The organism is Carboxylicivirga taeanensis (assembly GCF_051851475.1).
Taxonomy (GTDB): domain Bacteria; phylum Bacteroidota; class Bacteroidia; order Bacteroidales; family Marinilabiliaceae; genus Carboxylicivirga; species Carboxylicivirga taeanensis.
This window is the reverse complement of the sequence record NZ_JBPUSJ010000003.1, coordinates 346,029-461,371: the sequence shown is the minus strand read 5'-3', so window position 1 is coordinate 461,371 and position 115,343 is coordinate 346,029. Positions and strand designations below refer to the sequence as shown.

Here is a 115,343-nt window from a genome sequence, read left to right as displayed (position 1 = left end):
CAATCGATCGGGTGAGGCATAATCCCATGATTATTGAAAAAAAGGGCTTTCGCCTGGCTTTCCTTAACTATACTTATGGAACAAATGGCATAAGGGTGCAGACACCCAACATTGTTAACTTAATTGATACATCAGTTATTGCCAGAGATATTGAGTCTGCCAAGCGTAAACGCGTAGATGAAATTATTGTTTGTATGCATTGGGGCTGGGAGTATCAAACTCAACCTAACCCTGAGCAAAAGCGGCTGGCAAAGTGGTTAGGCAGTAAAGGCGTTAAAATTATTATAGGCTCACATCCACATGTGCTACAACCTGTGAAATTGCAGTACGGACCTAATGGGAAGAGCCTCGTAGCCTACAGCCTAGGTAATTTCATATCTAACCAACGGCCTGCACCACGCGATGGGGCCGCATTACTGTTTATCGAACTGGAAAAAACGAATGGGCACGTTCAAGTGGCCAACGCCTGTTATCAGTTGACATGGGTTTATACGCCCATAAAAGCCAATAATAAGCTGTTTTTTGTTCTTCCGGCAGATAGGTTTAAAGCAGATGCTTGGGTGGAAGAATCGGCCCGAAAACGCTTGAATGAATACATTTCCGAAGCAAGAGCCATTATGAAGTATAATGTTGAAGTTCCTGAGAAAAATTTCAAGGAACCACTGAAGGCACTCAGTGGGCTCCAACTGAAGCATATCCATATCTCCCCTTTCGAGCAGATAAAGTTCACTGGTCTAAATTAAAGGTGATGATTAGCGCATATTTTCTAAATTTGCAGCCACATAAATACGTACCATGCAAAAAAAGAAGTCAATTATTGCCATAGATGGGCATTCGTCGTGTGGAAAGAGCACCGTTGCAAAGGATTTAGCTAAGGAACTTGGGTTTGTATATATTGATACGGGTGCCATGTATCGGGCTGTAACATTTTTTGCCATGGAAAATGGATTGATCAAAGAGGGGCGTATTGATGAAGCCGCGCTTGCTGAAAGACTGAATGAAATCAACATTTCATTTAAGTTCCAGCCTGAACAAAAGAAAAATGAAACCTTCTTAAACGGCAAGTCTGTTGAATCAGAAATCAGAGGCCTTGAAGTCAGCAGCCATGTGAGTGCGGTGAGCGCCATAGGTTTTGTGCGTAAAAAGCTGGTGGAGCTTCAGCAGAGCATGGGAAAAACCGGCGGCATTGTGATGGATGGACGCGATATTGGTACGGTGGTATTTCCGGAGGCTGATCTGAAACTGTTTATGACTGCTCAACCCGAAATACGTGCGCAACGCCGCTTCGATGAGTTGAGAGCCAAAGGCGAAGAAGTCAATTTCGAGGCAATTTTGCAAAATGTTAAACAGCGCGATCACCTCGACAGCACCCGGGCAGAAAGTCCTCTGGTGAAGGCCCAGGATGCATTGGTGTTGGATAATAGCTACCTTAATAAGGAGGAGCAACTGGAATGGATTATTAATGTCCTTAAGCAAAGGCATCTTCTTTAGGCCATGGTGACTGTAGCAATTGACAACAATTCTGGCTTTTGTTTTGGTGTGCAACGAGCCATTAATCAAGCATCTGCTTTGCTTGAGAAAGGCAGTGCTGTCTATTGTGTGGGCGATATTGTGCATAATGAGGCTGAATCGAAGCGATTAAACAATATGGGCATGCAAACCATCCGCCATGATGGCATAAATGTATTGAAAGGCAAAACAGGCACGGTTTTGTTCAGAGCCCACGGTGAGCCGCCGCAAAGCTATCAGCTAATCAAAGAAGCCGGGCTGCAGCTGCAGGATGCAACCTGTCCGGTAGTGCTTAAGTTGCAGCAGCGGATTAAAGACGCCTATCTTAAACAAAAAGCGAATAATGGGCAGATAGTGATTTATGGTCAGCGAGGTCATGCCGAAGTAGTCGGATTGCTTGGTCAAACCAATAATGAGGCGATTGTGATTGAAGAGGAAGCGGACATTGCCCGCATTGATTTTGAAAGGCCTGTAGAACTCTTTGCCCAAACAACCAAAAGTCCCGATATCCTCAAAAATATTGTTGACCTTTTAAAAAAACAATGCCGCGCCAACTTTAGCTGGCACAATACCACCTGTAAACAAGTAACCGGGCGCGTACCGAGAATTAAACAGTTTGCTGCCACATATGAGGTGGTTGTTTTTGTTGGTGGCCAGGAAAGCAGCAATGCAAAAATACTTTTTCAAGCCTGTCGCGAAGCTAACCCCCATAGTCATTTTGTATCCTCGCCAGAGGAAGTAAAATTGGAATGGTTTTCACAAGGGGTGAAGAAAGTGGGGGTGTGCGGAGCCACATCCACCCCGCAATGGCTAATGGAGCAGGTGGCTGAGCAAATAAAAAGCGGACTAAAGTAAGAATTTCTAAACAATCGATCGCTGCTACAACAAAGGCGATCACTAGTATTTATATCTAAGAATAAATTTATGAATTGGTTTATTGCTGCATTGAAAAAGTATGCTGACTTCTCTGGCAGAGCCAGAAGAAAAGAGTATTGGATGTTTGTTGTGTTTTACGCTCTTTTTTCCTTTGCTGCTGCTATTATTGACGGATTGTTAATTAGTATGGCTGGTATCTACTTTACACCTGTACTGACATTATTTGCGTTGAGTATGGTGATTCCTACACTGGCAGTAAGTGTTAGACGTATGCATGATATCGGAAAAAGTGGTGCCATGATTTTAGTTTCATTCATTCCAATAATTGGTGGCATTTGGTTCCTTATAATGGCAGCCACCGAGGGAACAGCTGGCGAGAATCAATACGGACAAGATCCGAAAGCAGGGGTGTTGTAATCGTAAAATATAGAACTCGTAAAGCTCGGATAGTTCAACTATCCGGGCTTTTTTTATTTATATAGTGCCGAAAATACATCTTTTGTAATATCATCTTGTAATTTGAACACTTTTATACCCTTGTGTTTAGAAACCTTGTATTACTTTTGTAAAAGTCAGGTAAAGTTGACCTATTAGGGAATTTTTCAATACTAAATCTTATGAATCTTACTACTTTTCAACCTTATGGTAGGGCCGCGCTTTTTATTTTTTTAGTCACATGTCTTACAGCTTGCCAAACAAAATCTGGAAATGGCACCTACGAAACGTATGTGGTCGACAAAGGAAACATCGAAACCTGGGAGTCGACAGCGGGCGTTGTTGAGCCAGCAAATGAAGTGCTTCTTTTAAGCCCGGCAACCAGCATTATTACCAGTATCCTCAAAGAACCTGGTCAGGAAGTGAAAGAAGGAGAGGTGATTTTGGTGCTGAATACCAAGGAAGTGGAGGATAAGATAGAGCAGCTGAATGACCAGCTTGCGGTTATGCAAAATAACCTTGAAAAAACCCGCCTGGAAGCCCGAAGCAACAAGGCAGATTTATCTCATAATATCGAAACAAAAAAACTTAAAATCTCTTCTATTAAATCGGTTATAGCCGACCAGGAGCAGCTATTGGAGGTGGGAGGAATCTCGCCGGCCAAGTTCGACGAAACGAAGCAGCAATTGGTGTTGGCTGAAAAGGAGCTGCAACTCGTGCAACAGAAAAGTGCGATTAAACTGCAGCAACTGGCTGCTGATGAAAAAGGCCTCTTGCTCCAGATCGAAATTAAACAGAAAGAAATTGAACAGCAAAAAGAACTGCTAACACAATTGCAGGTAAAAGCACCTTCTGATGGGATTATTTTAGCTATTCACGGCAAAAAAGGAGAGAAAATTAAGGGTGATGAATTATTGGTTAACCTGTCTGATTTAACCCGGTTTAAAATTAAGGCAACGTTGGATGCCAAACACAAAGACATGGTGTCGACCGGTAAACGCGCATATGTGCTAGTGGATAATACTCGGTTGGCCGGACGCATCGGAAGCATCATGCCAACTATTGAGGATGGTAATCTGCAGTTTTCGGTTCACCTGAGTAATAGCCAGCACCCGAAGCTCATTCCTAATCAGAAGGTTGATTTACAGATTGTTGAACGGGCCCGTTATGATGTTCTGCGTTTAAAGAAAGGCGCCATGATAACCAACAAAAAAGTACAGCATGTCTATGTTGTGAATGGAGATAGCGCTCATCAGCGCGAATTGACACTAGGCCTGGTAACAGATGAATACATTGAAGTGACAGGTGGTCTTGAGGAAGGCGACGAAGTGGTCATCTCAACTGTCTCTCCTGTTGGTAAAGCTAGTTCAGTAAATGTTGAAAAACTCAAAAAATAAAATGATGAGACACCTTGGAACCCTGGCACTGGCTGTCTTTATCGGTTTAAACACCCAAGCACAGTCGGTCCAATCTGGTACCTACCGCTTAACCTTACAAAATGTGGTTGATTTGGCCATTAATCGTTCATCGTCAGTAAAGTATGCGCAAAATCGCTATGAGAATTATTTCTGGCGCTGGAAAAATTTTAAGTCACAGTTTCGGCCTCAGCTGATTCTGGATGGCGATTTGCCCAATTATAACCAACGAACGCAAGGGGTGACGCAGCCCGATGGTAGTGTTGAGTTCCGGCACATATCGTCGTTGCAAGGAAATGCCCGGTTGTCGTTGAACCAGTCCATTCCGCAATCGGGAACCAGCATTTATGCCTCCAGTTCATTGTATCGTGTGCAGGATTTGATAAAGGATAATGTTAACTTTTCGGGCGACCCTTTTGTAATTGGGTTTACCCAGCCCATATTCGCCTACAACTGGATGAAATGGTCGCGAAAGACAGAACCATTGGTGTATGACGAGGCTCAAAAGGATTTTGTTGAATCGATTGAGGAAATATCGCGCACTGCAACAGCTCGTTTTTTCAGATATTTACGCGTGCAAACCAACTATAAGCTGGCCGAAAGTAACCTTTCCAACAGTCAGGATAATTTGCAGATTGCCGAAACGAAAAGACGTTTGGGCACCATCTCAGAAAACGACTACTCACGTATTAAGCTGTCGGTGTTAACTGCTAAAAAGTCGCTCACGCAAGCCAGTATGGATCTGAAAAATGCCGACTTTGAGCTTAAGTCATACATTGGTCTGGATCAAACAACCAATATCGAGCTGGAGATGCCACTGGATATGTTTTTATTTGAGGTGGATCCGGAGCTGGCTTTAAATGAGGCTCTCGAAAACCGAAAAGAGTCCACTCAATACGAAAGGCGATTAATTGAGGCGGATAGAGATCTAACCAAAGCTAAACGTGGCAATGGTCTGGTGGCAACTTTGCGAGGGAGCTACGGTTTGTCAAACAGCGCACCGAACATTCCCGGGGTGTACGAAGAACCCGAAAAACAGCAGATGCTTAAGCTATCTTTATCCATACCTATACTAGACTGGGGGAAATCGACATCGAATGTTAAACTGGCCGAAAGCAAGCGCGATCTGGTGGTGTTTGATGTGGAGCGCGATCGTGAAAACTTTGAGCGTACGGTCATCGTACAAGTCGAACAGTTTAGTTTGCTGGAAGCCCAGCTCGAAACAACAAAAGAAGCCGATAAGGTGGCGGGCAATGGCTACCAGATTGCCCTGAAAAAGTTTCAAAATGGTGAAATCAGTATTACCGATTTGAATATTTCACTGGCTGAACGCGAAGAGGCTAAACGCGACTATATTAAATCGCTGGAAACCTACTGGCTGGCCTACTACCGATTGAGGGAACTAACCCTTTATGATTTTGAAAAAGGGCAAAAAATAATGTATGATAATCCGCTTCTGGAAGGACTGATTAAGAAAAAGCCCAAGAACGAAGTATAATAGCATCAAAAATGGATAATAACTATCGCGATAATATTCGTCAGGGCGCCCAAGTGAGTATCGTTTTAAAACAACACCAACGCAGTGGCCAATTAACCGAGGGTGTCGTTAAGGACATCCTGACTAAAAGTAAGTTTCATCCACACGGAATAAAAGTGCGTCTGGAAGACGGACAGGTGGGGCGTGTTAAACGCCTCCACCAATAGTTGACCGGTCAACCTTGTGCTTTTGAAAAAATTCCTGCATCACATTAAAATCAGCCTCGGCCCAATTAAGTGACTTTAATTCTGTGGGCGTAAACCAGCATACCTTTTCATGATCCACTGCATTTACTTTCCCTTTTTCTATAGAGCATATAAAAGGGATGAGTTCAATTGATTTTTCTGGACAACAATGGATAATCGGCGTCAGTTTGCCGGTGATGCTAATGTGGATGTTGAGTTCTTCCTTAATTTCGCGCCTGATGCAGTCTTCGTGGCTTTCCCCTTCATCAATTTTGCCACCCGGAAACTCCCATTTCCAGTTTTGACTCATCTGTCGCTGTCTTAAAGCAGCCAGTATTTTTCCTTCATCAACAATAATTGCGCATGTAACTTGCGTTAGCTCTTTGGTAATAGAATTCATTTCAAATGGTTTGTTAGCTAACCCATTTAAAACAATGGTTTAGTGTGTGTTTTGGTTTAGATGGTCGTAAAATTAATAAAACTGCTCTAATTCGCAAGAAGAGAGCCGGTGAACTGATGGTGTGACCATAACCACCTGTTACTGTGGAAATATACTTCAATACCTGTCTGAAATGGGCGCCCCTGATGCAGTAAAATGAGATCGATGGGTGATGCAGGGTGGGAAATCCTAAAAAATAAGATAAATTTGGGGTGTTTCTCATTGCAAACTAAATAATACAATGCTATTACTTTTTGTCTATTTATTTCTGGCGCTGGTCGTTTCCTTCCTTTGTTCAATCATGGAAGCAGTCCTGCTTTCTACGCCACAATCGTTTTTAATGGTAAAGAGTGAGCAGGGTAAAACCTGGGCAGGCTATTTTGCCGCCCTAAAAACCAATATTGATAAGCCTTTATCCGCTATCTTATCTTTAAACACCGTTGCCCATACGGTGGGTGCTGCAGGTGTAGGCGCGCAAGCCATTAAGGTATTTGGGGAGTCTTCATTTGGCATCGTTTCAGCGGTGTTAACCATTCTTATTTTGGTTATCACCGAAATCATCCCTAAAACAATAGGTGCTAACTACTGGCGTAATCTGGCCAGATTTTCTACCATTGTTATGCGGGGGATGCTGATTATAACTTATCCGCTGGTGGTGGTGTCGGCCATGATAACGCGACTGTTGTCGGGCAATAAGGATGAAAAAACAACCAGCCGCGAGGAAATAGCCGCTTTGGCCAATATCGGAGCCGATGAAGGTATATTTCATGCCAAAGAGCATAAGATTATTCAAAACCTCCTACGCTTGAGAAATATCACCGTTAAAGGGATTATGACACCCAGAGTTGTGGTTGCCATGGCCGATGAGAACATGCTGCTGCAGGATTTTCTGAACAACAAGGATTACCTGAATTTTTCGCGTATTCCGGTTTACTCTGGGCACGATGAAAATATTACGGGTTACGTGTTTCGTCAAAAGGTGTTTGAGAAATTGGCCGAAGACCATCATGAACTGAGGCTCAAAGATATCAAGCGCGAAATTATGATTGTTCCTTTTTCCAGTGTGCTGTTCGAAATATGGGAGAAGCTGATGAAACAAAAAGAGCACATTGCTTTGGTGGTGGATGAGTATGGTGGAGTGGATGGGATTGTTACCATGGAAGATATCATTGAAACCCTTCTGGGACTTGAAATTGTTGATGAAAAAGATACAGTCACCGATATGCAGGAGTACGCACGTCAACGCTGGAAAGCGCGTATGTCTAAATATCAGCAAAATGGCAACCAGAGTAAGCCCAGTGAGCAGATATAGGCACTCATCTTTTGGGCCTTACACGAACTATTGGCAAGTCGATGTTCCAATAGCGGGTTGTTGATGCAGACCTGTGCATGAGCATGTGCTTTTGGCAAAACTCCCACAATTGCTTAAATTAAGTAGCACTAACTAATTGGCTTGGTACGATGAGTTTTGCTGACTTCATAATGCGCTTAATGATTGCTCTTGCAGCCGGGTTTTTAATTGGGTTCGAACGCAGCTGGCGACGAAAATCGGCTGGTTTAAGAACCATTACCCTGGTCACCATTGGATCTGCTCTTTATGTGATGTTATCGGTTAGTTTAACCCAGGAACAAGGTGACGTTACCCGAATAATTGCTCAGGTGGTTACCGGAATCGGTTTTCTTGGCGGAGGCATTATCTTTAAAGAAGGCGTGAATGTGCACGGCCTCACTACGGCTGCCACAGTGTGGTGCAGTTCGGCAATTGGCTGTTTAGCTGGTGCCGGGCATTATACAGAGGCCATTGCTGCAACCCTTATAATTCTGCTCATCAATTCCGGACTGCTTATGTTGGATAAATACCTGGAGAGCAAGCGCCCCGATGAAGAGGACGATGTTTGAGGCCGCTCAAAGTTACAGCAGTGGTATACTGTAACTTTGGCATCCTGTTTCAATTCTTTGTTATTTATAAAAATGATAGGTTTTAAGCACCAAATTGTCCATTAAGGTGTATATCTCCTGAATGTCTTTGCTTGCAGGAGATGATTTGTGCCACTTGCTAAGCATCTGTTCGGTTACTGAAAAAATGCTTGCTTCGGTGCCTTCGAGCTGTTGGATAATGCCATTTCCATCGCTGTTAATGAGTTCCGATACATTGAGGTATTTATAGCCCGATGAGCGTTCTATTGGGTAGCATCGTTTCTTGAGTTGGAGCGACAGGACGTTTAACTGGCAGTTTTCCGCACCATCGGCCACCAATGTAGAAGGCAGATTGTTTCCCCCTTTGAGCCAAACGGGTATCGACAGGCAGGTATTTGGGAAACCAACCATGCTCCAGATAGTCGATAAATCCGGACTTTCATCTTTGGTGACGCCTTCAATCAGGATGGCAGAGGAGGAGCCGTGGCGGGTGATTAAATCGCCAGAATTGATAAAATGCTGCCCTTTGGGAATGGTGCTGTATGTTTTTCGATAGTCGGTATCCAGTACAGAGTGTTTTAGGCAGCGCGAGAATTGTTGCAGGATGGTTTGGGCATTGAGTTGACCCATTGCTTCTGCCTGATAGAAGAGGTCTTGCGCTGTTTGGTAGCGAATAAATCCGTAGCCCACATCTTTTTTACCGGTAAACGAATAGTTGGTACGAATGAGGTAGCCATTGGGTGCCTGTGCCGGGTCGTTGGCATCAAACTTTGTGAAGCCATAATTATTAACTTCGTAGAAAGCGACTCCGCCTTGAGCATCCAATACGCCAAAATGAGCCGCCAAACCTTTAGGACTTGGTCGTTTCCGAATGAGTGTTTCAAAATCTTTTAAAGTGGCGCATTTTTGTAATGCTTCCTTCATAAAGTAGCCTTCCTGGTCTTTAAAAGAAGTTGTATCATCCAGGTTGACGTTGAAGGAGGCACTATTCATAATTGCAAATCCCGCCGCATTGGAGCCTCCCCATACTTGTTCCCCAATGGCATCGTTGGAGTTAATCAGGCCGATGTAATCGTATTTTCCATCGCTGAAGTAGCGTAGCTTGTTTTCAAAGGTTTCGGTGTCGCGTAGTTTCCAGATAATGGGGCGGCCATTGGCTGTGTATTTGCCCGAAACGATGGCTGTGGTGCAGGCTGTGCTTGCTGAATAGGCTATGAGCACCGCCATCAGAGTGGTGATTAGATGTTTCATAAGATTTTGATGGATTTAGAAAGGTAAGTAAGCTCTTTGCTGTTTTATAAACAAAGAGCTTTGTCAGTTAATAGCGATTTTAACCAATGATTGTGGACAAGGTATGCGAGTGGCCTGGCTGAACCACCACCGTGTCGTCGAGGCTGTTGGCCGCTTCCACACACAGCATATTTTTGTAGCTCTCCCCCAGGTCGCCCATTTGGGATGCCAGTGCTTCGCCCGGGTTCCATACCACGGTAATGCCGCTGCCTGATTTAGCTATGTTGATAGTGCGTTGGTGATCATGAATAATGGCACTACCTGTAGTACGGTAGCGGCGATCGATGCGTTGACCAAAACCCAGTAACTTTTCTGACTGCTGGCCATTGGCGTTCTTTACATCATCCAGGTAATTCACACCGGCCAAACCTTCGAGCTTGGCAGTGTTGATGTCGCAGATATGGAAGTAGCTATGCAGGGCAGCGCTTAGCTCAAACGGTTTTTCATCTGTGTTTTTTGTGTGAAGGGCAACGGATAGTTGCTTGCCCACTTTTATTTCCATGGTTGCTTCAAACAGATAGGGCCACAGCTGCAGGGTATCCGCATTGGCCGACAAGCCCAGTTTGATGCTTACGGCATCGTCACTGGCCGATGTGTTGATGACCTTCCAGTTGGAAACACGGGCAAAACCATGGGAGGGCAGTGTTGCATCTGTTGGATGTGCACCAAACCAGGGCCAGCAAACGGGAATTCCGCCACGGATGGCTTTCCCATTCTGAAAGATGGCGTTGGGGCTTACAAAAAGAAGGTCATCTTGCTGCTTTGGTATAAAGCTTAATACATGTGCGCCATACAGCGCTACTTTAGCAGTGGCATGCGGGCTTTGTATTTTGGCAATAATGGTATGCTCAAATGGCTCAAACGTAATTTGATTGGCAATGCCAAACTGTGTGTTTAATGCGTCTGTATTCATTACTTGTGTTTTGGTAAAGTCAAAAGTACCCAAACTGGGCAGATAATAAAAAGGGCCCACACAATAATTGTGCAGACCCCTGGCTGTATTTCAGTCGTTCAATAACTAATTGGCCGACAAAACACCTTTAATATTGTCCTCAAACGCTGACAAAGCGGCTTTGGAGCCTTCGCCCATGGCAATGACAATTTGCTTGTAAGGCACAATGGACACATCGCCGGCTGCATAAACCCCCGGGATATTGGTGCGACAATGGGCGTCAATTTCAATCTCGCCCATTCGGTTAGTCGGAACAATGTCGGAAAAAACTTTACTGTTGGCCTGCAGGCCAATCTGCACAAATACGCCATCGGTTGACAGCACTTCTTCTTGTTCGCTTGAGCGGTGTTTAAAGGTTAAGCCGTTCACCTTGCTGCCATCTCCATTTACGCTTAGTGTTTGCGCATTGGTGATAATTTTTACGTTGGAGAGTTGGGCCAGCTTGTCTTGCAACACCTGGTCACCTTTCAAACAGTCCATAAATTCTAAAACGGTTACTTCAGAGGCAATGGAAGCCAGATCAATGGCTGCCTCGAGTCCTGAGTTACCTCCGCCTACCACCACTACCTTCTTATCTTTGTAGAAGGGGCCATCGCAATGTGTGCAAAAGGCCACTCCATTACCAATGTAATCACTTTCGCCGGGCACGCCCAATTTCCGCCAGCTCGCTCCGGTTGCAATAATCAGTGCAGATGTTGTGAGTGTTTCGCCTAACGATGTGGTGAGTTGTTTTTTTCCATCAGCCAGTTCGGTTTTTTCCACCAGTCGATTTTCCAGGATATCAATGGGGTAGTCATTCAGGTGACTCATGAGGTTGGCCGACAGCTCGGCGCCGGTTGTTTGGGGGACCGATATCATGTTCTCTATCGAAACGGTTTCGGTAACCTGGCCACCTACTTTTTCTGCCACCAAGGCGACTGAAAAGCCTTTACGGGCCGAGTAAATGGCAGCTGAAACACCGGCTGGTCCGCCGCCCACAACCACCACATCGTAGTTTTTTGCTTCGGTAGATTCGGGCTGGTATTCTGTGCCTAGCTGCGTTTCCAGTTTAGCGAGCAGCTCACCTAAGGACGAGCGGCCAACGTGCAGTAGTTCGCCGTTGGCGTAAACACTGGGAACAGCTTGCACATTAAGTGCTTCAACTTCTTCTTTATTAATAGCGCCATCAATTATTTCGTGGGTGATATTCGGGTTTAGAAACGCCAGGATGTTGAGGGCTTGAACGACATCGGGGCAATTGGTGCAACTTAGCGAAATATAGCTTTTAAGGGCCACTTTTTGCCTGATGCTTTTAATGCGTTTCACCAGCATGTCATCGGGCAGGTTTTTACCAATGCCATCCAGATTAAGCACCGCCAATAGCAGGGTTGTAAACTCATGGCCGGTTGGCACCGCCCTGAAGGTGACGCCACTGGATTCACCATTTTTGAGTATGGTAAACGACAGGCTTTCAGAGTTTGTCAGTTCGGTTTCAATTTTATCGGAACAAGCTGCCACATCTTCAAGCAGGCCTGTTAATTCGTTTTTGTTGGGGTGGTTATCGGCTACAGCAACCTGAAAGGTGAATGAACTCTTCAGGTTGGCGAATACTTGGGTTACCTGGTCTTTTATAGCTTGTTCTAACATGTGTTCTGTTTTAAGTTCGGAATGCTGGGATTTTTATTGGGAGAAAAATGGCGGATGTCTTCATGGGAAACATCCGCCAGCCTAGTATTAGATTTTGCCTACTAAGTCAATATTGGGCTTAAGGGTTTCGTTCCCCTCTTTCCATTTAGCCGGACAAACTTCTGAAGGATGCTTTTCAACAAACTGAAGCGCTTTTAACTTGCGTAGCAATTCATCAGCATTTCGACCTACATTACCGGCAATTACTTCGTACGATACAATTTCACCTTCGGGGTTAACAATGAATGTTCCGCGTTCGGCCAAACCAACTTCTTCAATCATCACATCGAAGCCGCGTGATAATACACCGGTTGGATCGGCTAACATTGGGTACTTAATTTTTTTAATGGTATCGGATGTATCGTGCCATGCCTTATGAACAAAATGTGTGTCGGTTGATACAGAATAGATTTCAGCACCGGTTGCTTTGAACTCCTCGTATGAGTTTGCTAAATCTTCCAACTCGGTTGGGCATACAAAAGTAAAGTCGGCCGGGTAGAAGAAGAAGATAGACCATTTACCTAAAACATCTTCTTTTTTTACGGTTTTGAATTCTTCGTTTACGTATGCTTGTACTTCAAAATCTACAATCTGTTTTCCAATTTGTGACATAGTTATAATGTTTAAATGTTAATACTTTTTGTTGTTTGATTTTTACAGAAGCGAAACTACAGATCATTCCATCATCAACCAAATAGATAGTAACTATAACATGAATAGACCAGATTTATAACGTCAGATAATGAGGTAGGTAAGTGGTGGGTTTTAGAATTTGTAAAATGAGTTTTTTTCAGAACTGTTTTCCGTGGGATGCCTTGTCTGCTTTACAGAACAATTTCCTTTGAAATAGAGTAACAGAATAGCTATCACTTCTCTCAGACACAAACCATTTTTAATTATCTTTAGTCCCTGTTGGTTGATTCCTGTCTTTGTTAGCGGGATGCCACAAAGTTGAATAGAGTTAAATTACAGCAAACCGAAAAACACTATATGCCCATACTAAGTTCAATTGTATCATTGGTCAATACGCGAAGGCTGTCGCAGATCGAGCATTTTAAGAAGAATCCGGAGGAGGTGCAAAAGGGAGAGCTTTTGCGACTTATTGAGACGGCAAAGAACACCACTTTTGGTAAGGAGTTGGATTTTAGGAGTATCACAAGCTACAGAGCGTTTGCTGAGCGGGTACCCGTTCAGGATTACGAAGGCCTTCGACCCTTTGTAGAACGGCTCAGACAGGGTGAAAACAATTTACTTTGGCCCGGCGACATTAAGTGGTTTGCAAAAAGTTCTGGTACCACTTCTACCAAGAGTAAGTTTATCCCGGTAACCAAAGAAACTTTGGAGAACTGTCATTTTAGAGGCGGTAAAGATGTTGTGGCCTTGTACCTGCAGAATAATCCCGATTCGGATATGTTTAGTGGCAAATGCCTCACGCTGGGAGGGAGTCATCAGATAAATAACTTCAGCAATGAAAGTTACTATGGCGACTTGTCGGCCATTTTGATAGAGAATTTGCCTTTCTGGACACATTTCGCCCGCACGCCCGAACAATCCATCGCTTTAATGGATGAATGGGAAGCTAAACTGGATAAAATTACCGAAACGACTATTAAAGATAATGTTACTTCATTGGCAGGTGTACCCAGCTGGTTTCTGGTTTTGATTAAACACCTCTTAAAACAAACCGGCAAGTCGAACCTGTTGGAAATATGGCCCAATCTGGAGTTGTTCATGCACGGAGGCATTAACTTTACACCTTACCGAAAGCAGTATAAAGAACTGATTCCAACGGATAAGATGAATTACATGGAAACCTATAATGCCTCAGAAGGCTTTTTTGGTATCCAGGATGATTTGACCGATCCGGGGATGTTGCTAATGCTCGACTATGGAGTGTTTTATGAGTTTGTACCACTGAATCAGATTACCCATCCACATCCCGATGCCAAACGAATAGACGATGTGGAGCTGGGAGTTGATTATGCCATGCTGATAACCACCAATAGTGGTTTGTGGCGTTACATGATTGGCGACACAGTGCGCTTTACCTCCTTGCACCCGCATAAAATTGTGATTACCGGACGTACCAAGCATTATATCAATGCGTTTGGCGAAGAGCTGATGATTGAAAATGCGGAGCGTGCTTTAGAAAAAGCCTGCACGGTAACCAATGCGGTTATTAAAGAATACACTGCGGCACCGGTATTTATGGATGAAGAAACGAAAGGAGCGCATGAGTGGTTGATAGAGTTTGATGTGATGCCTGCTTCACTCGAGAACTTTACTGAATTGCTGGATAAAACCTTGCAGGATTTAAATAGTGATTATGAGGCGAAACGCTACAAAAACATTACCCTCGACGGCCCACAAGTTACCGTAGCCCGTCCGAATTTATTTATGGACTGGCTGAAAAGTAAAAACAAGCTGGGCGGACAGAATAAGGTGCCACGACTGGCCAACAACCGGGAGTATATTGATGAGTTATTAAAGTTAAATCTTTAGATACATAACATATGCATATTGCTGTTGCAGGAAATATAGGGTCGGGTAAAACCTCCTTAACCGAGTTGCTGGCTCACCATTTCGGGTGGGATGCTCATTTTGAAGACGTTGATGAAAACCCTTATCTGCCTGATTTTTATGAGGACATGACCCGGTGGTCGTTCAACCTTCAGATTTATTTTTTAAAGAGTCGGTTTTCTTCTGTGCAAGAAATACGCAATGTCGGAAAAACGGTTATTCAGGACCGAACCATTTACGAAGATGCCTATATTTTCGCCCCTAATCTTTTCGATATGGGGCTGATGAGCCGACGCGATTTTGAAAATTATGAATCGCTGTTTGAGCTAATGAGCAGCTTTGTGCAGCCACCCGATTTGCTTATTTACCTGCGGGCATCCATTCCAACACTTGTGGAGCAAATACAAATGCGGGGGCGTAACTATGAAAATAATATTCGACTCGACTACCTGAAGCGGCTGAACGAGCGTTACGAGGCCTGGATTGAAAAATATACCAAGGGAAAGTTGCTTATTATTAACGCCAACGAAATCGATTTTATAAAGAATAAGACCGACCTGAGTATGATCATCGATAAGGTGAATGCTGAGTTACATGGCTTGTTTTAAAGCCCAAACAGAAGGCCAATGTTGAGGCTTATCTGATTCTGTTTTTCATGCGGGTTTTCTGTATAATCTGGTATTGCATCAGGATGATAGATGGCTTCCATTTGAGCGATAATGTCCATTTGTACATGGATGTCCAGTAGCGTTTTTCGCGATAAATCAATCAAAATGCCAAGTTGCGGGGCAACACCTGGTTTCCAGTGTTTGGCTGTATAGGCAACCGATTCGTTATTGATACTGTTGGCCTTAAAGTTTAGGGTGTTAATCAGGTAGTAGGCCCCAAAGGATACACCGAGATAGGGGCGGGCATCACTTTGGTTAAAATAATAGGTGCCGTTGAGTAAAAGGCGTATGGTCTGATAGGTGGCATCTACTTCGCCCCGGTTATTTACGTTCCATATATCTCCCTTGCCCTGATATTGGTACCCCAAATCACCACCCAGCGACAAGCTTTCGTTATAAAACCACTTGCCTGTTAAGGCCAGTTGCCAGCCATTAGCCGCATAATGGGCAAACCCATTTTCTTTATCTGAATTTCCAATGTTGGTGGGGAACGAATAGCCTATTTTACCACCTAAATAATAGTCCTGCGCCTGCAAATGGCCAAGTAGGGTAACGAACAGGAGGCTGAAGATAATTCGCATATTCAATGTTTTGTATTTAATGGCTTAAAATAGAAAATGTTTATTAGTTTTGATGTCATTGTTAACGATTAATCAGTAACCAATGCGGGTTTTGAACATCAAAATCCAGTCCTAATTCATACACTATGTCAATTCTTGGGAATATAATCTGGCTGCTCTTCGGTGGGCTTATTACGGCAATCGAATATTTTATTTCCAGCTTATTGCTGATGCTAACTATCGTTGGTATTCCATTCGGACTACAAACCATGAAGTTGGGTATGCTGGCTCTTTGGCCTTTTGGCAGTCAGGTGGTTGAGCGCCCACAGGCCTCGGGATGCCTGAGCACCCTGATGAATGTGATATGGATTTTTATTGGAGGTATCTGGATCTCCCTTTCTCACTTGCTGTTTGGCATTGTGCTGGCCATTACCATCATAGGTATTCCATTTGCGCGTCAGCATTTCAAATTAGCACACATTGCTTTGGTACCCTTTGGTAAGGAAATACGATAGACCGGGCATTTAGCCATTATAAATTTCAGAGTTTTAGTTGGTGACTCATAAAATTGAGTTTGCTACTGGTATGGTTGTGTTTTAGCGCAACCACTCTTTATTCAAAATGATGATACGAATTACAAAATACTATTGTTTAATCAGTGGACTGCTCTTACTGTCGGGTGGCTGTAAAATATTGAAAACAAAGCCTGAATCGGCGGTTGTTGCCTGGTTCGATCAACAAGGGCAAAAACAACCCTTATCACCTGGGCAGGTTACGATTGAAGTGGAGGCAGACGCCTTTGCCTTACAATTCAACATGCAGAGGTATAATCCTGATAATAAGCAGTTCCATGCGATGCGGATCGCTGCTTTTTATAGTGCCAGTCAGGTGCCTACCATTCAGGCGGGTATGCCGGCAGATGAAGTCCCGTGCTTTAGCTTGGGCACCGGAATGGCACCCGCCCGAAGTGGCCGCTACGAGGCACTTGTTTTTAACCCCAATGCCCATCATTACCTGTTTTATGATGATGAAGATAGTAAGCGGGTGAAGTGCCTTTCGGAGCAAGGTAACCAGCTGACGGTGGCGTTTAAAGTGGACTCATTACGCTTAGGCTCGTATACTGAAGCTGTTAAAGATTTTACACAGGGAGAAATCTATTTATTACTGTTTAATGATGCGAACCTTAACAGGCAGGTTGATGAGGGCGAATGGACCCGCTTAACCCTTCGTTTGAAAGGAAAATATCGGGGCTGGACAGAGTGCTACTGGAATCAGCAGGATAGTGTGGGGCAAACGCCTCTGCATCGTCTTTTTTTACTCAAACAGTGGGCAAATTATAACGACAGGCAGCGGCTGTCATTGCTGAAGGAAGCCCTTAAGCTGCCAAATATTGACCTTAACCGGCAGGATGCCTTGGGGAATACCGCATTGCATTATGCTATGTCGCCATACTACATAAAAAGTGAGACAACAGGGAGATGGGCATCTCAGTGGCACGATGTTCAGCTGATTAACGCCCTGCTCGAGCAGGATGATTGTGCAATTAACCGGGCTAATTTTTACTATGGGAATACCGCCTTGCAAGACTACCTGATGCGCTATGAGCCTGGTGTTAATCGCATCAGTCAACGGGGACTTGAGCTCATCAGGCTGTTTTTAAAACGACCGGATCTTCAGCTCAGTCACCAGAATAATGTGCTCTACACGGCCTATGATTATGCAGCGCGTAAGAACTGGCTGGATGACGATAATGACGAACTTGTAGAGCAGTTAATGCCGCAGCCCGGATTTAATGGAGGAGCCACCCATGAGCTATGGAAAATGATTAATCAGGTTGACTTTAATGTATCGAGGCTTGATAGTGCGTTTTTTGTTGAGAATATTCAATTGTGCATCGACCATGAGGCGAATTTGAATGGACGACAAGAGCACTTATTGCCCATAACGGCGCTGTGTGATACGCGTCACCGGCCATACGGGTACGCGCAATCAGAAATTGCTTCCAATGCGCAATTGCGTGCCATTTTATTGAAGCAATTGATCAGTGTAAGCAGGTGTAACCCCAATGCCCGGGATGGGGAAGGATTGAGCGCTTTGCATCACGCCGCAAGAAATAATCATCCGGTACTGCTTGAGGTATTGGTCGATCATCCGGATACCGATGTGAATATTCAGGATGCCGCAGGCAATAGCCCTTTGATGGATGTGCTGCTGAATTTACAGATTCGATCGGGTAACGATGAGCTGACAAAATCTTGCCTGGGATTATTGACAAAGGATTGGGAGCGACTGAATACACGATTAGTCAATTACCAGGGACAAACGCTGCAGGATATAATTGATGATCGTTTGCATCATGATGAGCACTATAAATTATATGCCTCCCGTTACCCGGAAACTTATAAGCTTCTGGAGGAATTGAATGGTCAGCTTAAAAAGCGTATCGCCGCAGATTTATGACAAAACGAATAAGGGCCACCCGTTTGGGTGACCCTTGCTTTATTGTATTGGTTGAGCTGTTGTTATTGACTACTCAATCACCTTCAATTCCTTACCAATCTTAACGAAAGCAGCAATGGCTTTATCCAAGTGGTGCTGTTCATGTGCAGCCGATATCTGAATGCGGATACGAGCCTGGCCTTTTGGTACTACCGGGTAGTAGAAACCGATAACGTAAATGCCTTCATCTAATAAGCGGGCTGCAAACTCCTGAGATAGTTTTGCATCGTATAGCATTAATGCCACAATAGCCGATTCCGTTGGCTTGATATCAAACCCGGCCTCCACAATTTTAGCCTTGAAGTACTCAGCGTTTGAAATCACTTTGTCGCGTAAATCAGTTGACTCCGTCAACATGTCGAAAATCTCCAATGCAGCACCAATAATCGAAGGCGCCAGCGAGTTAGAGAATAAATACGGACGTGAGCGCTGACGCAGCATGTCGATGATTTCTTTTTTACCGGTTGTGTAGCCACCTAATGCACCACCAAGGGCTTTACCTAAAGTTCCGGTAATGATATCCACACGATCCATGCAGTTGTGGTACTCATGTGTACCGCGACCTGTTTGACCGATGAAACCTGATGAGTGACTATCGTCCACCATCACCAGTGCATCGTATTTTTCAGCTAAATCACAAATCTGATCCAGTTTGGCAATGTCACCGTCCATGGAGAAGACGCCGTCGGTAACAATGATGCGGAAACGTTGTGCTTGTGCGGCTTTCAACTGCGCTTCCAAATCAGCCATGTCGGCATGCTTGTAGCGGTAGCGGGCGGCTTTACACAAGCGCACTCCGTCGATGATTGAAGCGTGGTTCAGCTCGTCGGAAATAATGGCATCTTCGGCCGAAAAAAGAGGTTCAAATACCCCGCCATTGGCATCAAAACAAGCAGCATACAAAATGGTATCTTCCATGCCAAAGAAATCCGCAATTTTTGCTTCTAATTGCTTATGGATATCCTGGGTACCACAAATAAAACGCACCGACGACATGCCATATCCATGGGTGTCTAACGCTTTTTGAGCCGCCTTTACAACCCGCGGATGAGATGACAGTCCCAGGTAGTTATTGGCACAAAAGTTAAGCACCGGTTCTCCCCCCTGAACATTAATTTCTGCTCCTTGTGGCGTGGTGATGATGCGCTCCTGCTTATATAAACCAGATTCTTTAATGGCTTCAATTTCTTCGGTCAGAAAATCCTGAAATTTACCGTACATGACTATCTATTTTACAGTGTGATTAATCGATTATAGTTGTCAAAAATAAGGGCCTTTGAAATAAAGAACAATGATTAAAGGCACTTTTTTACTTACGAATTAATTTAATTCTTCTTTTATAAGCTTTTGAATGTTAGTCCATGTGCTTTCGTTCATTTTCGGTCCAACCACTTCAATAACATGTCCGGATAGGATCGACCCAATCTTTCCACATTTTTCGATGGACAGATTTTGAATCAGACCAAACAGAAATCCGGCGGCATACAAATCACCGGCACCGGTTGTATCAATACTTTTGGCTGGTATAATACCCACTTTTACAACTTCGTTGGCACGTTTGATCATTGACCCTTGTTTGCCCAGCTTTAGAATAGCTACCTGGGTGTGCTTTGCCAGCTCCTCAAGGGCTGCTTCGCCTTCTTTACCAGTATAGGCTTTGGCTTCCTCCTCGTTGGCAAAAATAATGTCTACATAATTATGGACGAGCTTGGTTAAGAACTCCAGGTTCTCTTCCACTACATTAAAACTGGCCAAATCAATACTGGTGATGAGGCCATTGGCTTTGGCTAACTGATAGGCTTTTTCGATAAGCGCCTTGTTCTGCACCAGGTAACCTTCCACATGGAAGTATTTATAGCCTTTGAAGAGTTCTTCAGCCAAATCATCTTGTGATAGTTCCACCGCCGCGCCCAGGAAGGTCGCAAACGTCCGTTCCGAATCGGGACTAATCAAAGCATTGGCATGTCCGCTTTGTGTATCGGATTCCAATAGGTGAGGGGTGATGTTGTGTGCAGTCATATCAGCTTTGAATACCTGACCCAGATCGTCTTTGCCAATTTTGCCAATAAAGCCTGTTTTAACGCCTAAGCTGGCCAAGCCATGAATGGTGTTGGCCGCTGAGCCACCACTGGCCAGATCTTTTTTGATATGAGAGGTAGCTTCTTTCACTTTTTGGGCAGCCGCCGCGTCCACTAACTGCATACTTCCCTTTGGTAAATTCAATTCTTCCAATAATTGGTCGTTTTCCAATACCGCCAGTACATCTACCAAGGCATTTCCTAAACCTAATACACTGCTCATACTTAATCGTTTAATATTTTGGGGTAAATTTATTCTAAAAATTTTCGACAAAGATATTGCATATTTTGAAGATTCCTTATAGTTTTGCAACGCATTTGACGAAAATGCCTCCCCTAATAAAGGAGTTCAAAACAGATTGAAATAAATTCCCTAGTAGCTCAGTTGGTTAGAGCGGCGGACTGTTAATCCGTAGGTCGTAGGTTCAAGTCCTACCTGGGGAGCTTTAGAAAGCTTAAACGGAGCTTTTATTTTTAACAATATTTTCCCTAGTAGCTCAGTTGGTTAGAGCGGCGGACTGTTAATCCGTAGGTCGTAGGTTCAAGTCCTACCTGGGGAGCTAAGAAGAGCTGATTATGACTAGTCAGCTCTTTTTTTGTACCTTACCTTAATGAAATACTATGTCTATATACTTTTTTCAGAAGTAGCTAACAAGTATTATGTCGGCTACTCGCCTGATCCTCAACACCGTTTGATTCAACACAATTCTTACCAAAATAAATCTAAGTTTACAGCCAAATACCAACCTTGGATACTAAAAGCTTCCTTTGCTGTTAATGACAACATAGGTCAGACTATGAAAGTCGAAAAGTTTATTAAAGATCAGAAAAGCAGAGCGTTTATTCAAAAGCTAATTGACAAACAAGACGACACAGAGTTTATCAAAACCATAATCATCAAGGCCACCTTATAGAGCGGTCCCGAAGAGTCGGGATTAATCCGTAGGTCGTAGGTTCAAGTCCTACCTGGGGAGCTGAAAAAGCCACTTCAAATTTTTGAGGTGGCTTTTTTCGTATTTGTTGTTGATGTTAACGATTGAATCTGCACAGGATAAGGAGCAGGGCATCCCTATTTATTAATTTATTATTGCAATCACCTTCTCCAATTTTTCTTTAACGATCTTCGCAATTTGGTTTAACTGGTCGTTTTCCACTACCTGCATGGATGCAAAAGGATCAATGGCTGCAATTTGAACATGGTTATCATCAAGTTCGAATATAATCACATTGCAAGGTAGCATGGTGCCAATTTTATCTTCTATTTGCAATGCCTGATGTGCCAAAGGCGGGTTGCATGCACCAAGAATCTTATACTTTCTGAAATCAACATTCAATTTTTCTTTCAGCTTTTTGTGGATGTCTATTTCTGATAATACTCCAAAACCCTCTTTTTGGAGAGCTTCCTTTGTTTTTAGGATGGCTGATTCAAAATTTGTATCTAATGTTTTCTCTATGTAGTACTTCATAATTATTTGATTTTATTTGTTTACTTTCATTTTTCGTTTTAAAAGCTGTGCATTAACTGCAACAATAATTGTACTCAGGCTCATTAAAATCGCACCTAATGCCGGGTTTATTATTATTCCCGAACTATATAATACACCGGCAGCTAGTGGTATGGCGACGACATTATATCCTGTTGCCCAAACAAAGTTCTGTATCATTTTTTTATAGGTTGCTTTTCCGAACAGAACCAATGATGCAATATCCTGGGGGTTACTGTTTACCAATATAATATCCGCTGTTTCAGCAGCCACATCAGTTCCTGACCCCACGGCAATACCAACATCTGCTTTTGCTAAGGCTGGTGCATCGTTAATGCCATCTCCAGTCATAGCAACAAACTCACCGTTTTTTTGAAAGGCCTCAATTTTTTCGAGTTTGTGGTCGGGTAATACCTCAGCAAAATAGCCATCCAGACCTAACTCATCACTTACACTTTTGGCAACTTTTTCATTATCACCTGTCATCATATAAAGTTTAAGGCCGATTTTTTTCAATATATGTACAGCTTCGTACGATTCCTCCCTTATTTCGTCAGCCATGGCTATAAATCCCGCTAATTCTTCATTCACCAATACAAAAACAATTGTTTCCTGTTCATTTTTAAAGGCTTCATCAGGTATTTTAAGGTTATGCTCTTTCACAGCACCAGGGCTTACTACCTTTATTTTTTTATTTTCTACATCGGCTTCAATGCCTTTTCCGGTAATGGAATTGAAGTTTGTTGCCTCAGGAAGCTTTATTCCTTCTTGTTTTATTTTATCCATAATACCTATTGCCAATGGATGCTCTGATTTAGCTTCCAGTGCACCAGCAAAGCTCAGGATATCCTTGTCTTTGTAATTTTTATGTAGTGCTCCAAATCGGGTAACTCCAAAATTACCTTTTGTGAGAGTACCAGTTTTATCAAACGCTAGCAGGGTAATTTTCCTGGCATTTTCAAATGCAGTACGGTTTCGAATTAGCAGTCCTTTTCTGGCTGAGATGGACGTAGAAATGGCCACGACCAGAGGAACGGCCAGACCTAATGCATGCGGGCAGGTGATCACCATTACGCTTGCCATTCGTTCTAATGCAAATACAAAGGGTTTACCAATAATCAACCAAGAGGCAAGTGTTCCAAAACCGACGGTAAGTGATGTAAGAGTTAACCAAAATGCAATACGGTCGGCCAGGTGTTGTGTTTTCGATTTTTTATTTTGCGCATCCTTCACCATTTTAATGACTTTATTCAAGTATGCCTCATTGCCAACTTGCTGCACCTGTACCTGAAGTGAGCCGTGACCGTTTATGGTTCCACCTATTACGTTCTCACCTTTTCCTTTTTTAATGGGTTTTGATTCTCCGGTAACCATGGATTCATTCACAGAGCTTTCTCCATCAGTAATGATGCCATCAACCGGTATTTTTTCACCTGGACGTACCAGTACCACATCCTCTTTATTTAGTTCATCAACTTTTATGTCTTTGGTATTTCCATCTGTTATCAGGTGAGCTTCTGCCGGCATCATTTCCACCAGTTGTTGAAGTGAGCTGGAAGCGCCCATTACTGACTTCATTTCAATCCAATGCCCCAAGAGCATAATGTCGATTAAGGTAGCCAATTCCCAAAAAAACTTTTTGCCTTCCAACCCAAATGTGGTGGCCGAACTATATCCAAACGCTACGGTTATGGCCACCGCTATCAGGGTCATCATTCCTGGCTGTTTCTTCTTGAACTCTTTTACTAAGCCTGTTAAGAAAGGCCAGCCACCGTAGAAATAAACAAAGGCCGAGAGTGCGAAGAGTACATAGCCCGAAAAGCTAAATGTTAAATTGTACCCCAAAAAATCCTGAATCATTGGTGAAAGAACCAATATAGGAAGGCTTACGGTAAGCGATACCCAGAAGCGCTTACGGAAGTCTTTAATCATCATGGCATGGTGAGAGGAATGGTTGTGCGACTCGTGACCTTTGTGCTGGTGGGAGTTTTTTTCTTTGTTGTGATGTTTTCTGTGCTTATCATTAAGTTCAGAATGATTATTCATGATATGAGCTTTTTGTGTTTCAAATTTTTATTTATCAACTTCATCTTTCACTATTGCTCTTTTTAAGAATACTAAGCGGTGTTTAAATTTTTGTTTACATAGTACAGTTCCTTTAACTATTTTACATGTTTTAATTTCAAATCCTTCTTTTACTGTTGCTGTATGAGTTGTTCTTGTGAATGACAAAATGCAGGAATACCTAATTTCATATGAATGAGCCAGCTATTTTTTTCCGATTCATATGCAAAATGAGAATGATTAAGTTACTGATAAAACTGTCGATATCAAAATTGGATCAACTTTGACTTATGTATAGACAAGGGCAATATTTTTAGTATAAATCCAACTTCTGTGGATGGTTTATATCAGCATACAATAGAAAGCATTGGAGAAGGCAAAGGCCTGATTTTTTGACTTGTATTATATTGGCTACCTTTATGGGAAAATTTAACCTGATGACTCAAACAGAAAACTTCAAAAAAGAGACGCTAACTATCGATATCATAAAAGCCAATATATATGGCTTTGCGATACTCATCCCGATTGCTCTGGCGTTTGGTTTGCCTTATTACTTCATATGGCTGACAGATTTCGATTTACTGAATTTTATTCGCCAAATTAAGCCGATGGATGTGGCCATTGCCACGCTCTATTTCTTTGCTGCCATGCTTATTGGCATAGTGCTGCATGAATTGATTCATGGTGCCACCTGGGCCATATTCGCAAAAAAGGGCTTTGGTTCCATCAGGTTTGGGGTTATTTGGAAGCTACTCACCCCATATTGTCATTGCAAAGAACCGTTGAAAGTAAAACATTATATAGCAGGAGCAATCAGTCCGGCTATTCTTCTGGGAGTGCTACCTGCTGCATTGGCCCTCATTTATGGCTCCTTTGAATGGCTCTTATTTGGTATGTTCTTCACTGTGGCGGGCTGTGGTGATTTTATGGTTATTGATTTACTGCGGAAAGAAAAAATGAACGATTGGGTGCAGGATCATCCATCAGAAGCTGGGTGTGTCATTTTCCGAAAGGTGGAAACAGCCTGAAAACCATGAGCAGGTGAGTTTTTACTTTTGTTGATCGGACGTAAATATTCAGAAGATGGGCTTGATGTTTAAGCAGACTCGGATACATCACGTTTTCATCTTACATTCTCGTTAAACATTTCGGCCAGATACCTTAAAACGGGATACTGTACAGGCCTGCTTGTCTCACATGAGTGGGGTATAGATGAGTTCTCTGGCAGTGTTTTGTTAAATACATCTTGTTTTATATCTTTATCTGCCACAGTGGTTTAGTACTGCCTGGTAATTCTGTCTACTTGTTGTTATTCTGGTGTTTTTAATCCCGTCATAATTTTCTTATCATGATAAAAAAAGCGCTTTCGTTTAGCCTGGTCACCTTATTTACCATGTTCTCACAGGCTCAAAGCCCTCAAATCAACCGTGATATTTTGCTGGCCGCTTCAATGTTATACAACACCTATTATCAGGTGGAGACCAAGCTGAATGGGAGGGATCCAAGTATGGAGGAAGGTTATCGTGAGGTGGAGTTTTTTTTCCACTACATTGGTACCGACTCACGCGTGATGGAGTTTTATTGCGAGGATAGGGGAAGGGATCGCTCTGAATACCGCGTGATTAAAACCCGGATTGCTTATGAAGAGGCCGCTTCGGTCCTTGATCGCTTTTTAAAATACTGGGACGAAAACCAGTATTTTAAAAAACTATCGGATGACGTGTTTTTGTATAAAGGCCCCACTAATCTGGAGTATGAGAATCGCCGGCGACCAGGTGAATCCATTTATCTCAAGGCCCAAAAAGAGCACGCCAATTTGGTGGTTGAGTTATTCTTACAATGAGTTTTTTACGATTATCAGAGATCCAGATAAAGGCTTAAGCCCACCGACACCGGATACAATTCCGGCCCTTTATTTGTTTCAAACAGGCTGGAGAAATAGTAGGTGCCATACAGGTTGATGGCGCGGTAGCCCACCCGTACCATACCGCCATACCTGAATGTGCGAAGGTTATGTGCCCCTTTTTTCTTTTGCTTATGCGGATCCAGGCTATCGTCATACACAATGCGGTTGTAGGAGTTGATGCGCCACCCCCCAATGCCACCTGCCGAAATATAGAAGGGTTTTCGTTGATGCTGCGTTGGAATCTGGAATTCCAATAGCAGAGGCACATTCAAATGCGTGGTTACCAGCTTATTTTTATCCAGCGGACGTGCGGCGGGCTCATAACTTATAATGCCTTCCGCATTTTTTGACAGGATGATTGGGTTGGAGAAGTGGTAATTATTCCATTCAATTCCTAAGCCGGTTACCAGCCCGATATTGCCTTGTTTATTAAGGCCAATGCTCCACTGCAAAGGGTTTATGGCAAAACTTCTTGAACGGCCTGCATTGAGCTCCATAAAAGAATTGTCGCCAGACAGATGGGTGCTGCCACTGGCATCCATAAAGTTGTTAAACCCCAGATCCAGTCCGGTAAAGTGTCCCTTAAAATGGGATTGTTTTTTCTGATAGCGGATACGGTCTTTTTCACCAATCGAAATGTAAGTATTATCGCCGTCTTCATTAATAACGATGTTGCTGCCTAAAATTTTAATGTACGTTTTGTTCCCCTCGTCATCCTCAATGGTGATTTCTTTTTCGTTGGTGTTTTGAGGCTGGTCTTCAGCCTGGGCATAGTCATTTTCAGGAGCTGGCAAATCAAGTGCCCGGCCCATTTCATCAATCCATATCATTTTGCCATCGAGTAAGGCTTTGGCTTTGCCCTCCTTAAAGGCCCAAATATGTGTGTAGATAGGCGGGATGATGGCATTGCCCGATGCATCAATGTAGCCTACTTTTCCATCTTTCAGGACACGAGCCTTACCTTCCTCAAAGGTCCATATTTGCTGGTATTCGCAGGGGATAATCTCATTGCCTGAAGCGGTGATGTAGCCCACTTTCCCGTTTTTTAGTACGCGTGCTTTGCCCTCCTCAAAGGCCCATATTTGTTGGTATTCGCAGGGAATAATTTGTTCGCCCTGCTTGTTGAAATAGCCAAGCTTTCCTTGCCGGAGCACTTTAGCCAGTCCTTCCTGAAAGGGCCACACCTGATCGTATTCGGCCGAGATAATGATTTGGCCACTGATGTGGTAAACACCTGCTTTTCCTGATTTCAGAACTCTGAAAAACCCGTTGTCATCCAGATTCCATACCTGGTTAAATTCGCAGGGAACTATTATCTGTCCGTCAGCGCGGACAATGCCTACCCTGCCATCTTTCATCACCCGGTAAATGCCTGTTTCAATCTCCCAGTGACGCTCATAGATAGCTGCCACATCGGGTTGAATAGTTTGTCCGATGGCCTGAAAGCCTGATAGGATTAGAATGAACAGTATAGCGACAAATTGCTTAGGCATAATTGTGGTCTTTTAAAATTGGATAAGTGACAGTCCTATGGTAAACGGATATAATTCGGGGCCTCTGTTGTCTGTATAAAAGGTGGAGAAGTTATAGGTGGCATACAGGTTAATAAAACGGTAACCAACTCTGAACATGGCTCCATACTGAAAGGGTGTCAGGTTAATATCATCCCGGCCTTTATCTTTGGTGCGGTTGCCATTTTCCTTGTAAACGAGTTTAGTGTGTCCGCCAATTTTGAATCCACAGTAAGGACCGGCTGACACATAGAAGCGATGGTAGGGTTCCGAAGCGGGTATTTGCCATTCGAACAGCAGCGGAATGTTAATAAATGAAGTGGTTATTTTATTTTTTTCTACACTTCGTTCTTCAGGTACCGGTACACCAATGGTGCGGCCTGTTGAGGCATCGCGCTCGAAGGTGTAGGGCAGGTCGGTGCGGTAGTTATAAAAAGTCCATCCGGCGCCCAGTACCATTCCAAAATTATTTTTGTGGCGTTGCAGTCCAATGTTGTATTGTAAGAAGTTGATGCTAAAGGTGACTGATTTGGAACCATTCAAATCCATAAATAACGCATCGGACGGCAGGTCGGTCGAAAAGTCGGAGGTGAAGTAGCCATTAAACCCAATGTCACAGCCGGCCCAGTGGCCTTTAAACTTTTCGCGGGGTACTCGCACCATGCGAATGCGCGAACGATTGTAGTCTTCAATTATTTCGAAGCGGCGGCTGCCAATGGTTATTTTTGTGATGGTGTCGTTTAGCTCATCTACTTCCACCTTAACTCCCGGTGCCTTTACAATGCTTTTGCCATTTTTTTCTTCCACCGAAACAATGCCTTTGCTTTTTTCACTTTCTTGAGCTTGCACGGTGCTGACAACAGGAAGCAGGCACAGTGCCAATAGTATGATTTGGATTTCTTTTTTCATGAGTTTTAATTTTACTTTTTATTTGCCATATGGACCTCTCCAACAAATTTTAAGCATGCGCGTGTGTGCAGCATTCCAATTAAAATATACGGGTTCGTTTCATCTGGTTCTTTTTATTACTCCTAACCACTCCCGCTGGGCAGGATACAATGTCCAGCTAATTCACATGTTCAGCTGCAGCAATGAAACAGTTGCATTAGTTGGTCAATGGTGGCTATTGTATTTTTTTTAATCAAAGGTAGGACGCGCATTTGTGCCTGTTTGTTACAAGTCATCATCTAAAACACATAGAAAAAGTAATAAAACATTAGTAACTTGTCATTTATACTCATCTAATACTAAGCCTATGCATGTTGCAATATTTATGGGGAGTCCGCGCTATAATGGTAATACCTCCACCATGGTGTCTATCTTATCCACTGCTTTAATTACAAAAGGGGCCGAATGTAAAAGCTTTTACTTGTACACGCACCGTATTGAACCCTGCCTCGACTGTCGGCTTTGTAAGTATGATGATATGGAGTGCAGTCAGCTCGATGATATGACCCTTCTGTATAAACACATTGAATGGGCGGATGTGATCATCATTGGAACCCCCATCTATTGGTTTGGACCTTCGGCGCAAACCAAGCTGCTGATCGACCGTTTCAGACCTTATTTTGCCAACAAGAAATTATATGGTAAGCGGGCGGCCTTATTGTTGCCTGCCGGTTCGGGTGTGGAGGACAGTGATATTACCATTGAGCAGTTTAAACGTTTTTTTAAGGCTTTGGGAGTTGAGTACATCGATGCTGTAGCCCTTAAAGCTTATGAGGAAGGAGATGTGAAGGATGATGCCAAACAGCACGACCGTATTCGGGATTTGGTTGAGAAAATAATGGAAGAAGAGGTGGCCTGAATACCCGTTCAACTAAAAATTTAGTGAAATAGTTTTGAAGGATAAAAATATTCACTACATTTGAACTAATGATTTAGTTGAAAAGAATGAAAGAATTAACCAAAGCAGAAGAACAAGTGATGCAAAAACTATGGGAGTTGGGCAAAACCAATGTGAAAAGCATCATCGATCTGATGCCGGATCCCAAACCGGCTTACAACACTGTATCTACCATTGTGCGCATTCTCGAGAGCAAGGGTTTTGTCGATCATGAAAAGATGGGCAAAGGATACGTGTATTTTCCAATCGTGACAAAAGAAAGTTATCAGAAGGCCTTTATGAAGCGCTTTATGTCGAACTATTTTCAGGATTCTTTTAAAAACATGGTGTCCTTCTTTGCCAAAGAAGATAAGATGGACATTAATGATTTGGAAGAGCTCCTGAATGATGTAAAAAAGGATTTAAATAAAGAAGAATAACTACGCCATGAACCTAATCGTAAACTATTTATTTGAATCGGCGCTGATATTGGGCTTGCTGACGATCTTCTACCGTGGGATATTGCATTACGATCCCCATTTTAAATTCAATCGCTTTTACCTACTGCTCGCTTTGCTGGTGGCAACGGTTGCTCCCTTGGTAAGCATATCGGTTTATCGGAGCGCGGTGGCAGAGGGCGATGTTTATGTTGGCAACGTACTTGGTGCTATTACGGTGTATGCTCAAAACACAAAAGCCACGGTTGTGCCGGTTGTGGCCCAATCGTCGGCTTTTAAATGGTTGTATATAGTTGGTTGCCTCGGTTTGTTGCTGCGCCTGCTTTATGGCTTTGTCCGTTTGGGCGGATTAGCCGGTAAAGTGAAGTTGGTTAGTTTCGTTGGATACAAAGTGGCTGACTTGCCCGGTCAGTTCAATCCTTTTTCATTCTTTAACGTGGTGTTTGTGAATCAGTCGCGCTATTCCGAAAAGGAATTGGAGCAAATTATGATTCATGAGCTCACACATGTTCGGCTCAGGCACAGTTGGGATGTGCTTTTGCTCGAATTGCTACTGGTTATTCAATGGTTCAACCCTTTTGCATGGTTCCTGCGCAGTCTGCTCAAAGAATTGCACGAGTTTCAGGCTGATAAGCAAGTGCTGGCACAAGGGTATTCAGCTACAAGTTACAAGGAGTTGTTACTGTTTCAGGCCACAGGTGCCCGCTTGTTGCCGGTGAACAATTTCAACCAGTCTCTTACAAAAAAACGTTTTACCATGATGAAACGCGTCGTGATGGAATCTGCAAATTGCTCAGACACCGATGAGGTGACTTCCAAGCGGCCGTTGCAACTAAAAAGAAAACACATGAAAAAAGATAATAGTCAAAAATTATTCAGTCTGAAATCAGTAGTGGCTATGGTGACCCTCTCTATGGTGGCCGTACTATTCGCCTGCGAGCTGCGCGATGAGGAACCCGCTCTGACAGAAGAACAAACGGAGATAAAGGAGGCCATTGAAAATACCAATGCCCAATTGAAAACAGTTACAGGTCCCGTATTTTTTGTGGTGGAGGAGATGCCACAGTTTCCGGGTAGCGAAGAGGCTTTGCGTCAATACATTGCCAGCTCTGTGGTCTATCCTGAGGAAGCTCAAAAGGCAAACGCCAGCGGGCGTGTTTACGTTACTTTTATTGTAGCCGATGATGGCAAGGTAAAAGATGTGAAAGTTGCTCGCAGTAGTGGTCATTCTATTTTAGATGATGAGGCTGTTCGTGTGGTCTCGTCAATGCCGCAATGGACGCCCGGCAAGCAGAAAGGACAAACAGTGAATGTCAGCTATACTATACCCATTAACTTCTCATTAAATGGAGAAGAGCCCGAAATAAAAGAAGGGCAGAGGAGTGTAAAGATTGTAAATATGACCGAAGAGCAAAGGGCTACGGCAATAAAAAATATTAAAAGTAAAGGATTTGGAGTAAAGTACAACGAAGATAGAACCAAACTAGTGCTAAGTAAAGATGACCAAGTCTTTGAGGTAGATGGCGTGCATCCTAGTGTTTTAGATGATGATAATTAGATCGAATTGAATTTTATAAATGGTTTTAGTTACATGCGGACATCACACGATGGTCCGCATGTTTTGTAAACAGGCATTCTCTTTTAATGAAGAGGATGCGCTGTTGCTCAACACCGATTTATAGTTTATGCGGCGCCGTTACCGGCAGCTCACAGGTCTTATTTTGGCACTTATAAATTAAAGTGGCGCCTTCTTTAAACCGGTCTTGTAACACTTCCAGTTTTGATGTTCCGTCAAGCGATGCGGCATAGATGGCGCCCGGTCGCAGTTGTTGTTGTAGCTCTTTTCGGAAGCCCTGTGTTTGCTCGCCGGTAATCACCATCTCCTGACGCTGATTCTGCAAATAGGCCAGCAAGGCCCATTGTGCATAATAGGTGGGATGCTCCTCCGCCTGCTGACTCATTTTGGCTATTAAAGTGTGGGCGATGGTTTCATAGTCGGGCAGATGGTACAATTGGTGCAGGCGCACCAGGTTATTGGCCATGGCCCCCACCGACGAGGGGATAACATTATCCTGCACATCCGTTTTGCGGGCAATCAGTTGTTCGCCACTTTTGGCGGTGTAATAGAATACCTGCGCAGTGGCATTGTAAAACTCACCAATGGTATAGTCCGCCAGTTTCTTAGCCGAGTTGAGGTAGCGTTCGTTAAAGGTCACTTCATACAAACCAATAAGCGCATCAATCATAAAGGCATAATCATCCAGAAAGGCAGTTATTTTACTACGCCCATTTTTGGTGGTTCGCAGTAAGCTTCCATCCGGTTGCTGAACATGGCTGAGTAAATAGTTCATGGCGCTTTCGGCCATTTGCAGATGCGCCTCTTCACCAAAAGCCTGATACGCCTCGCACAAGCCGCCAATCATCAGCGCGTTCCACGAGGTAAGGGCCTTATCATCCAAACCGGGTCGAACGCGGTGCTGTCGCACGGTAAAAAGTTTTTCAAGCGCCTTGCTGACAGTAGCTTCAAAACCGTCGGGGTCTAAATGGTGCTGAAGGGCATAGGCTTTGCGCGGCCTGTTGCCATGCAATATATTTTTACCGCTCTCCCAGTTACCACTTTCTGTAATGTTGAAATAGCGTAAGAAATGCTCATCGTCGCCAAGGATTTCTTTTAATTCCTGGTAGGTCCATACATAAAAAAGGCCCTCTTCGCCTTCGCTGTCGGCATCCAGCGCCGAGTAGAAAATACCTTCGGGCGCTGTGAGTTCTCTTTTTACAAAGTCAATGGTTTTCTCTGCAATATGTTGGTAATGGGGCTGGTGCGAGGTTTTATAAGCCTGGCTGTACAGCGAAATTAACTGGGCATTATCATACAGCATCTTCTCAAAATGGGGGGCGAACCACCGCTCATCCACTGAGTAACGGGCAAAGCCGCCACCAACCTGGTCGTAAATGCCGCCGGAAGACATGTGGTCGAGGGTCAGGTAAACAAAGTCGAGCAGCGATTTATCTGTTTGCAGATAGCCCACCTGATGAATCAGTTTGAGAGCCACCGGCATGGGAAATTTTGGCGCCGCTCCAAAGCCGCCGTATTGATCGTCGAAACGGGTGCGGCTTGCTTGCAGCGCCTGATAAATATCGGCGGTTACATCCGCCTGGGCCAATGGCAATTCCAGTTGACGGATGCCCTGCGTTAAAGCTTCGGCCTGTTGCATCAGCTTTTCTTTGCCAGTGGTGTTCAGGTCGGCCAGCTGCTGCAGCACCGCCAGCCATTGGGCTTTGGGAAAATAGGTGCCGCCCCATACCGGCCGGCCATCGGGCAGGGCAAAGCAGTTTAAAGGCCAGCCGCCTCTTCCGCTCACCAGCTGCACCGCTTCCATATACACCTGATCCACATCGGGGCGCTCTTCTCGATCGACCTTGATACAAATAAAATGCTGATTCATTACCTGCGCCACCGCGTCATCTTCGAAAGACTCCTGTTCCATAACATGGCACCAGTGACAGGCCGAGTAGCCAATGCTAATAAGCAGCAGCTTATCTTCTGCTTTGGCTTTTTGTAAGGCCTCGTTGCCCCACGGATACCAGTTAACGGGGTTATGGGCATGTTGCAGCAGGTAGGGGCTGGATTCGTGTATTAATTGATTGCTAGGCATAGATGTATTATTTTGTGGCGCCCAATGGTTCAGCAGGGGCAGTAAAAACGGCCGCCGATTGTGCTGACGTCAGGGTTATAATAACAACAGCTGGTGGTATTGGAAGTTCAATGGCCGGGGAGCTTGTTTGCCCCATGCAGCGACCTTGCGTTTGTATAAATAGAATTTGTCACCATCCTAAAAGCTCACCGATGAGGGAGGGTAAGAAAAAAGAAAAGTTTTTGGAAGACGAGTACGAAAGGCTGGTATCTCTTGTTGGTAAAGAGAAGGCCGATAAGTACTTTGCCGAACGAAACTATCCCTTCAGAATAATCGGGGATGCCATCATCCAAAAGCTGATTAAAGATGTCTATTCAGCATTGCCGTGAAGTGCCAAAATTGGTGGGGTCATTTTTTGTTATTTAGTACTCTATAAATGTCTAACCTTTTGGTTGTTTTCGGTAGTTAAGTGGTGAACAGCCCATTACTTGTTTAAAAATGCGGGAAAAATGAAATGGATCTGAATAACTTACCCTTTTGGCGATAGCACTAATTTGTAGGTTGGAATTATCCAATAACTGACACGCTTTTTGGATCCTTAAATTAGTCAAGTAATCGATGGGTGATCTTCCTGTTTTTTTACGAAAGAGTGATGAGTATTGCGAAACAGATAGTTTTGATTCACTGGCAAGAGCATTTAAATTCTGTTTTTTCGTCAGGTTTTGTTTCATATAGGAAATGGACTTCGTGATTACATCAGTCTCGTCTTCTTTTTGTATTTGTTTATATTGACTGATGTACTTAAAAGAGGATAGAAAATGCAATAAGCAGATGTTGGCATATTGCAAATTTTCCGTGCTATAGCCCATTTCCAGAATTTTCATAATCTCATTAAATAGCTGAATTCGGTCATCAATCCGGTAGTGGTCCGAGTTGGGTATTGTTTTTGGCACATTAGTAGGGTCGTAGAAGTGCTCAGCTAGCTCACCAGTAAAATGCACCCAATAGATGCTCCAAGGATGTGCTTTACTGCTTGAGTAGGCATGTGGCACGTGAGGCGGTAATACAAAATATTGATTGGTGCCAATATTCACCTTTTTCCCATTTAAAGAAATCCATCCTTCACCTTCAATACAGTAAATGAGAATAAATTGATTGCATCCACATTCACGAGCCCTATAATGATGTTTGGCTTTTGGATAAAAGCCAATATCCGTTAAATGCAGGTTTTTGCTTATAGGATCGGCAAGTAGTTTCGCTAAAATATTATCAGGTAAAACCACTGATTCCCGCTTTGTTAGCTCTTTCTCATTTTTAATTCTAAAATCCATAATTGTTCATCCCTGTTTTCTCCATATCAATTGTAATCTATTGGTATGTAAAATGATAAGATAACCGACATTCGGCTATTATCTGAAAGGTGTCTAATTGATAGCAATAAGATTATCCATGTATTTAAGCAATGTAGCCATTTTTTTACACTATTAAATTTAATTTTTTTGTAAAGGAGCTATAATCTAAAATGAAATGACACACTATAACACTAAATACCTATTGAGTAGATTGATGGTTTCAGTGTTTGGTGGGCTTTTTTTGGCTTATGGCGGTAAGGCTTTTGTTGGTGCAAAGTCTTTCGATGAGCGTTTTTGTCCACTGGCTTCCATGTAGGTTAACTAAAATTGGACAGGAAGAAAATTTCAGGCGAAATATTAGCAACAGAGTACAGCGTCTTAATGATTCTCAGGAAGTACTCAAATAGGCTGCTTAGTATATGGACAATGGACTTAGATAAGGGAAGTCTTTAGAGGAAATTGAAGAAGAGTTTATAAAGTAATTTAGATATGATTATTTCTAGAATAATAAGGTTTTTGTTATTGGCACTGTTATTCGGAGCGTGCAATAGAGAGGTTAATAATGAGTTAGACCTTTCAGGGGATTGGAGTTTCCGAATTGATTCATTGGATCAAGGCATTTCGGAAAAATGGTTCGAAAAAGAATTTTCAGAAACGGTTAAACTGCCAGGTTCATTAGCCGATAATGGCAAAGGAAGAAAAGTTGATCATGCAACCCAATGGCTGGGGACGATTAAAAATAAAGAATGGTATACAGACCCGGATTACCGGCCATATCTTAACGATTCTGTTTTTCGATTTCCCTATTGGCTTATTCCGGAGCTTCATTATTACGGTGCAGCCTGGTTTCAAAAAACAGTAAACATTCCAAATGATTGGCAGGGTAAAAGCATCCGACTTTACCTGGAAAGATGTCATTGGGAAACCAAAGTTTGGGTTAACCAAACAGAAGTAGGCTACAATAATGCTTTGGGCACACCTCATGAATATGATTTAAGTGGCTTTCTTTCACCTGGAGCTCATACTCTAACAATAAGGGTGGATAACAGAATGAAGGCTGTAAATATTGGCCCTGATGCACATAGTGTTTCAGACCACACACAAGGGAATTGGAATGGTATAACTGGCGAATTGAAACTAATCAAGTCGGATGCAGTCAACATAGCTCGCATCAAGTGCTACCCTGATGTAGAGCATAAAAAAGTGGTGGTTGTATTAAATGTTGATAATCAAACAAACAAAACTCAACAGGCAACCATCAATTTGCAGGCAAATCTTAAATCAACAAACGAGCCTGCCCATCAAGGCCATTTCAAAGCTAAAATTAATCCAGGCTTACAAACCCAAAAATATGAAATAGACATGGGTGTAGATGTAAAGCTATGGGATGAGTTTACACCCAACCTTTACACCCTAAAGGCTCAAGTTGCAGGAGAGGGCTTTAACAGCCAAAAAGAGACCACCTTTGGCATGCGGGAAATTAAGGTTGTTGATAAGCAAATCAAAATTAATAACCGCCCGGTGTATTTCAGGGGTACCTTGGAGTGCGCAATTTTCCCAAAAACAGGGTATCCACCAACTGAAGTGGGTGAATGGAAAAGAATAATAGAGATTTGTAAAGCGCATGGGTTAAACCATATGCGTTTCCACTCCTGGTGCCCTCCGGAAGCTGCTTTTATGGCTGCCGATGAGTTGGGCTTCTATCTGCAGGCAGAGAGTTCTGCATGGCCAGTGATGGGTGGCGCTAGTGTTGGAGCCGACAAACCTTTTGATAATTGGATATACGAAGAAACCGATAGAATTATCGAAGCTTACGGAAATCATCCGTCGTTTTGTTTAATGACACATGGTAATGAACCTTCAGGGAGAAATCATCGAAAATTTCTTGGAGAGTGGGTTACCCATTATAAACAAAAAGATGATAGAAGACTATATACAGCCGGTGCCGGTTGGCCAGTGATTGAAGTGAACGACTTTCACAATACAGCCAACAATGTCCGGATTCAAGGTTGGGGCCAAAGTCTTAATAGCATCATCAACCGTGAGGCACCACGAAGTGATTACGATTGGAGAGAAGCTACTCAAAAGCTCGCGACACCAATTATCGCTCACGAAATAGGTCAATGGTGTGCCTATCCTAATTTTAAAGAGATAGATAAATACGATGGGCATCTGAAAGCTACTAATTTCGAGTTGTTTCAAAAGAGTTTAGAGGCGCATCACATGGGTCATTTGGCCGATAGTTTCCTATTGGCTTCTGGAAAGTTACAGGCGCTCTGCTATAAGGCCGATATTGAAGCGGCATTGCGCACTCCTGGTTTTGGAGGTTTTCAGCTGCTTGATTTACATGATTTTCCCGGGCAGGGGACTGCACTTGTCGGTGTTCTCGATGTGTTTTGGGATGAGAAAGGTTATATAACAGCTGATGATTATAGCAGGTTCTGTAACCAAACCGTCCCATTAGTCAGATTCCCAAAACATATTTATCAAAGTGCAGAAGCCATAAGTTTAGATGTTGAAGTCACCCACTATGGTAAAGTTGCGTTAAAGCAGGTGGTGCCGCAATGGAGCATCAAAAATACGAAGGGAGAGATACTGCAATCAGGCCACCTTGATGCAATAAATATTCCTTTAACCAGCGCATATCCTTTAGGGAGCATCTCCACTTCTATTGAAACAGATAAAGCCATTCAATTAAATTTAGAAGTGAGTATTAATGGATATGCTAATGACTGGGATTTCTGGGTTTACCCCAATAAACCACAACTAGAATCCGATCTGGTACTTGTTGTACAACAATTAAATACAAAAGCCATTGAAGCACTGCAGAACGGTGGGAAAGTGCTGCTTACTTCCAAAAAAGGAAGTGTGAAACCAGAATATGGAGGTGATATTGGTATTGGTTTTTCCAGTATTTTCTGGAATACAGCATGGGCGACCGACCAAAAACCTACTACATTGGGCATTTTGTGCGATCCAATGCATGCAGCATTTAATGACTTTCCGACCGAGTATCATTCAAACTGGCAATGGTGGGATGCCATGAGTCATTCCGATGCCATATCTCTTGAAGATTTATCAAGTGATGTTCAGCCGATTGTTCGGGTTATTGACGATTGGGTAAAGAACCGCCGGTTAGCCTTGGTCTTTGAAGCAAATGCCGGGGGTGGCCATTTAATGGTATCCGGAGTTGACCTGGTAAGTAACTTAGCTGAACGACCGGAAGCCAGACAGATGCGAAGCAGCTTGGTGAAATACATGGAGAGCGACCAATTTAAACCCGTTGCAGAGCTAGAGTTAACTGACATACTTGAGTTGTATAAATAGTCAGACAGAAGGTGGTTAGGCAGCATTCGATAACTGAGCAGAACAAACCTACCTGTAAATACGGGAGAGCGGAAATAACCCGGGTTGGTGTCCAGAACACAATGTATAATTCAATTGGAGTTAGCAGGTTGAATGCGCAACTATTCAAGTCTAACTTTATCGATAGTAATAGAAAGATAATTTTGTAAGAACAGCTGATATGAATCGAAAGAAAGTCCTTCTAGCCTTAGCGCTACTAACATCAATGAGTACTGTGTGCTTCTCTCAGGAGAAAGAGTATTCATGGGAAGAATTGCGGGAACAGTATCAGTTTCCCGCCTGGTACACCGAAGCCCGCTTTGGAATATGGGTGCACTGGGGAGCGCAAACAGAGCCTAAAGAAGGTGGAGGCTGGTATGCCCGACACATGTATATGCCCGATGTGGGGAGCGAAACGTGGGGGGAAAACGCTTATCCGTATCATTGCAAAACCTATGGGCATCCATCGGAAATTGGTTACAAGGATGTGATCAATGAATGGAAAGCAGAAAATCTGGATACAGACGCTTTATTAAAATACTTCAAGAAGATAGGGGCAAAGTATTTTGTGGCGTTGGCCAATCACCATGATCATTTTGACAATTTTAATTCTACCTATTTGGAGTGGAACTCTGTAAATGTTGGACCAAAGAAAGATATCATTGGCGAATTTTCAGCGTCCGCCAAGAAATACGGTATTCCATTTGGTGTTAGCTCTCACGACGATCGCTTTTTGCGTTGGTGGTTGCCCGCTTTTGATTCAGACAAAGAAGGCAAATACAAGGGCGTTCCATACGATGGGCATATGACCAAGGAAGATGGAAAAGGTAAATGGTGGGAAGGACTGGATCCGGCAAAGCTTTATGGCTTACCTCCTGAAAAAAGAACGCCTGAATACATTGAGGAGGTCAAGAACAATTGGATGCAGAGGCATACTGAACTGGTTACTAAATACGACGTTGACCTGCTTTGGTTCGATGGATATGGATTCCCATATAAAGAATATGGTAAGAGAGTGTGCGAAAACTTTTTCAATCATAGTCTTGAAAAAGATGGAGAAATCAACACTGTAATAGCCGGTAAATTTCATAAGGAGCCTTCAACAGTAAAAGATATTGAACGCGGAGGAGCTAACGAGATATTGCCATATCCCTGGCAGGGAATCACTACTCCCAGAACGTGGTTCTACAAAGAGGATAGTGGAAAACTAGAATACCGGCATAACGCAAGGTCAATTATTGAATTGTTGGTTGATTACATGAGTAAAAACGGGAATCTCTTGCTCAATGTTGAGTTGTTGCCAGATGGAACAATTCCGCCAGAGCAAATAGATTTGCTTGATGAGGTTGGAAATTGGATTAATCTTAATGAGGAGGCGGTTCATGCCACTAAACCTTGGAAAATACATGGCGACAATCTCAATTCAATTGAGAAACGCCTGTCAAGTGAAGCTGCCACCGAAGCTGATCTGGAAGCATTGAAAAAACTTAAAAATAATCACCATTTTAATGAAAGAACAGCTGGCAGTCCTCAGTATGGACATGATGAAGTGCGTTTTACAACCAAAGGTGATGTACTCTACCTTTATGTACTGAATCCGAAAGCAGGAGAAATTGAGATTCCTGCATTAGGATTAGACTCAAAGCATCATGTAAAAGAGATTACTTCAATTAAAATGTTGGGTAGTCGCTCAAAAGTTATGTTTAAACAAGATGCAGAGAGGCTAACTATTGATGTTTCTGCTGAACGGCCAAATGACTACGTGACTGTCTTTAAGGTTAAGGGCGCATTATAATATAAGGCTGGAGACAGTAATGATTAGGTTTACTAGGTTATAAGAGGAATATTAATTAAAGGGAAAGAGTAAAAATGAAGAAAATAATTGCATCAACAGCATGGTTGTTAGTTCTTTGTTTATTTGCTGCATGTCATGATGATGCCAATAATAGAAAGCAGCCCAATGTGGTAATGATATATGCCGATGACATTGGCTATAGTGATGTGGGTGTTTATGGAGCTGCATTAATCCCAACTCCCAACATAGATAAACTGGCGGCCGAAGGCATTCGATTTACTGACGGACACTGTGCCGCTTCAACCTGCAGCCCGTCAAGATATGCTTTGCTTACCGGAGAGATGGGATTTAGGAAAAAAATTACCATTCAACCGGTAAATGCGCCGGCATTGATTCAACCAGGTCAGTTTACATTGGGAAGCCTCTTTCAACAAGCCGGCTATCAAACCGCTATTATTGGGAAATGGCACTTGGGCCTAGGAAATGGCAACATGGATTGGAATAAGAAGATAACAGCAGGCCCCAACGATGTGGGTTTCGATTACTCTTTTATCATTCCTTCGTCCAACGATCGTTCTCCTTTTGTTTTTGTCGAAAATGATAAAGTATACAAGCACGATCCCAACGATCCTATCACTGTATCTTTAACGCCAATCCACGACTCAATCCCCGGAACGAAATACCCTGATGCACTCGAAAACCCTGAGTCCATTACTGTATATCAAGGAGACAAAAATCATCAATGTTCTGTCATTAATGGTGTTGGACGCATTGGTTATATGAAGGGGGGCAAAAAAGCATTGTGGAAAGATGTTGATATTGCAGATAACCTGGTAGATAAAGCCAAAAACTTTATCAATAGAAATGATGATAAGCCATTTTTTTTGTTGCTAACAACCAATGATATTCATGCGCCCAGGTTGCCACACCCACGCTTTAAAGGGGCAACCACATTAGGTTACAGGGGGGATAATGTGGTGCAATTGGATTGGTGCGTCGGACAAATAACAGAGTTATTAAAAGAGAAGGGTTTGGAAGAGAACACAATTGTTATTTTTTCGAGTGATAACGGACCCGTGTTTATTGATGGTGGTTATGAAGATGGCTCAAATGAAGGTGGTCACGATGCTAATGGTATCTACAGGGGAGGCAAATACTCCATTTATGAAGGTGGAACCCGAGTACCTTTTATTATCAAATGGCCGGGAAAAATTAAGCCGCAGGTATCATCGGCTTTGGTAAGCCAGGTTGATATGCTGGCATCTTTTGCTCATTATTTTAACATAACCGTTCCCAATATTACAAACTTAGACACTAGAAATTATTGGAATGCATTGATGGGTATCGACAAAAAAGGAGCTCATGTACTTATAGAACAAATGAATTCAGATAGAGGACTGGCGCTCCGAAAAGACCATATGAAATACATTTATTTCAACAATCGAGGAGGAGAATTATATGACCTTGATAAAGATCCCTCAGAGGAAAATAATATTTTAGAACAGCATCCCGAACTCTCAGAGAAATTGCATAATGAGTTGATGAGGCTAAAAGAAAACCACCTGAATACGGTTTATGGTGTTGAATAATATTCTTAACGCCTAACATCCTCTAAGCTCCTGCAACTAATCGCCTGTAATCTAACTAAAGTGATTGAATATGAATGTTATAAATAAATTGCTTTTCCTTTTTACTGCAGCAATAGTAATGAGTGCCTGTACTACAGAGCCGGAAAAAATTAGTAAACCAAACATCCTTTTTATTGTTGTTGATGATCTTGGTTATTCAGATCTCAGTTGCATGGGAAGTGAATATTATGAAACTCCAAATATTGATAAAATTGCTGCTAATGGTGTCAATTTCACCAATGGCTACGCGGCTTGTGCTGTTTGCAGTCCTTCCAGAGCCAGTTTACTGACCGGTAAGTTTACGGCGCGTCATGGCATTACCGAATACATTGGAGCGCCTTATGGCGAAGATTGGAGGAGTATGGAACGGCATACCAGGCTCTTGCCTCCCGCATATAAACCCTTCCTGAATCATGACGATGTTACATGGCCTGAAGCTTTGAAAGAAAGTGGTTATCATACCTTCTTTGCCGGTAAATGGCATCTTGGTGGCGAAAAAGATAATTCCTTACCAACCCATCATGGTTTTGACATTAATAAAGGCGGCTTTCATCAAGGTGGTCCGTATACGGGAGGTTATTTCTCTCCATTTAATAACCCATACTTAACTGATTATCCGGATGAAAAAGGAATGAGCCTTTCTATGAAGCTGGCCAATGAAACCAAGGCGTTTATCGAACAGCATAAAGACTCAAACTTTTTGGCTTACCTTTCTTTTTATGCTGTTCATGGTCCTATTCAAACCACCAAAGAGAAGTGGACAAAGTACCGAAACAAAGCCGATTCGATAGGAATTGCCCCAAAAGGTTTTGAAATGGAGCGCATACTTCCGTATCGTAAACACCAGGACAATCCTGTTTATGCCGGTTTAGTGGAACAAGTGGATGAGGCGATTGGAAGTGTTATGCAAACTCTGGAGGATTTAGGGGTGGCACAGAATACAATGATTGTATTCACCTCAGATAATGGGGGTGTTGTTTCCGGAGATAATTATTCGACTAATAGCTTGCACTTACGAGGTGGTAAAGGCTATCAATGGGAAGGAGGAATTAGAGTTCCTTACTTTATTTATGTTCCCTGGCTGGATGAAAATGGTGTAACTAACTCAACACCTGTTACCGGAGCCGACTTATATCCAACTATCCTCGAATTGGCAGGTCTGCCTCCCAAACCTGAAGAGCATCAAGATGGCGTAAGTTTAGTACCTTTGTTACAAGGGGATACGATTTCAAGCAGGCCTCTTTATTGGCATTATCCGCATTATGGAAACCAAGGAGGTGAACCACATGCAATAATCAGGGAGGGCGATTATAAATTGATTCATTATTGGGAAGATGGACGGGATGAGTTGTACAATTTGACCGAAGATATTGGGGAGACAAAAGATTTGTCGGCACAAGAGCAACTGTTAACCACTCAGATGCGAAACAAGTTGCTGAATTGGCTCCAGTCGGTCAATGCCCGATATGCCACACCAGATTCACTTTATAACGAGAAAGCACACCATGCCGTGTTAGAAAGATACAGAACTCAACTTTATCAAAGACTTGAAAAGCAGCGGACGCAAATGCTGAGTCCTAACTGGCGACCTAACGATGATTGGTGGGGAAGTGAGTAGGGAAAAGAATGAGTAGTGGTTGCATGCCCATAAAATGGAAGACACTCCATTTGGATCCTTATCGTTGAAAGATAATCTCCTCCTTGCCAAGGAGGAGATAGGTATTTTAATTTTTTAAAATCTTCTTATTTTATCAGCCTGTCCATTTTGGCGGCTTCTTCATTCTGATCCAAACGCAGGTAGGTATTTTTCAGGTATTTAATGTAGCTCTGATTGGCCGGGTCTATCTTGCGCAACTGAATAAAACAGTCACGGGCAATACGAAAATCACCTGAAATCTTTTTCAGGTCGCGACGCAGGTAAGCATAGGTGGTGGCATTTTTATTTTTGTTGTATTTAGCCATCTCATATTTGTAGCGGTCTTCGGCTTTGTTGTAGTAGTATTTGGCTTTCCACTCAAGGGCAGCCTCGTACTTTGGCTGGGCTCGCAGCAGTTCGTTACAGGCCTTTACCGCTTTTGTTTCATTTTTGGTGGCTTCCAAAGCCATAATGTAAGCCAGTTGGGCTTCTTTGGACACGGTGGCGGCGCCCTTGCTTTCGTAAGCCTTTACCAAGGCCTCGTTGTTATTATTGGCGGCGTTTAAAAACACCAAACGTTCGGTTTTAAGGGTTGCCAGCTCGGGCGTACTTATTTTATCTGAATAGCTGTTCCAGAGGCTGAGCTCCTGCTCGGCTTGTCCTTCGCGTTGCAGCAACTGGGCATACTCCGCTATTAAGCCAATGTTGGCATCATCTTTCAGCAGGCGGTCGTAGATGGTGGCCGCTTCGCTGCTTTTATCGATTTGTACACTGCTTTGGGCTTTTTTGATCCACAACTCTTTGGCCACTTCAACATTATTGGCCTCGGCCAGCTTAATGTATTCGGAGTAGAGCGTGTAGGCCTTGGTATAGTCGGCCTGGTTAAAAGCAATGTCGGCTTCAGACTGGAGTGTGGGCAGCTTGGCTGTAGGGTTACAAGCGGCCAGTAATACAATGGATAGTATGATGAATACCTTCTTCATTATAAATAAGTTTTGGTGTTTATGCCGCGAAGATACAATCAAATGCCGTGCCTGACAAATACATGCCCGCCCTTGCTTTTTCGCATTTTACCTAAGGTAAGTGCTTTTTAGGATAGGCAACAGGCTTGTTTTTAGGGCGGAGGTATTGAAGGGGTTGCGCCAGTGAATCGGGCGGAAGGGGATGGCGCAGGCTTTCGATACGCACCGTGGCAATGCCTTGCTGATAGAACCCCAGGGCACGGGCCGCCTTTTGGCTCACATCGATGATGCGCCCTTTTATAAAAGGCCCCCGATCGTTAATGGTGACGATAACCGATTTTTGATTGCTCAGGTTGGTCACCCGTAGTTTGGTGCCAAAGGGCAGGGTACGGTGGGCGGCCGTCATCTGCTGGTTGGAGAATCGTTCGCCACTGGCGGTTAGGCGTCCATCAAAGTGGCTGGCATAGAACGAGGCCTTACCTGTTTGATAGATTTCTTGCGCAAGGCCGCTGAGGGCCGACAGCACAAGGGCGATAGTCAGGAGCAGACGCATGCTATTTAATTTTTGCCACACCACCGGAAACTATAAACTTCATTACATCGGCCGGATGGGCATCGATGGGTTTCACATTTTGGGCTGGTACCACGTACAATTCGCCCAGTATGCCGTAGGAGCTGGGCAGGTAAACGGCAATTTTATCCTCAATGCCCAACTCGTTGAGGTTGGTGGCTGTGATAAAACCAAAGCGCTGCATAACGCCTTCAGTATCTAATGTTACCAGCACTGGTTGCTCAAACTTACGCTCTTTGCCCACAAAGGCCGAGAGCAAGTCTTTAACCGAGGTGTAGATGACCTTGATAAGGGGTGCTTTCTTAAGTCCGCGTTCAAATCGGTTCTCAATGGGTGTTGTTACCAGTTTCTGACCAATGAACCCAATAAGCGTGATGCACAGAATAATGACCAGCAACCCTAGTCCCGGAAAGTTGAATTGGGCGTAGGGAGCTTGCTGAAACATCTCCAGATCGCGTAACAGGCCATCGAGCCAGATAAAAGCAAATACAATGATATAAAGCGTAACGGCCAGTGGTACCACGTATAATAGTCCCTGGAAAAAGTATTTAGCTAGTTTTTTCATTGTTTTTTAGTTATTGACAAAAGATGCAAGATAAAAGAAGTAAGACAATAGAGGTTAGTAAAACGTTTAGTAATTGAGTTTTCCTCTTAACGAGTAAACCATTCTTTCTATTTCCTGAATCTTATCTTCATAATCCTTAAAGACTTTATCAACGATAAAACCTAAGTCAAGGCAAAGTATTAATTGGGTCTCCAAATTATAAGCAGAACCTATTGCGATATCAAGAAATCGACCAAATTCTTTATCCGTTCTCCGTCCGGTACCTTCAGCAATGTTCGAAGGTATTGAAATTGAAGCTCTGCGCATCTGACTGATAAGTCCAAACTGTTCTTCTTCAGGTAAGTCTTTCGTAAGCAGATAAATGTCTTTAACAAGAAGCCTCGCTTTTCCCCAAACCTTTAACTCTCTGAAATTATGCATCGTGTAGTATCTTATGTCTTGAATCTTACTTCCTATGTTTTATATCTAAAGCTTATTCTCTTCTCTTACCTTTTTGGTTAAGCTTTTAACAATTAATTCGTAGGAATGGTCAATCAGTTCTCTAAGGAAGTCGTCTTTTAGCGACCCATCAATGTATACAGTGTTCCAATGCATTTTGTTCATGTGGTAGCCCGGTTGAATGGCCGGGTACTCTTCGCGCAGTTCAATGGCGCGTTCAGGGTTGCACTTCAGGTTGATGCTAAAGTCTTTATCCAAACTGGTGAGGGCAAACATTTTGCCGGCTACTTTAAAAACCAGTGTTACTTCATCGAAGGGGAACTCCTCGGTAACGGCCGGTTTGGCCAGGCAATAGTCTCTGAAATCTTCTATGTTCATGCGTAAATGGTTTATTGAGTTAGTGATGTGTGTTTGGCTGTTGTTTAAAGAAGAAGCACAAAACTATCCTAAAAGTATGTGCCTGATGGCTCTTTACTGTGATTTTCTAGTGTTCACTGTCAATTGTTTTCAGTTTCTCTTTTAATACAAGCTTTAGCGATGGGTCGTATTCATAGATAAAGCGGGTGCGGTATCTCTTCATATTTATGCTGTCAGTTGCAATATCGTCAATAATAATCTGTTTAATATTTTTCTTGTTGTCCAACTCTTTCAGTACTTGCTGGTACTGCAGGCGCTCAGCTATTTCGGGCTTTGTAAGCCCTTTTTTTGTATATACTCTGGGAATAAAAAGAAATGGTTTAGGCGGTGCCGTGCTATCGGTATGCCAGGTTAATCCGGATTTTAGTTCAATGGTGATGCCGGGCTGATAGTGTCCATTCAACTCCTTCCATCCATCAGCCGATAAGGGTTCGATTAAGGGGTGCGTCATCAGACTTAACATCGCTTCCAACAAATAGACTTGGCGCCTGAAATTGGATTCCTCTTGTTTTGACACCCGGTAATAAGTACTATCCGTTTGGGCAAAACCACTTCCAGCGCAACCTAAAACGATCATGAGTACAAACGTGTAAACTGGGTATTTCCCTCTTGGAAAAGGGCGCTGGTATGAAAGCTTTTTCATCTTATCGGTTTTAGGGGGACGCATCATGTTACTCCATCTGTTTCACCGCCTTAATCCATCATCGTGCGTGTTTTTTACAAAGTGGGATGAAAGGCCTCTTCAATGTGTTCAATCGCCCAGTCGTTTCCGTTGGGTATCAGCGTGACCACATCAAAGCGTACTTCATTTTCCAGGTCGGTTTCGTTAATATATGCCTCGGTAGCCTCCACAATATAGCGTATTTTACCATTGGTAATGGCTTCTTTAGGATGCTCCCAGCCATCAGTAGTACGGGTTTTAACTTCAATCACCACCAGGTAGTTATCGTGCATGGCAATCAGGTCTATCTCTTTGTGATTGTACTGCCAGTTGCGTTCCAGTATCTTATAGCCTTTTTGTTCGAGGTATTTGGCCGCCAGGGTCTCACCGGCTTTGCCAAGTTCATTGTGCTGTGCCATTGCCTAAAAAATAAGTTGACTCTGTGCCTGTTCGACCACAAGCTTCACCCGTTTGCCCATCACCAATGGTTGATTGAGGTGATCGTGTCCGGCCGGGAAACCAAATAGTACCGGGTAGTTATAGCCGTCAACCGCCTCCTTAATAATTTGGTAGGCCGTTTGGCCATAGGGGTCATTGTTATCCTGCATGTCTGTAAAGTCGCCCACAACAATCCCACTTAGTTCCTTTAAAAAACCACTCAGTTTGAGGTTTTGCATCATGCGGTCGAGGTGGTACAGGTATTCCGATACGTCTTCGATAAACAGAATTTTGCCATGAGGCGTTGGGTCTAATGCGGTGGCGCGCAGGGCATAAATCAACGACAGGTTGCCCCCAATCAGGATGCCTTCAGCCTCGCCACACCTGTTGAGAGGGTGACTTTTTAGTGTGTAGTAGGGCAGTTGCCCGTGAAGTAAATTAAACAGGTTCATCAGGTCTTCATCATCAGCCGCTTTGTCGGGGAAGTTTTTGGGCATCGGGCCATGGATGGATGCGACGCCTGCTTTCTGCAAGGCTGCATGCAACACAGTGATGTCGCTGTAGCCAACCACCCACTTGGGGTATTGTAAAAAAAGGGTCAGGTCGATGTCGTCAATAATGCGTATCGTGCCATAGCCGCCTCGTGCACAAAAAATGGCATCAATATCCTGGCTGTTAAGCATGTGTTGCAAATCGGCCCTGCGGTGTTCATCGTTGCCTGCATACTGATAAAAGGAGTTACAGGCATGTTCACCAATTACAACTTTATAACCCCTTTTATGGAGGCATTTTTCAGCATAACGGATAATTTCTGCATCAACTTTACCAGCTGGTGCAACAATACCAATGGTAGAGCCTTTTTCGAGTGATTTTGGAAATATCATTGTTTAGATTTTTTAGTTTTTAGCCAGTAGGCAGAAGTGGTTTACCTGATACAAAAAAGAAACACAGAGACGCGCAGACGCAGAGTTATCGCATTCAGCAATGAAGCTTTGCGTCTTCGTGGCTTTGCGTAGAGTTATTAATTATTACAATATTACGGATACAATTACGGAGTCGCAAAAACGCTTCAGATATTTTTCATTGTACTGCTGATATTCAAATTTATACGAAATAAACTCTTCACTACTGTCCAAAAAACTAGCTGACAATTGTATCTTTGCGCAATTAATATAAACCATAGAATAGTAGGTTTTAAGTAACCATAAAAATAATTCAAGCAGAATGAAGCAAGCTGGAGATTTTAAAAGAACGTTGGTAACCACTGCGTTGCCTTATGCCAATGGTCCTGTTCATATTGGTCACTTAGCAGGTGTGTATGTGCCGGCCGATATATATGTGCGTTATCTGCGCCTGAAGAAAGAGGATGTTGTTTTAATTGGTGGGTCCGACGAACATGGGGTGCCAATTACCTTAAAGGCTAAAAATGAAGGGGTAACACCGCAGGATGTTGTGGATAAATTCCACGGGATCATTAAAGATTCTTTTGAAAAATTTGGTATCTCATTCGATGTGTATTCACGCACCACCAGTAAAACGCATTACGAAACAGCCAGTGAGTTTTTCAAAACGCTTTATGATAAGGGCGAATTCATCGAGAAAGAGTCGGAGCAGTATTACGATGAGGAAGCCAAGCAGTTTTTGGCCGACCGTTATATTACGGGTACTTGTCCGCACTGTAAGAGCGAAGGAGCTTATGGCGATCAGTGCGAGAGCTGCGGTACATCTTTAAATGCAACTGACCTGGTTAATCCCCGATCGGTGGTCTCGGGCAGTAAGCCGGTTATTAGAACCACCAAACACTGGTATTTGCCTTTAGACAAGCACGAGCCGTTCCTGAAGGAGTGGATTTTGGATGGCCATAAAGAGTGGAAGTCAAATGTATACGGGCAGTGTAAGTCGTGGATTGACCTGGGCCTGCAGCCACGCGCCGTTAGCCGCGACCTGGACTGGGGTGTGCCGGTACCTGTTGAAGGAGCCGATGGCAAAGTGCTTTACGTTTGGTTCGATGCGCCTATTGGTTACATCTCAGCCACAAAGGAATTAACGCCTGAGTGGGAGAAGTACTGGAAAGATGAAGAAACACGCATGTTGCACTTCATCGGGAAAGATAATATTGTTTTCCACTGCATTGTATTCCCTTCGATGTTGAAAGCCGAAGGCAGCTACATCTTGCCAGAAAATGTGCCAGCTAACGAATTCCTGAATCTGGAAGGGGATAAGATTTCCACATCGCGTAACTGGGCAGTTTGGTTGCACGAGTACCTCATTGACTTTAAAGATAAGCAGGATGTACTGCGATATACCTTAACGGCCAACGCCCCCGAAACAAAGGATAACGATTTTACCTGGAAAGATTTTCAGGCCCGCAATAATAACGAACTGGTGGCCATCCTGGGTAACTTTGTGAACCGTGCCATTGTGCTGACCCACAAATATTACGATGGACTTGTGCCTGCACAAGGAGAACTGACTGACTATGATAAGGAAACGTTGAATGAGATTCCTGTTTTAGTGAAGAAGGTGGAAGATGCCCTGGATCACTTCAAGTTCCGTGAGGCGGTTAAAGAAGCCATCAACCTCGCGCGTTTGGGTAATAAATATCTGGCCGATACCGAGCCTTGGAAACTGATTAAGACAGATGCCGAGCGTGTGAAAACAATCATGAATATTGCTTTACAGATTACGGCTAATGTCTCCATTCTGATTGAGCCATTCCTGCCGTTTACCGCTAAAAAGATGCAAAGTATGCTGAACCTGGATGGTTTAACATGGGAAGCTTGCGGTAACTTAGATTTTCTGGCAGCAGGGCACCAGGTGAATAAGCCTGAGTTGTTGTTTGAAAAGATTGAGGACGAAACCATTCAGGCTCAATTGGATAAATTACAGCAAACAAAAGAAGATAACGAAGCGGCCAATAAAACGGCAGCTCCGGCTAAGGCCAATATTGAGTTTGATGACTTCGTGAAGATGGATATTCGTGTAGGTACCATTCTGGAAGCTGAGAAGGTGGCGAAAACCAAAAAGCTGCTTCAGTTAAAAGTGGATACAGGAATTGATCAGCGCACAGTTGTATCTGGTATTGCTGAGTTTTTTAAGCCCGAAGACATTATTGGCAAGCAGGTAAGCATCCTGGTTAACCTGGCCCCACGAAAAATTCGCGGCATTGAATCGCAAGGCATGATTCTAATGGCGGAGGACGCAACCGGAAAACTTGAGTTTGTGGCACCGGCCAATGCGGTGAAGGAAGGTTCTGAAATAAGATAAATAGTATTGCGATTATTGAAAACATTAGGGTTCTGATAAGTCAGAACCCTTTTTTTATCTAATTATTTGATAAGAAATAACATATATATGAAACAAAAAAGTGAATAATTCGAATAAGTAGTCTGAATGTTTAATATAATCAAACTTAGACTATGAAAAAAATGACCTTGCTGTTGGTGCTGTTTGTAAGCATCACGGCCTTTGCAAAACGTCAACCAGACTGGAAATTGCCCATCGAGGGGAAACCAGTAGCCATCTTTAAGCATAACTTTACGGGCATACCTGTTATTGAAACAACACGTTATTATTACGGGGTTAATTATGTCGATCAGAGTATACTTTGGACAGTTGAGAAGCCATACGAAGATGAAACAGTTAAGGCCATTACCGATGCCGCCGTTATGGTAGGGGCTGCAGAAGCACAAGAGGACGAATCTGGCTTTGTTGAAATTCCCATGACTCCATTTGTCAATATTCACAATAAACTGGCTGATGTAGGAACCGGAAGCATCTTAATTGGTAATCCTGGTGATGAGTTCACTTCCATTCTAGAGCAAGATATCCTTCCTGATTTATATAAAATTCTCATCAAGGTTAATTCCATTGACAATGCCAATGTATTGTATTGCATCGACCTTGAGAAGCGTGAAGTGGAGTGGAAACAGACCTTATCGACAGCAGAGGATAATAAGAGTATTAGCAAAATGGTATCTGCAGCTATGCAATCCATGTTCAGTACCTTTGCACCAAAAGTAACGGCTAATAAAGAAATTGTTTATAAAAACGATAATGACTTGTTGCTGATTAACTCTTCAACTGGTGAAATCATCTGGAAGAATGAGTGTAGCCCAGGCACGTTTTTTCTCGATAACAAGCAAGAAACCTTGGTGGTGGTTAAGCAAGCCTCTGGCGCTGCTAGTTTAACCGGTTTGAGTGCTTCATCATTTAGTAAAACAATTTTTGCACTTGACCTGAAGAATGGAAAAGAGCTTTGGAAGAAGCCAGTTAAGCTGGATAACAAGTTTAGCATGCATACCAATTTTGATGACCAGCATTTTGTTTGTGCGCATAGTAAAGGCATCAATATTTTTAACTATAAAACCGGCGAGGCCAGGTGGAAGAAAGATTACGAGACCAAACGGGTGCAGGAAATCAATATAAAGCCCGAAGGCGTTGAGGTATTTTATGGCAACGAAATTATGTTGGTTGATGCAGAAACGGGCAAAAAAGCCTGGAAGAAACCCATTAAGTTTGACGATGTCCCTGAAGATGAGGAAGGGGATATGATTAAGAAAGATTACGAAAAGGGTACGTTTATCATGGGCGCTTCGTTCGTCGGATTTTTTAATAAAGAAACAGGTAAGAAAATATGGAGAATGGGTGTTTCTGATGAAGCGAAAGCGGCTTTTGATGATATGAATACCAAAGTGGCTGTTTTAGATGGTAAGAAATTCTACCTGTTTGATCCGAACACAGTAGATAAAAAGCCAGAGAAGATTAAATTAGACATTGAAGAGCCAGAAGAAATCATTGGTTTTGAGACTTCCGATGCCGGGTATTTTATTACTGGTATGAATGAGTACATTATGCTCGATAAAAATTGTGAGGTGATTAATGCTAACTATTTTAAGCCGTTAAAAACTGACCGCTTGTTGAAGGCGGCATTGGTAGCTACCTCAGTCGCTTCGGGGATAGGCGGCGCAGAGTGGACAGCAACAGATTCCAAAGGTAATGAAGCGTCGGGTGGTGTATTTACCAGCCGTGAAAATGCCAAGCAAATGCAACAGGTTTCTCAAGGTACCAGTGAAGCTTATTCCAAGTTACGTCAGCAAGCCAAACTAAGAGGCGCCTCGCGATCAGGTAAAGATTACGCCTGCTTTCTGAAAGGTGAAAAAACAGATGCTGGCGATAAGATGTCAATTGTAAAAGTAGATAAGAAGTCGGGTAAAGAAGTGGATACCTTTGATTTTGGCGACAACCGCAAAGTCATTTTTGAATTAGACAATGCGGCGAACTTCTTATATTATTTTGACGAAACAAACGTAAATGTTTTTAATCTGAATTGATGAATAATTAACTGAAATAAAAAAAGCCTTAGGAGATATCTTAAGGCTTTTTTTAATACTAACATACCGGCTTCTGGTGCTACTGATTATTTAACCACGTAATAGCTAAATAACGTAGTAACTATGATGGCTGTTAGCGTGACGCTTCTGTCTTAATAATCTGCTTTACTTACCCCGTAACGAAGCGCGTGACAGGGTCGTGGCAACGTCATGTTTCAAAGTGCGCTTAGCCAGGTTTTCACAGGGCTGATAGTTGTGAATGGTATTGGCTCCATCGTACTCGTATGTTTCCGGGTTATCCGTTAAATCCAATAGCATAGCGCACAATGTAACTCCGGGTTTCTGATTAAACTTCATCTCATGGACATAATTGTGTTGGGAGGTATTTGTTAGTAAAACAGCGCCCGCGCCATTGTCCCAACTGGGTAGCTCACTTTGGCGGTAGTCATTGTGAGTAATTGTATTGTTCATGCCCCTAAGCAGCACAGCACCAAAACACACATTGTCGGTCATTGAAATGAAGCGGTTTTTTTGAACCAGCGCATTGTTAACTCCATGGTGCAAAAAGAGGCCCCAATAGCGAGACGACTCAAAGCTGTTATCAGCCACATACAAACCAGTTGGTACATTTGTAAAGAACATGCCCGGAAAGCCTAAGGGATGGCTCTTGACGTAGGAGTTGGTGATTTGTACGCTTGAATTATAGAGATTCATGGCAGTTAGGCCTTGTCCAACCAGGTTGGCGCTAATCTGGTCAATGGTGATGTTGGAGCCTTCTCCGAAACGCATGCACAAAAATGCGGCATCGCCTGTATTTTCGATCGACACATTACGAATGTGCAAATTCCCTGTGTTGTTTCCTTCTGAGCTTGGCTGTCCAAGCATCACATGGATGCCCCAGCTCACATTCATACCCATTATATTTCCTTCGGCCTGGCTGGGCATTCCAATAAGTTCTATGTCTTCAATATAAGTATCGTGCTCACCTCCCAAAATTTCAATAAACGTACTGATGTAAGTCGCATCAACACCATAGTAATCGGGCATTAAGTTAGTAGGTTGGGCATCCTCAATGTGGATGGAAAAGTCCTTTAGAGTTACATCGCCAAGGGCATTGTCCAGCTGAATTACTGTAGCCAGAAATGAATGGCCATCCGTTTGTGCCCACCACGGCGACTCGGCTCCCTGAAAGCCAATTAGCTCCGATTGTCGGCCTGCATGCAGCAGTGTTTGATGTTTTGCTTCCCCTTTCAAACAACCTTTAAACCCATCTGCAACGATGTTTCTGCTCGTATAAAAATGATCAGTAGTCGTGGGGTTGCCATCGGTTAAAAACACCGTGCCACCGCTCGCCTTCACAAAGTTAAGTCCGGTTTCAATATTGTTAGCATCTGTCATTCCAGAAAGGTCTCCACTTGGGCCAATGTAAACATCAATTCCGGCCTCGGTGTAGGCTTTAAGCTCTGCTTGAACACCACTATCTGTTGCCGTGTTTAGCAACGCATTCTCCTCACAAGCAATGATTACTGTAAACATCATTGCAATAATGATAACCCGTTTCATATCATCCTTTTTTAATGTTGCAAAAAGCCACTTACATAGAGTGGGTGGCGATAAATCTGAGAAAAGATTTAAAATAGCACCCTCACAAAGTTTTGTCAATCCAATACTGCTTAGTTTTCATTTTTTGGATTTAATGCTGCTTGGATTCATCACCTTAGAGCAATAGGAGTCGCTAAACTTATGAATGCAAATGCTGACTATTTCATCATTTTCCCTTAACTTGCAGCTCTCAAAAAAACAACTGACTTTCTGTGGGTCGGTCTAACAACCTGGATTTTATGTATTTGAAGTATATTCTTACGGGCATAGCCCTTTTGATTGGAGGTTTACTGGCAGTGCAAGGGAGTATTAACTCTCAACTGGGTGGTTTATTAAAACACCCATTGCAGGCTGCATTCGTTAATTTTTTTGTGGGGGCGATTATTTTATTGGCAATCAATATTTTCGCCAAAATCGAACTGCCTCCCAAAGAAACCATTAAGGCGATACCACTGTACCTGTTTATTGGCGGGGCAATGGGAGCTATTTATGTGAGCTCAGCCATTATTCTTATTCCAAAAATCGGAGTCGCCACTATGTTGGGGGCTTCCATTGGCGGGCAAATGATTATCGCCTCCATTATTGACCACTATGGGTTTTTTAATGTGAGTGTGCATGCAGTATCTCCCGGACGTATTTTAGGGATTGTGCTGCTTATAATTGGTGTAATTTTGATACAGCGGTTTTGACATTAAAGAAATTTAGCGTTAATAACTGGCTGATTAAGTATGAGTTGGGGCGATAAGGTGCTTATGTAATGTATGAAGATACTTGCATATGTTATTGATTATCATGCTCTATAACACCTTTAAAAACCGTTAAAAAGTAGCTTTATTATCAACAAAAGGCTTATTTTTGCGCCTTGGAAAAAAACAAACAGTTACATTATGGCAGATAAAACAAAACAACTGTTATTTAGTGATTTTCCACCAGTTTCTACTCAAGAGTGGATGGATAAAATCACGGCAGATCTTAAAGGAGCAGACTTTGAGAAAAAGCTTGTATGGAGAACCAATGAAGGGTTCAATGTACAGCCTTTCTATCGTTCTGAAGACCTTGAACCAATTAACTACCTGGAAAGCCAGCCTGGCGAGTTTCCCTATGTAAGAGGTAACAACGCGAAAACCAACAAATGGTTTGTTCGTCAGGACATTTTGGTGAAAGATGTTAAAGCAGCTAATGAAAAAGCACTGACAATTCTTACAAAAGGGGTTGACAGTATTGGTTTCGTTATCGAAGACAAAGCGCTTATTTCAGAAGCTAACATTGAGGCGTTATTGAAAAACATCATTTCTGATGATGTGGAAATTAACTTCAATGCTTGCTGTGGCAACAAGGAGTTGGCTGAGGCGGTGGTAGCCGTTCTGAATAAGATGAATCGCAACCAGGCCGAAGTAAAAGGTTCAATCAACTTCGATCCGATTGGTGATTTAACCATCAATGGCAAAGCTTGCTGCGAAATGGAGAAAGCTTTTGATTGTGTGAAGGAAGTAGCTGAGGTAGCTAAAAACTTCCCACAGTTCAAAACAGTAGGAGTGAATGCTCGCCACTTTAACAATGCTGGTGCTTCAATCGTACAGGAATTAGCTTTCGGTTTAGCTATGGGTAATGAGTACCTGACACAATTAACAGAGCGCGGTCTTTCTATTAATGATGCAGCAGCTAACCTGAAGTTTAACTTCGGTATTGGCGGTAACTACTTCATGGAAATTGCCAAGTTACGTGCTGGTCGTTTGTTGTGGGCAAAAATTGTTGAAGCTTACAAACCAACTGGTGTTGAGGTATGCAAAATGCATGTACACAGCGAAACATCAGAGTGGAACAAGACCATCTTCGATCCTAATGTAAACATGCTGCGTACACAAACGGAAGCCATGTCGGCTACCATTGGTGGTACTCAGTCATTAACAGTTCTTCCATTCAACGCGCTTTACGAAAATCCTACCGAATTATCGGAGCGTGTAGCTCGCAACCAGCAGCTACTGTTGAAAGAAGAATCTCACTTCGAAAAAATTGTTGACCCTTCAGCGGGTTCATATTATATCGAAAACCTAACCAACAGCATTGCTGAGCAAGCATGGGCATTGTTCGTTCAGGTAGAAGAAAAAGGTGGTTACCTGTCAGCAATGAAAGAAGGCTTTATCCAAGGCCTGGTAAAGGAAACAGCTGACAAGCGTCGTAAGGCAGTTGCTACACGTCGCGAAAACCTATTGGGTACGAACCAGTATCCTAACACTGGCGAAATTATCTCTGGTAAAATTGATGCCAGCAAATTGGTTAAGTCATGTGCTTGTTGCGAAACAGGTAACGAGGTAGAGCCAATCACTTTATTCCGTGCTGCACAGGAGTTTGAAGAGCTGCGTTTGGCTACAGAAAAAGCAGCTAAGCGTCCAAAAGTATTCATGTTAACCTACGGTAACTTAGCTATGCGTTTGGCGCGCTCACAATTCTCAGGTAACTTCTTCGGATGTGCCGGTTACGAAATTCAGGATAACCTTGGTTTCAAAACTATTGAGGAAGGTGTTGAAGCTGCCAAAGCCGCTAATGCTGACATCGTAGTGCTTTGTAGCTCTGATGATGAGTACACAGAAGCCGCTCCAAAAGCATTCGAACTATTAGGTGATACTCCATTGGTAGTTGCTGGTGCGCCTGCTTGTGCTGATGAGCTGAAAGCTAAAGGCATCACAAACTTTATCAATGTTCGCTCTAACGTATTGGAGACATTGCAAGGCTTCAACAAATTGCTAAATATTTAACAAAACACAGAGACGCAAAGACGCAGAGTTTTTATGAATGTGGAAGCTTATAATGAACTAACAGGTTTATTAGAGGCAGTCTATGAAGAATGCCTTATTTCAGAATTGAGAAACAGAGGTTTAAAAGTAGAAAGCCAGGTCAAGCTACCCATCATTTATAAAGGTAAAGAACTGAGTAAGCATTTTAATTATTGATATTATTGTTGAGGATAAATTAATTGTAGAACTAAAGGCTGTTGAAGATATTCTTTCAATTCATGAAGTTCAATTAGTAACTTATCTAAAACTTTCAGGAATGAAACTCGGTTTATTAATCAATTTCAATGAAACCGTTTTAAAGAACGGGATTCGAAGAAGAATTAATAGTTAAAACTTTCAGCGCCTCAGTGTCTCAGCGTTAAATTTAAAAATTATGCGACCAAAATTTAATAACATAGATATCAAAAACAAGCCTTGCGGAACAACCGACGCCAAGGCTTGGGAACAAAAGCACGGGGTGAAAAAGGACTGGGTAACACCAGAGCAAATCCCTGTGAAACCAGTTTATAGTAAGGATGACCTGGAAGGCATGGAGCATTTGAACTATGCGGCCGGTTTGCCACCATTCCTGCGTGGACCTTACTCAATGATGTACGCCATGCGTCCATGGACCGTTCGTCAGTATGCAGGTTTTTCTACTGCTGAAGAGTCTAACGCATTTTACCGCCGTAACCTGGCTGCCGGTCAGAAAGGTTTATCGGTAGCTTTTGACTTGGCTACGCACCGTGGCTACGACTCAGACCACGAGCGTGTAGTAGGTGATGTTGGTAAAGCGGGTGTGGCTATCGACTCTATCCTGGATATGAACGTATTATTCGATGGTATTCCATTGGATAAAATGTCTGTATCGATGACCATGAACGGTGCTGTATTGCCAGTAATGGCTTTCTACATCGTAGCTGGTTTGGAGCAGGGTGTTAAGCTGGAAGAGATGGCAGGTACCATTCAGAACGACATTTTGAAGGAGTTCATGGTGCGTAACACTTACATCTACCCACCACAATTCTCGATGAAGGTGATTGCCGACATCTTTGAATTTACTTCACAGAAGATGCCTAAGTTTAACTCAATTTCTATCTCGGGTTACCACATGCAAGAAGCAGGTGCTACCGCTGATATTGAGTTGGCTTATACTTTGGCTGATGGTTTAGAATACTTACGTGCTGGGGTTGACGCCGGTTTAGATATCGACGCCTTTGCACCTCGTTTATCATTCTTCTGGGCCATTGGTATGAACCACTTCATGGAGATTGCCAAGATGCGTGCTGCACGTATGTTGTGGGCAAAAATCGTGAAGCAGTTCAATCCTAAAAATCCGAAGTCGTTAGCGTTACGTACGCACTCACAAACTTCAGGATGGTCATTAACAGAGCAGGATCCATTCAACAACGTTGGTCGTACCTGTATCGAGGCGATGGGTGCTGCCCTTGGTCACACACAGTCGTTACACACCAACGCATTGGATGAGGCAATTGCGCTTCCAACTGACTTCTCTGCCCGTATTGCCCGTAATACACAGATTTATATTCAGGATGAAACACAAATCTGTAAGGCTGTTGACCCATGGGCTGGTTCTTACTACGTTGAGTCATTGACTAACGAGTTGGTAGAAAAAGCATGGGCTCACATTCAGGAGATTGAGTCGTTAGGTGGTATGGCTAAAGCTATCGAGTCAGGTATTCCTAAGATGCGTATCGAAGAGGCTGCAGCTCGTACTCAGGCTAAAATCGATGCTAAGACGCAGACCATTGTTGGTACCAACAAGTACCGTTTGGAGAAAGAAGACCCAATCGATATCTTGGATATCGATAACGCTGAAGTTCGTAAGTCACAGATCGAGCGCTTAGCGAAGCTACGTGCTAACCGTAACGAAGAAGAAGTACAGGCTGCTTTGGCTGCTATTACTAAAGCGGTTGAAACAGGCAAGGGTAACCTATTAGCCTTAGCTGTTGACGCTGCTCAGAAGCGTGCTTCTTTAGGTGAGATTTCTGACGCTTGCGAAAAAATCGTAGGTAGATATAATGCAGTAATCAGATCAATTTCAGGAGTGTACAGCGCAGAAGCAGCAGACGATAAAGAGTTTGCAAGAGCACAGGGATTAGCAAAACAATTTGCTGAGAAAGAAGGTCGTCAGCCACGTATCATGATCGCTAAAATGGGTCAGGATGGTCACGACCGCGGAGCTAAAGTAGTAGCAACCGGTTATGCTGATATCGGTTTCGACGTGGATATGGGACCATTGTTCCAGACACCAGCCGAAGCGGCTAAGCAGGCTGTTGAAAACGACGTTCACGTAGTGGGTGTGTCTTCATTGGCGGCTGGTCACAAAACTTTGGTTCCTCAAATTATTGAAGAGCTGAAGAAGTTGGGTCGTGAGGATATCTTAGTAATCTGTGGTGGTGTTATTCCGGCTCAGGATTACCAATTCCTTTACGATGCAGGGGCTGTGGCTATCTTTGGTCCTGGTACTTCTGTTGCCAAAGCAGGTAGCGATATCTTAACAATGTTGATTGAGCAAGCTGCTGAGTAAGTAGAACGTGGAGCATGAAGCCTTGTGCTTGATGCAACAGATATAAAAAGCCACCTCGTTTTGGGGTGGCTTTTCTTTTTTCAGCACCTTAGTGCTTGTCAGCTTGCGTTTCAATTATTTGGCTAAATCCAAACCATAGTATCAGCGAATAGATATAAATCAGCATGCCATACAAGGTTGGGATCATGGTTACTTTAATGCCGGCCGTTAAAACTTGTGGTGAAACCACGGTTGTTTCCAATACATCAAAGGCATTGTGTAAGCCAACCATCTGGCCGAGTAGGCCGATAATGAGGGTTAATAAACCTATTGATCGTCCATAAGACATATGGCGCAGTGCTTTTTCGACCTTGGCATTTTTCGACTTGATAAAGATGATAAAATGGTAAATCATCCATACTGATTGGATTATCAAAAGTAAAGTCAGTATTCCCATAAATAAAGGGCCTCCCTGGTAGAATAAACTTTTCATCGCTTCTTTTTTTTAATATTAATAGTTCATTAATCACCATTATATATTAAGTCGACTTATGTTGATGGTAATGATTAACGTATGTTACAAAGTAAAGGTTATCAATTATTTGAAACAAGGTCGTATCCGGCTGCAAACAGGTTGTTTGTCGATAAAGCTGTTCTGTTCTCAAATTTTTACACAAATTTAGGGTGTAAATATAAATGCTATCAATTTTAACAGCAATGAAGATTAGCTCATCCAACCCGCATTACCACATTGTTTATTGGTGTTTTATTTTAATGATATTGACATTGGTCTTTGGACAAAAATGGGAAAGCAGCACCGCGGCCTTTTATTTTATTTGCATGCTGATGCCAATTGTTTTAGGAACGTCCTACTTTTTTAACTATCACCTGGTGCCTAAGTTCCTTTTAACGAAACGCTATTTTAGGTTTTCGCTCTATACTGTATATACCATTATTGTTTCTCTTTACCTGGAGTATATAGTATTGATGTATGCCTTCGTTTATTTGGGTCAATATAGCTTTCTTCCGTTTGCCCCCAATGCTCACGATACCGTTTTGTTGGGAGTAATCCTTTACTTATTGGTGATACTGGGCTCTGTTTTATTAATGATAAAGCAGATTAAAGAAAAACAGGCCATTATCAATCAATTGTTGCAGGAAAGCAAAAAAATCAAGATGGGGGCGCTTAAACTGCGGGTTAACCGGCAGTATGTAAAGCTACCGTTTGACGACATTTGCTACATCGAAAGCTTGTCAGACTATATTAAGGTCCACATGAGCAACAGGCAAGGAGTTAGTAGCAAAGAGAAAATTAGCCATCTTGCCGAACGTCTTCCCAAAAAGTTTTTGCGTATCCATCGATCCTACATAGTAAATACCGATAAAATAAGAAGTGCCAGCCGCAATGAAATTGCCCTGGATGAGAACGTGCTTCCCGTAGGGCGAAGCTATAAAGCTGCTGTCAAAGAAAGGGTTTTACAGCCCGTAAAAGATCAGGCGGGCTCCAACTAAAAAGTCCACTTATTATGGGTGACTATTCGTGGTTATGACATAAAAGGAGCCAGTCTAAAAGCAAAAATATTTCTGGCAAAGTATGCAAAGAAAGAAAATTGCAAAGAACGCAAAGTGAAAAACAACACTACATTTTGTCGGATAGTGGAGGAGTATCATTTTTAACGGCATTTCGATAATTAATGGGCTCAAATAGTTCTGTTTCCTGCGCAATTAAACAGATGCACGAAAAATCATTATAACAAACAAGGTATCTACATATGATTTCATAGCTTTGTTTAGACCTTATTATAAATAATACCATATAATAAAATTGACTCGTTGGCTAATGTGTTGATGATGTTTGAGAAACAAAGTTATAGACCTATGAAAAGTGTAATTATTTACTTATCCCTTTTGTTGATTGCCAGTGCCTGCTGTCATCAGCCTGAATGGCAAATAGTGTGGGAAGAGGAATTCGAGGGTGACACCCTCGATAGTACCATTTGGAGTCGCATACCCCGTGGCACTGCCGATTGGCAGAATACTCAGTCTTTTGATGATCGCTGCTTTGAGATGCGTGATGGAAGCCTTATTCTAAAAGGCATTGTTAATGATGATTTAGAAGCCGATAGTGCCGCCTATCTCACTGGTGGTGTTTGGACCAAAGGTAAGCATGCTTTTAATGGGGGGCGCATTGAGGTGAAAGCTCGTCTGCAGGGTGCCCAAGGCGCCTGGCCGGCCATCTGGATGTTGCCCTTTGATAGTGCGAAATATCCATGGCCCTATGGCGGTGAGATCGATATTATGGAGCGCCTTAATTTTGATACTATTGCCTATCAGACGGTACACTCGCATTATACCTATAATCTGGGTATTAAGGATAATCCAAAGCCGGGCAGTGTGATGGCTATCCGCCCCGAAGAATTTAATATTTACGGTGTTGATCTGTGGCCCGATAGCCTTGTTTTCCATATCAATAATCAACGTCATTTTGCTTATCCACGCATCGAAACGCAAGAAGAAGGACAGTTCCCCTTTAATATTGCTCAGTTTCTGCTAATCGACATGCAGCTGGGAGGCTCGTGGGTGGGAGCCGTCAACCCTGATGACCTGCCGGTGGAAATGGAAATTGATTGGGTGCGACATTATCAGATGCGATAAAGATATTGGTACATTAATGAGTGTTAACAACGGTTAGTTGCCGCCTGCAGGAAATGAGTCGGAGATTGGACAGTCATTGTTTTCATGATTGTTGTTTCTCAGATAATATTCGCTGCCAGCCACAATGAAATTGCCCTGGATGAGCAAGTGCTTCCCGTGGGGCGAAGCTATAAAACAGCCGTTAATGAAAGTGTTTTGCAGCCTATTAATGTTCAGGTGGGCACCAACTAAAATAGTCACCTTATTGCGGGTGACTATTCGTGTTGAAATTCATCAAGCTGCCACAATGATGGCTTTGTAACTCGTCCGTTATTACCTAATTACCAATGTGGTTATTTAAGGTTTGACTCCGTTAAGCGAAAAGAAACTTAAACGCTTCTTCAATTTTATTGGCTTTAAATATACTGATGTCGTATTTACTGGTGTCAACACCTTTAACATAGCTTGGGATGATAATGCTTTTAAAGCCCAGCTTAGCCGCCTCTCCAATGCGCTGATCCAGCCTTGTTACGGGCCGTATTTCACCTGAAAGGCCCACTTCTCCCGTCATGCAGATGTCTGGTGAAATGGTCATGTCCATATTGGATGACAGCACGGCTGTGATTACTGCCAGGTCGATGGCCGGATCGTTCACTTTTAGCCCGCCGGCAATGTTTAAGAAAACATCTTTGGTGGCCAGTTTAAAGCCCGCCCGTTTCTCAAGAACAGCCAACAGCATGTTTAAGCGGCGCAAATCAAAGCCTGTTACCGAGCGCTGAGGGTTTTGGTAAGCCGCAGTACTGGCCAGTGCCTGTACTTCTATTAAAAAAGGTCGTACGCCTTCCAAAGCCGCCGAGATGGCAACCCCGCTCATCTGTTTCTGTTGGGTAGCCAATAATAGCTCCGATGGATTACTAACTTCGCGCAGGCCGCTGCCCATCATTTCAAAAATGCCAATTTCGTTAGTGGACCCAAAGCGGTTTTTGATGGAACGCAGGATGCGGTACATGTGATGGCGATCGCCTTCGAACTGCAGTACAACATCTACCATGTGCTCTAATACTTTCGGGCCTGCCAGGCTGCCTTCCTTGGTAATATGGCCAATCAGGAACACAGGAATGTGTTTGTCTTTGCACAGGCGCAGGATGGTAGCTGTGCACTCCCGAATTTGAGAAACACTACCGGGAGCAGATTCAATGCGCTCGGTTTCCAGTGTTTGTACCGAGTCAATTACCAGCACATCCGGTTGCTCATTTTCAACGTGCCTGATGATGTGCTCAACAGACACTTCGCTCACCACATGGCAGTTGTCGGCCGAGGAAGTGGATATGCGATCGGCACGCAATTTTATTTGCTGGGGACTTTCTTCGCCAGATACATACAACACCTTAACGTTGGGAAGGTTAAGGGCTGTTTGCAGCACCAATGTAGATTTACCAATGCCCGGTTCACCACCAATAAGCACCATGGCTCCTGGCACCAGGCCGCCACCCAATACGCGGTTTAACTCCTCGTTACCCGTATTAAGGCGTGGCAACTCTTCAACCGATACTTTGGAGACAGGCATGGGTTTGGTGCGTTCAGACAGCACTGTTCCCGGCCGGCTGTTTTTCGCTTTACCGGTAATTTTCGTTTCTTCCACAAAGGTGTTCCATTCACCGCAGGCATAGCATTTGCCTTCCCACTTAGGCGATTCATTGCCACAGCTCTGGCATACAAAAACTGTTTTGGTTTTGGCCATGTTACATCGATGCTTTTATCTTTTCTACAATGGAGGTGGTTGAAAAGCCTTCTACAAAATCAATGGTCTCTACTTTACCACCTTTGGCGGTTATGATATCGTAGCCAACAATATTTTCGGCCTGGTAGTCACTGCCTTTAACTAAAACATCGGGCTGAAGCGCTTTAATGAGTTCATAGGGCGTGTCCTCATCAAAAAATACAACCAAGTCGATAAACTGCAGGGATGCCATTAGGATGGCCCGGCTTTGCTCATCCACAACGGGTCGGTTAGGGCCTTTGAGGCGTTGAACAGAGGCATCGGTATTTAAGCCAAGTATCAGCTTTGTTCCTTTGTCTTTTGCTTTTGACAGGTAGTCGATGTGGCCGCGATGAACGATGTCAAAGCAGCCATTGGTGAAAACAATGGTATCTTGGTTGGCAGTCCATTGTGCCACAATTTCCTGCGCTTCGCTGCGGCTTTTTATTTTGCTGGTAATATTTTCAAGTTGTGTCATTCTGTTGTGCATTAGCATGAAACATCAGGTATAAAAATAACAAAACCCCGACATCTGCCGGGGTTATCTGTATTTTTTTATTAAAGTTAGTTTATATCAACGCATTGGTGGCGGTATCCGGAAACACAAAGGTTGGTTTAAACTGCTTGGCCTCTTCCAGTGGCATGTGGCAATAGGTAATGATAATAACCACATCGCCTACTGCAACTTTGCGGGCTGCTGCACCATTTAAACAAATAACGCCTGAGCCGCGTTCGCCTTTAATTACATATGTTTCGAGGCGCTCCCCATTGTTGTTGTTTACAACCTGAACCTTTTCATTCTCAATTATATTGGCGGCATCCATCAAGTCTTCATCAATGGTAATGCTTCCCACATAATTCAAGTTAGCTTCCGTTACAGAAACGTTGTGTAGTTTTGATTTTACAACCTCAACATTCATGATCCCTATTTTTGTATGTCATGTTATCTATCAATCTAATCTCGCCGGCAAACACAGCTATACATCCAACAATGTAATCACTCTTGTCCCAACTGTCAACTGCCTGTAAAGTATCGCCATCCACGATTTCAAAATACTCTACTTCTAACCCCTCGGTAGCATTTATTGCTTCTACCACTTGTTTTTTCACATCCTCTACCGACAGCTTGGGGGCAAAGTTACAAGATTCGAATAAAGTACGAGCTATTGCAGGTGCATTTTTTCGCTGCTTATCAGTCAATAGCATGTTGCGTGAGCTCATGGCCAAGCCATCTTCTTCCCGCACAATCTGGCACGGAACAATTTTAATAGGGAGATCCAATTGCCTGGTCATTTCGCGAATTATTGCCAGTTGCTGAAAATCTTTCAGGCCAAAAAAGGCTTTGTCTGGCTTTACCATGTTAAACAGGCGGCTAACAACTTGTGCTACGCCATTGAAGTGACCGGGTCTGTATTTTCCTTCCATCACCTTTTCCAAGGCTCCAAAATCAAACAGTCTTTTATCTTCTTCGGGGTACACCTCGTCTACCGATGGTGCAAATACATAGTCGCAGCGAACCGATGAGAGTGCCTGTAAGTCGGTATCTAAATCGCGAGGATAGCGCTCAAGATCTTTGGCATTATTAAACTGTGTAGGGTTAACAAAAATGCTAACCACCACAATGTCGGACTGTTGCGAGGCTTGTTCAACCAGGGATAAGTGCCCATGGTGTAATGCGCCCATTGTTGGCACAAAGCCAATTTGTTTGTTTCCTCCTTTTTCAAGCAAAGCCTGAAGTTCGGCAACCGTATGAACTACTTGCATGGCTAAATTATTATTTGACACGCAGCATGGTAATCATGCTTTAATGTGTCAGAAAAAGCGGGGCAAAGTAATAAAATACTTATCACATTTGATTCAATAATTTGTAAAACCTTGTTAAATTATGCCATAATAGTGGATATTTTAGCTTTCAGGCCGGCTATATCGCCATGCGTGCAAGGGGTTTAATTTGTTAGGTGGTTTATTTTTCGTATTTTTGCGTTTGCTAAAAATATTCTACCACTATAATAATGGAAAAAGCAAAAGTCTTATTCATCTCTCAAGAAATAACACCTTACCTACCTGAGACAGAAATGTCTAAAATAGGTCGTTATTTACCGCAAGGCATTCAGGAACTAGGAAAAGAAATCAGAACTTTTATGCCTCGTTTTGGCTGTATCAATGAACGCCGTAACCAGTTACACGAAGTTATCAGATTGTCAGGCATGAACCTGATAATTGACGATACCGATCACCCTTTGATTATTAAAGTAGCCTCCATTCAGGCGGCACGCATGCAGGTATACTTTATCGATAATGAGGATTACTTCCAACGAAAATCCACTTTGGTGGATGACGATGGAAACGAATTTGAAGATAATGACGAACGAACCATCTTTTTTGCAAGAGGTGTTTTAGAAACAACCAAGAAGTTAAGGTGGGCGCCAGATGTTGTACACTGTAACGGCTGGTTTACAGCTTTAGCACCGCTTTATATCAAAAAGGCGATGAATGAAGATCCTCATTTTGCTAATTCAAAAGTGGTTTATACCGTTTACGACAATGACTTTACCAGTTTATGGAGTGAAAACTTTAAAGAGAAACTAAAGTTGGATGGGGTAGAGGATAGTGATTTAGAGGTGATGGAAGCCAACGACTATGTTAACTTGACCAAGTTGGCTATTTCCATGTCTGACGGAGTTATTCAGGGCAGTGAAACGATTAACCCCGAAATTAGTGAATTTATTAAGCAATCTGGCAAGCCATTCTTAGGATTTCACGATGAAGAAAGCTATGTTAGCGCTTACAATGGCTTTTACGATTCATTGCTCGATTAATTAACAGAAAACGTATGAAGAAGTATTCTCCTACAAAAATATTTACTCAAATAGGCCAATCATTAGTTATTGGCCTTCTTTCTTTAACGATTGCCTGTGAGGATGAGCCGGCCCGCTTAAGCGGAGATGTGCTGCCCGAAGGTGAGATGATTAAAGGGATGACCTTCAATGGGCATGATCTGCTGACTACCAATGTGGAGCGGGAGAGCGTGCGAACCAGTGATGCTACCTATGGTGTGATAGGGGATTTTAAGGACCCTGAGTTTGGCAGATCAAAGGCAGGTTTCTTAACTAACTTTTCTATCGGAAAGCGAGTAGGCGGTATTATTGTGTGCGACACAATTATTGGAGTTGACCCGGATTCAGGTCGCGACACGGTTATCTATGAAGACGTTAGCTTCGATAAGTTCAATAACAATGGAGACGAGAGGTATCCTTATGATACATGGACCGTTGATAGTGTTGTAATTTCCTTAAAATATCAGTTTAATAATTGGTATGGTAATATGCTGGCCAAGCAAGAGGTTGATGTTTACGAACTGATCACGGACATTGGCTTGGGAACATACGATCAGCCGTATTACAGCGACCATGAGGTGGCTGGTATGTACGATGTTATGCCCATTGCAAGTGGTGCGCTTCATCCGAATGATGATGTGCCGCAACAATACCGTTCCGCAGCGTGGAACAGTGAGGCCGCATTTTGGGCAAACCCCGATAGTTTATGGAATGCTCCCGGCTACCTGTGGGAGGTGGATAGTGCTTATATTGCCGATGGAGGAAAAGGGCATCAGCAAACTACCAAAGCCTGGAATTTCAAACTTAACGAAACCGTTCAAAACAGGATATTCAACCTGGATGAAACAGACCTCTCCTCAACCGGGAACTTTACCAGCGCATTTGGTGGAATATATGTTGCGCTGGCCGCACCAACTGAGGATGAGAAAGGGTGGTTGACAAAGGTGAATCTGAATAGCTCGGCGCCTAATACCGACATGACGATTTACTTTAATCGCATATTTAAAAAAATAAAAGAGTGGGACATTGTTGGTTCAGATACCATTCCTGTTTTCACAACGGATACGACTAACTATTCCTATGTGTTCCCTGTTAACATTGAGAACAACCGTTTTAATGTTTACGAACATCAACTAGAATCCACGGTGAGCACCGAAGAGGTGTCGCAGGAAAGAATTTATATACAAGGAATGGCGGGTAGCTATATGAAAATGCAGTTACCCGAAGAAATACTAAGCTGGACCGACTCCATTAAGAACCCTGAGAACAATCCGGTGGATGATTATCGTTTGGTATCAAACATCGAGTTTTTTATGGAGATTGATACGGTTTCTTCGAAACCCGACTATTATCCTGTTCCTGATAAGCTAAGCATTAAGTGGAAAGATAAAGAGGGAGAGTTGGTAACACCAATCTATACCATTGAGAAGTTTGGAGATGAAATTACCACGCCTTTATTTGGTAGAGATATTGATGGTGATGGTGTGATGGATGGTGTTGGAGAGCGAAAGATTCGCTACAGTGAAGAAGGACGACCTGAGTATATTTACCGTTTCATTATGCGTGCCGATGTGTTTAATTACATTATGATGCATCAGGATGGTGGTGGTCTGGATACCAAAGAATTCTATATTGGGCCTGAAAATACCACGGCCAACTTCCAACGCGTAGTGTTGTTTGGAGGAGCCGATGCCGACAAGCCTTTAAGGATGAATATCAAATACTATCAATACCGTCCGCGGTAATCAAGATATTTTAAATACCAACACAAAGGGTGCCTTCATGGGCACCCTTTGTTGTTTCAAAAAGTTTCAAAAGGAGCAGTGCAGCTTGCGTAAGTAAAATTGCTTTCTAATAAATTTTCAGGCCTTTCTCAACCTTTGTATTGGCAGCCTTTATTTATGTTTTTATTGTATTTAGCTTTCTTTTCGTTCTAAGCCTGTTTTGGTGCCAATTTCTTTTTTACATTCGCTTCGTAATGCTTTGACACATCAAAGAAAATGAATTCATACCGGTCCTTAACAGAACAAGAAATAACAGCTCTGGAGCAACGTAACTGCCTTTGTTCCGATTGGAGTAAAATACAGGTTGATACTAATTTTGATGCAGCAAGCGTCAGGAATGTATCCTTCTCAGGTGCTATTAAGCTTGGGGCCTTTAGACGGATATTTACATTTCCAGGAGGAGTTGAAAAGCGTGCCGGGCTTTCTAATGCGACCATTCATAATTGTACCATCGATTCTGATGTGTACATTAATCAAGTAAAAAACCATATTGCCAACTACCATATTCATTCCAACGTGGTGATTGAGAATGTGGATACAATCATTACAGAAGAAAGCAGTTGTTTTGGCAATGGGGTGCAGGTGTCGGCATTAAATGAAGCTGGCGGACGTGAAATAACCATTTATAATGAGCTATCCGCTCATACAGCGTATATTTTGGCCATGTATCGTCACGAGCCAGAGGTTATTGAGCGAATACAGAATCTTATAGGTAATTACAAGCAAAGTATCTGTAGCCCAATAGGAACCATTTACGAAGGGGCTCAGCTTATCAACTGTCGCACCATCATCAATACCAATGTGGGAGCATACGCTCTGGTTGAGGGGGTATATCGCTTATCCAATGGCTCAATCAACAGCACAATGGAGGCCCCCAGTTATTTTGGCCCCGGTGTTATTGCCGAAAATTTTATTGCAGCATCAGGCTCAAAAGTAAGCGACAGCGCCCTTATTTCGAAGTGTTTCATCGGTCAGGGCTGTGAGTTAGGTAAGCACTATTCGGCCGAAAATTCGGTGTTCTTTGCCAATTGTCAAGGGTTTCATGGTGAGGCCTGCTCTGTGTTTGCAGGCCCTTATACGGTAACGCATCACAAATCGACCCTACTGATTGCCGGCTATTTTTCGTTTATGAATGCCGGGAGTGGTTCAAACCAGAGTAATCACATGTACAAGTTGGGGCCTATCCATCAGGGAGTGGTGGAGCGTGGTTCGAAAACAACCAGCGATTCCTATCTGCTGTGGCCGGCGCATATTGGAGCCTTTTCATTGGTTATGGGGCGGCATTACCGGAATCCGGACACTTCCCAGTTGCCATTTTCTTACCTGATAGAAAACAAGGATGAAAGTATACTGGCGCCGGGGGTGAACCTGCGTAGTGTGGGCACAATACGTGATGCCCGTAAATGGCCCAAGCGCGATAGGCGGACGGATAAAAAACTGCTCGATTTTATCAACTTCAATCTCTTAAGTCCTTTCACCATTCAAAAAATGATTAATGGGAAAAAGGTTTTGAAGGCATTAAGAGTATCCTCAGGCCCGACATCAGACTACTACATGTACAACAGCGTGAAGATAACCAACTCGTCATTAAAACGTGGAATACAGTTATATAATACCGGCATAGTAAAGTTTTTAGGGAATGCACTGATAAAAAGACTGGAAGATGTTATCTTTGGATCTTTAAGCGAATTAAGGAAAAGCCTTTCAAAAACTTCCGATTATGGTGATGGGGAGTGGATTGATATGGCTGGTTTGCTGGTACCCCAAGAAAGGGTAATGACCCTGCTTGATGATTTGCAAAAAGGTAACATCAACGATCTGGATGAACTCAATGAGCGATACGCCATGCTGCACGATAACTATTTCGATTATGCATGGACATGGTGCTTAAGGGTTTTTAGAGAAGAATTTGATATTGATTTTCAGAGCGTTGAAATTGATCAGATTCTGTCTTTTGTGGACGAGTGGAAACGGTGTGTTATCGATTTGGATAATATGGTGTATGCCGATGCTCATAAGGAGTTTACCTTAAATACCCAAACCGGGTTTGGCATCGATGGCTCGGAAGAAACGCGGATTATGGACTTTGAACAAGTGCGCGGCGAATTTGAGAAGCATCCTTCAGTGCAAGACATCAGTAATCATATCAGGGAAAAAAGCAGACTGGCTGAAGAACTGAAAGAAAGGCTTATCCTCTTAAAGTAGAGAATAAACCTTAAATAAATTACTATGCGTTTGATTATTGAGCCGGATTACCAACAGGCATCGGCATGGACAGCAAGTTACATTGCACAACGAATTAACAAACACCAAGGTGACAAACCTTTTGTTCTTGGATTGCCAACGGGCTCGTCTCCACTGGGGACTTACAAAGAACTGATTAGACTGAATAAAGAAGGCAAAGTATCGTTCCAAAACGTGGTAACTTTTAACATGGATGAGTATCAGGAGATTCCTCGTGAGCATCCACAGAGCTATTACACATTTATGTGGAACAACTTTTTTAGCCACATTGACATAAAGCCTGAAAATACCAACTTGTTGGATGGAATGGCTGAAGATGCTGAAGCTGAATGTCAGCGTTATGAGAATAAAATTAAGGAGATGGGTGGTATCGACCTGTTTATGGGCGGTATTGGTCCTGATGGTCACCTGGCATTTAATGAGCCAGCATCATCATTAAGCTCCCGCACAAGGGTTAAAACGTTAACCTATGATACCATTTTAGCGAACTCACGTTTCTTCGATAACGATCCGAACAAAGTGCCTAAAACAGCTCTAACAGTTGGCATAGGAACCGTGTTGGATGCAAAAGAAGTGCTGATCATCGTTAATGGACATAACAAAGCCAGAGCTTTGCAACATGCTGTAGAAGAAGGAATCAATCACATGTGGACAATCAGTGCTTTGCAAATGCATCCTAAAGGAGTTATTGTATGTGATGAGGCAGCCACCTACGAGTTGAAGGTGGGAACCTATAATTACTTCAAAGACATCGAAAAGGAGAATTTAGCACCTGAAAGTTTGTGGAAATAATCAAGACGAACTAACGTCTTTTGCATAACACACATTGTTTGAAGAGGAGTTCCTTTGGGATTCCTCTTTTTTTCACTTTACAGCTGAGCATCTGAAGAATGAATAATTCGCTACTACTTGTGCGATAGTGAATTACAGGCGTGAACAGAATTGTAATAAACAGACTATTATGTGTGGAATTGTAGCATACATTGGAGAGAGAACGGCTTATCCGATTATCGTAAAAGGCTTGCAGCGCCTTGAATACCGGGGATATGACTCGGCAGGCATCGCATTAATTAACAGCGAGGTTAATGTGTATAAATGCAAGGGCAAAGTGAAAGATTTGGAAAACCATACTAAAGGTAAATCCATTGCCGGAACCATAGGAATGGGACATACACGCTGGGCCACTCACGGCGAGCCAAGTAATGCCAATGCCCATCCGCACACTTCGCTGCATGGTAAGTTCATTGTTGTCCATAACGGCATTATTGAGAACTATTCGCATCTTAAAAATGAGCTGATTAGTCGTAGTTACTCCTTTCAAAGTGAAACCGATACTGAGGTTTTAGCTAATCTTATCGAGAACATTTACATCAGCAAGGAAGTAGATGCTGAAATGGCTGTTCGTTTGGCGCTTACCAAAGTAGTGGGCGCTTACGGTCTGGTAATTACCTGTGTTGACGAAAAAGATCGTTTGATTGCAGCGCGTAAAGGCAGTCCTTTGGTTATTGGTGTGGGCGATAAGGAGTATTTTTTGGCTTCCGATGCCACGCCAATTGTGGAATATACTGATCAGGTGGTGTACATGAATGACGGAGAGGTGGCCATTATCAGTAAAGAGAAGCTTACGCTGAAGAACATTCAGAATGACGCACTGAAGCCCAAAATACAAAAGGTAGACCTCACCATTGATGAAATTGACAAGGGAGCGTTTGAGCACTTTATGCTCAAGGAAATATATGAGCAGCCCATCTCTATTGAGGACACCTTCCGGGGACGGATAGCTATGGATCATTCTAAAATATTTTTAGGTGGTATCCTCGATGTGTTGCCCCAGCTCACTAACGCCAGACGAATCATTATTGCAGCGTGCGGAACATCGTGGCATGCCGGCATTGTGGGCGAATATCTGCTGGAAGAGTTTGCCCGTATCCCGGTGGAAGTGGAATATGCCAGTGAGTTCAGGTACCGCAATCCAATCATTAATCAGGATGATGTGATTATCGCCATTTCGCAAAGTGGTGAAACCGCTGATACTTTAGCGGCCATCAAGATGGCCAAGCAACAGGGAGCAACTATCCTCGGAATATGTAACGTCGCCGGTTCTTCAATCCCGAGAGAAACACATGCCGGTGTATATACGCACGCAGGCGTTGAAATTGGTGTAGCTTCCACCAAAGCGTTTACTTCGCAGGTGACAGTGCTCACCATGATGGCTTTGTTGTTGGGTAAAACAAAAGGCCATTTAAATGATGCCGACTATAAGAAGCTGATTGGTGAACTCACGCAAGTGCCCAATAAGATAAGAGCCATTTTGCAGTGCGAGTCAGCTATTAAACAAATTGCTGAAACGTATAAGGAGGCCAGCAATGCCCTGTACCTTGGGCGAGGCTATTTATTTCCGGTTGCCCTCGAAGGCGCTTTAAAATTGAAGGAAATCTCGTACATACACGCCGAGGGTTATCCGGCTGCCGAGATGAAGCATGGTCCCATTGCTCTTATTGATGAGAACATGCCGGTTTTTGTGCTGGCCACCAAGGACAAATCCTACGAAAAAATTGTGAGTAACATACAGGAGGTGAAAGCCCGGAATGGAAAGGTAATCGCCATTGTTACCGAAGGTGATGAGGTGATAAAGAAAATGGCTGATCATGTGATTGAAGTGCCGGACTGTCACGAGGCCATTGCGCCGCTTTTAACCTGTGTACCACTTCAGTTTATTTCCTATCACATTGCCGTGATGCGAGGCTGTAATGTGGATCAACCGCGTAACCTGGCTAAATCGGTTACTGTGGAATAGTGTTGATTACTTCGTTGCCATTCGTTCAGGAATGGCACTCATTGTAATATTTTAAGGTTTATCTCTCAGTAAAAGCCCGTTTGAAACGTCATCCGGGCTTTGCTTTTATGAGTGCTTTGAGTTTAATTTAGCGGATAGTCCTACCTTTGTTGATGTGAACGCTCCATTCAATTGAAAACGCCATGATAAGAACGGTCAAAACCACTGATGCGCCTGCTATAGCAGCTATCTATAATTATTTTGTCACAAGCAGTATAGTGACTTTTGAGCTGGAGCCGGTTTCTGCAGCAGAAATGGCCAGGCGTATTGACACTATTTCTGCAAAGTATCCTTATTTGGTATACGAAGAAGGGGGAGTGGTTTTAGGCTATGCTTATGCGACGCAATGGAAGGCGCGTCAAGCCTACCAGCATTCGGTCGAAAGCTCCGTTTATCTTCATCCTGAAGCAAAAGGAAGGGGAATTGGGTCCTGTTTGTATGCAAAATTGTTGGGTGATCTGAAAGAACGGTCCATTCATGCTGTGATAGGCGGCATTTCGTTGCCCAATGAAGCGAGTATTGCTCTGCACGAAAAATTTGGTTTTGAAAAGATTGGCCAGTTTAAACAGGTGGGACGCAAATTTGATCAATGGATTGATGTGGGCTATTGGGAGTTGTTGTTCGAAAATACTAAGCACTGATCATTAAGTAATAAAAGAGGTTAAGCATGTATTGGCCTAACCTCTCTGTTTTGTACGATTATAAGTGTCTAGTGTTTAATTGTGATGGCTTTAGTTTCAATCATTTCACCAATAGTGATTTTTATTAAATAATTGCCATCTGTTAGATGACTTAAATCAAGTGGTAACCTTACCGTATTGGGCGGGTAATTAAGGTGTTCAATTACACGTCCGGTTAAATCAACCACCTTTAAACTAATTTTCTCCATAGGGGAACTGCTGAATGATAGGTATGCCATGCCGTCCGATGGATTGGGACCGACGGTGCATTTTGGAAAATCGGCATTGGCCGGACGGATAGATGTTGTATAGTTATTAAAATAATTTGATAAGCCTGCATCCTCAAACCCTAACCATATTTTTTGATTGGTTGTGCTTTTTAGCTGGTTATCATTGACGAAAAAGTCGAAGAAGGCAAATCTGACTTTGTTGCTTGGCAGGCCATTGTTTTGGGTGATATGCTCAAATTTTGTGCCGTCAAAGCGGGATAGGCCGAGGTCGTCAGCACTGGAGTATAAAATCCATAAGCCTCCAATTGGGTCAATGGCCAGCCGCTCCACATAATTCGCAATAAGGTCGCCTCTGTAATAGGTTTGCATCTCGTTATTGCTGAATTTTGTTAGTCCCTGATATGTGGCCAGCCAAATATTTCCGTCATGATCTTCGGCAAAATCATTAATGGCATTATCGGCTAATCCATCGCTAGTGGATAAATGGTGGAAGGTGCTGCCATCGAAATAGGAAATGCCATAGTCAAATTCAGGCAATTCTTGGGGATACTCAATCCAGATGTTTCCATTGGAGTCCGCAAATATTAACCTGACTCTATCAGATAGAAGACCATTACCAACGCTATAATTGATCCAGTTATTATTCTCATATTTTGAGAGGCCTCCATTACCGGCTAACCAAATGTTATTATCTGTATCTGCAATGATATCGTATACTTCAGTAATACCTGTCGTGTGAGGTTCATAGCTTGTTGTGTTTCCCAAGCGGTCAATCATATTAACACTGCTTTGATTTGTACTGAACCACAGGTTACCAGCTTTGTCAATCGTGTGCAGATAGTTGTGCTGCCCTTTAAACTCCCAATTGACACCATCGTATTTACATAGGCCATCATGGGTATATATCCAGTAATGGTTATCAAAATCTTTTTGAATGTTGTAAATGAAGTTAGATGGTAAGCCGTCGTAGTTATTATACATTGTGATGTTGCTGTCCTTGAAATCACCATATAGGCACTTGTATAAGCCATAGTTCGTTCCAACCCAAATGTGACCTTTGGAGTCTGGATATATGGCATTTACATAATTGGTTGTTGTGCGTAGGCTCGCTTCTAAGGGGTTTTCGAGGGTATACTGTTGAATCGCATTGTTTCTGATTGTGTATAGCTGTCCATCTGTGCCACCAACATAGGTTGTTGTTGAGTCGGTGTAGAGGCAGTTCGAAGAAATAGCATACTGGTTTTCAACTTTATCATCACTAATTTGAAAGACTTGATTATTATATGCAACCGCCCAGATGCTGTTATTCGGGGCAATCTTAATTTCTGTAATCCAGTCATTAATCCCTAATGGAGCGCCATAATCCGTAAGTCCATCGGTGGTATTGTATAAGAAAATTCCATTGTCTGTAGCTAACCAGATATTTTCTTTGGTATCTACTTCAACATCATAAATCATTGGAAAATCATTGGGCAGAGGAATGGAGAGGTAGTGCTCCCATCCGTTGTCGGTAGAGCGGGTTATATTAATCTGAGTGCGTCCTTCAGGAGTGTAGCCGGTTATGTATAATCGATTATCGGGCGATACACAGCCATTAAAAATGGCCTCTGGGAATTCAGGTATGGTCTCGTGACCAATAAAGGTATAGCTTTCGCCATCATATTTAATCACGGTATAGTGACAGACAAAAAACAGGTCTCCTGCCTTATCCTGCCAGGTGGCGTACATATGGCTATTCCCGTAAGGAGAATTAAACTGATGCCAAGCCGTATCCCCTTCCAGCCGTGTCAATTCGCGGTGTCCTCCAAACCATAGGTTGCCTTGTCGGTCTTCTGAGATATTAACTATAAAGTTACCGGTTAAGCCACTGTTGCCGGTTGTTAGAGTGCTTAAGTTCAGGAGTTCTGATGGACTGTGTATTTTTAAGTACATTTTTGATTCCGTATAGAGTCCTCCACTATCTGATGCTCTAAGAATGATATTACAGCTTCCGGCACCTTTTTCCGTAACAGTAATGGAATCGTTGAGTAATTTGGCCTCGGCAATTTGATTATTGCTTGAATAGACTTGATACTCGAGTTGTTGATCTTCTTCGTCTGCAAACACCTCTGAGTAGCTAACTTTAAATGTGGCAAAGCCTGCTCTGTGAAACTGCTGTTTTAATGGATGAATAACAACCGGCGGGTCATTCACTTCTTCTACAATGACCGTACAATCCGTACTGGCTGTTTGGCCTGAGGGATCGCTGGCCGTAATTTCAATGGTATACTCTCCAATATCTGAGGCAAAAGGGGTTCCAGCAACCAGAGTGTCATTAAAGACTTTTAGCCAACTGGCATTAGATGTAATTTGGTAGCTTAATATGTCACCATCTGCGTCCTCAAAAATTTTTTCAGGATCGATGGGTAATCGAAATAGTTTATCTTCAGGTGCAGTTAGCTCACTGACTAAAGGCTCAACAACTACTGGCGCACTGTTTTGCGAGATGAGTAGCTGACAAACAGCGCTAAAGGTGATTAAAAGGAATAAGTGTTTCATGTTTTGGGGTGATTGTGTTGGTTAATTTTGGGATTTTTCAGGTTTTACTTCTTCATTCAGGTCGATACTGTTGGCATTGGCAAGGGAGTATAGACTTAGATAGATCCACTTGCTCACATCTTCCATAATTTCAGGCACCAATGTTTCTGGTGTGTCGGCGGGGTGGTGGTAATAGAGTTTTTTTACTCTATCTGTGCAATGCACGCTTAAGGCTCTAAAGCCATGCTTAGACAGGGCCATGCCATCGGTTCGTGGTCGACCTTTGTAGCTGCGGTTCAGGTAATTTGTTTTTAGCGGACGGTGGATAAAATGCTCATTGCTGGCTTCGAAATGCTTATAGATATCAGGAAATGAATGGCCTCCACCAAAATATAGACCACTGCCATTGCCAACCATATCGAGGTTAATGTAACAAATGGTTTTGTCCTTACTGAACAAGGGAGCTTTTGCATATTCCAGGGCGCCCAGCAGTCCTTTTTCTTCGGCCCCGATAAAGAAGAAGGCAATGGTTCGTTTAGGAGCTGGCAGATTCGATAAGGCTCTGGCAGCTGCCATGATATCCGCTACGCCGGAGGCATTATCCAGGGCCCCGGGAAACAGTTCGCCCAGTTTGCCCTGGCCATCGAGGTGAGCACCTACCATAATCACTTCCTCTTTAAGCAGTGGGTCAGTGCCGGGAATAATGCCGATAAGGTTGGCGTAGGAGCCATTGGGATGGTACTCGGTATCAGCCGAAATGGTGACCTTATGTTTTAGTTCAATGCTGTGAGGTTTATTTTTTTGCTTAAGTGTTTTCCTGATTTCATCCAGGTTTAAGTTTCGGGCAAAAAAGAATTCTTCGGCCACACTCGCATCAATATGACAGTAGACAATGTTTTTGTGGTATTGTATACCCGGACTTGCAATTTTAGAGATGAACAGGACTCCCTTGGCTCCATGCTGCAGCGCATTGCTCATTTTCTCAGATGAGCCGGCATAAGCTGCCCAATCGTCCCATTCTGAAGCATTGGTAGGTTTTGGATGGCCTGTTTCAACCATCACAATCTTGTTCTTTACATCAAGGCCTTTATAGTCATCGTATTGATAAATGGGAGCTGTAATGCCATAGCCAACATAAACCAGTTCGCCACTTATCTCTCCCGTACCTGAGTTTGAACCGGGATAGTAATGGGCCGGAAATTGGTAGGTTTTATTGATTGTGTTGCCTTTTCTGTCGATTAACTGAGCGGAAAAGCTTCCAAGCGACTTAACGTTGGTATAGTCCAACGGATAATGCTTAAAGTAGCTGCCATTAAAACCCGGCTGAATGCCCCATTCTTTTAAATGAGCAGCCACATATTCTGCCGCTTTTGTATAGCCCGGACTGCCTGCCAAGCGGCCCTCAAATTGTGGTTCTGAAAGGGTTTGGGCATAATCAAAAACTTCTTCGGCAGTGATGGTGTGAAAATATTTCAGGATTTCTTCCTGGCTTTGGGAGAATAGAGGGGCCAGACAAAACCAACTGGCTATGAGCAGATATGTTCTCATTGTAGGATTTTTCTTTAAAGATGATAAAAAGTTACCTAACATAAAAGGCAGCTCCGCAAGCTGCCTTAAGTTTTATTAACAATCATTCTAAAGCTGTTTAAACAGCTGTTTAATAAAATCATCATCGTATCCTTTCAAGGCTATGTAGGCAACACCTTTTTTAACTTTCATCAGGGAGTTTTTAGCAATACTTTTATTTTTCATGTGGTTATCTGCTTTAATTACCAAAACAGATGCTTTAGAAGCCTTCCACTGCAGGATGAAGCAGTCATTAATACCCAGCTGTTGATATACATCGGTCCATTGAGCAGCTCTGTTTTCCATCGCCAGCAAACCATTCATGTACATTATCCTGTCGGGGTGTAACTGCCCAATATGCTTGGGTAGAAGGCTATCATTCTGTATTGAATGATTGTTGATGAAGTTGCGCAAGACTTTATTGGCAGCTGCTTGTGCCGCTTTCTGGCCCGAATTGTTAATGATTGAAAGGTACCAGTTACCGTATGCCGCCTGCAATTGATAGTCAGACGCGCAACTATGCGGCAGCAGCTTGTTTACGTCTGATTGGCATTGATAAGTATTGACCGAAAAGATGCCGAAGGCCATGATGGGCCTTGCCATTTCAAAGCATTCGAACTTGAGCACTTGACCATCAACTTCGAGTTCCTGAACGGTTAATGTTTGAAATTCATATTCCTTATAAAGTTCAGATCCGCCATTCATATACCCATACAAGGCACCTGCATCATAGGTCTGCTCTGAAATTAGTTTTATCTGAGCCTGACAAATAAAGGATGATATAATAAGTACAGTAGTGATTAATAATTGCTTCATGAACAGACGGTTTATATTTCTTCCAGCGTTATTTTTTCCAAATCTGCAACGCCCAGTTGCAAGTCCTCAGCCATTTGCATGACTTTCAGGCGTCTGGGATCGTCTTTTTCCTGTATGCCTTTGGTAATGCGTTTTTTCACGACTATATCGTGACCAATGCGGTCGATGGCTACAGGGTCGGTTCCGGCCATAATGGTATTGTAGTTGCAAATGAATTGTGGATTGGCTCCCGGGCCACCATTGTAGCAGCCTCTTAACCCATCAACGATGTTCAGCACAACCTTATCGCGTATAGGCGGAAAAGCACACACTTCGGCACAGGTGTCGGACCAGAGTTGCTTGTGCAGTCGTCCGGTGTTACTAATAGAGCCATAGGCCAGGTTTTTCAGGCAAAGTGTAACGGTTGGGCCGGCATTTTTTAGGATGGGGACATTAATGATTTTATCAAGCTGTTGAGTACATATTTTTGTGAAGTAGGAGTACTTACCACCGTTCACCATATAGGGAATGGTGTATTCATCGTATTCTCCTTCCACATCGGCATAATAATACCACTCCTTGTCAATCATCTTCTCACCATAAAGCTGGCCGTCTTTATCGTAAAAACCACCTTCGGCATCTTGTTGCTCAGTGCCGCTGATGCTTATGCCTGGATAGTGCTCCTCGGTAAAGCCTGTTTCGTGTAATTGCATTAAGCGGCGATCCCATATCACCAGGTTTTTTCTTGGGATACCGGCGTTCTCAAGTTGCTTAACGATAGACTGTACAACGGCATGGCTGGTTGATAGAAGTTTGCCGGCGACCGGATTGACTTTAAGCCCAATAATATCATTGGCGGAAACAAACTGTTTCCAGGCTTTATTAATATCTGTTTCGCCGGTAAGGCGGAGCATGGCTTTCTCAATCATTTTGTGGGCAACGGCTTCTTGTGGCACATTATCAACAACTGCCGATTCGTCTGTTACCTTTACCACTCTGCCGGGGAACTTGCCGGGTAGTGAGTACTCATTGCGCGGGTATTTTAAAGCGTCGGCTATATTGGTGACTGGTTTGCCAGGTTTTGGTTCTTGTGGCGGAGCAGCTAAGATAGATTGTGGTTGGTTAATTATTGCGCCTGCACCAACGGCTGTAGCAAGCTTAAAAAAGGAGCGGCGGTTAACTTTCGACTGACTCATGGATTTTTGAATTAAAGGGTAATTGTTCTGAAATAAAAGAAGGCAGCCCATTGGCTGCCTTCCTACTAGCAATCTTCAAACTATCAATCTAACTTTGTCCGAAATAATAAATCAGATCTTAAAAACTACGATTGCGTCGATACCTCTTTTGCCAATGATTTAGATATCGAATTTACTTGCGTCTATACCTTCGTTAACTTTGATGGTTTCAAAAGTGATGTCGAATGATTGGGGACCAACGGCCTGGCTCATTTTCTTCGGGAATTTTATACCATTAACTTCGGCATACTCGGTATACGTGCTGGCCATGGTGCCTTGCGGGCTTGTGCTTACTTCTTTAACTTTTAAGCCGGTGTTGCGACTGTAAAAAACAGTTTGCTCTTTGCCAGAGGGACTTATCACTTTTACTTTTACCACATCTTGTCCATCCACATTATCAGCACCCAGCAATTCGAGTTGATAGCCAAGTTCTGCATATTGTGTTTCGGGAAACAGCACTGATTCAGCCTTCATGTTTTCCAGCATTTCACCTTCAATCTTTTGCTCACCCATTGGGCTGACTACTTTTCCTGCTTCGCCATTAAACACCTGCTTTGAAACCAGGTTGCCCTGCATATATGTTTCGACACACTGGTGGTTTGGACGGCGACTGTACATTTTCATATTAAGCGGCATGCCTTGCACACTCATGGTTCCTTCCAGTACATAGTTGTCAACGGCTGCTATGGCATCGGCTCCACCAATAGCCGCAATGTATTTGTTAATTACTTTTTCAGCGGTAAGGTCGGCAGGCAAAGGCATGGCTTTAACCACATTGCCATAGAAGTCATACATCTCTACCTTGCTGTCTTTAGCAAATTTTGCCAGACTGGCTTTCATGTTTGGTACATCGCCAACTGCCAAAATCAGGGCGTTATCAGGGGTTAGATACTTCTGGGCCATGGCCTGTACGTCTTCGGCAGTTACCGCACTCAATTTCTCCAGGTAAGTTTCATAATAATCTTCAGGCAGGTTGTATTTTTCAATATTTAGCGCAAATTGAGCAACGGTTGCCGGATCTTCCAGTGACCTGGAGAACCTTCCGGTTAAAGCATTCTTAACCAGCTGAAGGTCTTTTTCATCAACCAGCTCAGTGCGCAAGCGCTTCATTTCGTAAATGATTTCAGTAAACGCACTATCGGTAACGCTGGTGCGCACATTGGCTCCGGCATTGAATGTCCCCACCAGTTCGTCTGAACTCAATGATGAATAAGCACCATAAGTAAACGCCTTGTCCTCTCTCAGGTTTTGAAACAGACGGGCACTGAATGAACCACCGCCTAAGATACTGTTCATCACCCGCGCTTTGATGGCATCCGCATCGCCAGGTTTCAGGTCAATGTTATACGATAAAGAGATGGTGGATTGAGTGGAGCCATCCTTATTGGCTACAACCACTTTAGGCACATCAAAGCCTTTAGGATATTCGTATTTGTGCGCTGGGACTTCCTTGGCTTCCCATTGTGCAAAATGAGTTTTGGCTTGCTTTTTAGCCTCCTTTAAAGAGATGTCGCCAACAATAACAAGGTAGGCTACATTCGGACGAAAATAGGTTTCGTAATAGGCTTTTAAATCATCAACAGTAATGGCTTTCACCGACTCTTCGGTGAGTATTTCGCCATAAGGATGGTTTTTACCATGGCGCAGCACATTTTTGATGTTGGAGGCAATGGATTGTGGGTCGTCTTTTTGTGACTTTAGAGCTGTTAATAATTGTTTTTGGGCTTTTTCAAGTTCTTGGTTAGGAAAAGAAGGATTGTATAAAACGTCGGTCATTAAGTTCAAGAGCTCGCCGGAGTGCTTTTTCAATGAAGAGGCATACATTCCTTTAGAGCTGGTTTTTAAGGTGGCACCAATAAAGTCCACCGCTTCATCAATTTGGGCTTTAGTGCGCTCACTGGTACCCGAGCTCATTAAATCGCCGGCAATACTTGAGTAGCCAGCTTTTTCACCTTCCACAAGAGGGTCAATATCCAACGATAGGGTATACGAAACGACTGGTACTTTATCGTTTTCAACCACAAATACTTTAAGGCCGTTTTTCAGCTCAAAGGTTTGCGCCTTGCCAATGTTCACTTTGGGGGCCGGTCCTGGTTTTGGAGGTGTACTTCTGTCTAGCTGGGCAGTTATATTAAAAGTAACTAGTAGTGCTAGTATAAATAAAACTGATTTTTTCATTCTATTGTGTGTTTTTGTCCATTCGGGGCGAATGGGATATTCTTGTATCATCAGTAAATCGATCTATGGATGGGGTTAATTTTGTTGCGCTTTTGGCAAATAGTACAATACAACCCGGTTATCTTCCACAAAGTATTTGTTGGCTACTCGTTTAATATCTTCACGGGTAACAGCCATATACTTGTCCAATTCGGTATTGATTAAATCGGTGTTTCCAAAGTACACATAGTTTGTTGCCAGGTTTTCTGCTCTGCTTGCCAGCTTAACGTTGGATTTAACAAATGAATTCTCGAACTGATTGCGTAATTTCTGAAACTCTCTTTCTGAGATGAGCTCATTACGCACTTTGGCTACTTCAGAGTCAATGGCGGCTTCCAAATCGGCACAGTCAATGCCCATGTTCGGCAGAGCAAAAGCTAATGCCACGCTTGGATCTTGAAATGGCAGGGCAAAGGATCCGACCTCCAGTGCTTTTTGCTGCTCGTCAACCAACGATTTGTATAAACGAGAGCTTTGTCCACCCGACATAAGGGTTGAAAGCATATCCAGCGCGTAGTAATCCTCTGTTCCCATGGCTGGTGTGCGGTAGGCCTGCACAATTAGTGGTAGCTGCACATTGTCAAAAATAGTGTCGCGCACCTCCTGGCCTAAGGCTGGTTCTACCACGTCAGGTCGGTAAATGTCATCTTTCCCTTTGGGGATTTCTGAAAAATACTTTTTAACCAGTTCTTTTGTTGTTTCTATTTCAATGTCGCCGGCAATTACTAAAGCCGCATTGTTAGGCACATAAAACTCCTTGTAAAACTGCTGAAATTCTTCATCTTTTGCGGCGCGGATATGATCGGGATCGCCAATAACCGTCCAGCGGTAGGGGTGCTCTTTAAAAGCTCTTTTCATTGTTTCCTGGAACAGTGTGCCATACGGACGGCTATCTACAGTTTGCTTCTTTTCTTCGATAACCACCTTCTTTTGTGTTCGGATACCAATGGAGTCAACCTTGGCGTGTAGCATTCTTTCCGACTCAAGCCATAAACCTAATTCCAGTTGGTTCGAAGGAAGGATTTCGTAATAATAGGTGCGATCATTGGAGGTGTTCGCATTGAGCGTGCCCCCTGCTTGCTCCACAAAATTTGAGTATTCGCCTCTGGGGATGTTTTGTGTTCCCTCAAACATCAGGTGTTCAAAAAAGTGGGCAAACCCAGTTCGCTCAGGATTTTCATTTTTTGAACCTACATGGTACATGACCGAAACTGTCACGATTGGCGTTGACTTGTCCTCGTGCAAGATAACGTGCAGGCCGTTATCTAAATCATATTCTACAAAGCTAATTTTATTCGATTGGGCACTAACGACACCCAAGCTGGCTAAAATGAGCGAAAAAGCCAGTAGTAAAAAACGGTTCTTCATAACAAAACTTCTAGTTTAAGTTAATGTACGCCTGTGTACAATTAATACGCCTAACTTATTAAGTAATAGAAAGCCAGATGAATAAGGTATTTTATTATATTTAGTAAATGTACACAAGCGAACACCTGGGCGTTCGATAGCGTACACGTCGGATATTGATTAAAAAGGCGTTTTTTTCTGGATAGCTCTTTCATTGTTCTTTGGACATGTTATTTTTGTAACAAAGCTTAACGGATGAAAAAACAACCTTTTGGCCAAATTATAATGGCTGCAATAATTCTGTTATTTGCTGCTTGCGACGAGTCAAGTCTTTGCCTTTCAGGACAGAGTGCTATTCAGGCTGGTTTGTATGCCGCTGCAAACGGAGAGGCAAAAGATACGACACTGAATGGTGTTTACTTATGGGGCTATGATGAAATGGGCAACAACAAGGACCCGTTAATTGATAGTGTGACAGTAAGTAAAATGTATATGCCTGTTAACCTGGAGAGAGACACAACCACATTTATTTTGAGAGAGCGCACTGCGGCGAGTGATTTAAATGATACCTTGATGTTAATTTACAATCGGGAGCTTAATTATGTTTCGGGCGATTGTGGGTTTACCTATAACCTTACCTTGGATACTGTGATTTATTCAATTAACCTTATCGATTCGGTGGTCATCAACTACCCTTCGGTGTTGTACAACGAAAATCTGGAAAATGTTAAAATATTTATTGAGCCTTAATCTACTGATGCTCTGCCTTGGGGTAGTCGCACAGAGTGAAAATAAGGAGTTGACTAAAGCCGAAAAAAAGCAGTTAAACAAAGGAAATCCAGGTTTGGCCGTGGGCATTGATTTGGCGCCCTTTATTATGCATGCTTTTGCAAACGAGCGCTTGGGTGCGGAAGCTAATGTGCGTTATACCTTAAACCGCAAGTGGCAGCTGGCGGCCGAAGTAGGTTATGAGAACGTTGAGCTGGATACGGACCAAATGAGCTATTCCTCTGACGGGAGTTTCATAAGGGCCGGTATTGACTATAATTTGTTCAAGGTTGAAGAAATTGGGAATAACGATAATGTTCTGATAGGTTTCCGTTATGGCGTGGCTGTGCAGGAACATAGCTGTCCGCGTTACACCATAAAAGAAGAATACTGGGGCGATGTTTCAAACTCAATTGGAGCCTCTACAGTTGCTTCGCATTGGGGAGAGTTTGTATTTGGCTTGCGCTCAGAGGTGCTTAAAAACTTCTACATGGGGTGGAGCGTGCGGTTCAAAACCATTGTTAATGTTGGCAAAGATAATGAGCTGGAGCCATATTCCATTCCGGGTTTCGGCCGCAGGGATCGGTCGACCAACATGGGATTCACCTACACTCTTGAATACCACCTTCCGTTTCGGAAGAATAAATAATATTGCTTGATGAGCACAACCACAGCCTTGAATACCGACTGGCAGCGAGTTATTGAAGAAATAGCTGAGGAGGTGAAGCCTTTGTTAGCCACAGGCGCTGTTGCCGACTATATTCCGGAGTTAAGAAATGTTGATAAAGATAACTTTGGCATGTTTGTTTCCTTGCTCGATGGGCGAGAGTATTATTGCGGACAGGCGCAGACGAAATTCTCTGTTCAGAGTATTTCTAAGGTGTTTACCTTAACCAAGGCCTTTTCAATGCTTAAGGACGGCTTGTGGGAACGGGTAGGTAAAGAACCCTCGGGCAATCCGTTTAACTCACTAATTCAGTTGGAACATGAAAATGGGAAGCCACGTAACCCGTTTATCAACGCGGGGGCGATTGTAGTAGCCGATTGTGTGGTAAGCCATACCCAGGATTCGTTAAACGACATGATTGACTACATCAGAGGGTTGGCAGCAAATAAGGCCATACACATTGATCATGCAATGTTTCGCTCAGAAAAAGCATTTGGTCACAGAAATGCAGCTCTGGCGCATTTTATGAAAAGCTACGGCAATATCGAATCCGATGTGGATGAGGTATTGGATTTTTATTTTGGTCACTGCTCGCTTTCAATGAGCTGTGAAGATGTTTCCCGGGCGTTTCTTTTTCTGGCTAATCATGGCGTACATCCACTCACTAATAAACGGTATTTAACCGCCAGCCAGGCCAAGCGGCTCAACGCTTTACTGCTGACATGTGGTACTTACGATGCTGCGGGAGATTTTGCATTTCGAGTGGGGATGCCAGGAAAAAGTGGCGTTGGTGGAGGCATTGCCGCAATTATTCCGGGTTTACTCTCGGTATGTGTGTGGAGTCCGGGCCTTGATAAGTACGGTAATTCACTGGCAGGCGTAAAAGCGCTCGAATTATTCACAACCAAAACGGGTATCTCAATTTTTTAATCCTTAATTAATGATTGCAAAAACATTTAAAGCACTCGCTCAGTTTATTTTTAGATACGGATTGGCAGTAGTTTTTATTTGGTTAGGACTGATGAAACTCAAGAATAGCGAAGCAAACTACCTTCGGGACGTTTTATCTAACTCATCTCTATTTAGCTGGATGCTCAAGTACATCACCGCTTATGCATTTACGCAGGTGGTGGCCTATCTGCAAATACTGATTGGTGTTATGCTGGCGCTTAAACCAGTTGCCCGAAAGCTCTCTTTGGTGGGCGGTGTTTTGGCCACTGTGATTTTATTTCTCAGTGTAACCATGCTGTTCACATCCGGATATGTTTGGTTGGCTCCTTATGGTTTCCCCGAACTATCTAAACTCGGCCAAAGCATCTTAAAGGATGTTGTTCTGTTAGGAGCGGCGATGTGGTGTGTTGGAGATTCGGCATAATATATGTAAGGTGCTTTGAATAAATTAGGTAATACGACTAAAATATTTTTTTCAGATGAAGAATGTAACTGTTTTTTGTGCCTCTAGTCCAAAGGTTAAGCCCGAATACCTGGAAGAAGCAGCCAAGCTGGCTGAAGAATTGGTAAAGGCAGATTATCGAATCGTGTATGGAGGAGGAGAAGTTGGTTTAATGGGGGTTTTGGCTACTCGGGCATTGGAGCTGCAAGGACAAGTCAGGGGTATTATTCCTCATTTCATGGTGGAAGTAGAGTGGGAGCACAAAGGCGTAACAGATATGATTCATGTGAATGATATGGCTGAGCGGAAAAAACTACTGGTGAAGGATAGTCATGCAATCGTTGTGCTGGCTGGAGGAATAGGCACGCTTGAAGAGCTGTTTGAAGTGCTATCGTTAAAAAAACTGGGACAAATAGTACAGCCTATTATTATTGTGAATACGGCAGGATTTTTCGATCCATTGCTTCAAATGCTGGATAAATTAGTGGACGAGCAGTTCATGCGTGCCGAGCACAAGCAATTATGGCATGTGGTGGCTTCCGCTTCAGAAGTGTGCGGGGCTTTGGAGCAACTGCCCCGATGGAGTGCGAATGCCATTGAATTTGCAGCAGTTAAATAAGCAGAAGGAAAGATAGAAGCTAATTCAACAGTAATTTTAATTACTTTTGTGAAAATTGCTTTTAAAGGGGAAGATGACAGAAATACAACAGCAGATACAAGGTTCCGAAAATCAGCAGCTTGAACGTGTTGATAGTCTGGCAACGAGTAAAAATCTGCGTACCCCAATCCAGCAAGCGGTTACAAAAGAACCAAAATACCTTCAGGTTCAGCGTGCAGTTACCCCCAAAAAAGTTAAATACAAAACCTGGTCTGCAGAAGATTCGGTTTACTTTAACCTTATCGCTTCCGAGGATGCGTCGATGCTGTACACGGGTAGCGTTTCTGCCACAGAAGGGCCAATATCCGATGAGGTAGATAAAGAAAAAACGGAATTGGCAGACACGGTCGTAAATGCACCTGTTAGTCTTATCGATTCCCTGAAGACAATAGCCACACCACCTGTTATTCAACGGAAGAGTACCCCTTTTGAAGATTCAAAAGACTGGCTGGCGGGATTTATTCTTTTGGCTTTAGTGGTTGCAGGTTTTATTAAGCTGTCGGCCGGTAGGTATCTGAATGATTTATTCTCATCTATTCGTTACCAGCAATCAGCCACCAAGCTTTTTTCAAGCAGAAATTTACAGAACCAGAAACCATCGTGGGCTTTAACTGGTTTGTTTTTTCTTTCCACCTCGATGCTGGTTTTTGAGTTTACCCATATAGGCGGTAAAACTCCCGAACGGCTAAGTCCATTTTCTTTCTTTGTACTGGTCAATGCCGGTGTTATTGGCTATTTTTTCATCAAAAATTTACTCTATCGTTTTGTGGCAGCCGTGTTCGATGCACAACAATCCACACGAGAGTATCTTTTTAATGCAAATATGCTGAGTAAAGTCTTTGGAATTGCTTGTTTGCCTATTGTTTGCGTGGTGCCTTTTGTCGATATCACTACAGCCACCTTGCTTCTGAAGGCGGGACTGGGGCTGTTTATAATTATGTATATTATCCAATTACTTCGAGGGGCAAAAATAATTTTACGTAGCCCGCTTTCAATATTTTATATGTTTTTGTACTTTTGTGCCCTAGAAATTTTACCCTTGTCAGTACTTATTAAGGTAATGATATACTAGGGAATAGTAAATGAGGTAAAGGTTTAGTTGAATTTAAATTGTAGCACATTGAAGATTAAAAGAATACTGGTTTCACAACCCAAACCCTCAACACCCAAATCTCCCTACTTTGATTTGGCTGAAAAAAGCAATCTGAAAATCGATTTCAGACCTTTTATTCAGGTAGAAGCGGTTTCTGCAAAAGATTTTAGGCAGCAAAAAGTTAATTTGCTCGATTACACAGCAGTCATCTTTACAAGTCGTACTGCTATCGACCATTATTTCCGCATTGCTGAAGAAATGCGAATTACCGTGCCTGATACGATGAAGTACTTCTGTATTTCAGAAGCAACAGCTTTTTACTTACAAAAGTATATCGTGTATAGAAAGCGAAAGATTTTTCATTCAACCGGGAAGTTTGCCGACTTGGCCGATGTAGTGAAGAAGCATAAAGACGAGAGTTTTCTGGTGCCGCTTTCTGACATTCATAAGCAGGAGATTCCTACGCTGTTGAATAAAGCAAAAGTAAAGTACGCCAAGGCTATTCTGTACCGCACAGTGAGTAGCGACCTGAGCGATTTGAAAGATGTAAACTACGATGTGTTGGTTTTCTTCAGTCCGTCAGGAATTGCCTCATTAATGCAGAATTTCCCTGATTTTGTGCAAAACGATACCAAAATAGCTTCGTTTGGACCGGCTACAGCTAAAGCCGTGAAAGATGCCGGCTTGCGTTTGGATATTCAAGCACCCATGCCTCAGGCTCCTTCAATGACCATGGCTTTGGAACAGTACATAAAGAAATATAATAAAGGAAAATAAGACATTCAGCCCTGAGGCTGATGAATCCTCTTTGTCTTTGGCAAAGAGGATTGTTTTTATCTGATACTAATGGAACAGAAGCGATTTACCTTTGGAAAAAACGAACGTTTGTGCAGTCGTACCGTCGTTGAAGAGTTATTTACAAAGGGTAAATCTTTCGTCAAATACCCCTTCAGGGTCACTTATCTGCCATTGGAGAGCTCCTCTGTAACCGTTCCCCTTCAAATATTGATTAGCGTTTCGAAAAAGCGTTTTAAAAGGGCTTATAAGCGAAACCGGCTCAAACGACTAACCCGCGAAGCTTATCGCCTGAATAAAGAAGAGCTCTATTCGCAGTTGAGTGAGCAGAGCAAAAATTTTGCCGTTGCCTTTATTTACTTGCCAAGTGAAATGTTAGACTATAAATTGGTTGAAAAAGGCATGAAGAAAGCACTCAGGAAACTATCTGATGAGCTATTGGGAGATGAAAAGGTCGACTAATCATATTCCGTTTTATAAGCGAGTGCTGCTGTTGTTGCAGCAAGGCTTGGTTGCCCTGTTACTTATTCCGGTAAAACTCTATCAATGGATTATTTCTCCGGTGCTTGGGGCTTCCTGTCGCTACACACCAACGTGCTCACAATATACCATTGAGGCACTGAAAAAGCACGGCCCATTTAAAGGTTTGTTCCTATCCATCAAGCGGATTTTAAGTTGCCATCCCTGGGGAGGACATGGCCACGATCCTGTGCCTTAAAGATGATACCCCTGAACGACTCATCCCAACAGTAATTTAGCAGACTTCCGTTTTTAGGTGTTGGTTCCGCCCAACTAATTATCAGATCAATAAATTGTTATGAGTTGGCTGGATGCTAGCAGTATAATGCCTGTTAAGGGAATTTCCTTCTTAAAACTTTCCTGAATCGTTTTTTTCAATGTATTTTTAAGCTGCTTACCTAAAATAAAAAAGCATGTATTTAAAAAGCATAAATCCGGCTAACGGTGAAGTAATCAGACAATATGAAGAGTATAATTCTGATGAGATTGATAGTATTATCGAGGCCAATTTAATTGCTTACGCTAGCTGGCGAAAGGCAACGGTTGATAAACGAAGTAGCTTATTGTTTGAGGCGGCTAAGGTATTAAGAGAGAAGCTCGAAGGGCTGGCTTTTAATATCACGGTGGAGATGGGTAAAAACATTACAGAAGCTCGTGCTGAGGTCGAAAAATGTGCCAAAGTTTGTGAGTATTACGCTCAGAATGGCGCTAGTTTTCTAAAGAGCGAAACCATTGATACCGAAGCGCAATACTCCTATGCAGCTATGCAGCCAATTGGACCCGTGCTGGCGATTATGCCATGGAACTTTCCATTATGGCAGGTGTTTAGGTTTGCAGCTCCGGTTTTAATGGCGGGTAATGTGTGCTTGTTAAAACATGCATCCAATGTGCCTGCCTGTGCTTTGGCTATTGAACATGTATTTGAAGAGGCTGGCTTTCCAAGGGATGTTTTCCGAACACTTTTGATAAGAAGTAGCCGTGTAGAAAAGATAATCAGCGATAGGCGTGTAAAAGCAGTCACCCTCACCGGTAGCACTCCTGCCGGGAAAGCTGTGGCATCAACTGCCGGGCTGTATCTCAAAAAGTGTGTGCTGGAACTGGGTGGCAGCGATCCATACCTGATTCTTAAAGATGCAGATATAGATGCAGCTGTGGAGGCTTGTGTAGCCGGGCGTATTTTAAACGCCGGACAAAGCTGCATTGGTGCCAAGCGCTTTATTGTAGAGGATGAGGTTTACGATGTTTTTGCTACAAAGTTTACCGATAAAATGCGGGCCATTACTCTGGGTGATCCGTTTGATGAAACGAAGGATATGGGGCCCTTAGCCAAATCCAGCTTTAGGGAAGACCTGCATCGTCAGGTGGAGAATAGTATTAACAAGGGCGCCAAGCTGCTTACTGGCGGGTACATTCCCAATAGGGACGGGGCCTATTATCCCGCTACTGTATTAGGGGATGTTCAGCCTGGGATGGTGGCTTATCACGAGGAGCTTTTTGGACCCGTGGCGGCCTTGATCCGGGCAAAAGATGAGGCAGATGCCGTTCGCATAGCCAACGATACCGTATTTGGACTGGGAGCGGCTGTTTTTACCAGCGATATTGAGAAGGGGAGACGAATAGCAGAAGAAGACCTAGAGGCCGGTTGTTGCTTTGTTAATGATTTTGTACGCTCCGATCCGCGATTGCCGTTTGGAGGAGTAAAAGAAAGTGGCTACGGGCGCGAGTTATCGCATTATGGCATGAAAGAATTCATGAATATCAAAGGTATTTACATCAAATAAAAACACGTGGTTGGAGGGGCTAATCAGCTGAACAAATTTGCCGGTAATATAGCATTGTATCGCTATTGGGATTAAACAATTCATTATGGACTATCGTCAAGCCTTAAATAAGGCGGCTGCTCTGTGTTCGCGAAAAGAATATTGTACATCAGAGATAAGAAAAAAACTGATAAATTGGGAGTTAAATGAAGAAGAGGTGGCGGCCGCACTTGATAGCCTGATTAAAGAAAAATTTATTGATGACAGTCGCTATGCTGCCTATTATGTGAAAGATAAATTTTTATTTAACGGCTGGGGACGCATTAAAATTCGATTTCAGTTGAGGGCTAAAAGCATTGGTTCAGATCTGATTGAGGAGGCCTTGGAGCAAATCGATGTAACTGATTACCATGAAAAACTGGCAGAATTATTGCATACCAAACTACGGCAGATTAAGAACAAGGATGCCTGGCAAACCAAAGCTGCACTGGCACGTTTTGCGCAGTCCAGAGGCTTTGAGCCTGACCTGGTATTTCGTTCAATCGACCAGATTTTAAATAGTTAACCTGATACAAAAATATGATGAAGAAATACTCAAACTTAACGCTAATTGCCCTTTTGGCGTTTTTATTGCTGCCCGTCAGCACTGAGGCCAAAAAGAAACCGGCGTGGGTTAAACAGCGTCCCAACGACCCGGCCTACTTCATAGGCATTGCTACTGTTCCCAAAATAGGAAGTGCAGTAGATTACAGGCAAGCTGCCCGGGGAGCGGCACTTAAGCAGATGAGCAGTGAAATTAAGGTGAATATTTCATCCAACTCGGTTCTGCACAAAATTGAAACCGATTACGAGTACAAAGAGGAATATGAATCAAAGGTGCATGCTTCGGTTGAGCAAACACTCGAAGGCTATGAGGTACTGACCTGGGAAAACAGAAAAGAATACTGGGTAATGACGCGCCTCTCCAAGCAGAAATATGAGCGCGCCCGGCAAATGAAACTGGATAAAGCTAAAATGATTGCCGGGGCCTATTTAACAGATGCCCGAAAAGCGATTGATGAGTACGATGCCTATTCGGCACTCAATTACCTGGCTAAAGGAGTGATTGCTATCAAAAATCATCTGGAAGAAGACTTGACCTATAAAACGGTTGATGGGACTTTTAATGTAGGTACTGAGTTGTTTAGTACCATTCAGGATGTTCTTCGTCGAATTCAGTTAATGCCTGTTCATTCGAATTACCAGATTCAATTTTCGAAAAAGTTAGAAGTGCCAATTACCATCAGTGCACTTTTTGAAGGCCGATCTGGAGAGAAAAGACCACTGGTTGGTTTCCCTGTTAAATATGCCTTTACCAAAGGAGAAGGTATTCTTGCCTCGCAAAGTAAAACCGATTACGACGGGCACGCCTCGGTATCGGTTACACGCTTAATTTCTAAACGGAAAATGCAGGAAATAACCGCGGGTTTTGATTTTTCACATGTTGCCGAGGCCGAAATGAATGAGGAGGAGAAGCGACTTTTAAAAGTTTTTTTCCCCGAGCAACAAATGCCTTCAACCACTATTGCTCTCGAAGTGCTGAAATCCAAAGCCTACCTGGTTAGTGAAGAACGAGTGTTTGGCGATTTAGATGATAAAGGTGCTTTTACAGCGATGCTAAAAACCGAACTGAATGAAAACTTCTTCACTTTTACCACCAATATGGCTGAAGCGGATTTTGTTGTAACAATCAACTCTAGCTTTGTAGCGGGTGATGAACGCAAAGGGCAGGGCTACTCCGTTTTTACTGTTTTTGCCGACTTCACCATTTCTATAAAAGATGTAAATCAACGTACAGAAGTTTTTGCCGATAATCTAAATGGGATTAGAGGCATGCGGCCGGGTAACTATGAATATGCCCTAAAGGATGTGAGAACGAAATTGATTAATGAATTCAGGCAACAGATTGAGCCGCGGCTGGAGCAGGTAGATATGTAGATTTTATCTGATTAACAGTTGCTTGGCCTGAAAATGATATAGCCCGGGGCGCACTGCGCTTCGGGTTTCTTGTAACCAAGCATTTTGTGTGGCGTATGATTTAGCTGTAAACACCATAAAATATGAAACATTTTTCCATACTACTATTGTTGTTATGTGCCTGTATACTACCTGTTGGAGCCCAAAACTCTAAGCGGGTGAATGCAAAGCTGTTTTACTCATTGACGCAAAAGCATCCACGGGCGCTAATTGTGGATGTCAGACCTGCAAAAAAATTCAATAGCTACCGCATTAAGAATGCCATGCCGGCGCCCGAAAAACGCGATTTGATTGAACTATGCAAAGCTGTGTCAAAGAGCGATACTATTTTTGTGTATTGTGAGAAGGATTTGCGCACCGGGCCGGCCGCTGAGGTTTTGGATAGCTTGGGCTATATCAACATTATCCAGTTAAAGGGCGGGTTGATTAGCTGGCGGCGTAACGGATTGCCAGTTGAAAATCTAAAACAGAAATAGCATCTGCTGCCAGATGAAATAAAAAAACCTGCCATTAGCGAACGGCAGGTTTTTTTTGATATTTAACGGGTAAACTAGTCTTTAGTTTTAAAGAAGCTGATGGCCTCATTTAGCTTTTTAACTTCTTCAAAAAAGGATTCACTTAAGGCTGATATTTTGTCGGCTGCCGAAGCATTGCCCTGCGATACACTATCAAGCTCCAGAATGGCCTTATTAACTTGCTTAGAGCCTTCGTTCTGCTCCATAGATGCGGCCGAAATTTCAGACACCAGGTTGTAGGCCTTTTGTATGTCGGGCACCAGACTGTCGAAAATAGCACCTGCCTTGGTAGCTATGTCAACACCAGCTTTGGCTTTCTCCTGTATTTCGTTGGCCGACTCGCGGCTGCGTTCGGCCAGTTTACGCACCTCGGCAGCAACAACAGCAAACCCTCTGCCTTCCTCACCGGCTCGCGCTGCCTCAACAGCTGCATTTAGTGAGAGGATATTTGTTTGCATGGCTATTTCTTCAATAATCAGCACTTTCTCTGCAATCAGTTTGGTGCCTTCAACAGCTTGCTTAACAATCTCTCCACCGGCACTGGTCTCTTTAAAGGCCTGGGACATGATGTGCTCAGTTTGTTTGGAGTTATCAGCATTTTGACTGATGTTGGCCCCCATTTCTTCCATTGAAGCGGATACTTCTTCGGTAGATGTGGCTTGCTGCATCGAACGGCTCGAAAGTTCACTGGCCGAATCGGTTAGCTTGTTGCCTCCTTCCGCAATAAGTAAAGCGGTTTGTTTAGTTTGTGAGATAACAGCCGATATTTTATCAGTCATCTTATTGAAGGTATGAGCCAACTGACCAATTTCATCCCTTCTTGCTGTTAATGACTGGTCAATATCGATGCTTAGATCCCCTTCGGCTAATAAATTGGCAACCTTGTTTATTTGTAAGATAGGTTGAGCCAGTGAGCGCGAAATGATATAAGCCAGTGCAAGCGCTATGATTAAGAAAATGGATCCAATAACCAATGTTAGGTTGCGAATGGGCCTTAGCATACTCACCAATTCGCGTGTTGGCACCAGCATTACAATTTTATGGCCGGTTTCGCCAATATTCATGTAAACAACTTCGTTGGCTTCACCGTCAATCTCATATTCGCTAACTAAGCCTTTATCGCTCGAATTAATGATTTTTTGGGATACTTTGCCTAAAACTTTATCCAGCGATGCATTAACGTCTTCACTGTCCTGTGCCAGTTTTATAACACCACTATCATCAGCCACCCATAGTTTACTGCCTGTACTGAATTTTTGTTTAGTCAATTCGTTCACCAATTCGTCAATGTTCATCCCTACACCTGCAACTCCTAAAGGTGCTTCGGCACTTCCCATGATAACGTTTATGAACAATGCCGACTGGTTGAGAACCTGGTTGTAATCAAGGTTGGATTGAACGCGAATTTGGCTGTTTTTTAAGGAATTAAAAAACCAATCGTCATCCGGATCATCTTTAGATACCACCTCTACCAGAAGATGGTCTTTTGACCAAAAGTTGTGTGTCCGGCTGTTAACCGCAAAAGCAGTAAGGTAGCCAAACTCTTCAACGGCCGCATTTATTCTGTCCAGACTGTGCGTTTTGATGTATTCATCGGTTTCGTGGCCATCGAACCACGCATTGATTGTGGGGTCGCTTGCCAGGCCAATGGATGTTTCAATGGCCTTTTCAAATGCGGCCCGCAAGTTACTTTGTGAGGCCTCCAAAAATGCGTGGAGCTGCTGTGTCCTCATGTCTTCAGTTAAGGTTTTGCTAACGGAGTAGTAAAATGTAAAACTTACCGCCGCAAGAACCATAAAAACGACCGATCCAAAAGTCAATAGAATTTTGGATTGAATGCTTCGTAGTTGCATACAACATACTTTTTTTCACCGGAGCACCCGGTATTCATAAAACACTAGAGTTGATTCCCAATTTGCAGAGATGTTGAGGTATCTGTTTTTCAACTTCCCTACAGTGGCATTCCTACGCAGCAAATAAAAAATAGTTGTACTTTTCTTAGACTAAATTTTTCGAGTATCTATTTAAGAGGAGGTTACAGTCGAATTTACTTTCAATTGCTAAATGAACATATTGTTAAAAGTAAAAAATAAGTGTTCCGGATACAGCGTCAAATCCGAGGCCGCATGTCGGCTGTTATGCGGGGTTAACAAAATAGGGCAGGGGGTGCTGACAACCCGGGTGAATAAAAACAGGGCCGTCCTATTTGAGACAGCCCTGTTTGTTCGATCATTAATAACGGCCTAGCGCTCGTTATATTGCTTTTGGTAGTAGTGTTCGTAATCACCCGATAGAATGTTATTCAGCCAATCTTCATTGTCGAGGTACCATTCCACCGTTTTTTCTATTCCTTCTTCAAACTGAAGTGACGGCACCCAACCCAATTCTTCCATTAGTTTGGTGGCGTCAATGGCATAGCGCATATCGTGGCCAGCCCGGTCTTTTACAAAGGTAATGAGTTTGGCAGATTCTCCTTTTTCGCGTCCCAATTTCTTGTCCATCACCTCGCATAGCTTGTGGATGAGGTCGATATTCGTCCACTCATTGATGCCGCCAATATTGTATGTTTCGCCATTTTTACCCTGATGATAAATTAGATCAATGGCGCGGGCATGGTCAATAACATATAACCAGTCGCGGATATTTTCACCTTTGCCATAAATCGGGATGGGCTTATTGTTTTTGATGTTGTTAATCGATAGTGGAATCAGTTTTTCAGGAAACTGATTGGGGCCATAGTTGTTTGAGCAGTTGGAGATAACCACCGGCAAGCCATATGTGTGATGGTAAGCACGCACTAAATGGTCGGAGCTGGCTTTTGATGATGAGTAAGGGCTGCGTGGATCATAGGCAGTTGTTTCGGTAAACAAGCCAGTGGTTCCCAGTGAGCCATATACCTCGTCTGTTGAGATGTGGTAGAACAGGTGTTGATCCATGTTCTCCTGCCAGCTCGTTTTAGCCGCATTCAGCAGGTTAACTGTTCCCAGGATATTGGTTTTGATAAAAGCTAAAGGATCAGAAATGGAGCGGTCAACATGCGACTCGGCGGCGAGATGAATCACTCCGTCAAAGCCATGTTCTGCAAATAGGGCGCTCATCTGCTCGGCATCGGTAATGTCGGCCTTAATAAAGGTGTAGTTACTTTTATTTTCGATGTCTTTCAGGTTTTCAAGGTTGCCCGCATAGGTTAAGGCATCCAGATTGTAAATGTGGTAGTCGGAATATTTTTCAACGAACAAACGTACCACGTGTGACCCAATAAATCCGGCTCCTCCGGTAATCAATAGCTTTTTCATAAATTATTGTATTATGATGTGCGACAAATGTATCAAGAAGTTTTTCAAGATACAAAAGTTGCATGGAAGCAAAAAAAAGCCCCGGTTAAGGAGCTTTTTGATAGATTTTCCGGGAGCTATTATTTGTAATAGGCATCCTTCATGCAAATGATGTAGCAATAAATAAAAAAGGCGTTAATTAGTAGTGGGATGATACTTAATGAGACTACATTACCAATAGTCCCGATTGCTGTGAGCACTAGAGCTACAATTACGGCCCACTTCTGCCCTTTGAAGAATCCTAGAGTTATAAATATGTACAGGATCAAAAAAGGAATCAAAACAACTGCGATAATCGTTGTGCTGAAACCTGCCAGCATAGCCAGGCCGGCATCTTCCAAAGCGGCCGCTATAAATGTGCCTCCAAATATCAGTGCTATAACAGCCATGAATCCGAACACTACTCCAATTGCATTTAACACGCCCATTACTGTTCCTTGCCAGGGGCGTTGTACACTCATTTCCATAGATTTGTTTTTAATGGTTAGAAATCTTGTGCCTCAGCACGTTGATATAAAAAATATGAATAAATATAGTAGAAACATATAAGAGGCAGTTAGCTAGAGGATATTATTTTGATAAGTTAAGGTGTTTTGTTGGTAAACGGTCTAAATGCAACAAGGGCCTGGTTTCGTGATGAAAGCCAAGCCCTTGTTTATGTTTACTGGAAATACTTTACTCGGCAGCAGGCACTGCTTCGGCAACCTCGTTATTGGTTGGTTTAATTCTTTTAAATAGGTACCGGGTGATGTAAATGCCATTTTTTTTATTGTATATAATATGTTTTCGGCAAAAGGGAAGAGATATTAAGGGAAATCTTTTAGTGCATCGAAATGGAAATTAGATGCCTGTTGCTTCAGATTATACCTGAATGGATCAAAAAAAGCTGCCAGTGTATGCACTAACAGCTTTTTTTGATGTCTTTAAAAAGAGAGGTGGTTTATTGGATGCCTCTTACCTGTTTTTCCCAGGCCCAGGCCGAAGCCAATGTTTCTTCGAGTGTTTTTTCTGCTTTCCAGCCTAATTCATTGTTACCATAACTCGTATCTGCCCATATTTTTTCAATATCGCCTGCGCGTCGGTCAACAATTTTATACTTCAGGTCCACACCCGTTACCTTGATAAAGGCTTTTACAAGCTGCATAACTGAGTAGCCAGATCCGGTGCCAACATTAAAATACTCGTAGTTGGCCTTTGATTGACCATTTAGCATGCGGTCAATGGCTACAACGTGCGCTTTGGCCAAATCGACTACGTTGATGTAATCGCGGATAGCAGTACCATCTTCGGTATCATAATTTTCTCCGAAGATACTCAGCTCCTCGCGAAGGCCAGCTGCTGTTTGGGTGATAAATGGAACCAGGTTGTTGGGTACACCAACTGGTAGTTCGCCAATTAAGGCGCTTGGGTGAGCCCCAATAGGGTTAAAATAGCGAAGAGCAATGCAGTTGATGCTTTCGTTAGCTGTGCAATAATCGCGCATGATGTCCTCGCAAATTGCTTTTGTGTTGCCATAAGGCGACTCAGCCTCTTTTCGTGGGGTTTGCTCGGTAACTGGTAAAACATCCGGTTGGCCGTATACTGTGCACGACGACGAAAATACCATGTGCGGCACACTGTACTTCTTCATGCATTCCAGCAGGTTCATTAACGATACCAGGTTGTTGCGGTAATATTCCAGTGGTTTTTGTACCGATTCGCCAACAGCTTTGTAGGCCGCAAAATGAATAATGGCCTCAATGTTGGGATACTTCTGAAAGAAGTTGTCTGTTAAGTCTCGCTCTGATAAATTAAAGTTTTCAAAGGCCGGACGAATACCTGAGATTTTCTCAATATTGTCCAGTACTTCAATTTTTGAATTGGACAGGTTATCAACTATAACCACGTCGAAACCTTTCTCCTGCAATTCAACCACGGTGTGTGATCCGATGTAACCTGTTCCTCCGGTTACTAGAATTTGCTTTGCCATTAGTGTAGCTTTCTTTTTTAACCTGAATGTCTATCAGGTTGAACTTACAAGCAGTTGGCGAGTACTTACGTTTAAGTGCAAATCCGTCATCTGCTTGTTCGTTTCATAGTTAAACGAGCTTCAAAAGTAAGAAATCGTTTGAAATGTTGGGTTTGTATACTTCTCTTATTTATGGCCGGTGTTCTTAATAAAAGTTAATTACCGGCTTGATTATCACTTGTCGCCGACACTTCACGATACAAGCTTATAAATCGGGGTGAGCAGATGTGCGGTTAATATAATTACTTATTCACATTAATATCTTGGGTTTTTGGTCTCTTATTTAGTAACTTAGAGTGGTCTGAATACTGATGTGGTTGATAACTGGCATGGATATAAACCTGTTATCAACAAATAATAAACAAATGTTGAAAGAAAGTTAATATTCTCACTCGCCTTTTTGTTAATTTTGCAATTATGACAACAGTTGCCCAACAAATATCGAATTTACTTTTTACGCATGAGTGCGTAATCATTCCTAATTTAGGAGCTTTTGTATCGAGTCCCGTCAGTGCGTCTCGTGATACCGAAAAAAACCTGTTTTTACCTCCCTCAAAAGAGATTGGTTTTAACAGGAGCTTATCGCATAACGATGGCTTACTAATTAGTACCCTTGCCCAACAAAATGGAATTAGCTATGGCAAAGCCAAAGTGATGGTTGAAGAGTTTGTGACTAACACTTTAGCTAAAGTTGATAAGGGTGAGCAAGTGGTTGTAGAAAAGGTAGGTACTTTAAAGAAAGATGCCCTCGGGTACATGCAGTTTGTTGCCGATGCTTCTGAAGTATACCTAACAGAGGCTTATGGCTTATCTTCTTTTCATTTTACACCTGTTGTTAGGCCACAAAGTACATCCATTGAAAACCGTCAGGTGCGTCGCCTGCTACAGCCGGTAGGATTAAAACAAATAGCTGCTTCAGTAGCCATACTGATTGGTCTGTTTGCTATTTCTCAAAGTGCAGAAAACCCTGTGCGCACCAAGAATATGGATACAGCTAGTGCCTTGCCATTTTTGTTACCCGAAGTAAAAGAGGAAGCCGCATACGTGCCACAGGCCGAAGAATTTGAGGCAGCCCCTGCTGTTATTGACGAAAATGTGTACTATTTGGTGGCAGGCAGCTTTAAAACTGATAGTCAGGCGCAGCGTTTTCTAAAAATAGTGAAAGAAATGGGAGAGGAGCAGGCCTTTGTGTTAACCAGTCCTAATAAGCGTTTCCGGGTGGCAATCAATGGTTATTCACAAAAGGAAGCCGCTTTGGCTGATATGGCAAGCTACCGTCAAAAGGAAGATTTTAAAACAGTTTGGGTGCTGACACAAAAGTAAAAGGAAAGTTTGTACTGAAATAACGAGGCTGTTGAGGACAAGAAGGTCCTTTGCAGCCTCTTTTTTATTCTGCATCAACCTATAGCGTCTATTTATAAAGATGCCCGGTCGTAGTCGGCAGCCTTGGCTTCCACCTCTTTAAAGACCCTGAGGAAATTACCGCCCCATATTTTTGCAATATCTGATTTAGAGTAGCCACGTCGTGCCAGCTCTTCCGTTATTTTTGGGAAATCACTCACGTCGGCACAATCACTAAGGCCGCCACCGCCATCAAAGTCCGAGCCGATTCCTACATAGTCTACTCCTACAAGGTTCACCACGTAATCAATGTGGTCAACAGCATCAGCTATAGAGGGTAATACCGGCGGATAGAGCTCGTTTAGTTGTCGCCATTCAGCCCAGGCTTGTTGGCGCTCTTCCTCGTTCGAATAGTTCCAATTGTTGTACTTAAGGCGTAATTCTTCATGCTTCTGATAGTTGAGCGAGGTGGTGTCTTCGGGTTGGATGTATGCTCCCAGTATGCATATTTGAATTACGCCACCCTTAGCGGCCAGTGTTTTAATCATGCTATCGTCCATGTTGCGGGGGTGATTGCACAGGGCACGTACTGATGAGTGGGAGGCGATAACAGGTGATGTGCTTAAAGCCATCACATCGTAAAATGCTTTGTCAGAGATGTGTGATACATCAATAAGCATCCCCAGTCGGTTCATTTCCTTAACCACCTCTTTGCCAAATTCGCTGAGCCCATGGTGCTCTGGACCGTTTGGGTCGGTCGATGAATCGCATATGGCGTTATTCTCACTGTGCGACAGAGTGATGTAGCGAACACCTCTGTTATAGAATTCTTGTACATGATTAATATTTTCACTGAGAGGAAAACCATTTTCCATACCCAGATAAATTGCTTTTTTACCTTCTTGTTCCAGCTCAATGACATCGTCAGTTGTGTAGGCTAGTTCAGCAATGTGTTCGTGGGCTTTTATAGCTTTTTCAGTGGAGTCAATCAATTGATGCGCCATATGATAGGCCAGGGAGCTGTTAGTGGGGGTTCGCTGGCGCTGATTGGTGAAAATGGCAAAGAAGATGGCATCAAGTCCACCCTGCTTCATGCGGGGCAGATCAACCCGGCTGGTAGGTGCTTCGTTTAGGCTTCCAATGTCAAAGTTATTCCGCAGAAATTGCATGGGAGTATCAACATGTGTGTCGATGGTAATGGCTTGTTCGTGTGCTTTTTTAGGGTCGGTGGGCTTGAGCAGGCATGCGTTGAAGGTGAGTGCAATAAAAAAAAATACGATTGAAGTATTTACTATTTTCATGATAAGAGATGTATTAAACCAATAAAGTTGGTTGTTAATACGGACAAAATCAAATTTTGTTTAACAATTGCACCTTTGTCAAACTCTATTGTTGGTGAAGGTGGATTCGCGATGGATTGCTGTTAGTCAAAATATGGAGCACTTTAATCAGCAAAAACCATTAATTAATCATTAATTTAAATATTGATAACGTGCTAAAACGGCGTTTAAAAAATTAAATAAGTGTTTATTAGGTTCACTAGAATGAGGCCTGGTAGTTAATATTTGTGCTTGATGTAGCAACAATTATGAAAAGAGAATGGGGACTGGCCCGGTGATGGCATAGTTAATTAATCTCTAAAAAATGCATGTTAATCCTTGTTTTTCAAAGGTTCATCAATAAGAAGTCATTTCACCTCCTAAAAAGGTGTTACGTTTTCGATTACCTGCAATTAACTAATATAGGTTCATCATTTATTAATTTTTTTGATATGAAAATATTTAAGGAAGTTGAAATGTTAAAAAGAATGTTCGAGTTAATTAATAAAAGACAAACAGGAAACTCTGAATCTTTTCATAAGAAGCTTGGAATCTCCAGAAGTAAACTCTACAACTTAATTGATGAATTAAAGCAGAAAGGGATAGATGTTGAGTATGATAAGAGAATAAAATCATTCTATTTAAAGGAGGATGTATGTGTTGTGGTTGATGAACCCCTGCGCATTATTGATAAAGATAAGTTAAGAAGTGTAAGTGGTGGCTTTTTGTGTTATTCCATTTTTTTGGACAAACCCATGGCTATATTTGACACTGCCAAAACACTTAACCTTAACTTATGAAACAGATCTTTCCTCCTGAAATTGCTGTGCATTCGATCGAAGCACATTTTCAAAGACATAGTCAACGGTTTCGATGGGTTTATGTATTCTTATTAACCATGATAATTATTGCGATAATTGTATTACCCTTCATAAGTATTGAACTTACTACTCAGGGTAGGGGTATAATAAGAACACCTGTTGAAAACAGCCAGATTCAAAGTTTCTTGGCGGGACAAGTATTAAGTTGTCATCTGTCGGAAGGTTGTCAGGTACTTATGGGCGATACATTGGTAGAGTTGCGTGCTGATCATTTGACCGAACAAATTGAATTATCAAAAAAACAATTGAAAGAAAAAGAACTCTTTATTGAGGAGCTTAGTTTACTGATAAGTGGCTTAAATGAATTTAAAACAAGCAGGTATAGATTGGAATACACTCAGTATTATGCCAAAGTACAGGAGTTAAGTATTAATAGTAATATTCTGAAAAAAGAGTATGAAATTGCTAGGTCGCTGTACCACGATAATGTCACGCCGGAAATGGAATACCTTCAAAAGAAGAGTAATTATGATGCTGCAGTATCTCAACTGGAAGTTTATAAACGCCAATCACTAAATAACTGGCAGTCTGAAAAAACCAGGCTCGTGCAGGAGTGTGTCAGCTTAAGATCTTCAATAAACAGGCTTAAAAAGGAATGTGAGCAATATATCATTACAGCACCAATTGCAGGAACCATATCAGCTCCGGCAGGCGTGCAGGTAGGTAGTTTTATTACACCAGGCCAAACTCTGGCAACTATCTCGCCAGATGAGCACTTGATTGCAGAGTGTTATATCCATCCCAAGGATATTGGTTTTATAAAGCAGGGTCAGGAGGTGCGATTACAGCTGGATGCTTATAACTATAATCAATGGGGGTTGCTAATAGGTGAAGTTATTGCTGTTGCTGATGATATAGTAGTAATTAATAATCAGCCTGTGTTTAAGGTAAGAGCTACTTTACCGGCTAATTACCTGGAATTAAAATCAGGGCATAGAGGCCATTTGATGAAAGGAATGACCCTTACAGGGCGCTTTGTCTTGACCAATCGTACGCTTTACCAATTATTGTTTGATAAAGTTGATGACTGGATGAATCCCAAATTAGTTAAGAACCAATAGTGAATAGTGATGAGTTAAAAGTGAAGAAGAAATGAAAAAGCAAAGCGCATTACGCGATAAGAGTTACCTGTTTGCGATTAAGATTGTAGAATTGGCACGGGAACTGCAAAGCTTGAAAGAGTTTGTATTGAGCCGGCATGTACTTAGAAGTGGATCAGCTGTAGGTGCATTGACTCGTGAAGCTGAGTTTGCCCAAAGTAAAGCTGATTTTATCCATAAAATGAGTATCTCACTCAAAGAAGCCAACGAAACTTATTATTGGCTTACCTCTTATTTGATACTGATTACATCGCTGAAACCAAGTTTGTTAGGCTCCACTATCAGAACCACCAAAGCCAACTTTAATTCTTAACTATTCACTTTTCACTCTTAATTCATCACTCTCAGTTCTTAACCTTTAACTTAACCTATGAAAATAAAACAACGCGATATCACCGATTGTGGGGCAGCCTGCCTGGCGTCCATCGCTTCACATTATAAATTGAAATTACCGGTTTCGAGAATACGTCAATTGGCAGGTACCGATAAGAAGGGCACTAATGTGCTTGGCTTGATTAAGGCGGCCGAAAAAATGGGTTTTACTGCCAAGGGGGTTAAAGGTGGTATTGATGCATTACCCAAAATACCACTACCCGCTATTGCGCATGTTATCGTAAAAGAAGTTTTGCAGCATTATGTGGTTATTTATAAAGTAAGTGCAACCCATGTGGAATATATGGATCCCGGTGATGGACAGATGCACAAAGTATTACTGGCTGAATTTGAGAAGCAATGGACCGGTGTGTTGGTTTTGTTTGCGCCCAATGATGATTTTGTATCCCGTAACGAGAAGGTGTCCAACTTCAGGCGCTTTGTCTTTTTGTTACAGCCACATAAAAGTATGCTTCTTCAGGCTTTGGTGGGAGCTATTTTATATACCATACTGGGACTGTCAACATCCATCTATATTCAAAAGATAACCGATTATGTATTGGTAGATGGGAATACCAAGCTACTCAATCTATTAAGTGTGGGCATGTTGGTGATTCTCCTCTTTCAGATATTTATAGGTGGTGCGAAAACCATTCTGATGTTACGAACCGGGCAGCTGATTGATGCACGCCTGATACTGGGTTATTATAAGCACTTACTGCGCTTGCCACAGCGTTTCTTTGATACGATGCGTGTGGGCGAGATCATTTCGCGCATTAACGATGCGGTTAAAATCAGGGCGTTTATCAATGATACGGCTGTTAGTTTGGTGGTGAATGTGTTTATTGTGCTGTTCTCGTTTGGCTTGATGTTTATTTATAGCTGGAAGCTGGCCTTGATTATGGCCGTAGTGATACCGCTTTATGCTCTGATCTATTTTATTACCAATAAGCTTAATAAAAAACAGGAACGCAAAGTAATGGAGCATGCGGCTGAGCTGGAAAGCCAATTGGTTGAATCGCTCAATTCGGTGCGTACCATCAAGCAGTTTGGACTGGAAGATTTTACCAATGTAAAAACCGAGGTGCGTTTTATTACCTTGTTAAAAACGGTCTATAAATCGGGACTTAACTCCATCTTTTCCGGTAACTCATCGGAGTTTCTAAGCAGGGTATTTACCATTATTTTGCTTTGGGTTGGTTCCTATTTTGTCATCGACCAAAGTATTACCCCCGGAGAACTGCTATCGTTTTATGCCATTATTGGTTATTTTACCTCGCCTGCAGCCGGTTTAATAGGGATGAACAAAACAGTGCAGAATGCCCTGATTGCCGCCGACCGTTTATTTGAGATTATGGATCTGGAACGGGAGTCGGAAGAGAATAAAATTGAGCTTCGTAAGGAGTTGTTGGGTGATATCAAATATGAAAACGTGTCGTTTAGCTATGGCACGCGGGTGGATGTATTTGAAGATTTCAGTCTTACCATTCCTAAAGGCCGGTTAACAGCCATTATTGGCGAGAGTGGCTCGGGGAAGACGACCCTGGCAGCTCTTATACAGAAACTTTACCCACTCAACAAAGGAAGCATCTCCATTGGGCAGCACAACATCAATTATTTTAGTAACGATAGCCTGCGACAGCTGGTGGCCAGTGTGCCTCAAAAACTCGATTTATTTGCCGGCAATGTGGTGGAAAACATTGCGGTGGGTGAGTTTAATCCGGATATGGAACGTGTATTGGAGGTGTGCAACCAGCTGGGGATTCTGAAATTTATTGAAGGCTTACCCAATGGTTTCAATACCTATCTGGGCGAGAACGGTGCCAGCCTTAGTGGCGGGCAAAAGCAACGCCTGGCCATTGCCCGTGCCTTGTACCGCCATCCGGAGGTGCTGATTCTGGATGAAGCCACTTCGTCGCTCGACTCCGAATCGGAAAGCCATGTGCAGGCAGCCATTGAGAATCTGAAACAGCAGGGCAAAACCATTGTGGTAATAGCTCACCGTCTCAGTACGGTAATGAATGCCGATAAAATAGTGGTGCTTGAAGATGGACAACTCATAGAAGAAGGCACGCATTATCAATTGTTTGAACAGCAAGGAAAATATTATAAGATGTGGCAGAAGCAGATGCCGGTGTTAAGTGAAGAACGACGAGTGATAAGTTAAGAATTAATAGTTAAAACGGGCACTTAAAATTTAACCATATGATACTAGTACCAACGCTTGAAAGACTTAAACAGATTAATGAATTGATTAAGTCAAAATCAACAGGAAAGCCAAAAGAGTTCTCTAAGAAAATAGGTATTTCTGAAAGTCACCTTTACCGCTGTATAAATGAAATAAAGGAAATGGGGGCACCCATTAAATTTTGTCGCAAACGGGACTCCTATTACTATGACAAACCCTTTGAGATTAAGGTCAACTATTCTATTGAATTAATTACAGAAGAAGAAAGCAAACAAATAAAAGCGGGATTTCAATTAAAAAACACTTCTCTACTTTTTTATGAGAGTGGAGCATTTTAGTTTTACAAATGTAACGTTACAAAATACCCCGATGGACGTCCTTGCAAAACAGTTCCACCGGGGCGCTGGCCACAGCCGGCACAAAATTAATTATTTTATAAACTTAAATTTTGTGAAAATGAAAAATTTAAATGAGTTAGGCGTTCAGGAGATGGATGCTTTAGAAATGAAGCATGTTGATGGAGGAGCTATACCAGTAGCAATTCTTGGAATTTATTTTGGAGTCGGAGTAGCAATAGGATGGTTTTCAATAAGAAAAAAAAATAGGTAGTTATGAATACATTAGATTTAAATATCAAGGAATTGAGTCAGGATGAGCTTACTTCTTATAATGGTGGAGAAATTCTAACGGCTTTGGCAATAGGCATTGCAGTGGGTGCTATTGCTGCTATATTTGCCAATAGACGTGACAAAAGAAGAGCTGAGCAATAATTTAATTTAGCCAGTCAAGTAATGACTGGCTATAATTATTATAAATGAGAAAGATTCTTATATCGACTGTTTTATTTAGTTTTATTAGCTTCTTGTATGCGCAAGATGATATTTGTCGAGGACAAATTATTAATGAAAGTAGCCTTGTTGTTCCATTTGTCAACATCAGTATCAAAAATACCTGCCTGGGCACCGTGTCTGATGCCAACGGAAACTACAAGCTGATTGTGCCAGAATACTATGCGGATGTCACCATCTGCTTTAGCTGCATCGGCTACGAATCGAAAGAAATTAGCGTTGTCCAACTCAGAAACAATTCAGATGTGATGCTTAGTAAAGCCAATGTGCAACTGTCGGAAGTTACCATTATGCCCGATAGCACCCTACGCAGCTTTTTGAGAAAGGCTTATGAGAAGATACCTGAGAATTACCCGGCTTACCCAACGCAATACGAAGCATTTTATCGGGAAGGGATTCAGAATGAACGTAAACAATATATACGATTGGTTGAAGCCATCACCAGGGCCAACAAGTCGAGTTACAAAAATGCACAATCGGGCACGGTGCAGCTGGTTGAGTCACGCAAATACATCGATGCTGACAGCAGCCAATCCTTTCCCATAAGTTTTTACGGCGGGCCGCATTTTATTCATGAGATGGATTGTGTTAAAGAGCGCAATGCTTTTCTAAAACCCCATAACGATTATGAATACACCTACGAGGGGCTAACGGCATATAATGGTGAAGAGGTGCATCAGGTAAGCTTTGCACCCAAGGCCGGAAGCAATAAAACAATCATGGGTACCATGTTTATCCATGTACCTACCTTGAGCTATCTGCGTTTTGATCTCCGGTTAACGGAGCAGGGACTAAAAAACCGGTTTGAAGGCTTATTTATACCTGGTTATGGCTTGAAGTCATTAAACAAAACTTACGTAATCAATTATCAGTTACGCGATAGTGTGTGTATGCTCCAATCCATTTTCGAAAATGAAAAAATAGAAACCAAAAATGGGGATATATTCTACTCCCCGTTAGAAATGGTGATTACCAATAGCAAAACAGCCAATATTGCCGCTATTCCTTTCAATAGTCAGATGCAGGTCACTTATGTACCCGATAGGGAAGCCACAGATTATTTGGAGAGTGATTGGAAGGATTATAATACCTTGTCCAAAGTTGAAGTGGTTGATACGCTTGTGGCAAAGCAACTCTTTAACAACAGGCATCAGCCTGCACACAAAAAAGGTCAACTTGGCAACTTTTTAAGAAAACTTGAAGTGTCCTATAAAATCGCTTATCAGCCATATCAACTCACATCAGGCGTGCGGCATTTAACTTATGGGGAGGCCATTTATGGACAAAACCTGCATGATGCCGGTACAACGCTGACATTAGATATGTTAATAGCCTATAAGTTGTCACTACGAATAAATATAGGATATATTGTAGAAGCGGGTTGGAGTGATACTAATCTTCAGGAAAAGCACGGTCCGCAAATTGCCTATAAGCTTCCCCTGAAAACCATGGGGAATAACCTGTTTCTAGAACCTCAAATAGCGTATGTGTGGCATCAATTTGGCCGGTCGGTGGGGATTCAGCAATTTGACAACGACTTTTCGTTTGGGGGCAAAACCTTTAAGAACAAAAAGGTGCAGGCCTTACCAGGGATTAAACACCATGGTCTGCAAGCAGGTGGTAATTTGTTGTACCAGCTATCGCCCATGTTTTATCTCGATGTTAATGCCAGCTATTATATGCCGGTTGCCACAGATGAGGTGCTGTTTATGAAGGAGAAATCAGGCTTTTTTCTCACTCGAAAAACAGCACATGAACCATTGGATGAAACAGAAGGCATACTCAGAATTGATGGTGTGGCAACGCAAAAAAGTGGAGCAACTTACGATAATTGGTCGATGTCTATTGGCTTAAGAATGATGTTTTAAAATATGAAACGCCGCTGCTGCGCGAATCCTTTAGCGTTGAGATTACACAAACGAAATCCCTATCCCGACAAAATCAGTTTATTAACCGACAATATGAATTCCCGGCAATGCCCAATCAATTATCCTACTTGCAAAATGATTCTGCGATGCGATAAAATGAATTTTTGAGCTGACAAAGTTGATAATGGTGTCGATAAAGTCATTAATCGACCCGATAAAATGAATGCTTCCAAAGACAAACTCATAGTTCGCTTCGATAAAATGGTTAGTTATCCCGCCAACATGGATAGTCAAAGCATTCTAATGAAAAATTTGGGTGCTGAGCCATTGTGATGACGTAAGTATTTGCTCTGTTAAACTATGCTGTTGTTTCCTGCTGCTATCAATAGGTTTGTTATTTTGGGTGATGTATTTGATATAAAGTGGCTTATTATATGTGAAATAATGATATATTAGTTATTCTTTTAATTAACCAAATATTAACTGTAAACACTAATTCATGTCAAATTTCCAAAAACTGTCGGTTGACGAAAAAATTACCGATGTAGAGAAACGCTTCAACAACGTTAAAAACAGTGAAGAAATAATGAGTCTGCTAACGGTCTTTAATATTGATGGGGCTTATCTGGACGAAGGCTTGCAAACTGTCACTAATGCGCGTGATGCCAGCAATACTCAAAAGAAGGAATACAGCGAGCAGTACAACGCCACCAACGAGCGCGACAGTCAATTCGACGAGGTGGAAGATACCTACAAAAAGACTGAAGGGATTGCCCGAATCGTTTTGGCAAATAATGATTTAAATACTTCGCTTAAAATTGGCTTACCCTTGCCAGTCAAAATCAATGCCGGCATCGAACGCATTCGTTCGTTTTATGATGGCGTGCTGGGCGATGAACAGCTGCTGACTTTAATGGGCCGGTATAACAGAGGCGCTGAAGTATTGCAGGCCGAGCAGACTAAGTTAATAGAGTTAATTGAGCTGCAGGCCAGGCAGCAAAAAGAAGCGGGCGAAGCACAACGTGCCACCCAGTTGCGCAACGACGCTGTTGAACAAATGATAGCCCGTAACAGGGAGCTAATCGCCTTGTTGAAATTGGCCCTGGGCAAACGCAACGACCTGCTCGAAGTGGCAGGTGTATTGGTTAGAAATTAATAACGACCTCAAAATAGAAGATATTCCACACAAAGGACGCACAATATAAAAAAATCGCAGGAACGCAAAGGTCTGAAGATTAAACATTCATCTTAGTGTGCTTGGTGTTAATATTAGCGCGAGCCTGCATCTTTGTCCCCTCTTTTCATCTGTTATTGTTTGGTTTAGCAGCCAAAGCCCTGACCATTCTATTCGTTTTTGGATAGTGGCTCATCTAAAAGGTTGTTTAGTCATTTTACTGGGTTTAAATTCAGTCATCATTTGCGTGCAGCGATAAAACTGAGGCGAGATTAGCAGACCAAAAATGTGTTGATGGATTTCGGGAGTAATCGGACCTCGACCATTAAAGAAGGCCTTTTATTAAAGGACTCTATTGCTTTGCCTTTAAAGAAAATATTTGGCAGGCAAGTATAGAACTGGAAACAAAAAATGATTCTAGTATTACCTGTACCCACTCTTCGGTGTTTTGGAGTCTTGTAAAAAGTCAATCGTTTATAACCGAAATGATGGGCTGTTTACTGTTGAGATGTCTGCTTTGGTTCTTGTCTTTAGTGGATTCGGGTGTTTGTAATCGCGTTTTCTATATGAACAGCATATTTTTCAGGTATGCTGCTTGCTTAAATAGTTGTTTGTAAGCGTTTAAGATATGCCTGGATTTGGGGATTCGCTACAATAAATTGGCTGTAAGGAGCATGGAGGAGGTTAGAAGCATTTTGTCACTTCGAACATTCAACTTTAAAAATTTATTCGGTGTAGGTTTGATAATCATTAACTGATAATCATATGATTATATTATCATCACTACAATGCGATGTCGTGGCAGCTATCATTTTAACATATTTTGATAATCTTTCTTGTCTAACTCCCGTATACAGCCTGTCTATATCCAATTAACTAATATTAGAAACAACCAACAGATGTTCAAAGAAAAGATAAACATAAAAGGTAAGTTGTCGAATAAATCCAGTAAAAAGTCTATTGCTAAGGTTATTACCAATAATGCAATTATATTATTTAGTATTTCAACTTTAGTGATACTTTCAGTAGTGCTCTATTTCTTTCATAAAGAAATCATGTACAGCAGTACTACTTATGGGGAACTATCGCTCAAAAATGCTGCTTTGAGTATGGAACACCATTTGTCTACCCAATATGTGCTGACTGATGAGTTAACCAATACCTTTAATTACCATTTAAATTCTGATGACCGGGATCATACTACCGAACATTTTGTGGTTGATTATCTGGAAAAATTAATGAAGCGTGCCGAAGGCGTAGACGCAGTTTTTGCTATTATGGAGCCCAATACGCTCAGTGGGCAAGGCGAGGAGATGACGACTTATCACGATGAAGATGGTCGTTTTACACCTGTTATTACCAAGGCTTTCACTGGTAAGCTCTATATCATTAATCACGAGTATTACACAAAGCCCAAAACCACACTTAAGTCGTTTGTATCGAATCCGTTTAACTATACATTTAATGGCGAAACAAAGAGTTACTATAGCATTTCCTTTCCGTTAATTGTCGACTCTGAGTTCAAAGGTGTAATTGGTTGCATGATTGATTTGAATACACTAATTGATGAAAGCAAAAAAATAAGCATTTATGGTGGCAATGCATCAGTAGCAGTATTAGATAATAACGGTAATTACTTAACGCACAGTGTGTCGCCTGAATTAATAGGGAAAAACTTGAGTGAGAATTGCGTTAATCCAGAAGAGCGCTTAGACAACCTGCGCAATGGCCGCATTGATAACTGGTTTGAAGGAGCAGTGGGTGGTATCACCAACCCTATCAGAATTAATGAACACCAGCTGCCGTGGCAATTACAGTCCAAGGTGCATGGTAAGTTCGTTTTTACTAACGTGATAGACGCTGCTTATTGGATAATCCCTATTATCATCACCTGTATTGGTCTGTTTTTGGTGGTGATACGCTGGATGATCAATAAGGATATTCGACCTTTGGCTCAACTCAGTGAGGTGAGTGAAACCATTGCTAATGGTGACTTAACACAAACCGTAGAAGTAAAGTCGGAAAATGAAATTGGGGTCTTGGCAAAAAGCTTCCAGCTGATGACTGACAACCTTCGCAGATTTATCAGCGATGTGCAAATGAGTGTTGATCATATCAACAATGCGGCTCAGCAGGTGAGTAGCAGCAGTCATACACTTAGTTCATCAACCACTGAACAGGCAAGTGTTAGCGAAGAAATAAGCTGTAACATGGAGGAAATGACCGCCAGCGTTCAGCAAAATGCGTCCCAAAGCAGAGAGTTTAGAGTCGCTGCCAACGATACGGCTCAAAAAATGGATACCATTAAAGAGGAAGCTGAAGTGGCGACCAAGCTACAGGAAGAAGTAGCCTCACAGGTAAAGGTAATTAATGAAATTGCTCAAAATATTAAAATATTGGCCTTGAATGCTTCGGTTGAGGCCGCCCGTGCAGGTGAACATGGCAAAGGCTTTGCAGTGGTGGCACGCGAAGTGCAGAAGTTGAGTGAGACCACAACAATTTCATCCGCCCAGATAAACGAAAAGATAAAACAGAGTGCGCAGTCAGCTATGCAAACCACCAGCTTGATTAATGAAATCAGTCCAATGCTGATGAAGCTTAACGACGGCAGCGTAGAAATTGATTCTGCCTCTCAGGAGCAGGCCCAAAATATTCAGCAGGTAACCAGCGCTGCACAGGTGTTTAACAATACCACCCAAGGCAATGCCGCATCCGCTGAAGAATTAGCCAGTACATCAGAAGAGTTGAGTACACAGGCCGAACGATTGGCAGACATGGTAAAGCGCTTTAAAATATAAAGAATCCTTGTTAGCTTTGCCGGGTGTAAGATAATGGGTGCCGCCTTATTTTATGCCCGGCATTTTTTTGTTTAGTCATGATTTAGTGCTTATTCGCTTAAAAGGAGTGCTGTTTTTCAAAACTTGCCTTGTAAAATGATTCGCTTGTAAGCAAACCGATATGGGCCGAGCCTGAAGCATTTTTAGCGTTAGATTACTATTTCAGAGTTTGATGGCCGGCATTAAACAAATACGCGGCATTTCCTTCAAAAGCATTTTATCCTACCTCAGCTGTATGTGAATATGGTCATCGTGCCGCACTGAATGGCAGCCCTGAAAACGAATCTTCTTACTTTGCAGTCTTAGGCGTTCTTTAAGGTGAGGCTCCAAAAACACTTTATCAACCGCTTCATCTTGGGTAAGCGCATCCATCAATGCTTTGGTGCCTTTTTCTGAGAAGCGGAGCTCGCCATTGATGCTGCCAAGGGTCATGTATTTGGGTGCATCATACATTGTAAAGCCAGCTGTGAGGCAGGTTTTATAATGGTTAATTTCTCCACTGCGGGGTTCCTCAAACACGCCGTAGCCACTTACTGATTTGGAAGCATCAATGATGTGACCCTGCTCATCTTCGTAAACCAGGCTAAAATCCACTTTCTTGCCATCGTTGTGGCTAAGGTGTGGGAGCAGTGGAAATCCATCAATTAAGGGGAAGTTCGCATCCAGATAACGCATTTTTACTTGAGGGTGGGAGTGCATCAGCTTGTCCGAAACGGTTTTTAGGTAGGTATTCACTTCAGACCTTACGTAGTTGCGATTCATCAATATGGTCATGTAGTTAGCCGGATGCAGGTTGTCGTAATGAGTAATGCGTTCGCGGTGAAAAAGTTTGGCCAGCATGGGGACTGTAACAAATGTGCCCAGACTATAAATCACCAAAAAAGCCGCCAGGCCTTTTAAAGGGAAAGAGATTTTGATGCGCCTGCTAAAAATAAACGACATCAGGTACACAACGCCGCCAATTTGTGTTAGTAAAGTGAGAATTATGAACACAAATGTATGCAGCAGTATCTTGCAGTTTTTCCCCATAACTGATTTAGGCTGTTTACAACGCAATATAGTATTATTATTTTAAACGCTAGAAATGCCGCCAAAGGAGCTTGCACAAATCAGTTGTAAGCAAAAGGGGTCGAAGTAAATTTGAGCACTTCTCAAGGGCCTGCGTTGAGACCATTTTTTAGGAAGATACCAAGGAGCAATTTGAGTGAAGTTTGTTTTATTGGTTTCTTTATTCAAATGGGTTATATGCTCTAATTATCAGTCGTCTATGGCATTGCTTAGCTGATTTTAAAAAAATTATATCTTTGTTCGCTGAGTTTGAGTGGAATTATCCAGTAATTAAGTTTTATGGAGATTAAAAGGACGTTTGACTTGCTTGCCCAGCTTAAGCAGGAAAGCAGCAAAGAAGATATACTATGCGCCAAGCGCAATGGCGACTGGGTGCAGTTTAGCGTAAAAGAATACAGCGAGCAGGCCAAATTGTTTGCCTACGGATTGTTGGCTAAAGGCTTTCAAAAAGGCGATAAGATAGCCACCGTTTCCAATAACCGTCCGGAGTGGAATTTTGTCGACATGGGCATGTCCATGATTGGGGTGGTTCATGTACCCATCTACCCAACCATTTCGGATGAGGAGTATAAATATATTCTGGAGCATAGTGATGCCCGCATGCTCATTGTGTCTGATATCATTTTGTATAAGCGCCTAAAAGAAATTAGTGATACCATTGATA

The 115,343-nt window shown here is 42.7% G+C and carries 105 protein-coding genes and 2 tRNA genes (2 of these 107 cut by a window edge); 67 read left to right on the top strand and 40 right to left on the bottom strand.

Annotated elements, in window-relative coordinates:
• The 7 genes from ACSX1H_RS07350 to ACSX1H_RS07320 all read left to right on the top strand — a co-directional run.
• Positions 1-743, top strand: the 3' portion of a protein-coding gene (locus ACSX1H_RS07350) for a CapA family protein (protein ID WP_439183194.1). Its footprint begins 424 nt before the window's first position; the window shows 743 of its 1,167 coding nt (coding positions 425-1,167); its start codon lies beyond the left edge, outside the window; it ends in the stop codon at positions 741-743.
• 52 nt (positions 744-795) lie between these two features.
• A complete protein-coding gene (cmk, locus tag ACSX1H_RS07345) occupies positions 796-1,491 on the top strand; it encodes a (d)CMP kinase (RefSeq protein WP_439183193.1) in 696 nt (231 codons plus the stop codon).
• Positions 1,492-1,494: 3 nt separating this feature from the next.
• Positions 1,495-2,364 (top strand): 4-hydroxy-3-methylbut-2-enyl diphosphate reductase, encoded by an 870-nt coding sequence (locus ACSX1H_RS07340; RefSeq protein ID WP_439183192.1) that lies wholly within the window; start codon positions 1,495-1,497, stop codon positions 2,362-2,364.
• Between the two features lie 69 nt (positions 2,365-2,433).
• Positions 2,434-2,802: a DUF805 domain-containing protein gene (locus tag ACSX1H_RS07335; protein ID WP_439183191.1), complete on the top strand. Its 369-nt coding sequence runs from the start codon at positions 2,434-2,436 to the stop codon at positions 2,800-2,802.
• Between the two features lie 200 nt (positions 2,803-3,002).
• The gene (locus ACSX1H_RS07330; protein WP_439183190.1) at positions 3,003-4,217 is read left to right on the top strand and encodes an efflux RND transporter periplasmic adaptor subunit; all 1,215 of its coding nucleotides are present in this window, start codon (positions 3,003-3,005) and stop codon (positions 4,215-4,217) included.
• Position 4,218: 1 nt separating this feature from the next.
• Positions 4,219-5,733 (top strand): TolC family protein, encoded by a 1,515-nt coding sequence (locus tag ACSX1H_RS07325; RefSeq protein WP_439183189.1) that lies wholly within the window; start codon positions 4,219-4,221, stop codon positions 5,731-5,733.
• Positions 5,734-5,744: 11 nt separating this feature from the next.
• A complete protein-coding gene (locus ACSX1H_RS07320) occupies positions 5,745-5,939 on the top strand; it encodes a YwbE family protein (RefSeq protein ID WP_439183188.1) in 195 nt (64 codons plus the stop codon).
• Here the strand turns inward: ACSX1H_RS07320 and ACSX1H_RS07315 are convergent.
• Positions 5,920-6,357, bottom strand: a complete 438-nt coding sequence (locus ACSX1H_RS07315; RefSeq protein WP_439183187.1) for a (deoxy)nucleoside triphosphate pyrophosphohydrolase — start codon at positions 6,355-6,357, stop codon at positions 5,920-5,922. The two genes, ACSX1H_RS07320 and ACSX1H_RS07315, sit on opposite strands and share 20 nt — an antisense overlap.
• Before the next feature lie 280 nt (positions 6,358-6,637).
• On the opposite strand from ACSX1H_RS07315, the gene ACSX1H_RS07310 reads away from it, so the two are divergent.
• Together ACSX1H_RS07310 and ACSX1H_RS07305 are read left to right on the top strand one after the other, a co-directional pair.
• Positions 6,638-7,708 carry a CNNM domain-containing protein gene (locus tag ACSX1H_RS07310; protein WP_439183186.1) on the top strand — a complete coding sequence of 357 codons (1,071 nt, stop codon included), beginning with the start codon at positions 6,638-6,640 and terminating at the stop codon, positions 7,706-7,708.
• A 149-nt stretch (positions 7,709-7,857) separates the two neighbouring features.
• Positions 7,858-8,295 carry an MgtC/SapB family protein gene (locus ACSX1H_RS07305; RefSeq protein ID WP_439183185.1) on the top strand — a complete coding sequence of 146 codons (438 nt, stop codon included), beginning with the start codon at positions 7,858-7,860 and terminating at the stop codon, positions 8,293-8,295.
• 60 nt (positions 8,296-8,355) lie between these two features.
• On the opposite strand, the gene ACSX1H_RS07300 is transcribed toward ACSX1H_RS07305, so the two are convergent.
• From ACSX1H_RS07300 to ahpC, 4 genes are all read right to left on the bottom strand, one after another.
• A complete protein-coding gene (locus tag ACSX1H_RS07300) occupies positions 8,356-9,564 on the bottom strand; it encodes a C45 family peptidase (protein WP_439183184.1) in 1,209 nt (402 codons plus the stop codon).
• Between the two features lie 79 nt (positions 9,565-9,643).
• Positions 9,644-10,516 carry a D-hexose-6-phosphate mutarotase gene (locus ACSX1H_RS07295; RefSeq protein ID WP_439183183.1) on the bottom strand — a complete coding sequence of 291 codons (873 nt, stop codon included), beginning with the start codon at positions 10,514-10,516 and terminating at the stop codon, positions 9,644-9,646.
• A 105-nt stretch (positions 10,517-10,621) separates the two neighbouring features.
• Positions 10,622-12,181 (bottom strand): alkyl hydroperoxide reductase subunit F, encoded by a 1,560-nt coding sequence (gene ahpF, locus ACSX1H_RS07290; RefSeq protein ID WP_439183182.1) that lies wholly within the window; start codon positions 12,179-12,181, stop codon positions 10,622-10,624.
• Positions 12,182-12,268: 87 nt separating this feature from the next.
• A complete protein-coding gene (gene ahpC / locus ACSX1H_RS07285; protein WP_439183181.1) occupies positions 12,269-12,832 on the bottom strand; it encodes an alkyl hydroperoxide reductase subunit C in 564 nt (187 codons plus the stop codon).
• A 378-nt stretch (positions 12,833-13,210) separates the two neighbouring features.
• On the opposite strand from ahpC, the gene ACSX1H_RS07280 reads away from it, so the two are divergent.
• Entirely contained in the window at positions 13,211-14,722 is a 1,512-nt protein-coding gene (locus tag ACSX1H_RS07280; protein WP_439183180.1) for a GH3 auxin-responsive promoter family protein, read from the top strand.
• A gap of 11 nt (positions 14,723-14,733) precedes the next feature.
• On the top strand, positions 14,734-15,348 hold the full coding sequence (locus ACSX1H_RS07275; RefSeq protein ID WP_439183179.1) for a deoxynucleoside kinase: 615 nt from the start codon (positions 14,734-14,736) through the stop codon (positions 15,346-15,348).
• Here the strand turns inward: ACSX1H_RS07275 and ACSX1H_RS07270 are convergent.
• On the bottom strand, positions 15,345-15,989 hold the full coding sequence (locus ACSX1H_RS07270) for a hypothetical protein (protein ID WP_439183178.1): 645 nt from the start codon (positions 15,987-15,989) through the stop codon (positions 15,345-15,347). The genes ACSX1H_RS07275 and ACSX1H_RS07270 overlap by 4 nt on opposite strands.
• A 125-nt stretch (positions 15,990-16,114) precedes the next feature.
• On the opposite strand from ACSX1H_RS07270, the gene ACSX1H_RS07265 reads away from it, so the two are divergent.
• Entirely contained in the window at positions 16,115-16,483 is a 369-nt protein-coding gene (locus ACSX1H_RS07265) for a YccF domain-containing protein (RefSeq protein ID WP_439183177.1), read from the top strand.
• Between the two features lie 106 nt (positions 16,484-16,589).
• Positions 16,590-18,428: an ankyrin repeat domain-containing protein gene (locus ACSX1H_RS07260; protein WP_439183176.1), complete on the top strand. Its 1,839-nt coding sequence runs from the start codon at positions 16,590-16,592 to the stop codon at positions 18,426-18,428.
• A 69-nt stretch (positions 18,429-18,497) separates the two neighbouring features.
• Here ACSX1H_RS07260 and kbl read toward each other — a convergent pair whose 3' ends face one another.
• Both kbl and ACSX1H_RS07250 read right to left on the bottom strand, forming a co-directional pair.
• Positions 18,498-19,688, bottom strand: a complete 1,191-nt coding sequence (gene kbl, locus ACSX1H_RS07255; RefSeq protein WP_439183175.1) for a glycine C-acetyltransferase — start codon at positions 19,686-19,688, stop codon at positions 18,498-18,500.
• 99 nt (positions 19,689-19,787) lie between these two features.
• A complete protein-coding gene (locus ACSX1H_RS07250) occupies positions 19,788-20,768 on the bottom strand; it encodes an adenosine kinase (protein WP_439183174.1) in 981 nt (326 codons plus the stop codon).
• 147 nt (positions 20,769-20,915) lie between these two features.
• On the opposite strand from ACSX1H_RS07250, the gene ACSX1H_RS07245 reads away from it, so the two are divergent.
• The 3 genes from ACSX1H_RS07245 to ACSX1H_RS07235 all read left to right on the top strand — a co-directional run bounded on the left by ACSX1H_RS07245 (position 20,916) and on the right by ACSX1H_RS07235 (position 21,459).
• A tRNA-Asn gene (locus tag ACSX1H_RS07245) sits at positions 20,916-20,989 on the top strand.
• Positions 20,990-21,031: 42 nt separating this feature from the next.
• A tRNA-Asn gene (locus tag ACSX1H_RS07240) sits at positions 21,032-21,105 on the top strand.
• Positions 21,106-21,156: 51 nt separating this feature from the next.
• Positions 21,157-21,459: a GIY-YIG nuclease family protein gene (locus ACSX1H_RS07235; RefSeq protein WP_439183173.1), complete on the top strand. Its 303-nt coding sequence runs from the start codon at positions 21,157-21,159 to the stop codon at positions 21,457-21,459.
• A gap of 162 nt (positions 21,460-21,621) precedes the next feature.
• On the opposite strand, the gene ACSX1H_RS07230 is transcribed toward ACSX1H_RS07235, so the two are convergent.
• Positions 21,622-22,011 carry a DUF302 domain-containing protein gene (locus ACSX1H_RS07230; RefSeq protein WP_439183172.1) on the bottom strand — a complete coding sequence of 130 codons (390 nt, stop codon included), beginning with the start codon at positions 22,009-22,011 and terminating at the stop codon, positions 21,622-21,624.
• Between the two features lie 12 nt (positions 22,012-22,023).
• Entirely contained in the window at positions 22,024-24,075 is a 2,052-nt protein-coding gene (locus tag ACSX1H_RS07225) for a copper-translocating P-type ATPase (protein ID WP_439183171.1), read from the bottom strand.
• A 437-nt stretch (positions 24,076-24,512) separates the two neighbouring features.
• Between ACSX1H_RS07225 and ACSX1H_RS07220 the strand changes: the two genes are divergently transcribed.
• A complete protein-coding gene (locus ACSX1H_RS07220) occupies positions 24,513-25,121 on the top strand; it encodes a DUF3267 domain-containing protein (RefSeq protein WP_439183170.1) in 609 nt (202 codons plus the stop codon).
• Positions 25,122-25,441: 320 nt separating this feature from the next.
• Positions 25,442-25,936 (top strand): hypothetical protein, encoded by a 495-nt coding sequence (locus ACSX1H_RS07215; protein ID WP_439183169.1) that lies wholly within the window; start codon positions 25,442-25,444, stop codon positions 25,934-25,936.
• A 14-nt stretch (positions 25,937-25,950) separates the two neighbouring features.
• Here ACSX1H_RS07215 and ACSX1H_RS07210 read toward each other — a convergent pair whose 3' ends face one another.
• On the bottom strand, positions 25,951-27,492 hold the full coding sequence (locus tag ACSX1H_RS07210; protein ID WP_439183168.1) for a WG repeat-containing protein: 1,542 nt from the start codon (positions 27,490-27,492) through the stop codon (positions 25,951-25,953).
• Positions 27,493-27,504: 12 nt separating this feature from the next.
• A complete protein-coding gene (locus tag ACSX1H_RS07205; protein ID WP_439183167.1) occupies positions 27,505-28,419 on the bottom strand; it encodes a porin family protein in 915 nt (304 codons plus the stop codon).
• 346 nt (positions 28,420-28,765) lie between these two features.
• On the opposite strand from ACSX1H_RS07205, the gene ACSX1H_RS07200 reads away from it, so the two are divergent.
• From ACSX1H_RS07200 to ACSX1H_RS07190, 3 genes are all read left to right on the top strand, one after another.
• A complete protein-coding gene (locus ACSX1H_RS07200; RefSeq protein ID WP_439183166.1) occupies positions 28,766-29,317 on the top strand; it encodes a flavodoxin family protein in 552 nt (183 codons plus the stop codon).
• A gap of 86 nt (positions 29,318-29,403) precedes the next feature.
• A complete protein-coding gene (locus ACSX1H_RS07195) occupies positions 29,404-29,775 on the top strand; it encodes a BlaI/MecI/CopY family transcriptional regulator (protein WP_439183165.1) in 372 nt (123 codons plus the stop codon).
• Between the two features lie 7 nt (positions 29,776-29,782).
• Positions 29,783-31,351 carry a M56 family metallopeptidase gene (locus ACSX1H_RS07190; protein WP_439183164.1) on the top strand — a complete coding sequence of 523 codons (1,569 nt, stop codon included), beginning with the start codon at positions 29,783-29,785 and terminating at the stop codon, positions 31,349-31,351.
• Positions 31,352-31,469: 118 nt separating this feature from the next.
• Here ACSX1H_RS07190 and ACSX1H_RS07185 read toward each other — a convergent pair whose 3' ends face one another.
• Complete coding sequence (locus ACSX1H_RS07185; protein ID WP_439183163.1) at positions 31,470-33,449, bottom strand: thioredoxin domain-containing protein; 1,980 nt, start codon at positions 33,447-33,449, stop codon at positions 31,470-31,472.
• A 191-nt stretch (positions 33,450-33,640) separates the two neighbouring features.
• Here ACSX1H_RS07185 and ACSX1H_RS07180 point away from each other — a divergent pair, with 191 nt between their 5' ends.
• The gene (locus ACSX1H_RS07180; protein WP_439183162.1) at positions 33,641-33,817 is read left to right on the top strand and encodes a hypothetical protein; all 177 of its coding nucleotides are present in this window, start codon (positions 33,641-33,643) and stop codon (positions 33,815-33,817) included.
• Between the two features lie 51 nt (positions 33,818-33,868).
• Here ACSX1H_RS07180 and ACSX1H_RS07175 read toward each other — a convergent pair whose 3' ends face one another.
• Complete coding sequence (locus tag ACSX1H_RS07175; protein WP_439183161.1) at positions 33,869-34,759, bottom strand: AraC family transcriptional regulator; 891 nt, start codon at positions 34,757-34,759, stop codon at positions 33,869-33,871.
• A 510-nt stretch (positions 34,760-35,269) separates the two neighbouring features.
• Between ACSX1H_RS07175 and ACSX1H_RS07170 the strand changes: the two genes are divergently transcribed.
• From ACSX1H_RS07170 to ACSX1H_RS07155, 4 genes are all read left to right on the top strand, one after another.
• Complete coding sequence (locus tag ACSX1H_RS07170) at positions 35,270-38,107, top strand: DUF8487 domain-containing protein (protein ID WP_439183160.1); 2,838 nt, start codon at positions 35,270-35,272, stop codon at positions 38,105-38,107.
• A gap of 199 nt (positions 38,108-38,306) precedes the next feature.
• On the top strand, positions 38,307-39,920 hold the full coding sequence (locus ACSX1H_RS07165) for an alpha-L-fucosidase (RefSeq protein WP_439183159.1): 1,614 nt from the start codon (positions 38,307-38,309) through the stop codon (positions 39,918-39,920).
• Between the two features lie 74 nt (positions 39,921-39,994).
• Positions 39,995-41,509 carry a sulfatase family protein gene (locus ACSX1H_RS07160; RefSeq protein WP_439183158.1) on the top strand — a complete coding sequence of 505 codons (1,515 nt, stop codon included), beginning with the start codon at positions 39,995-39,997 and terminating at the stop codon, positions 41,507-41,509.
• 70 nt (positions 41,510-41,579) lie between these two features.
• Complete coding sequence (locus ACSX1H_RS07155; protein ID WP_439183157.1) at positions 41,580-43,166, top strand: sulfatase; 1,587 nt, start codon at positions 41,580-41,582, stop codon at positions 43,164-43,166.
• 125 nt (positions 43,167-43,291) lie between these two features.
• Here the strand turns inward: ACSX1H_RS07155 and ACSX1H_RS07150 are convergent, their stop codons facing one another.
• The 8 genes from ACSX1H_RS07150 to ACSX1H_RS07115 all read right to left on the bottom strand — a co-directional run bounded on the left by ACSX1H_RS07150 (position 43,292) and on the right by ACSX1H_RS07115 (position 48,120).
• The gene (locus tag ACSX1H_RS07150; protein ID WP_439183156.1) at positions 43,292-44,167 is read right to left on the bottom strand and encodes a hypothetical protein; all 876 of its coding nucleotides are present in this window, start codon (positions 44,165-44,167) and stop codon (positions 43,292-43,294) included.
• A gap of 91 nt (positions 44,168-44,258) precedes the next feature.
• Positions 44,259-44,672 (bottom strand): septal ring lytic transglycosylase RlpA family protein, encoded by a 414-nt coding sequence (locus ACSX1H_RS07145; protein WP_439183155.1) that lies wholly within the window; start codon positions 44,670-44,672, stop codon positions 44,259-44,261.
• A 28-nt stretch (positions 44,673-44,700) separates the two neighbouring features.
• On the bottom strand, positions 44,701-45,282 hold the full coding sequence (locus ACSX1H_RS07140; RefSeq protein ID WP_439183154.1) for a DUF502 domain-containing protein: 582 nt from the start codon (positions 45,280-45,282) through the stop codon (positions 44,701-44,703).
• A gap of 66 nt (positions 45,283-45,348) precedes the next feature.
• Positions 45,349-45,702 (bottom strand): four helix bundle protein, encoded by a 354-nt coding sequence (locus tag ACSX1H_RS07135; RefSeq protein WP_439183153.1) that lies wholly within the window; start codon positions 45,700-45,702, stop codon positions 45,349-45,351.
• A 45-nt stretch (positions 45,703-45,747) separates the two neighbouring features.
• Positions 45,748-46,098: an MmcQ/YjbR family DNA-binding protein gene (locus ACSX1H_RS07130; protein ID WP_439183152.1), complete on the bottom strand. Its 351-nt coding sequence runs from the start codon at positions 46,096-46,098 to the stop codon at positions 45,748-45,750.
• A 106-nt stretch (positions 46,099-46,204) separates the two neighbouring features.
• Positions 46,205-46,780, bottom strand: coding sequence for a hypothetical protein (locus ACSX1H_RS07125; protein WP_439183151.1), 576 nt, complete (start codon positions 46,778-46,780; stop codon positions 46,205-46,207).
• 74 nt (positions 46,781-46,854) lie between these two features.
• Positions 46,855-47,217, bottom strand: a complete 363-nt coding sequence (locus tag ACSX1H_RS07120; RefSeq protein ID WP_439183150.1) for a YraN family protein — start codon at positions 47,215-47,217, stop codon at positions 46,855-46,857.
• A gap of 3 nt (positions 47,218-47,220) precedes the next feature.
• Positions 47,221-48,120: a S66 peptidase family protein gene (locus tag ACSX1H_RS07115; RefSeq protein ID WP_439183149.1), complete on the bottom strand. Its 900-nt coding sequence runs from the start codon at positions 48,118-48,120 to the stop codon at positions 47,221-47,223.
• A 340-nt stretch (positions 48,121-48,460) separates the two neighbouring features.
• On the opposite strand from ACSX1H_RS07115, the gene metG reads away from it, so the two are divergent.
• Positions 48,461-50,503, top strand: a complete 2,043-nt coding sequence (metG, locus tag ACSX1H_RS07110; RefSeq protein ID WP_439183148.1) for a methionine--tRNA ligase — start codon at positions 48,461-48,463, stop codon at positions 50,501-50,503.
• 152 nt (positions 50,504-50,655) lie between these two features.
• Positions 50,656-52,569 carry an outer membrane protein assembly factor BamB family protein gene (locus ACSX1H_RS07105; protein ID WP_439183147.1) on the top strand — a complete coding sequence of 638 codons (1,914 nt, stop codon included), beginning with the start codon at positions 50,656-50,658 and terminating at the stop codon, positions 52,567-52,569.
• Between the two features lie 165 nt (positions 52,570-52,734).
• Here ACSX1H_RS07105 and ACSX1H_RS07100 read toward each other — a convergent pair whose 3' ends face one another.
• Positions 52,735-54,132 (bottom strand): right-handed parallel beta-helix repeat-containing protein, encoded by a 1,398-nt coding sequence (locus ACSX1H_RS07100; protein ID WP_439183146.1) that lies wholly within the window; start codon positions 54,130-54,132, stop codon positions 52,735-52,737.
• 278 nt (positions 54,133-54,410) lie between these two features.
• Between ACSX1H_RS07100 and ACSX1H_RS07095 the strand changes: the two genes are divergently transcribed.
• The 5 genes from ACSX1H_RS07095 (at position 54,411) to scpA (ending at position 59,496) form a co-directional block, all read left to right on the top strand.
• A complete protein-coding gene (locus ACSX1H_RS07095) occupies positions 54,411-54,860 on the top strand; it encodes a DMT family transporter (RefSeq protein WP_439183145.1) in 450 nt (149 codons plus the stop codon).
• 198 nt (positions 54,861-55,058) lie between these two features.
• On the top strand, positions 55,059-56,927 hold the full coding sequence (gene mutA / locus ACSX1H_RS07090) for a methylmalonyl-CoA mutase small subunit (RefSeq protein WP_439183144.1): 1,869 nt from the start codon (positions 55,059-55,061) through the stop codon (positions 56,925-56,927).
• A 33-nt stretch (positions 56,928-56,960) separates the two neighbouring features.
• Entirely contained in the window at positions 56,961-57,122 is a 162-nt protein-coding gene (locus ACSX1H_RS07085; protein WP_439183143.1) for a GxxExxY protein, read from the top strand.
• Positions 57,109-57,297, top strand: a complete 189-nt coding sequence (locus ACSX1H_RS07080) for a GxxExxY protein (protein ID WP_439183195.1) — start codon at positions 57,109-57,111, stop codon at positions 57,295-57,297. The genes ACSX1H_RS07085 and ACSX1H_RS07080 overlap by 14 nt, the downstream gene beginning before the upstream one ends.
• 42 nt (positions 57,298-57,339) lie before the next feature.
• Positions 57,340-59,496, top strand: coding sequence for a methylmalonyl-CoA mutase (gene scpA, locus ACSX1H_RS07075; RefSeq protein WP_439183142.1), 2,157 nt, complete (start codon positions 57,340-57,342; stop codon positions 59,494-59,496).
• 88 nt (positions 59,497-59,584) lie between these two features.
• On the opposite strand, the gene ACSX1H_RS07070 is transcribed toward scpA, so the two are convergent.
• Positions 59,585-59,968, bottom strand: a complete 384-nt coding sequence (locus tag ACSX1H_RS07070) for a MotA/TolQ/ExbB proton channel family protein (protein ID WP_439183141.1) — start codon at positions 59,966-59,968, stop codon at positions 59,585-59,587.
• A 224-nt stretch (positions 59,969-60,192) separates the two neighbouring features.
• On the opposite strand from ACSX1H_RS07070, the gene ACSX1H_RS07065 reads away from it, so the two are divergent.
• The 3 genes from ACSX1H_RS07065 (at position 60,193) to ACSX1H_RS07055 (ending at position 62,361) form a co-directional block, all read left to right on the top strand.
• The gene (locus ACSX1H_RS07065) at positions 60,193-60,987 is read left to right on the top strand and encodes a LytR/AlgR family response regulator transcription factor (protein WP_439183140.1); all 795 of its coding nucleotides are present in this window, start codon (positions 60,193-60,195) and stop codon (positions 60,985-60,987) included.
• A gap of 366 nt (positions 60,988-61,353) precedes the next feature.
• Entirely contained in the window at positions 61,354-62,130 is a 777-nt protein-coding gene (locus tag ACSX1H_RS07060) for a glycoside hydrolase family 16 protein (protein ID WP_439183139.1), read from the top strand.
• Positions 62,131-62,214: 84 nt separating this feature from the next.
• Complete coding sequence (locus ACSX1H_RS07055; protein WP_439183138.1) at positions 62,215-62,361, top strand: hypothetical protein; 147 nt, start codon at positions 62,215-62,217, stop codon at positions 62,359-62,361.
• A 121-nt stretch (positions 62,362-62,482) separates the two neighbouring features.
• On the opposite strand, the gene radA is transcribed toward ACSX1H_RS07055, so the two are convergent.
• From radA to panC, 4 genes are all read right to left on the bottom strand, one after another.
• Complete coding sequence (radA, locus tag ACSX1H_RS07050; RefSeq protein ID WP_439183137.1) at positions 62,483-63,850, bottom strand: DNA repair protein RadA; 1,368 nt, start codon at positions 63,848-63,850, stop codon at positions 62,483-62,485.
• A 1-nt stretch (position 63,851) separates the two neighbouring features.
• Entirely contained in the window at positions 63,852-64,346 is a 495-nt protein-coding gene (gene rfaE2, locus ACSX1H_RS07045; protein WP_439183136.1) for a D-glycero-beta-D-manno-heptose 1-phosphate adenylyltransferase, read from the bottom strand.
• Positions 64,347-64,437: 91 nt separating this feature from the next.
• Positions 64,438-64,788, bottom strand: a complete 351-nt coding sequence (gene panD, locus ACSX1H_RS07040; RefSeq protein WP_439183135.1) for an aspartate 1-decarboxylase — start codon at positions 64,786-64,788, stop codon at positions 64,438-64,440.
• Complete coding sequence (panC, locus tag ACSX1H_RS07035; RefSeq protein WP_439183134.1) at positions 64,778-65,632, bottom strand: pantoate--beta-alanine ligase; 855 nt, start codon at positions 65,630-65,632, stop codon at positions 64,778-64,780. The genes panD and panC overlap by 11 nt, the downstream gene beginning before the upstream one ends.
• Before the next feature lie 248 nt (positions 65,633-65,880).
• On the opposite strand from panC, the gene ACSX1H_RS07030 reads away from it, so the two are divergent.
• From ACSX1H_RS07030 to ACSX1H_RS07005, 6 genes are all read left to right on the top strand, one after another.
• Positions 65,881-66,687: a glycogen/starch synthase gene (locus tag ACSX1H_RS07030; RefSeq protein ID WP_439183133.1), complete on the top strand. Its 807-nt coding sequence runs from the start codon at positions 65,881-65,883 to the stop codon at positions 66,685-66,687.
• A 14-nt stretch (positions 66,688-66,701) separates the two neighbouring features.
• Positions 66,702-68,450, top strand: a complete 1,749-nt coding sequence (locus ACSX1H_RS07025; protein WP_439183132.1) for a DUF4270 family protein — start codon at positions 66,702-66,704, stop codon at positions 68,448-68,450.
• Positions 68,451-68,705: 255 nt separating this feature from the next.
• Positions 68,706-70,694, top strand: a complete 1,989-nt coding sequence (locus ACSX1H_RS07020) for a DUF4954 family protein (protein WP_439183131.1) — start codon at positions 68,706-68,708, stop codon at positions 70,692-70,694.
• A gap of 24 nt (positions 70,695-70,718) precedes the next feature.
• Positions 70,719-71,525, top strand: coding sequence for a glucosamine-6-phosphate deaminase (nagB, locus tag ACSX1H_RS07015; protein ID WP_439183130.1), 807 nt, complete (start codon positions 70,719-70,721; stop codon positions 71,523-71,525).
• Between the two features lie 169 nt (positions 71,526-71,694).
• Positions 71,695-73,530 (top strand): glutamine--fructose-6-phosphate transaminase (isomerizing), encoded by a 1,836-nt coding sequence (gene glmS / locus ACSX1H_RS07010; RefSeq protein WP_439183129.1) that lies wholly within the window; start codon positions 71,695-71,697, stop codon positions 73,528-73,530.
• 182 nt (positions 73,531-73,712) lie between these two features.
• On the top strand, positions 73,713-74,210 hold the full coding sequence (locus ACSX1H_RS07005; protein WP_439183128.1) for an arsinothricin resistance N-acetyltransferase ArsN1 family B: 498 nt from the start codon (positions 73,713-73,715) through the stop codon (positions 74,208-74,210).
• 68 nt (positions 74,211-74,278) lie between these two features.
• Here the strand turns inward: ACSX1H_RS07005 and ACSX1H_RS07000 are convergent, their stop codons facing one another.
• From ACSX1H_RS07000 to ACSX1H_RS06975, 6 genes are all read right to left on the bottom strand, one after another.
• Complete coding sequence (locus tag ACSX1H_RS07000; protein WP_439183127.1) at positions 74,279-77,017, bottom strand: two-component regulator propeller domain-containing protein; 2,739 nt, start codon at positions 77,015-77,017, stop codon at positions 74,279-74,281.
• Between the two features lie 21 nt (positions 77,018-77,038).
• Positions 77,039-78,544 carry a M28 family peptidase gene (locus ACSX1H_RS06995; protein ID WP_439183126.1) on the bottom strand — a complete coding sequence of 502 codons (1,506 nt, stop codon included), beginning with the start codon at positions 78,542-78,544 and terminating at the stop codon, positions 77,039-77,041.
• Positions 78,545-78,631: 87 nt separating this feature from the next.
• Positions 78,632-79,378: a DUF6599 family protein gene (locus ACSX1H_RS06990; RefSeq protein ID WP_439183125.1), complete on the bottom strand. Its 747-nt coding sequence runs from the start codon at positions 79,376-79,378 to the stop codon at positions 78,632-78,634.
• A gap of 11 nt (positions 79,379-79,389) precedes the next feature.
• The gene (locus ACSX1H_RS06985) at positions 79,390-80,553 is read right to left on the bottom strand and encodes a DUF362 domain-containing protein (RefSeq protein WP_439183124.1); all 1,164 of its coding nucleotides are present in this window, start codon (positions 80,551-80,553) and stop codon (positions 79,390-79,392) included.
• 159 nt (positions 80,554-80,712) lie between these two features.
• Positions 80,713-82,770, bottom strand: coding sequence for a M16 family metallopeptidase (locus ACSX1H_RS06980; protein ID WP_439183123.1), 2,058 nt, complete (start codon positions 82,768-82,770; stop codon positions 80,713-80,715).
• 75 nt (positions 82,771-82,845) lie between these two features.
• A complete protein-coding gene (locus ACSX1H_RS06975; RefSeq protein ID WP_439183122.1) occupies positions 82,846-84,177 on the bottom strand; it encodes a M16 family metallopeptidase in 1,332 nt (443 codons plus the stop codon).
• Positions 84,178-84,411: 234 nt separating this feature from the next.
• Here ACSX1H_RS06975 and ACSX1H_RS06970 point away from each other — a divergent pair, with 234 nt between their 5' ends.
• From ACSX1H_RS06970 to ACSX1H_RS06910, 13 genes are all read left to right on the top strand, one after another.
• The gene (locus tag ACSX1H_RS06970; RefSeq protein WP_439183121.1) at positions 84,412-84,906 is read left to right on the top strand and encodes a DUF6452 family protein; all 495 of its coding nucleotides are present in this window, start codon (positions 84,412-84,414) and stop codon (positions 84,904-84,906) included.
• Positions 84,881-85,573, top strand: coding sequence for a DUF6048 family protein (locus tag ACSX1H_RS06965; RefSeq protein WP_439183120.1), 693 nt, complete (start codon positions 84,881-84,883; stop codon positions 85,571-85,573). The genes ACSX1H_RS06970 and ACSX1H_RS06965 overlap by 26 nt, the downstream gene beginning before the upstream one ends.
• Positions 85,574-85,582: 9 nt before the next feature.
• Entirely contained in the window at positions 85,583-86,521 is a 939-nt protein-coding gene (locus ACSX1H_RS06960; RefSeq protein ID WP_439183119.1) for a glutaminase, read from the top strand.
• 10 nt (positions 86,522-86,531) lie between these two features.
• A complete protein-coding gene (locus ACSX1H_RS06955) occupies positions 86,532-86,966 on the top strand; it encodes a DUF417 family protein (protein WP_439183118.1) in 435 nt (144 codons plus the stop codon).
• A gap of 55 nt (positions 86,967-87,021) precedes the next feature.
• The gene (locus ACSX1H_RS06950) at positions 87,022-87,603 is read left to right on the top strand and encodes an LOG family protein (RefSeq protein ID WP_439183117.1); all 582 of its coding nucleotides are present in this window, start codon (positions 87,022-87,024) and stop codon (positions 87,601-87,603) included.
• A gap of 73 nt (positions 87,604-87,676) precedes the next feature.
• On the top strand, positions 87,677-88,714 hold the full coding sequence (locus ACSX1H_RS06945; RefSeq protein ID WP_439183116.1) for a DUF4271 domain-containing protein: 1,038 nt from the start codon (positions 87,677-87,679) through the stop codon (positions 88,712-88,714).
• A 48-nt stretch (positions 88,715-88,762) separates the two neighbouring features.
• Positions 88,763-89,512, top strand: a complete 750-nt coding sequence (locus ACSX1H_RS06940) for a uroporphyrinogen-III synthase (protein ID WP_439183115.1) — start codon at positions 88,763-88,765, stop codon at positions 89,510-89,512.
• A gap of 69 nt (positions 89,513-89,581) precedes the next feature.
• Complete coding sequence (gene rnpA / locus ACSX1H_RS06935) at positions 89,582-89,992, top strand: ribonuclease P protein component (protein ID WP_439183114.1); 411 nt, start codon at positions 89,582-89,584, stop codon at positions 89,990-89,992.
• Entirely contained in the window at positions 89,976-90,248 is a 273-nt protein-coding gene (gene yidD / locus ACSX1H_RS06930) for a membrane protein insertion efficiency factor YidD (protein WP_439183113.1), read from the top strand. Before rnpA ends, yidD begins: the two co-directional genes overlap by 17 nt.
• A 214-nt stretch (positions 90,249-90,462) precedes the next feature.
• Positions 90,463-91,830, top strand: a complete 1,368-nt coding sequence (locus ACSX1H_RS06925) for an NAD-dependent succinate-semialdehyde dehydrogenase (RefSeq protein ID WP_439183112.1) — start codon at positions 90,463-90,465, stop codon at positions 91,828-91,830.
• An 85-nt stretch (positions 91,831-91,915) separates the two neighbouring features.
• On the top strand, positions 91,916-92,374 hold the full coding sequence (locus ACSX1H_RS06920; RefSeq protein ID WP_439183111.1) for a regulatory protein RecX: 459 nt from the start codon (positions 91,916-91,918) through the stop codon (positions 92,372-92,374).
• 14 nt (positions 92,375-92,388) lie between these two features.
• Complete coding sequence (locus tag ACSX1H_RS06915; RefSeq protein WP_439183110.1) at positions 92,389-93,786, top strand: LPP20 family lipoprotein; 1,398 nt, start codon at positions 92,389-92,391, stop codon at positions 93,784-93,786.
• 122 nt (positions 93,787-93,908) lie between these two features.
• Positions 93,909-94,301, top strand: coding sequence for a rhodanese-like domain-containing protein (locus ACSX1H_RS06910; RefSeq protein ID WP_439183109.1), 393 nt, complete (start codon positions 93,909-93,911; stop codon positions 94,299-94,301).
• Positions 94,302-94,375: 74 nt separating this feature from the next.
• On the opposite strand, the gene ACSX1H_RS06905 is transcribed toward ACSX1H_RS06910, so the two are convergent.
• The 4 genes from ACSX1H_RS06905 to galE form a co-directional block, all read right to left on the bottom strand.
• Entirely contained in the window at positions 94,376-96,193 is a 1,818-nt protein-coding gene (locus tag ACSX1H_RS06905) for a methyl-accepting chemotaxis protein (protein WP_439183108.1), read from the bottom strand.
• A gap of 390 nt (positions 96,194-96,583) precedes the next feature.
• Positions 96,584-97,636 (bottom strand): dTDP-glucose 4,6-dehydratase, encoded by a 1,053-nt coding sequence (gene rfbB / locus ACSX1H_RS06900; RefSeq protein WP_439183107.1) that lies wholly within the window; start codon positions 97,634-97,636, stop codon positions 96,584-96,586.
• 119 nt (positions 97,637-97,755) lie between these two features.
• Positions 97,756-98,142 (bottom strand): hypothetical protein, encoded by a 387-nt coding sequence (locus ACSX1H_RS06895; RefSeq protein WP_439183106.1) that lies wholly within the window; start codon positions 98,140-98,142, stop codon positions 97,756-97,758.
• Between the two features lie 473 nt (positions 98,143-98,615).
• Positions 98,616-99,644 carry a UDP-glucose 4-epimerase GalE gene (gene galE, locus ACSX1H_RS06890; RefSeq protein ID WP_439183105.1) on the bottom strand — a complete coding sequence of 343 codons (1,029 nt, stop codon included), beginning with the start codon at positions 99,642-99,644 and terminating at the stop codon, positions 98,616-98,618.
• Between the two features lie 456 nt (positions 99,645-100,100).
• Here galE and ACSX1H_RS06885 point away from each other — a divergent pair, with 456 nt between their 5' ends.
• The gene (locus ACSX1H_RS06885; RefSeq protein ID WP_439183104.1) at positions 100,101-101,006 is read left to right on the top strand and encodes an HU domain-containing protein; all 906 of its coding nucleotides are present in this window, start codon (positions 100,101-100,103) and stop codon (positions 101,004-101,006) included.
• Positions 101,007-101,098: 92 nt separating this feature from the next.
• Here ACSX1H_RS06885 and ACSX1H_RS06880 read toward each other — a convergent pair whose 3' ends face one another.
• Positions 101,099-102,325 (bottom strand): dipeptidase, encoded by a 1,227-nt coding sequence (locus ACSX1H_RS06880; protein ID WP_439183103.1) that lies wholly within the window; start codon positions 102,323-102,325, stop codon positions 101,099-101,101.
• A gap of 470 nt (positions 102,326-102,795) precedes the next feature.
• On the opposite strand from ACSX1H_RS06880, the gene ACSX1H_RS06875 reads away from it, so the two are divergent.
• The 10 genes from ACSX1H_RS06875 (at position 102,796) to ACSX1H_RS06830 (ending at position 113,572) form a co-directional block, all read left to right on the top strand.
• Positions 102,796-103,143, top strand: a complete 348-nt coding sequence (locus ACSX1H_RS06875; RefSeq protein ID WP_439183102.1) for a hypothetical protein — start codon at positions 102,796-102,798, stop codon at positions 103,141-103,143.
• Positions 103,140-104,285 carry an HlyD family secretion protein gene (locus ACSX1H_RS06870; RefSeq protein WP_439183101.1) on the top strand — a complete coding sequence of 382 codons (1,146 nt, stop codon included), beginning with the start codon at positions 103,140-103,142 and terminating at the stop codon, positions 104,283-104,285. Before ACSX1H_RS06875 ends, ACSX1H_RS06870 begins: the two co-directional genes overlap by 4 nt.
• A 31-nt stretch (positions 104,286-104,316) precedes the next feature.
• A complete protein-coding gene (locus ACSX1H_RS06865) occupies positions 104,317-104,637 on the top strand; it encodes a four helix bundle protein (protein WP_439183100.1) in 321 nt (106 codons plus the stop codon).
• A 57-nt stretch (positions 104,638-104,694) separates the two neighbouring features.
• Complete coding sequence (locus ACSX1H_RS06860) at positions 104,695-106,863, top strand: peptidase domain-containing ABC transporter (protein ID WP_439183099.1); 2,169 nt, start codon at positions 104,695-104,697, stop codon at positions 106,861-106,863.
• Positions 106,864-106,901: 38 nt separating this feature from the next.
• Positions 106,902-107,222 (top strand): hypothetical protein, encoded by a 321-nt coding sequence (locus ACSX1H_RS06855; protein ID WP_439183098.1) that lies wholly within the window; start codon positions 106,902-106,904, stop codon positions 107,220-107,222.
• A gap of 118 nt (positions 107,223-107,340) precedes the next feature.
• Positions 107,341-107,493: a class IIb bacteriocin, lactobin A/cerein 7B family gene (locus ACSX1H_RS06850; protein ID WP_439183097.1), complete on the top strand. Its 153-nt coding sequence runs from the start codon at positions 107,341-107,343 to the stop codon at positions 107,491-107,493.
• Between the two features lie 2 nt (positions 107,494-107,495).
• On the top strand, positions 107,496-107,654 hold the full coding sequence (locus ACSX1H_RS06845) for a class IIb bacteriocin, lactobin A/cerein 7B family (RefSeq protein ID WP_439183096.1): 159 nt from the start codon (positions 107,496-107,498) through the stop codon (positions 107,652-107,654).
• Between the two features lie 44 nt (positions 107,655-107,698).
• Complete coding sequence (locus ACSX1H_RS06840; RefSeq protein WP_439183095.1) at positions 107,699-109,600, top strand: carboxypeptidase-like regulatory domain-containing protein; 1,902 nt, start codon at positions 107,699-107,701, stop codon at positions 109,598-109,600.
• Positions 109,601-110,099: 499 nt separating this feature from the next.
• On the top strand, positions 110,100-110,756 hold the full coding sequence (locus ACSX1H_RS06835) for a PQLLE family protein (protein ID WP_439183094.1): 657 nt from the start codon (positions 110,100-110,102) through the stop codon (positions 110,754-110,756).
• A 917-nt stretch (positions 110,757-111,673) separates the two neighbouring features.
• Positions 111,674-113,572 (top strand): methyl-accepting chemotaxis protein, encoded by a 1,899-nt coding sequence (locus tag ACSX1H_RS06830; protein WP_439183093.1) that lies wholly within the window; start codon positions 111,674-111,676, stop codon positions 113,570-113,572.
• Between the two features lie 261 nt (positions 113,573-113,833).
• On the opposite strand, the gene ACSX1H_RS06825 is transcribed toward ACSX1H_RS06830, so the two are convergent.
• On the bottom strand, positions 113,834-114,640 hold the full coding sequence (locus tag ACSX1H_RS06825) for a hypothetical protein (protein WP_439183092.1): 807 nt from the start codon (positions 114,638-114,640) through the stop codon (positions 113,834-113,836).
• Positions 114,641-114,958: 318 nt separating this feature from the next.
• Between ACSX1H_RS06825 and ACSX1H_RS06820 the strand changes: the two genes are divergently transcribed.
• On the top strand, positions 114,959-115,343 hold the 5' portion of the coding sequence (locus tag ACSX1H_RS06820; RefSeq protein ID WP_439183091.1) for an AMP-dependent synthetase/ligase. 1,430 nt of this gene lie beyond the right edge of the window; 385 of the gene's 1,815 nt are visible here — the first part of the coding sequence; the start codon lies at positions 114,959-114,961; its stop codon lies off the right edge, out of view.

Excerpts from the sequence above, each read along its gene's own strand:
- cmk (WP_439183193.1), top strand. The coding sequence starts at position 796 with ATGCAAAAAAAGAAGTCAATTATTGCCATAGATGGGCATTCGTCGTGT.
- ACSX1H_RS07340 (WP_439183192.1), top strand. The coding sequence starts at position 1,495 with ATGGTGACTGTAGCAATTGACAACAATTCTGGCTTTTGTTTTGGTGTG.
- ACSX1H_RS07335 (WP_439183191.1), top strand. The coding sequence starts at position 2,434 with ATGAATTGGTTTATTGCTGCATTGAAAAAGTATGCTGACTTCTCTGGC.
- ACSX1H_RS07330 (WP_439183190.1), top strand. The coding sequence starts at position 3,003 with ATGAATCTTACTACTTTTCAACCTTATGGTAGGGCCGCGCTTTTTATT.
- ACSX1H_RS07325 (WP_439183189.1), top strand. The coding sequence starts at position 4,219 with ATGATGAGACACCTTGGAACCCTGGCACTGGCTGTCTTTATCGGTTTA.
- ACSX1H_RS07320 (WP_439183188.1), top strand. The coding sequence starts at position 5,745 with ATGGATAATAACTATCGCGATAATATTCGTCAGGGCGCCCAAGTGAGT.
- ACSX1H_RS07315 (WP_439183187.1), bottom strand. The coding sequence starts at position 6,357 with ATGAATTCTATTACCAAAGAGCTAACGCAAGTTACATGCGCAATTATT.
- ACSX1H_RS07310 (WP_439183186.1), top strand. The coding sequence starts at position 6,638 with ATGCTATTACTTTTTGTCTATTTATTTCTGGCGCTGGTCGTTTCCTTC.
- ACSX1H_RS07305 (WP_439183185.1), top strand. The coding sequence starts at position 7,858 with ATGAGTTTTGCTGACTTCATAATGCGCTTAATGATTGCTCTTGCAGCC.
- ACSX1H_RS07300 (WP_439183184.1), bottom strand. The coding sequence starts at position 9,564 with ATGAAACATCTAATCACCACTCTGATGGCGGTGCTCATAGCCTATTCA.
- ACSX1H_RS07295 (WP_439183183.1), bottom strand. The coding sequence starts at position 10,516 with ATGAATACAGACGCATTAAACACACAGTTTGGCATTGCCAATCAAATT.
- ahpF (WP_439183182.1), bottom strand. The coding sequence starts at position 12,181 with ATGTTAGAACAAGCTATAAAAGACCAGGTAACCCAAGTATTCGCCAAC.
- ahpC (WP_439183181.1), bottom strand. The coding sequence starts at position 12,832 with ATGTCACAAATTGGAAAACAGATTGTAGATTTTGAAGTACAAGCATAC.
- ACSX1H_RS07280 (WP_439183180.1), top strand. The coding sequence starts at position 13,211 with ATGCCCATACTAAGTTCAATTGTATCATTGGTCAATACGCGAAGGCTG.
- ACSX1H_RS07275 (WP_439183179.1), top strand. The coding sequence starts at position 14,734 with ATGCATATTGCTGTTGCAGGAAATATAGGGTCGGGTAAAACCTCCTTA.
- ACSX1H_RS07270 (WP_439183178.1), bottom strand. The coding sequence starts at position 15,989 with ATGCGAATTATCTTCAGCCTCCTGTTCGTTACCCTACTTGGCCATTTG.
- ACSX1H_RS07265 (WP_439183177.1), top strand. The coding sequence starts at position 16,115 with ATGTCAATTCTTGGGAATATAATCTGGCTGCTCTTCGGTGGGCTTATT.
- ACSX1H_RS07260 (WP_439183176.1), top strand. The coding sequence starts at position 16,590 with ATGATGATACGAATTACAAAATACTATTGTTTAATCAGTGGACTGCTC.
- kbl (WP_439183175.1), bottom strand. The coding sequence starts at position 19,688 with ATGTACGGTAAATTTCAGGATTTTCTGACCGAAGAAATTGAAGCCATT.
- ACSX1H_RS07250 (WP_439183174.1), bottom strand. The coding sequence starts at position 20,768 with ATGAGCAGTGTATTAGGTTTAGGAAATGCCTTGGTAGATGTACTGGCG.
- ACSX1H_RS07235 (WP_439183173.1), top strand. The coding sequence starts at position 21,157 with ATGAAATACTATGTCTATATACTTTTTTCAGAAGTAGCTAACAAGTAT.
- ACSX1H_RS07230 (WP_439183172.1), bottom strand. The coding sequence starts at position 22,011 with ATGAAGTACTACATAGAGAAAACATTAGATACAAATTTTGAATCAGCC.
- ACSX1H_RS07225 (WP_439183171.1), bottom strand. The coding sequence starts at position 24,075 with ATGAATAATCATTCTGAACTTAATGATAAGCACAGAAAACATCACAAC.
- ACSX1H_RS07220 (WP_439183170.1), top strand. The coding sequence starts at position 24,513 with ATGGGAAAATTTAACCTGATGACTCAAACAGAAAACTTCAAAAAAGAG.
- ACSX1H_RS07215 (WP_439183169.1), top strand. The coding sequence starts at position 25,442 with ATGATAAAAAAAGCGCTTTCGTTTAGCCTGGTCACCTTATTTACCATG.
- ACSX1H_RS07210 (WP_439183168.1), bottom strand. The coding sequence starts at position 27,492 with ATGCCTAAGCAATTTGTCGCTATACTGTTCATTCTAATCCTATCAGGC.
- ACSX1H_RS07205 (WP_439183167.1), bottom strand. The coding sequence starts at position 28,419 with ATGAAAAAAGAAATCCAAATCATACTATTGGCACTGTGCCTGCTTCCT.
- ACSX1H_RS07200 (WP_439183166.1), top strand. The coding sequence starts at position 28,766 with ATGCATGTTGCAATATTTATGGGGAGTCCGCGCTATAATGGTAATACC.
- ACSX1H_RS07195 (WP_439183165.1), top strand. The coding sequence starts at position 29,404 with ATGAAAGAATTAACCAAAGCAGAAGAACAAGTGATGCAAAAACTATGG.
- ACSX1H_RS07190 (WP_439183164.1), top strand. The coding sequence starts at position 29,783 with ATGAACCTAATCGTAAACTATTTATTTGAATCGGCGCTGATATTGGGC.
- ACSX1H_RS07185 (WP_439183163.1), bottom strand. The coding sequence starts at position 33,449 with ATGCCTAGCAATCAATTAATACACGAATCCAGCCCCTACCTGCTGCAA.
- ACSX1H_RS07180 (WP_439183162.1), top strand. The coding sequence starts at position 33,641 with ATGAGGGAGGGTAAGAAAAAAGAAAAGTTTTTGGAAGACGAGTACGAA.
- ACSX1H_RS07175 (WP_439183161.1), bottom strand. The coding sequence starts at position 34,759 with ATGGATTTTAGAATTAAAAATGAGAAAGAGCTAACAAAGCGGGAATCA.
- ACSX1H_RS07170 (WP_439183160.1), top strand. The coding sequence starts at position 35,270 with ATGATTATTTCTAGAATAATAAGGTTTTTGTTATTGGCACTGTTATTC.
- ACSX1H_RS07165 (WP_439183159.1), top strand. The coding sequence starts at position 38,307 with ATGAATCGAAAGAAAGTCCTTCTAGCCTTAGCGCTACTAACATCAATG.
- ACSX1H_RS07160 (WP_439183158.1), top strand. The coding sequence starts at position 39,995 with ATGAAGAAAATAATTGCATCAACAGCATGGTTGTTAGTTCTTTGTTTA.
- ACSX1H_RS07155 (WP_439183157.1), top strand. The coding sequence starts at position 41,580 with ATGAATGTTATAAATAAATTGCTTTTCCTTTTTACTGCAGCAATAGTA.
- ACSX1H_RS07150 (WP_439183156.1), bottom strand. The coding sequence starts at position 44,167 with ATGAAGAAGGTATTCATCATACTATCCATTGTATTACTGGCCGCTTGT.
- ACSX1H_RS07140 (WP_439183154.1), bottom strand. The coding sequence starts at position 45,282 with ATGAAAAAACTAGCTAAATACTTTTTCCAGGGACTATTATACGTGGTA.
- ACSX1H_RS07135 (WP_439183153.1), bottom strand. The coding sequence starts at position 45,702 with ATGCATAATTTCAGAGAGTTAAAGGTTTGGGGAAAAGCGAGGCTTCTT.
- ACSX1H_RS07130 (WP_439183152.1), bottom strand. The coding sequence starts at position 46,098 with ATGAACATAGAAGATTTCAGAGACTATTGCCTGGCCAAACCGGCCGTT.
- ACSX1H_RS07125 (WP_439183151.1), bottom strand. The coding sequence starts at position 46,780 with ATGAAAAAGCTTTCATACCAGCGCCCTTTTCCAAGAGGGAAATACCCA.
- ACSX1H_RS07120 (WP_439183150.1), bottom strand. The coding sequence starts at position 47,217 with ATGGCACAGCACAATGAACTTGGCAAAGCCGGTGAGACCCTGGCGGCC.
- ACSX1H_RS07115 (WP_439183149.1), bottom strand. The coding sequence starts at position 48,120 with ATGATATTTCCAAAATCACTCGAAAAAGGCTCTACCATTGGTATTGTT.
- metG (WP_439183148.1), top strand. The coding sequence starts at position 48,461 with ATGAAGCAAGCTGGAGATTTTAAAAGAACGTTGGTAACCACTGCGTTG.
- ACSX1H_RS07105 (WP_439183147.1), top strand. The coding sequence starts at position 50,656 with ATGAAAAAAATGACCTTGCTGTTGGTGCTGTTTGTAAGCATCACGGCC.
- ACSX1H_RS07100 (WP_439183146.1), bottom strand. The coding sequence starts at position 54,132 with ATGAAACGGGTTATCATTATTGCAATGATGTTTACAGTAATCATTGCT.
- ACSX1H_RS07095 (WP_439183145.1), top strand. The coding sequence starts at position 54,411 with ATGTATTTGAAGTATATTCTTACGGGCATAGCCCTTTTGATTGGAGGT.
- mutA (WP_439183144.1), top strand. The coding sequence starts at position 55,059 with ATGGCAGATAAAACAAAACAACTGTTATTTAGTGATTTTCCACCAGTT.
- ACSX1H_RS07085 (WP_439183143.1), top strand. The coding sequence starts at position 56,961 with ATGAATGTGGAAGCTTATAATGAACTAACAGGTTTATTAGAGGCAGTC.
- scpA (WP_439183142.1), top strand. The coding sequence starts at position 57,340 with ATGCGACCAAAATTTAATAACATAGATATCAAAAACAAGCCTTGCGGA.
- ACSX1H_RS07070 (WP_439183141.1), bottom strand. The coding sequence starts at position 59,968 with ATGAAAAGTTTATTCTACCAGGGAGGCCCTTTATTTATGGGAATACTG.
- ACSX1H_RS07065 (WP_439183140.1), top strand. The coding sequence starts at position 60,193 with ATGAAGATTAGCTCATCCAACCCGCATTACCACATTGTTTATTGGTGT.
- ACSX1H_RS07060 (WP_439183139.1), top strand. The coding sequence starts at position 61,354 with ATGAAAAGTGTAATTATTTACTTATCCCTTTTGTTGATTGCCAGTGCC.
- ACSX1H_RS07055 (WP_439183138.1), top strand. The coding sequence starts at position 62,215 with ATGATTGTTGTTTCTCAGATAATATTCGCTGCCAGCCACAATGAAATT.
- radA (WP_439183137.1), bottom strand. The coding sequence starts at position 63,850 with ATGGCCAAAACCAAAACAGTTTTTGTATGCCAGAGCTGTGGCAATGAA.
- rfaE2 (WP_439183136.1), bottom strand. The coding sequence starts at position 64,346 with ATGACACAACTTGAAAATATTACCAGCAAAATAAAAAGCCGCAGCGAA.
- panD (WP_439183135.1), bottom strand. The coding sequence starts at position 64,788 with ATGAATGTTGAGGTTGTAAAATCAAAACTACACAACGTTTCTGTAACG.
- panC (WP_439183134.1), bottom strand. The coding sequence starts at position 65,632 with ATGCAAGTAGTTCATACGGTTGCCGAACTTCAGGCTTTGCTTGAAAAA.
- ACSX1H_RS07030 (WP_439183133.1), top strand. The coding sequence starts at position 65,881 with ATGGAAAAAGCAAAAGTCTTATTCATCTCTCAAGAAATAACACCTTAC.
- ACSX1H_RS07025 (WP_439183132.1), top strand. The coding sequence starts at position 66,702 with ATGAAGAAGTATTCTCCTACAAAAATATTTACTCAAATAGGCCAATCA.
- ACSX1H_RS07020 (WP_439183131.1), top strand. The coding sequence starts at position 68,706 with ATGAATTCATACCGGTCCTTAACAGAACAAGAAATAACAGCTCTGGAG.
- nagB (WP_439183130.1), top strand. The coding sequence starts at position 70,719 with ATGCGTTTGATTATTGAGCCGGATTACCAACAGGCATCGGCATGGACA.
- glmS (WP_439183129.1), top strand. The coding sequence starts at position 71,695 with ATGTGTGGAATTGTAGCATACATTGGAGAGAGAACGGCTTATCCGATT.
- ACSX1H_RS07005 (WP_439183128.1), top strand. The coding sequence starts at position 73,713 with ATGATAAGAACGGTCAAAACCACTGATGCGCCTGCTATAGCAGCTATC.
- ACSX1H_RS07000 (WP_439183127.1), bottom strand. The coding sequence starts at position 77,017 with ATGAAACACTTATTCCTTTTAATCACCTTTAGCGCTGTTTGTCAGCTA.
- ACSX1H_RS06995 (WP_439183126.1), bottom strand. The coding sequence starts at position 78,544 with ATGAGAACATATCTGCTCATAGCCAGTTGGTTTTGTCTGGCCCCTCTA.
- ACSX1H_RS06990 (WP_439183125.1), bottom strand. The coding sequence starts at position 79,378 with ATGAAGCAATTATTAATCACTACTGTACTTATTATATCATCCTTTATT.
- ACSX1H_RS06985 (WP_439183124.1), bottom strand. The coding sequence starts at position 80,553 with ATGAGTCAGTCGAAAGTTAACCGCCGCTCCTTTTTTAAGCTTGCTACA.
- ACSX1H_RS06980 (WP_439183123.1), bottom strand. The coding sequence starts at position 82,770 with ATGAAAAAATCAGTTTTATTTATACTAGCACTACTAGTTACTTTTAAT.
- ACSX1H_RS06975 (WP_439183122.1), bottom strand. The coding sequence starts at position 84,177 with ATGAAGAACCGTTTTTTACTACTGGCTTTTTCGCTCATTTTAGCCAGC.
- ACSX1H_RS06970 (WP_439183121.1), top strand. The coding sequence starts at position 84,412 with ATGAAAAAACAACCTTTTGGCCAAATTATAATGGCTGCAATAATTCTG.
- ACSX1H_RS06965 (WP_439183120.1), top strand. The coding sequence starts at position 84,881 with ATGTTAAAATATTTATTGAGCCTTAATCTACTGATGCTCTGCCTTGGG.
- ACSX1H_RS06960 (WP_439183119.1), top strand. The coding sequence starts at position 85,583 with ATGAGCACAACCACAGCCTTGAATACCGACTGGCAGCGAGTTATTGAA.
- ACSX1H_RS06955 (WP_439183118.1), top strand. The coding sequence starts at position 86,532 with ATGATTGCAAAAACATTTAAAGCACTCGCTCAGTTTATTTTTAGATAC.
- ACSX1H_RS06950 (WP_439183117.1), top strand. The coding sequence starts at position 87,022 with ATGAAGAATGTAACTGTTTTTTGTGCCTCTAGTCCAAAGGTTAAGCCC.
- ACSX1H_RS06945 (WP_439183116.1), top strand. The coding sequence starts at position 87,677 with ATGACAGAAATACAACAGCAGATACAAGGTTCCGAAAATCAGCAGCTT.
- rnpA (WP_439183114.1), top strand. The coding sequence starts at position 89,582 with ATGGAACAGAAGCGATTTACCTTTGGAAAAAACGAACGTTTGTGCAGT.
- yidD (WP_439183113.1), top strand. The coding sequence starts at position 89,976 with ATGAAAAGGTCGACTAATCATATTCCGTTTTATAAGCGAGTGCTGCTG.
- ACSX1H_RS06925 (WP_439183112.1), top strand. The coding sequence starts at position 90,463 with ATGTATTTAAAAAGCATAAATCCGGCTAACGGTGAAGTAATCAGACAA.
- ACSX1H_RS06920 (WP_439183111.1), top strand. The coding sequence starts at position 91,916 with ATGGACTATCGTCAAGCCTTAAATAAGGCGGCTGCTCTGTGTTCGCGA.
- ACSX1H_RS06915 (WP_439183110.1), top strand. The coding sequence starts at position 92,389 with ATGATGAAGAAATACTCAAACTTAACGCTAATTGCCCTTTTGGCGTTT.
- ACSX1H_RS06910 (WP_439183109.1), top strand. The coding sequence starts at position 93,909 with ATGAAACATTTTTCCATACTACTATTGTTGTTATGTGCCTGTATACTA.
- ACSX1H_RS06905 (WP_439183108.1), bottom strand. The coding sequence starts at position 96,193 with ATGCAACTACGAAGCATTCAATCCAAAATTCTATTGACTTTTGGATCG.
- rfbB (WP_439183107.1), bottom strand. The coding sequence starts at position 97,636 with ATGAAAAAGCTATTGATTACCGGAGGAGCCGGATTTATTGGGTCACAC.
- ACSX1H_RS06895 (WP_439183106.1), bottom strand. The coding sequence starts at position 98,142 with ATGGAAATGAGTGTACAACGCCCCTGGCAAGGAACAGTAATGGGCGTG.
- galE (WP_439183105.1), bottom strand. The coding sequence starts at position 99,644 with ATGGCAAAGCAAATTCTAGTAACCGGAGGAACAGGTTACATCGGATCA.
- ACSX1H_RS06885 (WP_439183104.1), top strand. The coding sequence starts at position 100,101 with ATGACAACAGTTGCCCAACAAATATCGAATTTACTTTTTACGCATGAG.
- ACSX1H_RS06880 (WP_439183103.1), bottom strand. The coding sequence starts at position 102,325 with ATGAAAATAGTAAATACTTCAATCGTATTTTTTTTTATTGCACTCACC.
- ACSX1H_RS06875 (WP_439183102.1), top strand. The coding sequence starts at position 102,796 with ATGAAAATATTTAAGGAAGTTGAAATGTTAAAAAGAATGTTCGAGTTA.
- ACSX1H_RS06870 (WP_439183101.1), top strand. The coding sequence starts at position 103,140 with ATGAAACAGATCTTTCCTCCTGAAATTGCTGTGCATTCGATCGAAGCA.
- ACSX1H_RS06865 (WP_439183100.1), top strand. The coding sequence starts at position 104,317 with ATGAAAAAGCAAAGCGCATTACGCGATAAGAGTTACCTGTTTGCGATT.
- ACSX1H_RS06860 (WP_439183099.1), top strand. The coding sequence starts at position 104,695 with ATGAAAATAAAACAACGCGATATCACCGATTGTGGGGCAGCCTGCCTG.
- ACSX1H_RS06855 (WP_439183098.1), top strand. The coding sequence starts at position 106,902 with ATGATACTAGTACCAACGCTTGAAAGACTTAAACAGATTAATGAATTG.
- ACSX1H_RS06850 (WP_439183097.1), top strand. The coding sequence starts at position 107,341 with ATGAAAAATTTAAATGAGTTAGGCGTTCAGGAGATGGATGCTTTAGAA.
- ACSX1H_RS06845 (WP_439183096.1), top strand. The coding sequence starts at position 107,496 with ATGAATACATTAGATTTAAATATCAAGGAATTGAGTCAGGATGAGCTT.
- ACSX1H_RS06840 (WP_439183095.1), top strand. The coding sequence starts at position 107,699 with ATGAGAAAGATTCTTATATCGACTGTTTTATTTAGTTTTATTAGCTTC.
- ACSX1H_RS06835 (WP_439183094.1), top strand. The coding sequence starts at position 110,100 with ATGTCAAATTTCCAAAAACTGTCGGTTGACGAAAAAATTACCGATGTA.
- ACSX1H_RS06830 (WP_439183093.1), top strand. The coding sequence starts at position 111,674 with ATGTTCAAAGAAAAGATAAACATAAAAGGTAAGTTGTCGAATAAATCC.
- ACSX1H_RS06825 (WP_439183092.1), bottom strand. The coding sequence starts at position 114,640 with ATGGGGAAAAACTGCAAGATACTGCTGCATACATTTGTGTTCATAATT.